The 115,343-nt window shown below is 37.5% G+C and carries 81 protein-coding genes and 1 riboswitch (2 of these 82 only partly in view); of the genes, 36 read left to right on the forward strand and 45 right to left on the reverse strand.

Annotated elements, in window-relative coordinates; all coding sequences use genetic code 11:
* From murC to leuO, 14 genes are all read right to left on the reverse strand, one after another.
* On the reverse strand, window positions 1–723 hold the beginning of the coding sequence (murC, locus tag F1325_RS13695) for a UDP-N-acetylmuramate--L-alanine ligase (RefSeq protein ID WP_160230585.1). Its footprint begins 741 nt before the window's first position; 723 of the gene's 1,464 nt are visible here — the first part of the coding sequence; the start codon lies at window positions 721–723; its stop codon lies off the left edge, out of view.
* 41 nt (window positions 724–764) lie between these two features.
* Entirely contained in the window at window positions 765–1,847 is a 1,083-nt protein-coding gene (murG, locus tag F1325_RS13700) for an undecaprenyldiphospho-muramoylpentapeptide beta-N-acetylglucosaminyltransferase (RefSeq protein ID WP_109371140.1), read from the reverse strand.
* Complete coding sequence (gene ftsW, locus F1325_RS13705) at window positions 1,844–3,022, reverse strand: cell division protein FtsW (protein ID WP_406588766.1); 1,179 nt, start codon at window positions 3,020–3,022, stop codon at window positions 1,844–1,846. Before ftsW ends, murG begins: the two co-directional genes overlap by 4 nt.
* 14 nt (window positions 3,023–3,036) lie before the next feature.
* Window positions 3,037–4,347 (reverse strand): UDP-N-acetylmuramoyl-L-alanine--D-glutamate ligase, encoded by a 1,311-nt coding sequence (gene murD / locus F1325_RS13710; protein WP_160230587.1) that lies wholly within the window; start codon window positions 4,345–4,347, stop codon window positions 3,037–3,039.
* A 1-nt stretch (window position 4,348) separates the two neighbouring features.
* A complete protein-coding gene (gene mraY / locus F1325_RS13715) occupies window positions 4,349–5,431 on the reverse strand; it encodes a phospho-N-acetylmuramoyl-pentapeptide-transferase (protein ID WP_023581493.1) in 1,083 nt (360 codons plus the stop codon).
* A complete protein-coding gene (murF, locus tag F1325_RS13720; RefSeq protein WP_160230588.1) occupies window positions 5,425–6,807 on the reverse strand; it encodes a UDP-N-acetylmuramoyl-tripeptide--D-alanyl-D-alanine ligase in 1,383 nt (460 codons plus the stop codon). Before murF ends, mraY begins: the two co-directional genes overlap by 7 nt.
* On the reverse strand, window positions 6,804–8,291 hold the full coding sequence (murE, locus tag F1325_RS13725; RefSeq protein ID WP_109371148.1) for a UDP-N-acetylmuramoyl-L-alanyl-D-glutamate--2,6-diaminopimelate ligase: 1,488 nt from the start codon (window positions 8,289–8,291) through the stop codon (window positions 6,804–6,806). The genes murF and murE overlap by 4 nt, the downstream gene beginning before the upstream one ends.
* Window positions 8,278–10,074 carry a peptidoglycan glycosyltransferase FtsI gene (ftsI, locus tag F1325_RS13730; protein ID WP_109371150.1) on the reverse strand — a complete coding sequence of 599 codons (1,797 nt, stop codon included), beginning with the start codon at window positions 10,072–10,074 and terminating at the stop codon, window positions 8,278–8,280. The genes murE and ftsI overlap by 14 nt, the downstream gene beginning before the upstream one ends.
* An 11-nt stretch (window positions 10,075–10,085) precedes the next feature.
* Window positions 10,086–10,403 (reverse strand): cell division protein FtsL, encoded by a 318-nt coding sequence (ftsL, locus tag F1325_RS13735; RefSeq protein WP_109371152.1) that lies wholly within the window; start codon window positions 10,401–10,403, stop codon window positions 10,086–10,088.
* The gene (rsmH, locus tag F1325_RS13740; RefSeq protein WP_109371154.1) at window positions 10,404–11,351 is read right to left on the reverse strand and encodes a 16S rRNA (cytosine(1402)-N(4))-methyltransferase RsmH; all 948 of its coding nucleotides are present in this window, start codon (window positions 11,349–11,351) and stop codon (window positions 10,404–10,406) included.
* Between the two features lie 3 nt (window positions 11,352–11,354).
* Entirely contained in the window at window positions 11,355–11,813 is a 459-nt protein-coding gene (gene mraZ, locus F1325_RS13745) for a division/cell wall cluster transcriptional repressor MraZ (protein WP_075670769.1), read from the reverse strand.
* Between the two features lie 684 nt (window positions 11,814–12,497).
* Window positions 12,498–13,505, reverse strand: coding sequence for a catabolite repressor/activator (gene cra, locus F1325_RS13750; protein ID WP_109371156.1), 1,008 nt, complete (start codon window positions 13,503–13,505; stop codon window positions 12,498–12,500).
* A 223-nt stretch (window positions 13,506–13,728) separates the two neighbouring features.
* A complete protein-coding gene (locus tag F1325_RS13755; protein ID WP_109371158.1) occupies window positions 13,729–15,534 on the reverse strand; it encodes an AMP-dependent synthetase/ligase in 1,806 nt (601 codons plus the stop codon).
* Between the two features lie 519 nt (window positions 15,535–16,053).
* Window positions 16,054–16,998, reverse strand: coding sequence for a transcriptional regulator LeuO (gene leuO, locus F1325_RS13760; protein ID WP_109371160.1), 945 nt, complete (start codon window positions 16,996–16,998; stop codon window positions 16,054–16,056).
* Between the two features lie 869 nt (window positions 16,999–17,867).
* Here leuO and leuA point away from each other — a divergent pair.
* From leuA to mutH, 6 genes are all read left to right on the forward strand, one after another.
* Entirely contained in the window at window positions 17,868–19,427 is a 1,560-nt protein-coding gene (gene leuA, locus F1325_RS13765) for a 2-isopropylmalate synthase (protein WP_109371162.1), read from the forward strand.
* A 2-nt stretch (window positions 19,428–19,429) separates the two neighbouring features.
* Complete coding sequence (gene leuB / locus F1325_RS13770; RefSeq protein ID WP_109371164.1) at window positions 19,430–20,521, forward strand: 3-isopropylmalate dehydrogenase; 1,092 nt, start codon at window positions 19,430–19,432, stop codon at window positions 20,519–20,521.
* Window position 20,522: 1 nt separating this feature from the next.
* Complete coding sequence (leuC, locus tag F1325_RS13775; protein WP_109371166.1) at window positions 20,523–21,932, forward strand: 3-isopropylmalate dehydratase large subunit; 1,410 nt, start codon at window positions 20,523–20,525, stop codon at window positions 21,930–21,932.
* 8 nt (window positions 21,933–21,940) lie between these two features.
* The gene (leuD, locus tag F1325_RS13780; RefSeq protein ID WP_109371168.1) at window positions 21,941–22,546 is read left to right on the forward strand and encodes a 3-isopropylmalate dehydratase small subunit; all 606 of its coding nucleotides are present in this window, start codon (window positions 21,941–21,943) and stop codon (window positions 22,544–22,546) included.
* Window positions 22,547–22,813: 267 nt separating this feature from the next.
* Window positions 22,814–24,493: an HTH-type transcriptional regulator SgrR gene (gene sgrR / locus F1325_RS13785; RefSeq protein WP_109371170.1), complete on the forward strand. Its 1,680-nt coding sequence runs from the start codon at window positions 22,814–22,816 to the stop codon at window positions 24,491–24,493.
* 623 nt (window positions 24,494–25,116) lie between these two features.
* Entirely contained in the window at window positions 25,117–25,794 is a 678-nt protein-coding gene (gene mutH, locus F1325_RS13790) for a DNA mismatch repair endonuclease MutH (RefSeq protein ID WP_109371172.1), read from the forward strand.
* A 94-nt stretch (window positions 25,795–25,888) separates the two neighbouring features.
* Here mutH and F1325_RS13795 read toward each other — a convergent pair whose 3' ends face one another.
* The 3 genes from F1325_RS13795 to speA form a co-directional block, all read right to left on the reverse strand.
* Window positions 25,889–32,989, reverse strand: coding sequence for an anthrax toxin-like adenylyl cyclase domain-containing protein (locus F1325_RS13795; protein WP_160230589.1), 7,101 nt, complete (start codon window positions 32,987–32,989; stop codon window positions 25,889–25,891).
* Between the two features lie 266 nt (window positions 32,990–33,255).
* On the reverse strand, window positions 33,256–34,176 hold the full coding sequence (gene speB, locus F1325_RS13800; protein ID WP_006533786.1) for an agmatinase: 921 nt from the start codon (window positions 34,174–34,176) through the stop codon (window positions 33,256–33,258).
* Window positions 34,177–34,278: 102 nt separating this feature from the next.
* Complete coding sequence (speA, locus tag F1325_RS13805) at window positions 34,279–36,186, reverse strand: biosynthetic arginine decarboxylase (RefSeq protein WP_109371176.1); 1,908 nt, start codon at window positions 36,184–36,186, stop codon at window positions 34,279–34,281.
* 689 nt (window positions 36,187–36,875) lie between these two features.
* On the opposite strand from speA, the gene metK reads away from it, so the two are divergent.
* The gene (gene metK / locus F1325_RS13810; protein ID WP_100159133.1) at window positions 36,876–38,030 is read left to right on the forward strand and encodes a methionine adenosyltransferase; all 1,155 of its coding nucleotides are present in this window, start codon (window positions 36,876–36,878) and stop codon (window positions 38,028–38,030) included.
* A 185-nt stretch (window positions 38,031–38,215) separates the two neighbouring features.
* Here the strand turns inward: metK and bcsG are convergent, their stop codons facing one another.
* Complete coding sequence (bcsG, locus tag F1325_RS13815) at window positions 38,216–39,961, reverse strand: cellulose biosynthesis protein BcsG (RefSeq protein ID WP_109371178.1); 1,746 nt, start codon at window positions 39,959–39,961, stop codon at window positions 38,216–38,218.
* Between the two features lie 850 nt (window positions 39,962–40,811).
* Between bcsG and bcsR the strand changes: the two genes are divergently transcribed.
* The 5 genes from bcsR to bcsC are packed head-to-tail and all read left to right on the forward strand — an operon-like array spanning window position 40,812 to window position 50,036.
* The gene (gene bcsR / locus F1325_RS13820) at window positions 40,812–41,003 is read left to right on the forward strand and encodes a cellulose biosynthesis protein BcsR (protein ID WP_109371180.1); all 192 of its coding nucleotides are present in this window, start codon (window positions 40,812–40,814) and stop codon (window positions 41,001–41,003) included.
* 8 nt (window positions 41,004–41,011) lie between these two features.
* Window positions 41,012–41,749 carry a cellulose synthase operon protein YhjQ/BcsQ gene (locus F1325_RS13825; RefSeq protein ID WP_109371182.1) on the forward strand — a complete coding sequence of 246 codons (738 nt, stop codon included), beginning with the start codon at window positions 41,012–41,014 and terminating at the stop codon, window positions 41,747–41,749.
* Window positions 41,749–44,334 carry a UDP-forming cellulose synthase catalytic subunit gene (gene bcsA, locus F1325_RS13830; protein ID WP_160230590.1) on the forward strand — a complete coding sequence of 862 codons (2,586 nt, stop codon included), beginning with the start codon at window positions 41,749–41,751 and terminating at the stop codon, window positions 44,332–44,334. Before F1325_RS13825 ends, bcsA begins: the two co-directional genes overlap by 1 nt.
* Before the next feature lie 59 nt (window positions 44,335–44,393).
* Window positions 44,394–46,715 (forward strand): cellulose biosynthesis cyclic di-GMP-binding regulatory protein BcsB, encoded by a 2,322-nt coding sequence (gene bcsB, locus F1325_RS13835; protein WP_160230591.1) that lies wholly within the window; start codon window positions 44,394–44,396, stop codon window positions 46,713–46,715.
* A 3-nt stretch (window positions 46,716–46,718) separates the two neighbouring features.
* On the forward strand, window positions 46,719–50,036 hold the full coding sequence (gene bcsC, locus F1325_RS13840) for a cellulose synthase complex outer membrane protein BcsC (protein ID WP_160230592.1): 3,318 nt from the start codon (window positions 46,719–46,721) through the stop codon (window positions 50,034–50,036).
* An 82-nt stretch (window positions 50,037–50,118) separates the two neighbouring features.
* On the opposite strand, the gene F1325_RS13845 is transcribed toward bcsC, so the two are convergent.
* The 3 genes from F1325_RS13845 to F1325_RS13855 are packed head-to-tail and all read right to left on the reverse strand — an operon-like array spanning window position 50,119 to window position 51,298.
* Window positions 50,119–50,532 carry a DUF6691 family protein gene (locus F1325_RS13845; protein WP_160230593.1) on the reverse strand — a complete coding sequence of 138 codons (414 nt, stop codon included), beginning with the start codon at window positions 50,530–50,532 and terminating at the stop codon, window positions 50,119–50,121.
* 4 nt (window positions 50,533–50,536) lie between these two features.
* On the reverse strand, window positions 50,537–50,971 hold the full coding sequence (locus tag F1325_RS13850; protein WP_109371192.1) for a YeeE/YedE family protein: 435 nt from the start codon (window positions 50,969–50,971) through the stop codon (window positions 50,537–50,539).
* Between the two features lie 3 nt (window positions 50,972–50,974).
* Complete coding sequence (locus F1325_RS13855; RefSeq protein ID WP_036912417.1) at window positions 50,975–51,298, reverse strand: ArsR/SmtB family transcription factor; 324 nt, start codon at window positions 51,296–51,298, stop codon at window positions 50,975–50,977.
* A gap of 105 nt (window positions 51,299–51,403) precedes the next feature.
* Between F1325_RS13855 and F1325_RS13860 the strand changes: the two genes are divergently transcribed.
* Window positions 51,404–51,913 carry a SprT family zinc-dependent metalloprotease gene (locus tag F1325_RS13860; RefSeq protein ID WP_023581469.1) on the forward strand — a complete coding sequence of 170 codons (510 nt, stop codon included), beginning with the start codon at window positions 51,404–51,406 and terminating at the stop codon, window positions 51,911–51,913.
* Between the two features lie 76 nt (window positions 51,914–51,989).
* On the opposite strand, the gene mgtE is transcribed toward F1325_RS13860, so the two are convergent.
* The 4 genes from mgtE to hcp form a co-directional block, all read right to left on the reverse strand.
* Window positions 51,990–53,063, reverse strand: a complete 1,074-nt coding sequence (mgtE, locus tag F1325_RS13865) for a magnesium transporter (RefSeq protein ID WP_100159143.1) — start codon at window positions 53,061–53,063, stop codon at window positions 51,990–51,992.
* Between the two features lie 75 nt (window positions 53,064–53,138).
* Window positions 53,139–53,310: riboswitch (M-box (ykoK) riboswitch) on the reverse strand.
* 214 nt (window positions 53,311–53,524) lie between these two features.
* Window positions 53,525–53,860 (reverse strand): DUF6694 family lipoprotein, encoded by a 336-nt coding sequence (locus F1325_RS13870; protein WP_109371194.1) that lies wholly within the window; start codon window positions 53,858–53,860, stop codon window positions 53,525–53,527.
* Window positions 53,861–54,130: 270 nt separating this feature from the next.
* Window positions 54,131–55,135, reverse strand: coding sequence for an NADH oxidoreductase (gene hcr, locus F1325_RS13875; protein WP_160230594.1), 1,005 nt, complete (start codon window positions 55,133–55,135; stop codon window positions 54,131–54,133).
* A gap of 58 nt (window positions 55,136–55,193) precedes the next feature.
* On the reverse strand, window positions 55,194–56,846 hold the full coding sequence (hcp, locus tag F1325_RS13880; RefSeq protein ID WP_160230595.1) for a hydroxylamine reductase: 1,653 nt from the start codon (window positions 56,844–56,846) through the stop codon (window positions 55,194–55,196).
* A gap of 491 nt (window positions 56,847–57,337) precedes the next feature.
* Here hcp and F1325_RS13885 point away from each other — a divergent pair, with 491 nt between their 5' ends.
* Window positions 57,338–58,819, forward strand: coding sequence for an aldehyde dehydrogenase family protein (locus F1325_RS13885; RefSeq protein ID WP_109371200.1), 1,482 nt, complete (start codon window positions 57,338–57,340; stop codon window positions 58,817–58,819).
* 187 nt (window positions 58,820–59,006) lie between these two features.
* Here the strand turns inward: F1325_RS13885 and F1325_RS13890 are convergent, their stop codons facing one another.
* The gene (locus F1325_RS13890; RefSeq protein ID WP_099074772.1) at window positions 59,007–60,407 is read right to left on the reverse strand and encodes an alanine/glycine:cation symporter family protein; all 1,401 of its coding nucleotides are present in this window, start codon (window positions 60,405–60,407) and stop codon (window positions 59,007–59,009) included.
* A gap of 195 nt (window positions 60,408–60,602) precedes the next feature.
* Here F1325_RS13890 and clcA point away from each other — a divergent pair, with 195 nt between their 5' ends.
* On the forward strand, window positions 60,603–62,024 hold the full coding sequence (clcA, locus tag F1325_RS13895; RefSeq protein WP_109371202.1) for a H(+)/Cl(-) exchange transporter ClcA: 1,422 nt from the start codon (window positions 60,603–60,605) through the stop codon (window positions 62,022–62,024).
* 99 nt (window positions 62,025–62,123) lie between these two features.
* Here clcA and tehB read toward each other — a convergent pair whose 3' ends face one another.
* From tehB to F1325_RS13920, 5 genes are all read right to left on the reverse strand, one after another.
* Window positions 62,124–62,978, reverse strand: coding sequence for an SAM-dependent methyltransferase TehB (gene tehB, locus F1325_RS13900; protein ID WP_160230596.1), 855 nt, complete (start codon window positions 62,976–62,978; stop codon window positions 62,124–62,126).
* A gap of 78 nt (window positions 62,979–63,056) precedes the next feature.
* Window positions 63,057–64,175: an NAD-binding protein gene (locus F1325_RS13905; RefSeq protein WP_244313525.1), complete on the reverse strand. Its 1,119-nt coding sequence runs from the start codon at window positions 64,173–64,175 to the stop codon at window positions 63,057–63,059.
* Window positions 64,176–64,251: 76 nt separating this feature from the next.
* Window positions 64,252–65,337 (reverse strand): linear amide C-N hydrolase, encoded by a 1,086-nt coding sequence (locus tag F1325_RS13910; RefSeq protein ID WP_160230597.1) that lies wholly within the window; start codon window positions 65,335–65,337, stop codon window positions 64,252–64,254.
* A 248-nt stretch (window positions 65,338–65,585) separates the two neighbouring features.
* A complete protein-coding gene (locus F1325_RS13915; RefSeq protein ID WP_109371210.1) occupies window positions 65,586–66,164 on the reverse strand; it encodes a YceI family protein in 579 nt (192 codons plus the stop codon).
* A 33-nt stretch (window positions 66,165–66,197) separates the two neighbouring features.
* The gene (locus tag F1325_RS13920) at window positions 66,198–66,752 is read right to left on the reverse strand and encodes a cytochrome b (protein WP_099074766.1); all 555 of its coding nucleotides are present in this window, start codon (window positions 66,750–66,752) and stop codon (window positions 66,198–66,200) included.
* 1,017 nt (window positions 66,753–67,769) lie between these two features.
* Between F1325_RS13920 and F1325_RS13925 the strand changes: the two genes are divergently transcribed.
* From F1325_RS13925 to F1325_RS13960, 8 genes are all read left to right on the forward strand, one after another.
* Entirely contained in the window at window positions 67,770–68,597 is an 828-nt protein-coding gene (locus F1325_RS13925; RefSeq protein ID WP_069367652.1) for a MurR/RpiR family transcriptional regulator, read from the forward strand.
* 226 nt (window positions 68,598–68,823) lie between these two features.
* Window positions 68,824–69,573, forward strand: a complete 750-nt coding sequence (locus F1325_RS13930; RefSeq protein ID WP_109371214.1) for a YadA-like family protein — start codon at window positions 68,824–68,826, stop codon at window positions 69,571–69,573.
* A 225-nt stretch (window positions 69,574–69,798) separates the two neighbouring features.
* Window positions 69,799–70,290 (forward strand): N-acetyltransferase, encoded by a 492-nt coding sequence (locus F1325_RS13935; protein ID WP_160230598.1) that lies wholly within the window; start codon window positions 69,799–69,801, stop codon window positions 70,288–70,290.
* A gap of 326 nt (window positions 70,291–70,616) precedes the next feature.
* Entirely contained in the window at window positions 70,617–72,176 is a 1,560-nt protein-coding gene (locus tag F1325_RS13940) for a sulfatase-like hydrolase/transferase (RefSeq protein WP_109371218.1), read from the forward strand.
* Window positions 72,177–72,322: 146 nt separating this feature from the next.
* Window positions 72,323–73,207 (forward strand): OmpG porin family protein, encoded by an 885-nt coding sequence (locus F1325_RS13945; protein WP_109371220.1) that lies wholly within the window; start codon window positions 72,323–72,325, stop codon window positions 73,205–73,207.
* Between the two features lie 36 nt (window positions 73,208–73,243).
* Complete coding sequence (locus F1325_RS13950; RefSeq protein WP_109371222.1) at window positions 73,244–75,409, forward strand: autotransporter outer membrane beta-barrel domain-containing protein; 2,166 nt, start codon at window positions 73,244–73,246, stop codon at window positions 75,407–75,409.
* Between the two features lie 11 nt (window positions 75,410–75,420).
* Window positions 75,421–78,486 carry a chondroitinase family polysaccharide lyase gene (locus F1325_RS13955; protein WP_160230599.1) on the forward strand — a complete coding sequence of 1,022 codons (3,066 nt, stop codon included), beginning with the start codon at window positions 75,421–75,423 and terminating at the stop codon, window positions 78,484–78,486.
* A 56-nt stretch (window positions 78,487–78,542) separates the two neighbouring features.
* A complete protein-coding gene (locus F1325_RS13960; protein ID WP_160230600.1) occupies window positions 78,543–81,584 on the forward strand; it encodes a chondroitinase family polysaccharide lyase in 3,042 nt (1,013 codons plus the stop codon).
* Between the two features lie 1,208 nt (window positions 81,585–82,792).
* Here F1325_RS13960 and F1325_RS13965 read toward each other — a convergent pair.
* From F1325_RS13965 to agaR, 11 genes are all read right to left on the reverse strand, one after another.
* A complete protein-coding gene (locus F1325_RS13965) occupies window positions 82,793–83,854 on the reverse strand; it encodes a glycoside hydrolase family 88/105 protein (RefSeq protein ID WP_109371230.1) in 1,062 nt (353 codons plus the stop codon).
* A 17-nt stretch (window positions 83,855–83,871) separates the two neighbouring features.
* Complete coding sequence (kduD, locus tag F1325_RS13970; protein WP_109371232.1) at window positions 83,872–84,627, reverse strand: 2-dehydro-3-deoxy-D-gluconate 5-dehydrogenase KduD; 756 nt, start codon at window positions 84,625–84,627, stop codon at window positions 83,872–83,874.
* A 78-nt stretch (window positions 84,628–84,705) separates the two neighbouring features.
* On the reverse strand, window positions 84,706–85,536 hold the full coding sequence (gene kduI, locus F1325_RS13975) for a 5-dehydro-4-deoxy-D-glucuronate isomerase (RefSeq protein WP_109371234.1): 831 nt from the start codon (window positions 85,534–85,536) through the stop codon (window positions 84,706–84,708).
* 43 nt (window positions 85,537–85,579) lie between these two features.
* Window positions 85,580–86,749 (reverse strand): N-acetylglucosamine-6-phosphate deacetylase, encoded by a 1,170-nt coding sequence (gene nagA / locus F1325_RS13980; protein ID WP_109371236.1) that lies wholly within the window; start codon window positions 86,747–86,749, stop codon window positions 85,580–85,582.
* Complete coding sequence (gene agaF, locus F1325_RS13985) at window positions 86,746–87,180, reverse strand: PTS galactosamine/N-acetylgalactosamine transporter subunit IIA (protein ID WP_109371238.1); 435 nt, start codon at window positions 87,178–87,180, stop codon at window positions 86,746–86,748. The genes nagA and agaF overlap by 4 nt, the downstream gene beginning before the upstream one ends.
* A 99-nt stretch (window positions 87,181–87,279) precedes the next feature.
* Entirely contained in the window at window positions 87,280–88,170 is an 891-nt protein-coding gene (locus tag F1325_RS13990; protein ID WP_109371240.1) for a PTS system mannose/fructose/sorbose family transporter subunit IID, read from the reverse strand.
* Window positions 88,160–88,927, reverse strand: a complete 768-nt coding sequence (agaW, locus tag F1325_RS13995; RefSeq protein ID WP_099074752.1) for a PTS N-acetylgalactosamine transporter subunit IIC — start codon at window positions 88,925–88,927, stop codon at window positions 88,160–88,162. Before agaW ends, F1325_RS13990 begins: the two co-directional genes overlap by 11 nt.
* A gap of 47 nt (window positions 88,928–88,974) precedes the next feature.
* Complete coding sequence (agaV, locus tag F1325_RS14000; protein ID WP_109371242.1) at window positions 88,975–89,469, reverse strand: PTS N-acetylgalactosamine transporter subunit IIB; 495 nt, start codon at window positions 89,467–89,469, stop codon at window positions 88,975–88,977.
* A 24-nt stretch (window positions 89,470–89,493) separates the two neighbouring features.
* Complete coding sequence (locus tag F1325_RS14005; protein WP_160230601.1) at window positions 89,494–90,684, reverse strand: SIS domain-containing protein; 1,191 nt, start codon at window positions 90,682–90,684, stop codon at window positions 89,494–89,496.
* Window positions 90,685–90,696: 12 nt separating this feature from the next.
* The gene (gene kbaZ, locus F1325_RS14010; protein WP_109371246.1) at window positions 90,697–91,977 is read right to left on the reverse strand and encodes a tagatose-bisphosphate aldolase subunit KbaZ; all 1,281 of its coding nucleotides are present in this window, start codon (window positions 91,975–91,977) and stop codon (window positions 90,697–90,699) included.
* A 53-nt stretch (window positions 91,978–92,030) separates the two neighbouring features.
* Complete coding sequence (gene agaR / locus F1325_RS14015; protein WP_075673686.1) at window positions 92,031–92,810, reverse strand: transcriptional repressor AgaR; 780 nt, start codon at window positions 92,808–92,810, stop codon at window positions 92,031–92,033.
* Window positions 92,811–93,345: 535 nt separating this feature from the next.
* Here agaR and F1325_RS14020 point away from each other — a divergent pair.
* The 7 genes from F1325_RS14020 (at window position 93,346) to F1325_RS14050 (ending at window position 100,909) form a co-directional block, all read left to right on the forward strand.
* On the forward strand, window positions 93,346–94,581 hold the full coding sequence (locus F1325_RS14020; RefSeq protein ID WP_160230602.1) for an anaerobic sulfatase maturase: 1,236 nt from the start codon (window positions 93,346–93,348) through the stop codon (window positions 94,579–94,581).
* A 40-nt stretch (window positions 94,582–94,621) separates the two neighbouring features.
* Complete coding sequence (locus F1325_RS14025; protein WP_160230603.1) at window positions 94,622–96,232, forward strand: sulfatase family protein; 1,611 nt, start codon at window positions 94,622–94,624, stop codon at window positions 96,230–96,232.
* 55 nt (window positions 96,233–96,287) lie between these two features.
* A complete protein-coding gene (locus F1325_RS14030; RefSeq protein ID WP_109371252.1) occupies window positions 96,288–97,763 on the forward strand; it encodes a DUF2264 domain-containing protein in 1,476 nt (491 codons plus the stop codon).
* A 114-nt stretch (window positions 97,764–97,877) separates the two neighbouring features.
* Window positions 97,878–98,732, forward strand: a complete 855-nt coding sequence (locus F1325_RS14035) for a tagatose bisphosphate family class II aldolase (protein WP_109371254.1) — start codon at window positions 97,878–97,880, stop codon at window positions 98,730–98,732.
* Complete coding sequence (locus tag F1325_RS14040; RefSeq protein ID WP_109371256.1) at window positions 98,729–99,700, forward strand: sugar kinase; 972 nt, start codon at window positions 98,729–98,731, stop codon at window positions 99,698–99,700. The genes F1325_RS14035 and F1325_RS14040 overlap by 4 nt, the downstream gene beginning before the upstream one ends.
* Window positions 99,681–100,322 carry a bifunctional 4-hydroxy-2-oxoglutarate aldolase/2-dehydro-3-deoxy-phosphogluconate aldolase gene (locus F1325_RS14045; RefSeq protein WP_160230604.1) on the forward strand — a complete coding sequence of 214 codons (642 nt, stop codon included), beginning with the start codon at window positions 99,681–99,683 and terminating at the stop codon, window positions 100,320–100,322. Before F1325_RS14040 ends, F1325_RS14045 begins: the two co-directional genes overlap by 20 nt.
* 5 nt (window positions 100,323–100,327) lie before the next feature.
* The gene (locus F1325_RS14050; RefSeq protein WP_109371260.1) at window positions 100,328–100,909 is read left to right on the forward strand and encodes a DJ-1/PfpI family protein; all 582 of its coding nucleotides are present in this window, start codon (window positions 100,328–100,330) and stop codon (window positions 100,907–100,909) included.
* An 85-nt stretch (window positions 100,910–100,994) separates the two neighbouring features.
* On the opposite strand, the gene F1325_RS14055 is transcribed toward F1325_RS14050, so the two are convergent.
* On the reverse strand, window positions 100,995–102,701 hold the full coding sequence (locus F1325_RS14055) for a phospholipase (RefSeq protein WP_109371262.1): 1,707 nt from the start codon (window positions 102,699–102,701) through the stop codon (window positions 100,995–100,997).
* A gap of 454 nt (window positions 102,702–103,155) precedes the next feature.
* Between F1325_RS14055 and F1325_RS14060 the strand changes: the two genes are divergently transcribed.
* Both F1325_RS14060 and F1325_RS14065 read left to right on the forward strand, forming a co-directional pair.
* A complete protein-coding gene (locus F1325_RS14060; RefSeq protein WP_109371264.1) occupies window positions 103,156–103,788 on the forward strand; it encodes a LexA family protein in 633 nt (210 codons plus the stop codon).
* A gap of 633 nt (window positions 103,789–104,421) precedes the next feature.
* The gene (locus F1325_RS14065; protein ID WP_196564396.1) at window positions 104,422–105,159 is read left to right on the forward strand and encodes an ankyrin repeat domain-containing protein; all 738 of its coding nucleotides are present in this window, start codon (window positions 104,422–104,424) and stop codon (window positions 105,157–105,159) included.
* 147 nt (window positions 105,160–105,306) lie between these two features.
* Here F1325_RS14065 and F1325_RS14070 read toward each other — a convergent pair whose 3' ends face one another.
* Entirely contained in the window at window positions 105,307–105,600 is a 294-nt protein-coding gene (locus F1325_RS14070) for a helix-turn-helix domain-containing protein (RefSeq protein ID WP_109371266.1), read from the reverse strand.
* 588 nt (window positions 105,601–106,188) lie between these two features.
* Window positions 106,189–107,604, reverse strand: coding sequence for an NAD(P)/FAD-dependent oxidoreductase (locus tag F1325_RS14075; RefSeq protein WP_100160198.1), 1,416 nt, complete (start codon window positions 107,602–107,604; stop codon window positions 106,189–106,191).
* Between the two features lie 976 nt (window positions 107,605–108,580).
* Here F1325_RS14075 and F1325_RS14080 point away from each other — a divergent pair.
* The 4 genes from F1325_RS14080 to F1325_RS14095 all read left to right on the forward strand — a co-directional run.
* A complete protein-coding gene (locus F1325_RS14080; RefSeq protein ID WP_036939804.1) occupies window positions 108,581–109,099 on the forward strand; it encodes an Hcp family type VI secretion system effector in 519 nt (172 codons plus the stop codon).
* Between the two features lie 102 nt (window positions 109,100–109,201).
* On the forward strand, window positions 109,202–111,322 hold the full coding sequence (locus F1325_RS14085) for a type VI secretion system Vgr family protein (protein WP_160230884.1): 2,121 nt from the start codon (window positions 109,202–109,204) through the stop codon (window positions 111,320–111,322).
* 9 nt (window positions 111,323–111,331) lie between these two features.
* Window positions 111,332–112,336, forward strand: a complete 1,005-nt coding sequence (locus tag F1325_RS14090; RefSeq protein WP_109371272.1) for a DUF2169 family type VI secretion system accessory protein — start codon at window positions 111,332–111,334, stop codon at window positions 112,334–112,336.
* A 14-nt stretch (window positions 112,337–112,350) separates the two neighbouring features.
* Window positions 112,351–115,343: the 5' portion of a DUF6531 domain-containing protein gene (locus F1325_RS14095; protein ID WP_160230605.1), read on the forward strand. The gene runs 1,543 nt beyond the window's last position; only the first 2,993 of its 4,536 coding nucleotides appear in the window; the start codon lies at window positions 112,351–112,353; the stop codon falls past the right edge of the window.

The following is a 115,343-nucleotide window of genomic DNA, read 5'->3' on the forward strand; positions in this document are numbered from 1 at the left end:
AGGAATAATAGAACGAATGACATCGTCATCCAGACACATCACTGCACGACCATAGAATGGTAAATTGTGCAAAAAGGTAATAAACGTCTCTTTTAGATTGTCAAAATTACCGTGATATGTGTCCATATGGTCTGCTTCGATATTCGTAACGACAGCAACCATGGGTTGTAAATGTAAAAACGATGCATCACTTTCATCAGCTTCAGCAATTAAATAACGACTGCAACCTAAGCGAGCATGAGTGCCAGCCGATTTAACAAGCCCACCATTAACAAAAGTAGGATCTAAACCCGCTTGCGCATAAATATTTGAAATCATCGCTGTTGTTGTCGTTTTGCCATGTGTTCCGGCAATCGCAACACCATGACGATAACGCATCAATTCAGCCAGCATTTCAGCACGACGAATAACAGGGATACGCGCTTCTCTTGCTGCAATAATCTCAGGATTTTCAGCACTGATTGCTGTCGAAACCACAACAACACTTGCGCCACGAATATTTTCAGGGCGATGATTAAAATAGACTGTCGCGCCTAAGGCAACGAGCTGTTGTGTGACTACGTTTGGTGCTAAATCAGAACCGCTGATTTCATAACCTTCGTTAGCCAACACTTCGGCAATCCCCCCCATACCAGCACCACCGATGCCAATAAAGTGAATATGCCTAACTTTTCTCATTTCAGGCACAAATGATCTTAATTTTGCCAGTTGTTGTGTATTCACTATTTACTTCTTCGCTCTACGTTAATGGTTACAAGTTACGTTTATTTTTTTGCCACTTCGATTATCACATTCGCTACGCGCTCTGTGGCATCCGTAATCGCAACACTTTTTGCTTTCTCTGCCATTGCTAACAAGGTTTCTCTATCCCAATTTTTCAGGGTTTGTGCAATGACTTCTGGTGTTAAATCGTTTTGCTCAATAATACGCGCTGCACCCGCTTTTTCTAACGGCAGTGCATTCCAATATTGCTGTCTATCTTTGTGCTGGAAAGGAACAAAAATAGCGGGTAATCCCGCTGCGGCAATTTCGCTGACCGTTAATGCACCTGAACGACACACAACAACATCAGCCCATAGGTAAGCTTGCGCTATATCATCAATAAATTCAGTAACTTTATATTCAGATTTAACTGAATTTTTTGCTAATTCGTTCTGATAGCGTGTTTTTGTATCACTTTCGCCACCTTTTCCTGCTTGATGCCAGATTGTAACATGTTCACCTAGTAAACCTGCAACTACGGGTAAGGTGTGATTTAAAATTCTAGCACCTTGACTACCACCAATGATCAGTACACGAATAGGCCCTGTTCTCTCTTTTAATCGTACTGAAGGCGCTTCAAGTGCCAATACATCTTCACGAACAGGATTTCCAACAACTGGTGCTTTAGGAAAGGCCCCCGGAAAAGCCTGTAATACACGTTTCGCAATTTTCGATAACCAGCGATTGGTTAATCCAGCGATACCATTTTGCTCATGCAAAATAACGGGGATCCCGCACATCCAAGCGGCAACACCACCAGGGCCTGAAACGTAACCACCCATACCAAGTACAGCATCTGGCTGATAGCGCTTCATAATGGCGCGAGCTTGGAAAATCGCTTTAATAATACGAATAGGTGCTGCGATTAATGCTTTAATACCTTTTCCACGTAAACCTGAGATACGAATAAATTCAATTTCGATACCGTGCTTAGGGACTAAATCGGCTTCCATTCTATCTGCCGTTCCTAACCATCGGATTTCCCAACCTTGAGATTGTAGATAATGAGCAACAGCTAATCCTGGGAATACATGTCCCCCAGTACCACCAGCCATAACCATTAAACGGCGTCTACGCTCGCTCATTTCGGGCTCCTTACAAACGCCTGAGCTTGTGCTAGACGTGTTTCATAATCAATTCGTAATAACATCACGATGGCAGTTGACATAATAATCAAACTCGAACCACCGTAACTAATAAGAGGAAGGGTTAATCCCTTTGTTGGCAACATGCCTGCTGCAGCGCCTACATTCACCAATGACTGGAATGTAAACCAAATCCCGATAGAGCAAGCTAAAAAGCCTGAAAAACGTTGTTCGAGGATCAGCGCACGTCGTCCAATTTGCATCGCGCGAAAAGCGATGAAGAATACCATTAAAAGCACCAAAACCACACCGATATAACCAAGTTCTTCAGCCAAAATGGAGAAAATAAAGTCGGTATGTGCCTCTGGCAAATATTCTAGTTTTTGTACTGAGTTTCCTAAACCTTGTCCAAGCAAATCACCACGACCAAATGCCATTAGAGATTGTGTAAGCTGATAGCCACTTCCAAATGGATCTTCCCAAGGTTCTAAGAAAGAAGTGATACGTCGAACACGGTAAGGTTCAACAATAATCAACATAACAACAGCGGCAATTCCTGAACCGATAATGGCTAAGAACTGCCAAATTTTAGCACCTGCTAAAAATAACAGTGCTAATGTTGTTACGAATAAAACCACAACGGTTCCTAAGTCTGGTTGTAATAACAATAAAACAGCCAGTACTAACATCACGCCCATCGGCTTACAGAAACCCCAAAAGTTATTTCGCACTTCTTCAACTTTTCGGACTAAATAGCTCGATAAATAACAAAACAGCGCAAGTTTTGATAATTCAGCAGGCTGGAAATTTAATGGTCCCACCGCAATCCAGCGTGAAGCACCATTAACGGAACTCCCTACCACCAATACCACTAATAAAAGTAATATCGAACCAAACAGCATTAAGCTGCTATAACGTTGCCAAATTGCCATTGGAACGCGCATGGTGACTAACGCAATACAAAATGCGACAACAATATAGATGCCATCACGTTTAGCAAATAAGAAAGGATCTTCTGCAAGACGTTGACCAACAGGCATTGAAGCTGATGTCACCATAACAAAGCCGACAACCGCTAATCCGAAAGTAAACCAGAGCAAAGTGCGATCATACGGCACAAATGCCGTATTCTCAGTTTGATAACTGCCCACTAGCCACTGTTTTAATTTTCGCATTGCGAATACGCTCATCAGCCAAGCTCCCTTGCTAAACGTGCAAATTCATCACCACGCTGCTCAAAACATTTAAACTGATCTAAGCTTGCACATGCAGGAGAGAGCAACACCATATCCCCTGATTTTACAGAAGGAGCTAAGGCTCGCATGGCTTCTTCCATTGTCACTGTTAATAAAGAGACATCTGGTCTTAGATTTGCCAATGCGTGTCCATCTTGCCCAAAACAGTACAGACGAATATTGTCTCCACTGATATAAGGCAATAAAGAAGTGAAGTCAGCAGATTTCCCATCACCACCTAATAAAAGGTGTAGTGTGCCCTCAACTTCAAGTCCTCGTAATGCCGCTTCAGTGCTTCCCACATTGGTGGCTTTCGAGTCATTTATCCAACGTACATTTTGATGTAAATAAACTAATTGAAAACGGTGAGCAAGACCGTGATACGTTTTCAGTACCTCGGTTGCAGCTTTACGAGAAATACCCACAGCATCAGCAAGTGCTAATGCTGCTAATGCATTGGTATAGTTATGCTGCCCTGAAAGGTACATTTCAGCCGTTGAAAGGACTTTTTCACCCTTCACTTTTAAAATGCGATTTGTGTTATCAAGCTGATAATCACCTTGTCCAACACCAAAACTAACACAACGATTATCTTTACCCGCTAAAGGTAGCGTTAATGCATCATCTTCGTTATAAACGCAGGTTTTAGCATTATCGTAAATACGCAGTTTTGCTTCACGATATTGTTCTAATCCTAACGGATAGCGATTCATATGATCTTCGCTAATATTTAATACCGTTGCAGCAGCGGCTTGTAAGCTATGAGTCGTTTCTAGTTGAAAACTCGATAGCTCTAATACATATAAATCATAAGGCTCGGTTAATAAGGTCAGTGCTGGAACACCAATATTGCCACCGACTCCAACACGAATACCATCTGCGCTTGCCATTTCACCCACAAGCGTTGTCACGGTACTTTTACCGTTAGAGCCCGTAATCGCTACAATAGGCGCTTTGGCTTCACGGCAAAATAGTTCAATATCACCAACAATTTCAACACCATGATTTGCGGCTTCAACAAGCTCTGGTGTCGAAAGTGCAATACCCGGACTTGAGATAATTAAATCAGCATCGTTAAGCCATGCTTGATGAAAACTACCTGTATGATATTCAACGTCAACAGGAAGCTTATCTAAGCCTCCTGGTTTTTGGCGTGTATCAATAACCTTAGGTGTAACACCTTGGCGGATAAAAAAGTCAACGCAAGAAAGGCCTGTTATCCCAAGCCCAACAACAACCACTTTTTTTCCCTGATAATTTGCCATCTTAACGCACCTTTAATGTCGCCAGACCAATAAGCACTAACATCAGTGAGATGATCCAGAAACGGACAATAACACGAGGTTCAGGCCAGCCTTTTAATTCATAATGGTGATGAATTGGAGCCATACGGAAAATACGTTGACCACGCAACTTAAATGAACCGACTTGTAAAATAACGGAGAGTGTTTCAACAACAAACACCCCCCCCATAATCACTAATAAAAACTCTTGGCGTAATAACACTGCGATAGTCCCTAATGCGCCACCTAATGCAAGCGAACCAACATCGCCCATAAAGACCTGTGCTGGGTAAGTGTTAAACCAAAGAAAACCTAAACCAGCGCCGACTATCGCGGTACAGACAATCACCAATTCGCCCGCATGCATTAAGTAAGGAATTTTCAAATAACTGGCGAAATTAACGTTACCTGTTGCCCATGCAACTAATGCAAAACCCGCAGCAACAAATACCGTTGGCATAATGGCTAAACCATCTAAACCATCCGTTAAATTCACTGCGTTACTCGTACCCACAATCACAAAGTAAGCCAGTAAAATGTAGAGCATACCTAATTGAGGCATAACATCTTTAAAGAATGGAACGACTAGCTGTGTTGCTGGCGTATCTTTACCAATTGCGTACATACTAAATGCCACAACAAGTGCGAGTACGGACTGCCAGAAATATTTCCAGCGAGCAATTAAGCCTTTTGTGTCTTTACGAACTACTTTGCGATAATCATCAACAAAACCAATCACGCCGTAACCAATTAAAACCAGTAATACACACCAAACATAGGGGTTATCTAATCTTGCCCATAGTAGTGTGGAGATGGAGATAGAGAACAGGATCATAATCCCGCCCATTGTTGGCGTACCGCGTTTGCTAAAGTGAGACTCAGGGCCTTCGCTACGAACCACTTGCCCGATTTGCATTTTTTGTAACCATGCAATCAGATGAGGTCCCATCCACAACGCAATAATTAATGCCGTCAATAAGCCAACAATCGCCCTGAATGTCAGATAAGAAAACACATTAAAAAATGTATGGTATTTAACCAAATATTCGGCTAGCCAAACTAACATTCAAAGCACTCCTTTAATGCGTTCACGATATCTTCCATCGCGGAGCTTCGTGAACCTTTTACTAAAACTGAAACAACATCATGCTGCTGTAATAATGGAATTAATTGAGCAAGTAAGTCGGCTTTAAATGCAAAATGCTGACCACCTTGATTTTCATCACTAATAAAATGGCTGTGGTGTCCAACAGTAAAGACACTATCAATACCGGCATTGTGAGCAAAACGCCCCACATCACGGTGACATTTTTCTGAATCTTTACCTAATTCAGCCATATCACCTGCAACAAAAATCTTATATCCCGGTAATTGAGATAAAACCTGTAAGCCTGCGATCATCGAACCATCGTTAGCATTGTAAGTGTCATCTAACACCATTTTTCCTGCTGTTAATTCAACAGGATACAATCTTCCCGGTACGGCTTTTAATGTCGATAAACCAAGACGAACATCTTCAAGCGTTGCCCCAGCAGATAGCGCAAGAGCACTTGCCGCTAAAGCATTCGCAATATTATGGCGACCCGGTAATGGAAGAGTGACGTCAACACAACCTTCGGGGGTATGTAACGTGAAGTTGGTTGTGAATTGCTTAACCGTGATATCTGATGGATAAAAATCGGCTTTACCTTGTGCTGATAAAGAGAATGACCATTGCGTTTGGCGCGCATTCAAATGGTGTTTCCACAAAGGTAAGTCATTACTATCCAGATTAATAATGGCTGTACCTTGCTCTTTTAAGTGGGTAAAGATTTCACCTTTTGCTTGTGCAATCCCTTCCAGTGATCCAAATCCCTCAATATGTGCAGAAAAGAGATTATTTACCAATGCACTATCTGGTTTTACCATATTTACGGTATACGCGATTTCACCGATATGGTTTGCGCCTAACTCAATAACAGCAAAACGGTGTTCTGACGTTAAACGAAAAAGCGTTAAAGGTACGCCAATATCGTTATTTAAATTGCCATGGGTATATAAGGTTTCGCCACAGTGACGCAAAATAGAAGCGGTCATCTCTTTAACGGAGGTTTTTCCAGAAGAGCCTGTCAACGCAACAATCTTGGCGTGGCTTAGCGAACGAATATGTGCTGCAATTTCGCCCATTGCTAGATGGGTATCTTTCACAATGATTTGCGGGCAATCAACATCAATCTCACGATTAACTAACACCGCAACAGCGCCCTTTTCTTTTACATCAGCAATAAAATCATGAGCATCAAAACGCTCACCCGCTAATGCAATAAACAGGCAATCTTCATCAATTTTACGACTATCTGTTGAAATCGATTTGATGATAAGTTGGTCCGCTTGGCTTTGAGCGATATGGCTCAATGTGCCTTTGCTAATTTGTTCAATATTTCCTAAAGACAGAGGGATCATGCTATCACCCCCAACAACCGAGCAACGGTTAATCTGTCTGAATAATCAAGACGGCGCGAGCCAACTAATTGATAATCTTCATGCCCTTTACCTGCGACTAAAATCATATCCTTTGCATCGGCTTGCATGATCACGTTAGTGACTGCTTCAGCTCGACCTTCAATGGCAATAGCACGACCGGGATCCATTAAACCAGAAAGAATATCTTGGATGATAGCGTGTGGCTCTTCGCTACGAGGGTTGTCATCGGTGATAACAACTTTATCAGCCAGCTCTTCTGCGACTGCTCCCATTAGTGGGCGCTTACCTTTGTCTCTATCTCCGCCACAACCAAATACACACCATAGTTTACCTGTGCAGTGTAAACGAGCAGCTTGAAGTGCTTTCTCTAAAGCATCTGGAGTATGAGCATAATCGACAATAACCGTAGGGCGATTATCCGCACTAAATACTTCCATGCGGCCACAAACAGGTGTGAGTGAAGATGACGCTTTAATAACCGCATCTAATGGATATTCAAGTGCTAATAATGTCGCTAAAGCGCATAAAAGATTACTAACATTAAATGCCCCCATTAATGGGCTTTCAATTTCACCATCACCCCAGCTAGAACTAAAGTGAATGGTTGCACCCGCATCATGATAATTAATCTGGGTTGTTTTAACAAAACGGCCTTGCCAATTTTGTGGCAATTTATTTTCCATTGTCACGGCAACAGCGTCAGGTAAACGAGATAACCATTTTTGACCAACGGCATCATCCGCATTGATGATTTTTTCACCACTGCAATGAGTGGAAAACAGTAACCATTTTGCTTCTTCGTAGTTAGCCATATCACCATGGTAATCAAGATGATCACGACTTAAATTCGTAAATACACTCGCCACAAAAGGCAATGCACTCACACGACCTTGAACTAAACCATGAGAAGAAACTTCCATAGCGGTCAATGTCGCGCCTTGATTTAATAATTGCTGTAACTCTAATTGAATATCAACCGCAGATCCTGTGGTGTTCATCGCAGGAACAACATGACCTAAAAGTCCGTTACCTACTGTTCCCATCACAGCACTTGTTTCACCTAAACCTTGTGCCCACTGTGCTAACAATTGTGTTGTTGTCGTTTTTCCATTAGTCCCAGTAACACCAATCAGTTTGAGTTTTTCCGCAGGTTGATGATAAAAATGTCCCGCTAACTTTGACAATTCCGCATTAAGATTATCAATGTAAATAACTGGAATACCGTGACTTTCACGGATTTCACCATGCGTTGCAACATCTTGTGCTTCCGCTAATACCGCCGAAACACCTTGAGCAATTGCTTGAGGAATATAGCGTCTACCATCAGTTTCATGACCTTTGATGGCGATAAAAAGATCACCGCTCGCCGCTTTTCGGCTATCGAGTGTCATGTCTTTGAGCATCAATGACGGTGCTTGTATCCCGAGTGCCCCTAATAGGTCACTTAAGTTAGGATCGGCCACTTGTATCCTCTTCTTTTTTAATCACAAATTCATTTTTATCGTCTGGCGTCAATGCGTCAGGTTCTACGTTCATTGTGCGTAAAACCGCGCCCATGATCGCGCCAAACACCGGTGCAGAAACTGCCCCACCATAGTACTTCCCTGCTTTGGGTTCATTGATTACAACAACCAATGCAAAACGAGGGCGACTTGCTGGAGCAACACCCGCCGCATAAGAGATATATTGATTGATATATTTTCCGTCTGGCCCTACTTTCTTCGCTGTCCCTGTTTTAATCGCAACACGATAACCTTTAATTGCAGCACTCACACCGCCACCACCGGGCAATGCAACGCTTTCCATCATATGAACGACGGTTCTCATCACAGGCTCGGGGAATACGCGAGTTCCCGGTACTGGAGGGTCAACTTTTGTAATAGAAAGAGGACGGTAAATACCAAAACTACCAATCGTTGCGTAGACACGCGCTAACTGTAACGGCGTTACCATTAGCCCATATCCGAAAGAGAAGGTGGCCCTTTCAAGATCGGACCACCGTTGTTTTTTTATTGGAAATATGCCACTACTTTCGCCAACTAGCCCCAAGTTAGTTGGCTTCCCGAATCCAAATCGTGAATAAACATCCACAAGTTCAGATGCAGGCATCGCTAACGCCAGTCTTGAAACACCAACGTTACTCGATTTCTGTAATATTCCTGTTATCGAAAGCTCATGATATAACGCCACATCTTTTATCTGATGCCCGCTAATACGATAAGGAACGGTATTAATAACACTATTTTCTTTAATAATATGATTGTGGAGCGCACTCATCACAACCATCGGTTTTACGGTAGAACCTGGTTCAAAAATATCGGTGATAGCACGATTACGCATCGCATCTTTAGGCGTTCCCGTTAAATTATTTGGGTTGTACGATGGGCTGTTAGCCATCGCCAGCACTTCACCGGTATTTACATCAACTAAAACAGCGGTTCCTGACTCTGCTTTATTCTTAATAACCGCATTGGTTAATTCGCGATAAACCACAGATTGCAGACGTTCATCGATACTTAACATCAGGTTATGAGCAGCTTGGCTGTCTGTTTGAGCGATATTCTCGATAACACGGTTAAAACCATCTTTACGAACAACACGCTCACCAGGAGCACCTGTCAGCCACTGGTTAAAGCTTTTTTCAACACCTTCAATACCATCACCATCAATATTTGTTACACCGATGATGTGAGCAGTTACTTCGCCTGATGGATAATAGCGTTTTGATTCTTGGCGCATATTAATCCCAGTGATTTTTAGTTTACTAATATAATCACTAATTTCAGGGTTCACTTGGCGAGCCAAATAGATAAAACGAGCGGAAGGCGTTGCGACAATTTTTTGCTCGATGTGATTCACTGGCATTTTCAGTGCATCAGCAAGTGCTAACCAACGAGAATCCGTCATATCGGGATTAGCATCTAATACAACTTTAGGATCTGCCCAAATGGCAAAAACAGGCACACTAACGGCAAGAGGCCTACCCATTCTATCGCTGATCATGCCTCTTGCTGTCGGTACTTTTTGTACACGTAGAGAACGCATATCCCCTTCACGAATAAGGGGATCGGGGTTAATAATCTGTAAATAGGCAACACGGATTAATAGCGCGGCTAAAGCGATACCAATACCACCGCAAAGCAACGCAAAACGCCAACTCACAAATCCTGTTTTTTCTTCAGGCTTGCGTAGTTTGGCATTTGACTTTGTCTTTGCTTTCGCTTTTGCCGAACGTGAAAATTTCATACTTGCCTTAATTATTTAGTAACCACAATGTTCTCTTTTGTTGGGTCAACATGGATCATTCCCAAACTATCACTTGAAAAACGCTCTACTCGGCTATGGTCAGCCAGTGCGTTTTCTTCAAGAATGAGATTGCGCCATTCGATCTCCAATACGTTTTTCTCCAGCACTAAACGCTCTTTCTCTGCTGTTAATAAACGTGTCTTATGTGCGGTTGTCACGACATACACCGCAGAAATAATCACAGCAATCAGTAAACATACAGGTAATTTGCCATGACGCAGTAAATCCTGCCCTATAACTCTCGGTAATGAGTGTCGTTCAGTAGACATTTATTCCTCAATACGTTGTGCTACACGCAATACAGAGCTTCGTGCCCGTGGATTTTCTTCAACTTCTACGCCTGTCGGTTTCATCTTGTGAATACTCGATAAGCGAGCACTTCCTAACTCTTTTATTTGCGCTTCTGTTAGAGGAATACCCGCAGGGACAACTGGCCCTTTACTTTCATCTCGAATAAAACGCTTCACCAATCGGTCTTCTAATGAATGGAAACTAATGACCGACAAACGTCCTTCTGGTGCTAAAACAGAAACAGCACCTTTTAATGCTTTTTCAATTTCATCTAATTCGCTGTTGATATAGATACGAATTGCCTGAAAGCTACGTGTTGCTGGGTGCTTATGTCGTTCTTTTACTGGGCTTGCGTCGCTAATTAAATCAGCCAATTGTTTGGTTCGAGTCAAAGGCTCTTCTGTTTTGTTACGTGCAACAATGGCGCGAGCAATACGCTTAGCAAATCGTTCTTCACCAAAAGTTTTCAATACCCATGTGATGTCTTCTTCTGCTGCTGTCATCAGCCATTGTGCGGCTGATTGCCCTGATGTTGGGTCCATACGCATATCAAGAGGTCCATCACGCATAAAAGAAAAACCACGTTCTGGATCATCAAGTTGAGGTGAAGAAACACCTAAATCCAGTAATACACCATCAATTTTCCCTGCTAAACCTAACTCAGTGACATACTGCTCAATATTTGAAAACGGTCCATGAACAATAGAAAAACGAGCATCATCAATTTCATTAGCAACAGCAATCGCTTGTGGATCTCTGTCTATCGCAATCAAGCGACCTTGTTCGCCCAATTGCGATAAAATTAGACGAGAGTGCCCTCCGCGACCAAATGTTCCGTCGATATAGATACCTGAAGATTTAATATTCAGGCCATTCACTGCTTCATCCAGTAATACACTGGTATGACTAAAATTATTCGTTGTCATTATTTAAAGTGATAAATCCAATAGTCGTGTCGATAACGGTTCCTGTGAGGTTTGCTCGGCTACAATGTCTTTTTCGATCTGTTTGTACCAGACCTGTTCATCCCACAATTCAAATTTATTGAATTGACCGACTAACATGACCTCTTTTGTTAGCCCCGCATGCTGTCTTAGCGTGCTAGCTAACAAAAGACGTCCTGCGCTATCCATTTGGCATTCGCTGGCGTGACCTAATAACAAACGTTGAACTCGACGTTCCGCAGGATTCATAGAGGACAAAGCTGCTAATTTTAACTCAATCTTTTCCCATTCTGGAAGGGTATAAAGCAATAAACATGGCTGATTGAGATCAATGGTACAAACCATTTGACCTTCAGAAATCTCACTCAGCGTTGTTCGATAACGGGAAGGAACTGTTATTCGCCCTTTGCTGTCAAGATTAACGAGTGTTGCTCCACGAAACATCCTCATTACCCCCAGCTTTGTAATTTACACCACATTATCCCACAAATCCCCACAAATAGAGTTTACGGATGGTATGAAAACGTTGTCAAGCCAGATATAGGAAGCTTTATTTATATTTACAGTAATTTGGTAGATACTCTGGAATGTTTAAATTATCGACAAAAAGAAAAAAGGAAATATTAACACTATGATTAATAGAGGTTATTTTTCAAATTCTATTTTTAATCACGAAAAGTAATTATTTATAGCGATTACAAGGAAGAAAACCAGATAAAGAAATCATAATAAGTAAATCATGATTTTTATTATAAAAAACTAATTTATTGCAGTTCATTTACCTTTAGCCAACATAATAATTTGAGGTTGCTTTTATATAAACAAAAACATCAAGACGAAAAAAAACAATTCAATATCATGAAGATAGTTATTTCTTTTTTTCTTAAGTTTCCCAAAATAAAATTAATTACACATTAAATTTAAGCAATATCACTTATGGGTATGTCAAAATTCAATCGACTAACTTAGTAAAATGAGAGAAATAGTAAAAAAACTCTTAAGATTAATCTCAAATTTAATATTCTCTAAGCAATTCGACATTCTTAAATCAAATAAAACATCCCCGTTTTAATTTAATAAAACAGGGATGAGTATAAATGCAGATAATTACCAACAGAGCGACATCAATTAACGCGCACGTCCCAAACTGCCTCGACGACATAAATCACGACGAATACGTGTAATTCCTGCTTGCGGTTTTTGTTCTTCTTCAAGACTCGCAAGAACAAGTTCTAACACACGTTCTGCAATATCACGATGTCGTTGAGCGACAGATAAAACAGGACATTCAAGGAAATCCAATAACTCATGATCACCAAAAGTCGCAATAACCAATTGTGTTGGTAAACGACCACTGCGTTGTAATGTCACATCCATAACCCCTTGTAATAAAGCGAAAGAGGTAGTGAATAACGCATCAGGCATTGGATTGTTATTTAACCATTCAGAAAAAGCAGCCGCAGCAGCTTCTCGTTCATAGCTATTTGCATATAGGTAGGTGATTTCTCTAGGATCATCTTTCCATACATTACGGAAACCTTGTTCACGTAAAAAACTCACAGAGAGTTCAGGAAGTGCGCCTAAATAGAGTACAGATTGCGAAGGGAATGCTTTTAATTCTGTTGCCAGCATTTTGGCGTCTTCTAAGTCATCGCCAACAACACTGATAAAATGTTCACTTTCTAATGCTCGGTCTAACGCAATAATCGGTAATGAGCGATTTGCCCAACGCTGATAGAAAGGATGCTCTGGCGGCAATGCTGTTGAAACAATAATGGCATCAACTTGACGTTGCAGTAAGTGCTCAACACAACGAATTTCGTTGTCTGGTTGGTCTTCTGAACAGGCAATCAGTAATTGATAACCGCGTTGACGCGCTTGTCGTTCAAGGTAATTTGCGATCCTGGTATAACTGGTATTTTCCAAATCAGGAATAACCAAACCAATAGAACGCGTACGACCAGCACGTAATCCCGCGGCAACAGCGTTCGGGTGGTAATTATGCTCTCTGACCACCGCCATCACTTTTTCAACAGTCTTGTCACTTACACGGTACTGTTTCGCTTTACCATTAATGACATAACTTGCTGTTGTTCGTGAAACACCAGCCAAGCGGGCGATTTCATCCAGTTTCACATTAGCCTCTTTTAATTATTAAATGTGTTATTTATTACATATTGCTATGAATTTCAGTCATCATGCTGATCTGAGTTTGTATTTTAACACAATTTACTGATAAAACCGTATGCGTCAACGTTTCCGTTTATGTCTTTTATCAATTATTTCAATCATCGTTATCTATCAATAAGTAATTTCAAAAGAAAAAAGCACCATTTAGGTGCTTTTTCATCAATAAAAATTAATCTTGATACATTAATTCGATTTCATTTCGATAGCGTTCAAAAATAATTTTACGGCGAAGTTTCAATGTCGGTGTCAATTCGCCCGATTCCATAGAAAAGCCATCAGCAAGAAGAGTAAAGCGCTTAACTTGATGAAAACTTGCAAAGTTTTTTTGCATTTCACGTAAACGTTCATCAAATAGCTCTTTAATTTTAGTATGGCGTAATAATTCCATACGATCTTGATATTTTAGATTTAATGCACGCGCATGTTCTTCTAATGCATCAAAGCAAGGTACGATAAGTGCAGAAACAAATTTACGTGTATCTGCGATCACCGCAATGTGCTCAATAAAGCGATCTTGCCCTAATGTTCCTTCGATCATTTGTGGTGCAATGTATTTACCATTTGACGTTTTCATTAAATCTTTTAAACGTTCAGTGATAAATAACATGCCATCACTATCAAGTGCACCTGCATCACCAGTACGTAACCATCCATCATCTGTAAAGGCATCCGCCGTATCTTCAGGCTTATTGAAATACCCTTTCATGACAATGCTACCACGTACTTGGATTTCGTTTTCTGCGCCAATACGCACTTCGACGCCCGGCAATGGGGTGCCAATAGAACCTAATTTATATTTGTTCTCTTCCCAGCATGAAACTGTGGCGCAGGTTTCTGTCATACCATAGCCATATTTAATATTGATACCCGTAGCCAAGAAGAAGCGGATCACAGCATCATCTAAACGCGCTCCTGCCGCGGGTAAAAAGCGAACTCGCCCACCTAAAATTTGGCGCACTGGATTTAACACTTTTTTATCTGCAAAACGATAGCATAAGCGGGAAATAAAGCCCTGTTGACGTTGATTTAGTTGTGCTTCACGCTGTTTTTCACCCTGCTTTATCGCCCATTTAAAAATAAATTGACGAAACACTGAAGCTTGAGACACTTTATCTTGAATAGCGCTATACACTTTCTCATAAAAGCGAGGAACGGCGCACATCACGGTAGGTTTAACCGCACTCATGGCCTCTCTGACAGCATGAGTGTCAGTCAAATACACGTTAACCGCACCTGTATGCATCACATAGAAGCTCCATGCGCGTTCAAAAACGTGAGAAAGAGGTAAAAAACAGAGAGAAACATCTTTATCAGATAACGAGAGACGCTCATCATGTAGATAAAGTTGTGATGCTAGACTTGTATAGTCGAGCATAACGCCTTTAGGTTCACCTGTGGTTCCTGATGTATAAATCAGAGTAAACAGATCATCTAAATTGCATTCATTAATACGCTGTTTTAACACGTCATCATGCTGAAATGTTGACTGGTTAATTAAATTTTCCAGATAGCATGAAGGTATATTTTCGTTTAACACAACATCAGAGTTAAACACAATAACATGTTCAAGTTGAGGACATAACGCTAATAATTCAGAAACAATATCGTATTGCTTTTGGTCGCCAACAAAAAGAATGCGAATATTCGCATCATTTAAAATGTAAGCGGCTTGTTCAACACTACTTGTTGCATAAAGAGGAACAGTTACTGCACGTAGCTGCAAAGAAGCAATATCAGCTAAAGACCAATCAATGGTATTTTGAGAAAAGATCCCAATATTTTCTTGAATATCCACACCCATTTCTAACAATGCATTTGAGAGCGCACGTGTTTTCTTTTCAACCAACTCCCAAGACATTTCGATATTGCGCTTAGCATCCCACTGACGATAAGCAATTTTATTCCCGCTGTGCAAAAATTGCATCTGCAATCTTCTAATTATATGATAATCATGAAGATTATTATTAGTTATCATAATTTTCCTGCTATTTATGGAAAAGCGACCGTGTTATGAAACCGAAATGGAGAAAATGTCTCCCTTACAATTTCAGCTTACACATGTTCGCTGACTCGAATAAAAGTCTAAGTGATCCACCAAAATAAAGGAATTCAATTTTACATAAATTTGTAAAATTGTGAGTTATGAAAAGTTTTGTCAAAAAAAGCTATCTCATCACCATGAGAAAACTAAATATGATGATCTTATTTTTTATGAAAAGCTGAAAAGAAAAGCTGATAAATAACAATAGGTAATTGTTATAACTTAATCAATGACAATATAGAGAGGAGAATATTAGTGAAAAAAAATAGGTTTAACACAGTATAATACGAATAAGAGTCATTATTACAAAGAAAGGGCAAAAATAGTGACAGCAATCCAATTTAGTTTACCTAACTGCATAAACGCCATTTTGGTCATTAGCCGAATAGCTAACGTTATCTGCCACTATTTCTGCATAATTAGTAAAAAATACTAATTATGAGCAAAAACACTCTATTTTTGACAAACTTCACTTAATAAATTTTTCATCCATAAGTGGCCTTTATCACGCGCTGTTGACTCATGCCAAATCAAGTAACAAGGACGCTCTGTTTTTTCCCAAGGTAACGACACAGCTTTAATATCTAATTGCTCAGAATAACTTTCAACTAACCATCTTGGTGCAATAGCGACTAAATAAGTTCTAGATACAATATTTAATACACTATTTAAATCGGTTCCTTGATAAGTGATTAAATCTTCCAAATGAGTATCTTTATAATAAGGCGCACTAAATGAACCAATATCATCTAAAGAAACAATGGAATGTTGCTCATTTAATAACATCTCTTGGGTCACACTCTCTTTAATACGAGGATGTTTATTAGAAACGACTAAAACAACTTCGTCATTAAATAGTGGTTGTGAATGAAATTCAGTTTTTTCAAATTCCTTATAGCTAATAAAGAACTCAACTTCTTGATATTTTAATTGGTGTTCTATATTGCTATTTAAATAAGACTTAATATTAACGTTAATATTAGGTGTTTCATTTTTAATTTGTTCAACTATTTTGGGTGCTAGTTTTATATCTAGAGGACTACAAATAGATAAATTAAATATACGCTCACTTTGTTCTGGTTCAAATCCTGCTCCAGGAAGCTCGTTATGAACCAATTGTAAGGCTTGTCTTACTGGGCCAAAAAGTTGTTTAGCTCTTAATGTAGGTTGAATACCGCGTCCATAGCGAACAAATAATTCGTCATTAAACATAACTTTAAGGCGAGATACAGCATTACTCACTGCGGGTTGTGACATGCCCAGTACTTGTGCAGCACGGGTAACATTTTGCATTTGCATAACAGCATCAAATACCGTTAATAAATTAAGATCAACATTACGTAAATGCATATCTGCTGATTCTCTGCTGGTAACTGTTGCTGATGTGTAATCCGTCATTTCTTACTCCACTATGTTATCATAATAGTCAAATAAATATTATTAACAAATATATTATTAATAATAAATAAGCTTTAACTATTACTTAAACTATTTATTAAAATTTATTATTCATCATCCATGCATATAACTAAACATATAATTTTCATATCAATAAAAAAACATATTTCATATAAGAAATTAATTTTGAAATTAAAATTACATGTATAGAAAATGATTATATAAATATATATTACAACCTGTTTTACCTTCTGCCTTGCAAATAATAAAACAAAGTATGATAAAAATCATAATAAAATAATGTACTTTCATTCCTAAAATAGGTATCCGACATCTATTATCTTTTATAATACAATGATTTTTATTCTTACATTCAAAACGTTGCTCACATTTGTCAATTATTCCTCCCCTAACACCCTCTTTTTTCCCTACCCACTGGCTGATTAAAAAAAAAGCAAACAATTGTTTAATTTTTCATTTCACTCTTTTTCAAACAACGTATGGAACATTAACCCAATCAATGAATGCTTGATAGTTATAATCATTAGTAAAAATTTAGATATTAGCCAGAATCACTATAAAAAATTTATAAATAATACTGACAAATGAATTAATAAATTCCAACACTTGACATCTTTATTGGTATTAGGTATCAATAAATACAGATTATTGAGAACTTATCTAAGGATGTTTCATGTCAAACGCAATTTTACTATCAAGCCTACTACTACTCGCAACTTTTATGCGCGGTCGGCTTATGGGTAAAAAGTGAAACACACCAGCCCTTAGAGAGAAAACCCGCGCTAGTCGCGGGTTTTTTTATACCTGGGAGAGCGCAAACAGCAAATAAAAAGAGAAAGGAACAGATTATGAGCCATGACGTGATTATTTTTGATACCACATTGAGAGATGGTGAACAAGCATTGCAGGCGAGCTTAAGCGTAAAAGAGAAGTTACAAATTGCTTACGCTTTAGAGCGTTTAGGTGTGGATATCATTGAAGCGGGCTTTCCTGTTTCTTCTCCCGGTGATTTTGAATCCGTACAAACCATTGCACGCGAAATCAAAAATAGCCGTATTTGTGCATTAGCACGCTGCGTTGATAACGATATTGATGTTGCAGCGGAGTCTTTAAAAGTCGCAGAAGCTTTTCGTATCCACGTGTTCTTAGCAACCTCGGCATTGCATGCTGAACATAAATTGAAGAAATCATTCGAAGATATTATTGAAATGGGTGTGAACTCAATAAAACGTGCTCGTCGCTATACCGATGATGTGGAATTTTCTTGCGAAGATGCGGGACGTACTCATATCGATAATTTATGTCGAATTGTTGAAAGCGCAATTAATGCTGGTGCAACCACCATTAATATTCCAGACACCGTGGGCTATACAACGCCTTATCAGTTTGGTGGCATTATCACCAACTTGTTTGAGCGTGTTCCCAATATTGATAAAGCTATTATTTCTGTTCACTGTCATGACGATTTGGGCATGGCGGTCGCTAACTCAATTACCGCAGTACAAGCGGGTGCAAGACAAGTCGAAGGGACAATTAATGGCTTAGGCGAACGTGCAGGTAACTGTGCATTAGAAGAAGTCATTATGGCGATAAAAGTCCGTGAGCAAATGATGAATGTTCAGACACGGATTAATCACAAAGAAATTTATCGCACCAGCCAATTAGTCAGCCAATTATGTAATACGCCAATTCATGCTAATAAATCTGTTGTTGGCTCCAATGCATTCGCGCATTCATCGGGTATTCACCAAGATGGCGTTTTGAAGAACCGCGAAACCTACGAAATCATGACTCCAGAATCAATCGGATTAAAAGAAGTGCAGCTGAATTTAACTTCTCGCTCAGGTCGTGCGGCAGTTAAACATCGTATGGAAGAGATGGGTTATCGTGAAACAGATTATAACTTGGATACTTTATATTCTGCCTTCTTACGTTTGGCTGATAAAAAAGGCCAAGTCTTTGATTACGATTTGGAAGCTTTAGCATTTATGGGACAACAGCAACAAGAGCCTGATGAGTTTGTAATGAATTATTTTAATACTCAATCTGGTTCATCAACCGTTGCTACCGCGAGTGTCAGCATTACTCATGGTGATAAAGAAATTACTGAAGCAGCAACGGGTAATGGTCCCGTCGATGCGGTTTATCAAGCCATCTCTCGCGCAACAGGTTATCCGTTGAAATTAGTCACTTACCAATTAACAGCTAAAGGTGAAGGCAGAGACGCCTTAGGGCAAGTTGATATCGTCGTTGAATATCAAGGACGTAAATTTCATGGAATGGGTTTAGAAACTGACATCGTAGGTTCATCAGCAAATGCCATGATCCACGTTATTAATAGCATTTGGCGCTCAGAGCAAGTCGAAATAGAAAAACGCAAACAACACACAACACAAGAAGCGGTTTAATTATGTCAAAAAATTATCATATTGCAGTATTACCCGGAGATGGTATTGGCCCTGAAGTCATGGCTCAAGCACAAAAAGTGATGAAGGCTGTTAGTGAGCGCTTCTCACTCAATATCACAACAAAAGAATACGATATCGGTGGCATTGCCATTGATAATCATGGTACTCCGTTACCCGCAGATACTTTAGCAGGTTGTGAACAAGCTGATGCGATTTTATTTGGTTCAGTTGGTGGTCCTAAATGGGAACATTTACCCGCAAATGAACAGCCAGAACGTGGTGCTTTATTACCATTACGTAAACATTTTAAATTGTTCTGCAATTTACGCCCAGCTCGCTTATATGAAGGTTTAGAAGCCTACTGCCCATTACGAGCCGATATTGCACAACGTGGTTTTGATATTTTATGTGTACGTGAATTAACAGGCGGTATCTATTTCGGTCAACCTAAAGGTCGTGAAGGTGAAGGTGCACAAGAGCGTGCTTTTGATACTGAAATTTATCATCGTTATGAAATTGAACGTATTGCACGCTTTGCGTTTGAATCAGCACGTAAACGCCGTCATAAAGTAACCTCAATTGATAAAGCTAACGTATTACAAAGCTCTATTTTATGGCGTGAAGTGGTAACAGGGATCGCAAAAGAATACCCAGATGTTGAAATTCAGCATATGTATATCGATAACGCAACAATGCAGTTAATTAAAGATCCTTCTCAATTTGATGTATTGCTGTGCTCCAATATTTTTGGCGATATTTTATCTGATGAATGCGCAATGATCACTGGCTCTATGGGAATGTTGCCATCTGCCAGTGTTAACGAAGAACGCTTTGGCTTATATGAGCCCGCTGGAGGTTCAGCTCCTGATATAGCAGGTAAAAACATTGCTAACCCTATTGCACAAATTCTGTCTGCCGCACTGTTATTACGTTATAGCTTTAATGAAGATAATGCAGCTCAAGCCATTGAAGATGCTATCACACAAGTATTAGCAAAAGGCTATCGCACCGCAGATTTAGCGGGTGATGGTAACGCAATCACAACCGCCGAAATGGGTGATCGTATCGCTCAATATATTCGTGAAGGGGCATAACATGGGTAAAACATTATATCAAAAAATTTATGATGCACATGTTGTCAGAGAAGTGAGTGATGAAACACCCATTCTGTATATCGACCGACATTTAGTGCATGAAGTGACATCGCCTCAAGCCTTTGATGGATTAAGGACAAAAGGTCGCCCTGTTCGTCAACCGAATAAAACCTTTGCAACGATGGATCACAACGTATCAACACAAACTAAAGATATTAATGCTTGTGGTGATATGGCAAGAATTCAAATGCAAGAGTTGATGAAAAACTGCCAAGAATTTGGTGTCACGTTGTATGACTTAAATCATCCTTATCAAGGAATTGTTCACGTAATGGGACCAGAACAAGGCATAACCTTACCGGGAATGACTATTGTTTGCGGTGATTCACATACAGCAACTCATGGCGCTTTTGGTTCATTAGCTTTTGGGATTGGTACTTCAGAAGTTGAACATGTTTTAGCAACTCAGACCTTAAAACAGTCTCGTGCTAAAACATTAAAAATCGAAGTTCAGGGTAAAACAGCCATTGGGATCACGGCAAAAGATATCGTATTAGCCATTATCGGCAAATTAGGCAGTGCGGGGGGTACAGGCTATATCGTTGAATTTGCAGGTGAAGCCATTGAAGCATTAAGCATGGAAGGTCGAATGACCTTATGTAACATGGCAATTGAGATGGGAGCTAAAGCAGGCTTAGTCGCACCTGATGACACCACTTTTGACTACTTAAAAGGGCGTCAATTTGCGCCTAAAGATCAGTCATGGGATGAAGCCGTCACTTATTGGAGAACCTTAAAATCTGATGATGATGCAATCTTTGATGCCACAGTGACTATCAATGCTGCCGATATCGCGCCACAAGTCACATGGGGCACCAACCCTGGCCAAGTCATTGCGATTGACCAAATTGTTCCATTATTAAACAGTTTTAACGATCCTGTTGAACGTGCATCTGCTGAAAAAGCCTTGGCTTATATGGGATTAAGTGAAGGCGTTAACTTAACAGATGTCGCTATCGACAAAGTCTTTATTGGCTCTTGTACAAATTCTCGTATTGAAGATTTACGTGCTGCCGCTGAAATAGCCAAAGGTCATAAAGTCGCCTCTCATGTTCAAGCGATTGTTGTTCCGGGTTCAGGGCCTGTTAAAACTCAAGCGGAAGCGGAAGGCTTAGATAAAATCTTTATTGAAGCAGGCTTTGAATGGCGCTTACCGGGTTGTTCAATGTGTTTGGCCATGAATAACGACCGATTAAATCCAGGCGAACGCTGTGCATCTACCAGCAACCGTAACTTTGAAGGCCGCCAAGGTCGTGGAGGTCGAACACACTTAGTTAGTCCTGCAATGGCGGCGGCGGCAGCTATTAATGGTCATTTTGCAGATATTCGTACATTTGCAGTGGCATCTTAAAGGAGAACATAATGAATAAATTTACTCAACACACGGGTATTGCGGTTCCTTTAGATGCAGCAAATGTGGATACCGACGCCATTATTCCTAAGCAATTTTTGCAGAAAGTGACGCGCACTGGTTTTGGTAAACACCTGTTTCATGATTGGCGTTTTTTGGATGACGAAGGCACTCAGCCTGATCCTACATTTATTTTAAATCAGCCAATTTACCAAGGCGCTTCTATTTTATTAGCACGAGAAAACTTTGGTTGTGGATCATCTCGTGAACACGCACCTTGGGCATTAACTGATTATGGTTTTCACGCCGTTATCGCCCCCAGCTTTGCTGATATTTTTTACGGAAATTCATTTAATAATCAATTATTACCCATCAAATTAAGTGACGATGAAATCTCACAATTATTTGATTGGGTAAAACAACATGCTGGTACACCAATTACCGTAGATTTAGTGGCACAAGAGGTTAGAGCGGGTGAATTACATTTCTCTTTTGAAATCGACTCATTTCGCCGTCACTGCATGATTGAAGGATTAGACAGCATTGGATTAACGCTGCAACACCAAGATGATATTAGTGCTTACGAGGCAAAACAACCCACCTTTATGCGCTAACTACAGCAATTTTTTCACCTTCTTCTACTTTCTGTGATGTTTACTTTGTCATTCTTGCCGTAAATTCATTTACGGCTTTTTTTTGCTCAAATAAAAAAGCCAGTGATCCGTATCACTGGCCGGTAATCACCGAATGCTCAAATGGGGGAGTCTGTCAGTATTCGTAATTTGTGATAACTAACATGAGAGCTAACTTTAAACACAGGCATTATCGGTCTAATATAAGGAAATTAAAATTGATCACTTTATCAATGGATTTCCTCTTTTATGACTTCACCCCGCTTAGAGTTACAATTTATTCGCTTATGGCAAGCCTTTCAGGGAAAAGCAACCGAAACAACGTTACAAGAATTAGCACAAACCCTGCATTGCACACGTCGTCATGTCCGCTCTTTATTAAATAAAATGCAAGAAATAGGTTGGATAAATTGGCAAGCAGAAGTCGGTCGAGGTAAAAAATCCACGCTTATTTTTCATTCTAACGCACTTGAGATCCAACAAAATCGCGCCGAAAGACTGATAGAAGATAATGATATTGAAAAGCTTGTAGCACTAATGGGTGATAAAGATTCTGTACGCCAAATGGTGCTCTCACAAATTGAAAAAAGCTTTCATCCCGGTCAACAATTACTACGTATTATTTACTACCGTCCCTTTAAAAATTTATTACCAGGAACACCATTAAGGCGCTCTGAATTACATTTAATGAGCCAAATATTCAATTCGTTGGTGCATCTAAAAGAGGAAAATGGGGAAGTAGAAGCGGAATTAGCTCATCATTGGCAAATGCTCACAGAGCAACATTGGCGATTTTATTTACGTCCCTCTATCTATTTTCATCATGGTCGAGAGCTTACACTTGAAGATATCAGCACTTCTTTAATGAGAATGAAACACTGCAATCCTCTTTATGCCCATATAGAACAAATTTCCTCGCCTCAACCTTATGTGCTCGACATTTACTTAAGCGAAGCCGATAAGCAATTTGCAACGTTATTAGGGAGTCCACAAGCTGTTATTTTGCCGCAAGAATGGGCATCACTTCCCTCTTTTGCACAACACCCTATTGGCACAGGCGCTTATCAAGTTATCGCTAATGATAAACATAAGCTGCAAATCAAGGCCTTTAATCGCTATTTTGGCTTGCGGGCATTATTAGATGAAATTGATATTTGGGTAGTTCCCGAACTGAATAACAAGATGGTTTGTTCAACTATTCATTTAACAGACGATGATACCAATAAAGATTCATTAGAAAGTCGTAAAGAGGAAGGGTGTTATTTTCTTCTCTATGATAGTCGCTCAAAACAGTGCCAACAGACTGAAATAAGGGAATGGTTAAGCAGTGTATTAACCCCTGTTAATATGCTCACTCATTGTGATCCTTTCTATCAACGTCATTGGTCTCCCGCTTATGGCTTATTACTTCATTGGCATCACAGTAAATTAATACGCCAACATCCTAAACCAGCTTCATTAACAAAACTCACTGTCACGCTTTATAAAGAGCATCATGAATACAGCACTATTGCAGACTTAATAGAAAGTATTTTATCTCAGTATGATATTGAATTAACCATTCAAGTACTTGATTATGAACAATGGTATTACGGTGAAGCTAATAGTGATATTTGGTTAGCGACAGTGAATTTTTATAAGCCTTTAGAGTTCTCAATTTTTGCTGCACTTTATGAATTACCCCTCTTTCACCAATGTTTGGGAGCATCGTTCTCACAAGAGCTTACATTATGGCATCAAAAATCTTTGCCACTTGAAGAGTGGTGTCGCCAGCTAACACAAGATATTTGGCTTTACCCTCTATTTCACCATTTATTAGAACTACAAGGGCAGAGAACCATACGAGGTGTCAAAATGAATACTTTTGGCTGGTTTGATTTTAAATCAGCGTGGTTTACACCTGATATTGATACACCAAGATTAAAATAGGTTATCGTCTCTTTTCAGCATACGGATTAGCCATTATTTGCGTTAATTCACAGAAACCTTGAAAGTTATAAACACTCACATAAATGCTTAGGGGATTTATTCACTTTTTCTGTGGATATCTATGTGAAAAAGAGTGAGATAATCAGGGTATAGTTTTTATATTGTTAGAAAGGCTGTTGATATAAATTTTAAAATATCACTTATAATTCAAATTAGTAGCTAGATTTCAATGCCTATTTCAGCGATTGGATAAAACAATTAAAATACCCTCCCGCTCAAATCGCACAAAAAATAGCCACAGGGTGTTTTATCCACAGGTTATGCCGATTAGTTAGGCAAAATAGGATAATTTTGGCAAATATCTGCAAAAGTCAAGGCTGTAAATCAGAACAGTGATCTCACTTTCTGTGAGTTATCCCATAAAGCTGTGGATAACCTAGTGTAAAAGCCTGTTTATGATTTCAGGATAACCGTGCACAACTTAGAATTATAAATTTCAATTGGCGAGTTAACTCAAAAAAATGATGATATATCATGCTATTATGATTTAAATGAAATAAAGCTAAATACGTTATCAATAACCTGTTTTTTCTGTCTATTATTTATACAAGAAGATAATAACTATGTTTACGCCACCAGTAGCGCCCGAAAATGAGCAAGTTTTATTCGAACGAGCAAAAGCGCTTGCAGGTTATACTTTTGGTGAACTTGCCGCTTTTGCACAACTTCCAATCCCAATTGATCTTAAAAGAGATAAAGGCTGGGTAGGTATGTTGTTGGAATATTATTTAGGTGCAAGTGCAGGTAGCAAACCGGAGCAAGACTTCAGTGAGTTGGGCATTGAACTCAAAACAATTCCAATTGATAGATTAGGTATGCCTTTGGAAACAACTTTTGTCTGTGTCGCAGCATTAACCGGAAACAGCGGTATTACTTGGGAAAATAGCCATGTAAAACGTAAACTCTCAAAAGTATTATGGGTGCCTGTTGAAGGAGAAAGGGAAATACCATTAGCACAACGTCGCGTCGCTTCTCCATTACTTTGGAGCCCTAATAGGACGGAAGAAGAATTATTACGTCATGATTGGGAAGAGCTAATGGATATGATTGTGTTGGGTAAAGTAGAAAGCATTACCGCACGCCACGGGCAAGTCTTACAAATCCGCCCGAAAGCAGCTAACAGCAAGGCATTAACCGAAGCTATTGGTGAAAATGGACAACGTATTATGACATTACCCAGAGGTTTTTATTTAAAAAAGAATTTTACCGCGCCACTGCTTGCTCGTTATTTTCAGCTTTAACGTTATCGTATTTAAGCTATTTGTTATCGGTAAAACAGCCTCAAATTTAATTGGGGCTGTTTTTTTAAGTGATAGGATCTCAATAATTAAAAAATCACAACTGCTTTTCCACTAATGCCAAAGGTGACCATGTCGATAACGACATAGTTTCGTGATTGTTCACAACAGTAAATTGTTGCTGATTGAATGTTACCATATCTTGGATAATATTTGCTAACCCTTGTAATGATAGCACTGAGGATGTTTCAGTCATCGAAATAACTGGTTTCTGTTCTTTTTCATTCACCTCATTTACTGCCATTTTTACAATTAACGTAAATTGCTTATCTTGAGTTTGATACTGTGTATTATTACCCACTTGAGATGAAATCAATGTTTCATTTTCCGCCAATCCAGTCACTAAAATATGGCTGTTTTTTCCTTCATCATAAATAGTCACATGACTTTGCCGTTTTTGCACCACATATACATTGCTACCTTCACCGCCACTCAGATAATCATGACCAAATTGAGAAATTAACAGATCGTTGCCTTCACCTCCGCTCAAGCGATCATTACCTTCCCCAGCAATTAAAATATGATGCCCTTTATTAACAAGAATATTATCATCACCTTTCCCACCATCAATAACTGAACTCATATTATTATGATTAACAACAATATCATTCCCATCATTCAGCTCAAGAATAGGCAATAAATCAATGAGTTCTTTTGGTTTGTCTGCAAGTGTTGCTGACAATCGAGTTGAATAAGGCATTACCGAATTAACACCATAGGCAGATAATGCTGCTTTATTTAAACTAAGTGATTCAGGGATCACCAATACATCATCACTTTTGCTTATATTTAAATTCAAATTAACAACAGGCATAAGCAAATTTGAATGACTATCTTTAGTTGGTAATGTAAAAACAACATTATCTTTATCTATTAATCGAATAGTCGCGTTGGTATCAACAATTTTATTTAATAGATTTGTTTCGAAACATAGCGTTAAATAATCATCAGGAAGATAACGATGAGATAAAAGACCATCTTTAAAGGTTAAATCAAAACCACTTATATCGGTTAAAAAGAAATAGCTTACATCATTATCAGTTAATTTATCAATATGATCAGATAGTGAGATATTCACCCTTTCATTGTTATTTTTTGTTAAAAACGTTTTTATTTGATAAGTATCATTTCCCTGACTTAATTTAATGTATGAGTCAGCCTCAATACCGACATAATGATTATTTTGGTTATTGCCGTGAATACCAAATCGTAAATTTGTTCCAGATGAAAAACCACTGTATTCAAATTCTGGCAATAATTTTATATTTCGACTCTGACTTTTAAAAGCAGTCACAACTAAATTATCATACTCATTAATATAAAAATCTTTAATTGCTAATTTTGATTCATTATATTTCTCTAAATAACTAAATTTGTATAAAATTTTATCTTTAGTATTTTCATCCAAAGTGAGTGTGAAACCATCTTGAGTTATTAATGTATAACGATGTGAATGCGTATTATTTACTGAATCATCATAAACATTTTTCAATGTCACAGAATGATAAATATATTTTCCCTCATGATTTTCATTATTAATTTTAAAATCAAAAATAATATCTTTTTTATTACGTTTTATTGATGTTATTTCATCAAAACAATAATTAAACCTTACAACACTAGTTCCTAACTTATTAGTTTCATTAATAATAGTTTCAAATAATTTATTATAACTCTGTTCTAAAGAAGATCGTAAAATAACATAGCTATCATTGCCCTCACCGCCTTCAGCATAACCTTCATTTAATACAAGTGTATCATTTCCCCCTTTACCATATAAATGATCAACACTACCAGCACCATTTAAATAATTAGCCTCTTCATTACCCAAAATATAATCATCACCCATTTCACTGCCAATTACATTTTCAATACTGTCTAAATAAGCAATAACTTGCTGATCTTGTAACTCAATATTTGGCATTGTATCAATAAGTTTTTTCGAATAAAAACGCCCTTCATTTTGATAAAGATAAAGTTTTGAATGAAAACTTTGGCTATTCGTTTTATCTTCTGAATTTTGAAATTTAACGTAATTATGTTGTAAATCGACTTTATAACCCGTGTATTTGCCCTTAGTTTTTATCAGACGAAGTGTGTCATTTCCTTCTCGACCATAAAAACGGCTCGCATAATAAGGTGACTCTGATGTAAATACATTAAATACATCATCTTTTGAACCGCCACTTAATCGCTTAGTGCCATTATAAATATCGAATGTATTTTGAGTTATTGAGGGCGCTGCAATAATATCATTACCATTATGTGTGTTAAAATAAAGAACTGTATTCTCATGCCAATCCGAAGTATAGTATTTTTCAATATTATTAGCTCTTATTAATCCATTCTCTAATTTACTTTCTCCTAATTTATTAATCACATACTCTTTAGTTGTTTTACTATTCTTAAAAAAATCCTCATCCACTATCTCGCCAAAAATAACGCTCTCGTCGTCAGAAGCAATTTTTATTGTATACCGATTTAGCTCATTAACATAAAAATCCATATCAAAAATAAGCTTTTCATCTGTGGCAATCGCTTCTTTAGGTAAATAATATTTATACGCTGTTTTTTTGGCACTCAGATAAGGAGTAAGAGCTGAAATCTCTTCAGCTTCTTTTTGGCTCATATTTTGTAATATTCGCTGGGAAATAAAATCTTTTAAAGGCATTAAAATAGAATCGGCTGTTTCTTCTATTAATGTAGGAATAACTTTATAATAATAATATTCTTGATAAATCTGTTTTTCATTTGTATAAAAATAACTACTATCTGGACTTTGTTTTTTTATTTCTTCAAGATGAGTTAGCGCCTTTTTATCAATCATCTCTTCAAGTTGATTTTCGGTGTCTAAATATATTATCTCATTTTTCTTATCTGGAGTAATATCCCCCATAAGAAAGGCATAAAAACCATTATTTAATTCCTCCATAGGCGTAAAATTGGTTTGTTTTTTTGCCTCTTCAATTAATCTTACGGCACTATAAATTGAAGTTGCTAATGCAATCAAAGCACCAGCAGCAATACCGACAGGTCCTGCAATTGCTGAACCTGCAAGTATAGCTATAGAAATTCCTACAGTAACAAGCCCTGAAACAATAGCGAATGAACCATCAACGATATAATCAATTTTTCGCTTTTCATCAGTTTCACCAGAAATTCGGCTGAAATTATCATAAGCATGATAAATATCAAATCCAACTGAAAGAATATTAAGCGCAATCCCTACTCGCGTACTTATCTTGCTCGCATATTCCAAAGGATTGTGTCGATATCGCAATAATCCTTTTGCTATTGCAATTTCAATAATTTCAGAAACCCCATTAAATGTCATTTCAGACCACATTAATGACAAGTTAGTGATGATTTCTTTTCGTTGTTGTAAAGATAGATTGGGATTATTGAGTTGTTCGGCTAAAGAAAACGTATTATTAACAGACTGCCACATAGAATAACTAATATTAGCATAACCTACCTTACTCAATATTTTCATATGCCTAGGTATTTTTAATGAAGGTTTTCTAATGCTATCCCAATAATGTTCATCAAATGCGCGTTTTTCTAATTCTAAAATTTTAACCAATCGCTCATAGCTTACAAGGTAATCAATACGCTCAGCATCAATTGAAATTAACTTTTTTATATTTTCTTCTTTATTATTTAATAAACTTTTAATAATAGAAATAGCTTGTTTATCATCATCAGTTCCTGAAGCACTTAAGAAATAATCATTTATCTTATCCGCATCGAATGTAAGATTTGAATAATCATGATTTTTTTCAAAAATATCACTATGCTCTATTTTTTTATTATTAATTTTCGCACCTAAACTGATAAGTAGTCTTTTATCCACTTCAATGTTATGGATTTTTATTTTATCCTCTACAATTTCACTATTATTAAGCCCTAAGCTTAATTCAAATAAATTATCAGTTGATTTATTCTCATGTGATCTTTTTTGACTTAATGTTCGTACTTCGTTTATACCAACTGATGATAAAATATCTTTATTACTATTTAATGAGATTAAATAATCAACATCATTAATAGCAATATTATACTCTTTTTCATTTAAAGCTATTTTCAATAAATCAACCGTCAATTTATTTTTATTAGGTTCATTAAAATAATGAGAGAGTAATTCAATTGATGCGTCACTTAAATAATCAACCGATTTCGGTACATCATAAATATTATTTATTAATAATTTAATTCTATTTATATTATCAGTTATAGTATCGTTTAAATAGTTAACATTATAGCTATTTTTCCACGTTTCTAAGGTTATATTTTCATTCACATATTGATTAAACGCCTTACTTATTAATGGATCATAAACAGCAAGATATAATTTATTCGATAATAAGGTGCTATTATCACTAGAGAAAACCTTTGAAATTTCTTTAAAATATTTATGTATTGCATATTCAACTGAAATTTTTCCTTCGATAATTTTATCTACTACATTTTTAATAGTCGCTGATCCTAGTGATTCACCACGCCAAGATCCAAAAATATTATTCAGCTGAGAAGAATTTATCTTTCTTTCCGTTTTTTCGTTAAATGTCGTTCTATACTTATCAATACCAATGCCTTTTAATTCTCCATCATATAAATCAAAAACAGGTTCTTGATGATTTATTTCATTAGCAATTTCTAACACAACATAATTTTTATTATTGATAATTTTATTTTTTATTACACGAAAGTGTGTTCCCGGTGCAATAATTGCTCTTTCTGAACTTCCTGAATGAAGACTTGTTAATGGTTTCGCACTGTGTTTTCCAATAATAGAAATATATACATTATCAGACGATGATTTCTTTACTTTTTCAATATTACTAAAGCCATGAAAAATACCATCAAAAGCGAGTAAATTTCCTTTTTCATAATTATTGCTTAAAATATCATTGTTTTTAACAGTAAATGATTTGTATATTGGTGTATCAATATCAGAATATTTAGATAATAAAGAAAAGAAACTAATTAAATTAGTTTCATTCGTTCTATTCAAAAAAAGTCCTTCTGTCTTAATCAATGATTCAAGTAATTTATAACCTATTTTTTTAAACCATTTTATATCGCTTACTTTTGAATAAAATTCAATTTTATCTTTTGTAGATAAAAGATGATTTTTATTATCCATCTTATTTAAAAGATCATTTTTATGATTATATTCTGATGATAATAAAGTTATTTCATTCTTAGCATTATTATTAAGTTCTATTTCAGGTGAATGTTTATTATTTTTAACATAAGAACCTTCCTTAAATTTATTAAGTGAGATTTCATATTCTAACGTATATTTATCTTTTTTATCTATGCTTAACTTTCGCCCTATTTCTTTTTTTGTATCAATAAATGTGGCAGAGATCTTTCGTTGGCTTGTAAAATAATTATTATTGACTCCATCGTTCCATTTTTCATTTAAAGGCGCAATATAACCTAGATCAATCATAGATTGTTGAAATTTTGAAAATTCATCTGGTGATTGTAATACAACGGTACCATTATTATTAATATAAAAAAAATCATGTAATGTTTGATTTTTTGAATTAAGCGGTTTATCAAATAGTGATTTAGGAACAAAAAAAGTGGCAGGAAAATTATCATGAATTACCGCAAAGGGATTAGCATCATCGGCACCATGATGGACTATTTCCATCCCTATTGATCTCCCTAATGCTACGTTTAATTCATTTTTTAGTTCTTTTATTTGCTGACTAATAAACCCTAATTGATGTCCTTCATTTTTTTCATATAATAATTGATCATTGTATAGTATTTTTTGCTTATCAGTGAGTTCAGCGTAATTCACACTTTGTTTCCATTCCTCCCAAGATACAGGCATATTAACGCGTGTATTTGTTCCTAAATGACTATAAGGATAAATCACCGTAAATAGATCATAATCTGCAATCATCGGTTTATTTGATATAGGATCAGCGATCACCAATACAGGCTCTGCTCCAAATCGATTATAGTGTTGAACTAAATAATACTGTTTTCCTTCTATTATTTGTGGTTCTAAAAAAAACTCATGTGTTTTATTATTGTGTATGACTTCAAAATTTAAAGGTGAATTTTTATCATAAAGATAATTGATCACTTTACTTTCTATCAATTCATTCACTCTTTCGTCTGAAATATAAAGCTCACTCACTGATGCAACGCCCGCATTTATTGCATCTGCTACTGCTTTATTGTATTTCAATAGATCTTTTTGCGCCGATCCTTTAGCCAGTGATTGATCGACAGGAATAAAACCAGCCATAGGCCCCCAATCAGAACTTTTCGCCTTGATAGCTAAGCTCTTACTACTATATTCTCCCGATGAAATTAATGAAGTCGAATTAGTATCGATAGGTCTTACACCAATAATAAGCCCTTTTTCTTCTGATATTTGAGAAAATATCGCTTGATCTTTAATTGGCATGCCTATTTTTACTTCGTTTAGCTCCTTTTTTCTATGATTATTAGAACTCAATGAATTTAATATTTTATTATTTTCTTTTTTATTTAATTCTGAAAAGCTATTATATTCTTCTCTATTCGTGAAGCTAATTTTTTTTACTTTTTTATTTTTATTTAATAATTCATTATAGATGAGATTATTGTTATAGTCCTCGTCAGGATTTTCATAAGAGAAATAAATATTTGTATTTATTTCTAAATCTGATGGAAAAATAAATTCATTTTTAGGAAGATAACTACTTAATATAATGCCTTTTATTTCATTATTCTTGGCAATATTATTTTTATATAATAAAAGCGCATTTTCTCTTTGATCGTTATTTCCATGAATGAAAATATTTTGAGGTAATTGCCCTCTATGCTGTAACCAAAGATGTTCTAATAAATCAGAACCTGCATTTTTATTTTTTGATACATCAACAATAAATAAATCATATCCAGCCGCATGATATTCATCTACATATCTAAGATAGTTCTTTTCTATTTCATCCTTTTCACTCAGAAGAATAACAACATTTTCGTTAGTGTTCTTTCTTTTATCATTTAATGAATAATATGCATTTATCTTATCATTGTTTACTTTTTTTAAGAAATCTTTCTCTATTTTTATGAGTGTAAAGCAATATGATTCGTCATTATTTATTAATAATTTATTTTCTTCCATTTTATATTTTCCATTTAAATAATTTATTTAACTGAAAAATAATTGCATTATTCCACTAATATAAATATAAAAAATAACACACATTAAAGTAAGATGCGTAATTATAATAAAACGAATCAAGTTAACTATTTTATTAAAAAAATAGCTTCATAATATGAAGCTACTTTTTATTTAGTTGAATTTAAATTATTTTTTAATATTAGTGAGATAACGTTCTCGCATAAAAGCGTCTTCGTACCTCTCTAATTTATTAGCATCAAGCAAAGTTACTTTTTAGCTGCCTGCAAATAAAGCATATCAAGTGCAATTGTTGCCCCAGCAAGCGCTGTAATATCAGATTGATCGTAAGCTGGAGAAACTTCAACTAAATCCATACCAACAATATTTAGCGGTTGTAATGCACGTAAGATCTTCAGTGCTTTATCTGTTGTTAATCCACCAACAACGGGTGTTCCTGTTCCTGGTGCAAACGCAGGATCAAGGCAATCAATATCAAAAGTCAGGTAAACAGGTAAGTCGCCAACAATACCTTTGATCTGATCAACAAGATCAGTCACACCACGATCGTTAACTTGCGCTGCATCCAATACAGTGAAACCATTATCACTGTCATGATCAGTACGAATACCAATTTGAACAGAGTGGTTAGGATCGATTAATCCTTCATTTGGTGCATGGAAGAACATTGTACCGTGGTCAAATTTACTGCCATTACCATAAGTATCGGTATGCGCATCAAAATGAACTAATGCCATTTTACCAAAGTGTTTTGCATGGGCGCGTAATAAAGGTAATGTGACAAAATGGTCACCACCAAACGTTAAACATTTTTTACCTGCCGCTAATAACTTCTCTGTATGAGCTTGTAATTTATCGCTCATATCTTGTGCATCACCGAAGTTAAAAACTAAGTCACCACAGTCGACAACGTTTAAACGTTCACGCATATCGAAATCCCACGGCCAGCGGTTACCTTCCCACGCTAAATTCGTTGAAATTTGACGAATAGCACCCGGTCCGTGACGAGTGCCTGCGCGACCTGATGTTGCCATATCAAAAGGCACACCCGTAATAACCCAATCTGCATCACTGCTGTAAGGCTGAAAATTCAGTGGAAAACGTAAAAAACCAAATGCATTAGAGATCAATGAATTATCAGTCTCATTACCTAACGTACTATTTTTCATGCTATTACCTCTGTTACTTATTTAAAATAAGCAACATACAATCAATATGATAGATAAAGAGTGATGTTTAATAACATCACTCTTGCATTGGAAAGTGAAGAATTACTCTTCTTCTTCCAGATACGTATAACCGTATAAACCACTTTCAAATTCAGTCAGGAATTGCTCTTGTAAGGCTTCATCTAACTGTGCATTTTTTACTTGAGTACGGAAACGATCTAACAGCACGGTAGGATTTAACTTAACGTACTGGAGCATATCGGCAACCGTATCACCCTCTTCACTTTGCACGTAAGTCAGATTACCTTTCTCATCAAGGTAAACGTCAACAGCCGCCGTATCACCAAATAAGTTATGCATATTGCCTAAAATTTCCTGATAAGCCCCTACCATAAAGAAACCGATCATGGGTGGATATTCTGGATCATAAGCGGGCATTGGCATTGTTGTTTCAACACCATCACCATCAACATAATGGTCAATAATACCATCTGAGTCACAAGTAATATCAAGTAACACTGCGCGACGATCAAGAGGTTTATCTAGCCCTTCAATAGGTAATACAGGGAATAACTGGTCGATACCCCATGCATCAGGTAAAGATTGGAACAATGAAAAGTTAACATAGAACTTATCTGACATACGTTCTTGTAACTCATCAATAATAGGACGATGAGCACGATTACTTGGATCTAAATCATACTGAATACGACGACAAATATTCAAATACAGCTCTTCTGCCCATGCACGCTCTGTCAGGCTTAACATGCCGTGAACATATTGAGTATGCACATCGTGTAAGTCTAATTGGCTATCGTGTAACCATTCACGTAATGAACGGCTATGCCCCTTAGTTTGCATCTCTTCCCATGTTTCCCAAAGACTTGCAATTGGTCTTGCAGCATCATCTTCAGGTGGTGTAATTGCCGTAAATTCATTACGCTCAACGCCAATCACATTAGAAATTAATACGGTATGGTGTGCCGTTAATGCACGACCTGATTCAGTAATAACGGTTGGATGCGGTAAATCATTTTCATCACATGCGTCACCAATCGCCCAAATAACGTTATTCGCGTATTCATTAAGGCCATAGTTAACAGAGCAATCAGATTGTGAACGTGTACCTTCATAGTCCACACCTAAACCACCACCCACATCGAAATACTGAATATTTACGCCCAATTTGTGCAGTTCAACATAGAAGCGTGCAGATTCACGAACACCCGTTGCGATATCACGGATATTCGCCATTTGTGATCCCAAATGGAAATGCAGTAATTGCAGGCTATCTAAGCGGTCAGCTTGGCGTAACATATCAATTAATTGCAGAACTTGTGTCGCAGCTAAACCAAATTTTGATTTTTCACCACCACTTGCCTGCCATTTGCCTGATCCTTGAGAAGCAAGACGAGCGCGAACGCCTAAACGTGGAATAACTTCTAAACGTTCAGCTTCTTCAAGAACCATTTTAATCTCAGACATTTTCTCAATGACTAAGAAAACTTTATGCCCAAGTTTTTCACCTGTGAGTGCTAAGCGAATATACTCACGGTCTTTATAACCATTACAAACAATCACAGAGCTTGTCATATTGGCATGAGCAAGTACTGCCATTAATTCCGCTTTAGAGCCAGCCTCTAAACCTAAAGGCTCTCCTGCATTCACTAATGACTCAATCACACGACGTTGTTGGTTAACTTTAATTGGATAAACTAAAAAATAGTCACCTTTATAACCATAGGATTCACGCGCGCGATGAAACGCGGCATTAATCGAACGTAAACGATGTTGTAATATTTGTGGAAAGCAAAAAAGTGCAGGTAAACGCAGGTTCGGTTGCTCTTCTTGAACTCGTTTAACCAATTCGGTTAAATCAAAATTAGCATCAGGAACATCAGGATTAGGGCAAACGCTAATATTTCCTCGATTATTCGCTAAATAGTAACCGCCCCCCCAATATGCAATGTTATAGGTCTGCTGCATCTTACGAGCGATGTTATCATTCATGACATTCTCCTTAGGGAGTATGAGTTTATACCTTGCCTGTCACCATAGTAGTCAATTATCTGACAAAAATCTGAAACGACTGATAAATAACAGTTGGAAGTAATGGCTCACTATATATTTTTATATGATTATCCAGCTATACGCAGGACATAATAGTAGAAAGTTCTTGAGTTAACCTATAACGAGTTAACACAATTACCTATTGGCAAGTAACAGACAACTTCGCTCTAAAGAGAAAGAGCTCAAAGAGGAAATTACTCTAGATATACTACGTGTATAGTATTGGTGAGTACTGTTTTGGTTTTTGAAAAGACTAACCTGTAGACAATGGAACATTACCCATTCACTCCACACATGGCTTAAACCCGTAAGCCATTTCCCTAACAGAGAAACAGGATCAGAAATCCTGCGGTTTACACTGTGTTCAGATTTCACAGTAATCGCGAGTTTATACCTTTAGTTAGTTAAAAATGCAAAGCAAAAAGTACAAAAAACTTTTTTTTCTCTACTCCCTATTTTCTCAACACAAAAATAGCGGGCAACAAAAAATAAGATTAACTGTTTGATTCTGCTTTATCCCTATATTTGATTAAAAAAAGCTGGAATTAAAGAGAGAAGAGTCATAAAATGGACGTCTAGATGTTAAAACATCCATCCTTAAACCGTTTGTATTAAGGTAACGAGATATAATGACTACACACCTTTTTACTTCTGAATCAGTCTCAGAAGGTCATCCAGATAAAATCGCGGATCAAATTTCTGATGCCGTTCTGGATGCAATTTTAGAACAAGATCCAAAAGCACGCGTTGCCTGCGAAACTTACGTTAAGACAGGCATGGTTATGGTAGGCGGAGAAATTACCACCAAAGCTTGGGTCGATATCGAAGAAATTACACGTAACACTGTTCGTGAAATCGGCTACACCAGTTCCGACATGGGCTTTGATGCTAATTCCTGCGCAGTTATCAGTGCGATTGGTAAACAATCTCCTGATATCAACCAAGGTGTTGACCGTGCAAATCCATTAGAACAAGGCGCTGGCGACCAAGGTTTAATGTTTGGTTATGCAACCAACGAAACTGATGTATTAATGCCTGCTCCAATTACTTATGCTCATCGCTTAGTTCAACGCCAAGCACAAGTCCGTAAAAGTGGTACTTTATCTTGGTTACGCCCTGATGCAAAAAGCCAAATTACCTTCCAATATGACAACAATAAAGTTGTTGGTATTGATGCTGTTGTATTATCAACTCAGCATTCTGAAGATATTTCACAAAAAGATCTGCATGAAGCCGTGATGGAAGAGATCATTAAACCTGTTCTGCCAGCAGAATGGTTAAATGAGCAAACTAAATATTTCATCAACCCAACAGGTCGTTTTGTTATCGGTGGACCAATGGGTGACTGTGGTTTAACCGGTCGTAAAATCATTGTTGATACTTACGGCGGTATGGCTCGTCACGGCGGTGGCGCTTTCTCTGGTAAAGATCCATCGAAAGTAGACCGTTCAGCAGCTTATGCTGCACGTTACGTTGCTAAAAATATCGTGGCAGCAGGTTTAGCAGATCGTTGTGAAATCCAAGTTTCTTACGCAATCGGTGTGGCAGAGCCAACATCAATTATGGTAGAAACATTTGGTACTGAAAAAGTCCCAACAGCACAACTGATTCTGTTAGTGCGTGAATTCTTTGACTTACGTCCTTACGGATTAATTCAAATGTTAGATTTACTGCACCCAATCTACCAAAAAACGGCTGCTTACGGTCACTTTGGTCGTCCTGAATTCCCTTGGGAAGCAACAGATAAAGCTGAAATCTTACGTGAAGCGGCAGGCTTAAAATAAGTCTCTTGCCAATAACATCATGTTATTGATTTTAATAAGACCACATCTTTATAGATGTGGTTTTTTTATGGCCTCTATTTATAAAACCCATAAAAAAACCCCGCAATCATACGGGGATCTCAATAAGAGAAAACGAGAACATAGATTTATGATGAAACGCTTTTTTTATAAAAAGCGATAAAAAGTTAGTTAGGATAATTAATCCACTCTCCTCCATTTAACTTGATATAAGACTGCCCTTGATAATCAACCACAACCGTAGCTTGATTTTCCGCAACATTGGCAGTTTGAGGAAGTTCACTGGCCAATGCATCCCAATCAATAGCAGATTGGTTAAAGACATCCCCATTCACATTACGAGAAATAAACTCAGAAATAGCTAAATAGCTGCTTGGTTCATCAACAATCACAGGAGGGTTAAATGATGCTTGCTCTTTTATTCCAGTGAAACGAATACCAACAGGTACGGTAGTAATACTTTGGCTTGGAATATCTCTTAACCCTGACATTTGCGTCTTATCACCTTGTAAAGCCGCACCATGCTCAGGCACAATCACCACCATCACTTTTCTTCCTTTTTTATCTAGTTCATCCATAAAGCTATCTAAATTATCAAGTAATGTGGAGGCACGCTTGCCATAATCAGCAGCGCTATTTTCTCCTACATAACGGTTACCATCATGTAGTGATACCAAGTTCACAAAGGTCACAGTGCGGTCTTCGTTAGACTGTTCACGCGCTTTCAACCAACGTTGTAATGTTTCCTTATCGTTGTAAATTTTGGTGCCATCAAATGCGGTAATTTGATGAGAAAGATTCTCTTGATCTTGTAAGGCGATATTAAGATTGCCGAGTTGCTGAACTTCTTTGAGGTAATTACCAAACTTCCCGTTGTGGTCAAGTACCAATTTCTTGGCAAATCCTAACGATGATAAATTATCCATCAGCGAGCATTGCGTATCTGCGGGATCGTATAAATCAGAATGGTGAGTCTGACCACAACTCGCGCGTAATAATCTTAATGATGCAGGACCACTATAAGAAGATACGCTGTTAAAGTGGCTAAATAACACATTAAAGTTACCCCAAATTGGGTGTTCTTGTAGCCCAACAGCCGCCGCATCAGCGGTAGAAAGTGAACAAATATTAATAATCAAAATATCAAAAGGTTGGGCATTGGCTGCTAACTGCGCAGGAAATGGTGTCGTACGTTTTTTCTCGTAACCATAAAATTGTGTGAGCCAATCATCCAATACCTTATTATTAACCTTCTGTTTTTGTGGTGGATAAACAGTATTAATTGATGCAGTTTCTACCTCTTTAGTCGGTACAACTTCAGGGAGGACTTGAGGTTCGACTGATGCGGGTAACACCTCAGGCACTTTGGCAACGACAGTGTTTTTTTCTGTATTAATGTTACTTTCTTGCGTAAAAGTATTCGCTGAAACAGAAGGCACCATACCTTGAGAAATATGAGTAAACCCACCAATATTTAGCCACAATACACCTGCAATAATAAAAACAGATACCCTTACCCACTGTTCAATAAAAAGGTAACCGACTAACAAAACAAAAGCGACACCTATCATTTTGATATTGATAAAGTTAACAGTTAACTCAACAAGGTAATCAAAGGAAAACTGTTTAAGTTGTCCACCTTGGGCAAGTACCGTTGAAAAGCTGGGTAACCAAGTATCATGGTAAAATAGAATTATCCCTATTGGGATAGCGACCCAATTGCGCATTTTATGCCAAATATTTTTTGGTAATGGGAACAATAAAAAGGCAAGAAAAAGTAAATTGCTAAAAGCATCAAAATTTAAATAACCATACCAAAGCAAAACAAACTTTAGTAAAAAATAGAAATTCCATGCTCCCAACCCATGCCAGTAATTTAAAAAATTGAACTGGGTTGTATTAGATTTTTTCATTTTAATTTCCTACTCTTTAGTATAAATAAATCCAATTCGACAGTTATATGATTAGTCACATCTGTCTTTTTATTACTTCTGATATTTAATTAACTACTAAATAAACATATAAGAGAATATTTATTTAAAACCAAGTAAAAACCCTTAAATAAAAAATAAAAAAAAGAATCTCGCCAGAAAATACTGGCCTCTTATATAAAAGAAAAATTAATGCTAGAAAACTTATTTAAGATGATTTTTAAAATAAAACACTCAGCGTTCTATTTATATAATAGCGCCTATTTTTAAAAATGATGCTTTATTTACATTAAATAATGAAACACAGAGTTATCTTATTTTTATATTTCGAAACAAAAACAAAACAAAGTACACATCAATAACACTGAATAACAATTAATAAACATTTTTATCAATAAGCAAACAAGAACCTCAATATAAAAACACAACCAATCAATAAAAGACTATAATATAATGATTTTTCTATGAAAAATGATACTGATCAAGATACAATAATGATCATAAAATTTAAATAATTTAATATATTGTTATAAACAGCTAATCTACATTTCTTTTTTTTTGCTTACTTTGTAGCTAAGTCCTTTCCGTTATTATTTAACAAATAAATTTTAAAAATATAAATATAAAAAAGAAAATCAACAGCCATCTTTTATAGAAATAAGATAATAAATATCTATTTTATGTGTTTTTACGTAATTGAAATAATGTATTTTAAAGCCTATTCTAAAACAAGAACCTTAGTTAAATAAAACAAATCATTAATCAGATACTATTTTATCAAGATTTTAATTTTGATATAAATTTATTATTATTTTATTCAGAGGTTATTAAAATGAAAAATGAAAATTTTATTAACTCAAATATGAAAATAGAAAAAAATAATCTAAATAAGGACATTGATAAACTAAAAAAATTATTTTCATTAAATAACTATCACTATCAGGATATTAATAAAGAAGAAGGAAATAATATGCTTATTTATCGCTGGCCATTACTTAATGCATTTCATTACATGACTAAATGAGGCTAACTATGCCACTTATTGTATTAAAAGGACTCCGAGGTGGAGTGGGTACAACATCCACGGCAATTGCACTTGCTCGGCAATTTAATCAACAAAATAAAGAAGTGCTGATTATTGATAATTGCACAGAAAATATTTTGTCTTTCTATTTTCCAGCACAGCAAAAAAATACCACATTAAGTCAGGCATTATTAGCAGAAACGCCAATAGAGGAGAGTATTTTTTACTATCGACCACACTACCAAGTGTTACCTTTTGGTTTGGTTAATATGAAGGATAACTTGCTCTTACAATTGTCATTCTCAGCAAAACAACATCTTACCCATTTTTTAACGACATTTATTCAGCTACACCCTGACGCCATTATTTTAATGGATTTACAGCATACGCAAGACACCCTTTTCGCATCTTGGATAGAAAAAGCGGATATTTTTTTTACCGTATCAATGGCAGAAAGCAACTGTCATATTCGCCTTAACCAGCACACATTTACCGAAAATGAATATGTATTAATTAACCAATTTCGTGCCACCAGCCAAATTCACCAAGATTTTTATCAATTTTGGCAAACGACACCATTTCCATTATGCCCTGTTGTTCTTCATCGAGATGAAGCCTCACTAGAGGCCTGTGCCTCACGTTTACCTTTATATGATTACCGAGCTAATTGCATGTTAGTAGAAGAAATATCGCAACTTGCTCAATGGTGTTTTTCGTTATTTAAGAGGAAAGAAGGACAGTCATAATGCCATCATCTTACGATGCTACGAATAAAATCGAAAAGAATGTGACACAACATATTCTTATTCGTTACTACAAGTTTTATCGCCATAACGGTGCATCTCGTAGCGCAGCTATTGTTAGCGAGCTATTTATGGGCATTATGTGGTTTTTTTTACGGATGGAATCCCCTTTTTGGCGGAAAATTGCCAGAAAACAACGAGAGCTATATCCTCATATTGATCCCCGTTGCCCTAAAATTTTTGATCCCTTGCGCTATTTGTTACAAAGCATTTGGCTAGCTTGCCATTATGTAGGGCAATTACTGATTAAAAAGCCCACACAATTTATTTTCTATATTAGAAAAACATACAAAAAACTCTTTGTTCATGTCTCTCCTATCGCGATTGAAATCATTGAACATAAGGAAAAAACCACGCCTTTTTGGCAATATGCTCTCTATTCCATTATCGCTATTTTTGCCATTTTCTTTATTTTACTCAGTATCACTCAACCGTTTGATCTTACATTTCAGTTCGTTTTTGTGATTGTTCTTTGGCTAGTTGCCTTAGCTATCCGCGATATTCCTGGGCGTTTTTCTTCAATCGCAATGGTTATGTTGGCACTAACAATTGCATGTCGATACATATGGTGGCGTTATCATTCAACCCTTTATTGGATTGATAATTTCAGCCTATTTTGTGGCTTACTGCTTTTACTGGCTGAAACTTACGCATGGTGTGTGCTATTCCTTAGTTTTATGCAATGTATTTGGCCACTGCATCGAAAACCTGTTTCTATGCCTGAAGACATTACACAATGGCAAAGCGTTGATATTTTCATTCCTACCTATAACGAAGATCTGCAAGTTGTTAAACCCACAATCTATGCCAGCTTAAATTTAGATTGGCCTAAAGATAAGCTCACTATTTATCTGCTTGATGATGGCTCCCGCCCTGAATTTAAAGCATTTGCTCAAGAAGTTGGTATTCGTTATATCGCACGAGAAAAACATGATTTTGCTAAGGCAGGTAATATCAATCATGCTTTAACTCTCGCGTCTGGTGAATTTGTCGCCATCTTTGACTGCGACCATATTCCAACACGTTCATTTCTACAATTTACAATGGGATGGTTTTTAAAAGATGAAAAAATGGCTTTGGTACAAACACCTCACCATTTTTTTTCCCCAGATCCTTTTGAACGTAATTTAGGTAACTTTCGTGAAACACCCAATGAAGGCACACTCTTTTATGGGTTAGTTCAAGATGGTAATGACACTTGGAATGCAGCGTTTTTCTGTGGCTCGTGCGCAATTTTACGTCGTACTGCATTGGATGAGATTGGTGGCATTGCCGTTGAAACTGTTACAGAAGATGCGCATACCTCATTACGCTTACACCGTCATGGCTGGAGATCTGCTTATATTCGCATTCCACAAGCCGCTGGTTTAGCGACAGAATCATTATCCGCACATATAGGTCAACGTATTCGGTGGGCAAGAGGAATGGTGCAAATATTCCGTCTTGATAATCCCTTGTTTGGTAAAGGACTAAGCGTGCCGCAACGTCTTTGTTACTTAAATGCCATGTTGCACTTTTTTTCTGGCATTCCACGGATGATTTTCTTACTCGCACCACTAACGTTTCTTATTTTCCATGCCTATATCATTTATGCACCTGCGATTGCGATCGCTCTCTATGTTGTGCCGTATTTGATCCACATTTCACTCGCCAGTGCAAAGTTACAAGGCGCTTATCGCCACTCATTTTGGGGTGAGGTTTATGAAACGATTTTAGCGTGGTACACCACTCGTCCAGTGTTAAGTACCCTTATCTCTCCTCATAAAGGAACTTTCAACGTAACTGGTAAAGGTGGCGTGATGGAAGAAGGCTTTGTCGATTGGCGAATTAACCGCCCTTACTTACTCTTTCTCAACTTGAACTTGCTAGGTATTTTGTTTGCTTTTTGGCGCATAGCAACGGGCGATCCCGATGAAGCATGGGCTGTTGCCATGTGTTTATTATGGGTTTGTTATAACCTTATCTTACTCGGTGTTGCAATTGCAGTTTCTGTCGAAACAAAGCAACAGCGCCATTTTCCTCGTGTTCGCGTTAAAGTTCCTGCCATGTTGCTGTTAGATAATGGCTCTCTCTACCGATGTTATCTCTATGATTTCTCTGATAATAGCTGTGCAATTTTATTGCCTGACAATGTCAAACTTTCACTATCTCCAAATGAAAGCATCACACTATTACTCAGTCAAAATCAGCGTGAACATGCCTTTAAAGCCAATATTTCACGTATTGATGGGCAAATTATTGGATTACAACTCCTTGAAATGACAACGCAAAAAGCTATCGAGTTTACTGCTTGTACTTTTGAGCGAGCCGATACTTGGGCAGATTGGCAAAATGAACTTCCAACCGACAGACCTTTAAGCAGTCTCAAGAATATTATTTTTATCAGTATGCAAGGTTATAACACCTTGTTAAAACGTGCTCCTTACTTTATTTACGCTACTTTCCGCTTACTCGGTCTCTTTTTGCTGTGGCTTTCATCGTTACTCCCTCAACGCGTTAATGTTTCACAAATATTTCATCAGTCTTGAAGGAAAAACTCAGTTTTCTGGGAATTTATTAATAAACAATAAGATCATGGGTAACAATAATGAAAAAACGTTTTCTCATATTTGCCTTATTTATGCTCACTTCTTCAGTTCATGGAGATGAAACGCAAGAAACGCAAACCACTATTTCAGCGCCACCCGTTACAATAACTGAAGCGGCTCCTGAAGTTATTTCTCAAGCAGAGCCTAGAAATACACAATTGCCTTCTACAGATATCACGCCTTCTGCTCGCCAGAAGATATTAAAATTTGCAGAGACAGCACCTAGTTATGGCGCGCTCCATTTGACTGGTGTTAGCCCTGATGGCTATTTAGAATTTGGTGTCCGTAGTGATGAATATGTTTCCAAAGCCACTCTTGATTTAGAATTTACACCGTCTCCGTCACTACTTCCTGTGGAATCTCATCTTAATGTCTATTTAAATGATGAATTGATGGGAGTTATTACCTTAAAACCAGAAGATTTGGGTAAGAAAAACCAAATTACGATACCTATTGATCCTTTATTTATTCAAGATTTTAACCATATAAAACTCTCTTTTATTGGCCATTATCGTGAAATTTGTGAAAACCAAGCAAATACAACACTTTGGCTTGATGTAAGTAAAAGCAGTCAACTCAATCTGACCTTTCAATCACTCCGTTTAGGTAATGAGTTAGCGCACTTCCCTGAACCATTTTTTGATAGCCGTGATTTTGGAGAATTAACACTGCCAATGGTTTTCAGCCAGTCACCTAATTTAGCTCAACAAAAAGCGGCAGCGATCCTCTCTTCTTGGTTTGGTACTCAAGTTGATTGGCGTAAGCAAAATTATCCTGTTTATTATGATGCTTTGCCAAATCAACACAGCATTGTTTTTGCAACCAATAAACAAAAACCCGCCTTTTTAAAACAGCATCCCGATGTGAAAGAACCAACCATCGAAATGCTGACGCATCCAACCAATCCTTATATTAAGTTACTTCTTATTATGGGACGTGATGATAACGATTTGATCACTGCCGTAAACGGAATAGCCCGTGGACAAGTTATCTTCAGAGGGAATATCGTCACAATTAATGAAGTAGAAAAATTGATCCCGCGTGAACCTTATGATGCGCCAAAATGGGTACAGTTAAATAAACCTATCTACTTTAATACGCTACAAGACTATGAAGGCCAGTTGCAATCTCGCGGATTAAAACCGAATCCTATTACATTGAATATGACGTTACCACCTGATCTATTTATGTTTAATAATACGGGATTACAAATGCAATTGCGTTATCGCTATACCGCTCCTGCATTTCAAGATGACTCTCGTATGTCTATCTCAGTAAACGACCATTTCATTAAAGCTTATCCTCTTGAGAAAGATAAAAAAGATAATCTTGTCATCGCTTATTTACCGCTTATTCAAGGCTGGATTGAGCATAAGAATTTATTGAATATGCCCGCCGTAAAACTGGGTGAACGTAACCAAATTACATTTGCCTTTGATTACACCAATCCTATTCCTGGGGGCTCAGTAGATCAATGTATTACTTATCAACCTGTACCAAATGCTGTCGCTATTGATGATTTATCTAGCTTTAATTTTACAGGTGATTATCGACACTATATTGCACTGCCTGACTTACGGGTTTACAGCCATGCAGGCTTCCCATTTAGCCGTTATGCGGATCTGTCAGAAACCTTGGTTTTTGTTAATCAGCAACCGTCTCCAACACAATTATCTACCCTATTAATTTCAATGGGGAATATTGGTGCTCAAACAGGTTATCCTGCATTAAATGTTTCATTAACTGGTTCATTGGATGAAGTGCAAAAAAGAGATGCTGATCTACTACTTATCGGAACCATTCCACCTGCATTAAATAATGATAAACAGATGAACGTACTGATTGATAAAGCACGTAGTGAAATCACTCTGCCTTCTCGTGAAATCAGTATCTTTAGCCACACAAGTTATCAACCAACTGATAAACGTCCTGATAGTCGGATCTCTCTGACCTCAAAAGGATCGATGGGGGCAATTATTGGTTTCCAATCTCCATTCTTTTCACAGCGTAGCGTTGTCGCATTATTAGCCGATAGTACGCAAGGTTACAAACTGTTAAATGAGGCGATCAGTGATAGTGGTAAGCGTGATGCTATGCATGGTTCAGTAGTATTGGTCAGAGAGTCTGGCGTAAATAGCTTGCGTGTGGGAGATACTTATTTCGTCGGTTATTTACCTTGGTGGGAAGAAGTTTGGTATGTATTTGCTTCTCACCCTATATGGCTTGGTTTAGCGGCAATTGTCGGCATTATTCTTGTCTCTCTTCTTATTTGGCGAGCAATGAAAATAAGAAGCCAACGTCGTTTAGCGACTAAGGACTAAGCTATGTGGCAATTTGGTCACACACATCGCCACTCTGTTATTGCTCTCTTTTTGCTGACAGGCTTTTTGCCTGTCACGCAAGCCAGTGAAGAGGCAACAGAAGCCTTTTTACAAGAGCAAGTGAGATTAGGTACATCCACAGGAAATGAAGTTTTAGTGGCTCAATCGCTATATCGTTTAGCGTTAATTAAACCCAATGACCCTAATATCTTGTTAATGCAAATTCAGTTTGCTGTAAAACAGAAGGACAATGCAAAAGCACAACAGCTATTTACCCAATTAGGTACTCAATTTCCACAGTCAGAGCAATATCAGCGTGCAATAAAAACCTTATCACTGACAACGGATGTTAATAGGCAAAAATTACAGCGAGCCCAGCTTTACCGTACAGCTGGCCGCTATGATGATGCGTTAAATTTATACGATGAAATTTACCGAGGAATGCCTCCAGATGAGACTTTATCACTCGAGTATATTCAAGTACTTATGCAATCGTCTCGCGATGATAAAATAGAACGACTCAATCATATTTATCGTCAGTATCCGCAAAATACGAAAATAGCGAGCCTCTACCAGCAACAGCAACAACACGCCATAGAGTCAGTAAAAAGCCCAGTTTCAACAATAAAACCGCAAATAGATGTTACCTCATTACCTATTGCAACCTTAAAACAAAAAGCACGACAACAACCTGATAATGCTGATGTTGTTGGTGCTTTAGGTGTCCGTTATTCTCGTGCTAATCAACGCAGTGCGGCTATTTTTTATCTTTCCCAAGCGCTGAAATTAGCGCCCAACCATGATAATAGTGGTCAATGGCGATCTATGTTGCAGGCTAACCAATATTGGCATCTGCTTTCAAAAGGCGATGACACACTCTTAAAACAAGATTATGAATTAGCAGAACGCTATTTTAATCAGCTTAATAAATTAAGCCCTTATGAAATTGAGCCTTATCTTGGTTTAGGTGATATTGCTGTTGCACAACGGCAATGGGATCTTGCTGAAAATCATTATTTACAGGCATTAAAATATCAACCCAATCACCCTGCAACGCTACATCGTTTAGCAAAGCTTTATCGCCAACAATCTCATGAAAAAGCGCAACAATTTATTGCAGGCTTAACACCTAGACAATATAAAAATTTAGCAGAAGATTATGGCTATATTATTTCCGGTATAAGGCAAGATTTAGCGGCTGATGATGAACATAAAGAGCAATACCTCAGTGCGATTGAAAAACGTAAGGCAATAGCTAAAGATTATCCTAATGATGTTTGGAATATTTATCGTCTTGCTGATGATTTATTAATCATCCAACAAGGCTATGTAGCTGAAGAGTATTTCAATCAACTTAATCGTCGTCTCCCTAATGCCCCATCTCGCCTTTATGCTTATGCTTTATATCTCAATAAAACAGGACGAGAAACTCAAGCACTTGATACGCTAAAAACGATCCCCTTATCTCAACGCAGTGAAAGCATGAAAGCGTTAGATAGTCGATTACGTTTTGGTGAAATAGTGACGCATGCAGAGTCTCTACGAGCGAAAGGACAAGAACAACAAGCTATTGATTATCTTTTTGCTCATATTCCACCAGAGCAAAAAATTCAGACTTATTTGTTATTAGCGAACTGGGCTCAAGAACGAAATAACCTCGATCAGGCCTTAAGTTATTACCATACTGCACTGAATTTAGAACCCAATAATGAAACTGCATTATTAGGTGCGACGGATATCGCCTTAGAACAAGGGAAAAAGATGCAGGCAAAATACTACCTTGCCAAAATAGAAACGCTTTCTCCCAACCAGTTTAATAGCAACTCGATTAAGCGCGTCGCCAATGCAGAAAAAGAGGTTGGTAATACAGAGAAAGCACAACACTATTTTGCTTATTTGGCACAACAAATTGAAACAGAGCCAGACAGTGCTGATCCTTTAGTATTACGTGATATTGCTCGTTTTCAGCGCGATGAGCAACATAGTCAGCAAGCTCACTATTATTATCAACAAGCGATGATCAAGGACGGAATAACAGATAAGTTACCAAAAGATAATATTGAATACACCACATTAATGCGTAATGACGAAAAAGATAATTGGCTATCTCGCAGTTTACGCGCTGATGCTGACGCGCTTTATCGCCAACAAGAGTGGCGATTTACGCTTGAGCATGATTATTGGGGCTCTAGTGGTAGCGAAGGTTATTCAAAACTACGCGCCCACACCACAATGTTACAACTTGATCACCCTGTTTATGATGGGCGTTTTTTCTGGCGTGCAGACTTAGTTAATCTTAATAGTGGCAAACTGGGTACATCACCTTATGATTCGAAATTTGGGACTTGTTACCGCACGGGGTGTTTCCCCCTAGAGCAAAAATCTTTTGGTGTTAGCCCTGCAATTGGCTGGGAAAATGGTCAATGGCAATGGGATCTTGGTACTACACCGTTAGGTTTTGAAGTGACTGATTGGGTCGGTAAAATCGCCTATAATCATGATCTTTTTAATGTGGGCTGGACACTTGATATTCACCGTCGCCCTGTTAATAGTTCTATGCTTGCTTTTGGTGGTCAACGAGATATTTGGACTAACCAAACATGGGGCGGTGTAAGAAGAAGCGGTATTCGTTTAAGCGCAAGCTATGACTTAGGCGGAAAAGAGGGTTATTGGGGTGAGGTTTCTGTCGATAAACTCACGGGTAAAAATGTTGAAGATAATAGCAGTGTCCGAGGAATGGGAGGCTACTATTATAAACTTATCAATGAGAACAACCGCCGCGTTTCTGTTGGGTTAAGTACTATGCTTTGGCATTATGATAAAGACTTAAGCGGGTACACTTTAGGTCAAGGTGGTTATTATAGCCCTCAAAAATATATCTCTTTAGGGCTACCGATTAATTATCGTGAACGTACTGAAAATTGGTCTTGGGAATTATCAGGCTCTCTTTCTTGGTCTTACTCCCAAACAGATGACAGAAAGCGTTATCCTTTACAAAATCTCGTTTCTCTCGATAAATTTAATCGCTATATGAATGAACTTAGCCCCGAAGATCGAGAAGAAGTAATGAGACTTTATTATCAAGAGCGTGATGCGGTTGATGAAGGAGACTCCAGTAATGGTTTTGGCTATACCGCAAGAGCATTAGTTGAACATCGTATTACACCCCATTGGTTTATTGGTGCGGCTATCGATATTCAACAAGCAAAAAACTATACCCCAAGCCATGCATTAATGTACTTGCGTTATTCATTTAATGGTTGGAACGGTGATTTAGATTTACCACCAAACCCTCTTATTCCTTATGCAGATTTTAAATAACGTTCAATGCATTAAAAACACAAACGGGAAGCACTGGCTTCCCGTTTAACGTTTTCGCTAAAATGTAGAGCATAATTTGCCATTATTGCGCTTTACGAAAAAGCCCTACAAATAACCAACCGACAATCATGGCAAGGACAAATAAAATACCTTGATAAAACCCTGCACCGACTAATACCAAACCCGGGCCTGGGCAAATTCCCGCTAATCCCCAACCAAGACCAAATAACGCACTGCCTAACCCTAAGGGTTTATCAATCACTTTATTGGTCGGGATATTTAAAGGGCATGCTAATACACTTTGTTGTCTACGGCGTGTTAATTGGTAACCTATCACACTGACAACCAGCCCTGCTCCCATGATTATCAATAAAGAAGGGTCCCAATTTCCGGTGATATCCAGAAAAGCTAGAATTTTTTGCGGATTGCTCATTCCACCAACAATCAATCCTGCACTGAATAGAAGACCACAAAGAAAAGCAACAAACTTAGTCATTTTCTTAGCCTCCTATCACATGGCGCTGAATATAAACGGTAATAAATGCCGTTGCCATAAATACCAACACAGCAACAATAGAACGACGCGATAATCGTGCTAATCCGCAAATACCATGACCACTTGTGCAACCACTGCCTAAACGTGTGCCTGCTCCCACCAGCACTCCGGCAATAATTAACATCCAAGGTGATGTTTCAATCACTGGCGATAAGGGTTTATCAAAAAAATAAAACAGTGTAGGTGCGATTAGCATGCCAAGTAAAAATGCCCAACGCCAACCATTTCCCTGCTGTTTTGTTGATAAAACGCCCCCCAAAATACCGCTTATTCCTGCAATACGACCATTAAATAACAATAAAATGGCGGCCGCAGCGCCTATCATAAGCCCACCAATTGCCGCACTTAAAGGCGTAAAGTGAACCCAATCTATATTCATAAATTAACCTGCTATAGGGCAATAAAGCTGATAAAGCGTATTGAGTAGTACGAGAACTTTTTCATCAGCAATAGAATAAAAGATACGTTTTCCATCACGACGAGTATTCACTAACCCTTCATTGCGCAAAACGGTTAGCTGCTGAGAAAGTGTCGGTTGACGGATACCTAAACTCTCTTCTAATTCACTCACACTTTTTTCGCCCTGACTTAGCTGACACAATAATAAGAGGCGATCGCCATTTCCTAGCGTCTTAAGCATGCTAGACGCTTCATTAGCCGCCAATTTCATTGCATCTAATAAATCAGGTTGAACTCGTTGTGTCATGGTAAACTCCATAATCAATATACTTTTTAATAATATGTTAATTTATATATTGTGCAAGTTTTCTTTTTATTGCGTGTTTGTATAAGCCGCTATATGCTCTGTAACATGAAAACGGTAAGAGTCCCCATCGCCTTAGTGCAAAGCGTTATGCGAACACTGCGTGAAAAATTGCAGCAGGCTAATCTTTATCTTAATACAAATTACCCAGAACCTACTCTACATTATAATCAGAGAGGAACTATTGCAGGCAGTGCCTATTATGCAAATTGGGAAATTCGTATTAATCCTACATTATTGATTGAAAATAAACAGAATTTTATTGAAGAAGTTATTCCTCATGAATTAGCGCATTTATTAGTTAATCGCCATTTTGGTCGTGTAGCACCTCATGGGAAAGAGTGGAAATGGATGATGGAAACAGTATTACAAGTTTCAGCTAAACGAACCCATCATTTTGATGTCAGCGCAGTTAAAGCTAAAACCTTTCCTTATGCTTGCCATTGTGAAGAAAAACATCAGCTTACCATTCGCCGCCATAACAAAGTATTACGCGGAGAGACACAATACCGTTGCCGCCATTGTCAGGCTATTTTGCAATTTATTAAGCATGAATAAATGCAGACAAAAATAAAGCCGATGTGTTGATTAATTCACATCGGCTTTATCTTGAGAATGAATATATGGGATTGTCTTAAGCAAACTCGCTCATCACATGAGATGCGATTTCAAAGTAAATAATAAGACCTGTACCATCAATTAACGTCGCAATAAATGGTGCTGAAACAACCGCAGGATCAATACCTAAACGCTTTAATACCATTGGAATAACAGATGAAACAATCGCACTCCAAACCGTGATTGAAATAAGCGTTAAGCCAACCACAATCATCACTTCCATACCCACACCTAAGAACCAAGCACGCACAAAACCAGCAATACCCATAGTCAGTGCAACCATTATCGATGTGGTTATTTCTTTTCTTAATACAGACCAAACATTACGTAAGCTCACTTCTCCTAATGCCATAGCACGTACTAATGTTGAGGTGATCTGTGTACCACTATTTCCGCCAGTACCAATCAGCAATGGAATAAAGAATGCTAATGAAATTGCGGCTTCTAGTCTGTCTTCAAAAGCATGTAATACTGTGCTGGTATACGCTTCTGCCACAAACAGCATCAACAACCACACAACACGTTTACGCCATAATGTTACTGGACTGGTTTCTAAATAAGGCTGCTCTAAAGGTGAAGTTGCACCCTGCATTTGTGCATCAAGTGTATTTTCATCTTCAATTAATTCAGCAATATCTTGAGGACGTAAAACACCGACCAATTTTCCAAAATGCATCACTGGTACACTGTCTAAACCGCTATGGCTAATCAGTTGATACACATCATGTCGATTCTGTTCTGGTGAGACAGAGAAAAAGGTTTGACGCATCACATCAGACACAAACAGATCATTAGCCGCTGTTAATAATGATTTAACGGGCAAAATCCCATTTAGATAATTATCTTTATCCACCACATATAAATAGGTTGGAATTAATTCATCTTTTAAATCATTAACCAATTGAGCTTTCACATTTTCAACAGAATCAGCGACAGAAACCGCAATATAAGACTGGCTCATATAAGCACTAACGGTTGCATCATCTTTTAAACGATTGTATTGGTCTTGAGTTGAGTTATTTTGTGGTGTGTTTAAGGATGCATCGGCAACTAATACAGCATCCATTTTATTTTGAGTATTGAATTTCATTTTGTGGTTCCCTATTACTGTTTGTGTTTAGCAAATCAGTTCTCCATAGGGGCGAAACCAGAAGCGAGAATGCAAAAGCTATCTACACGTCTCGGTTTTAGCACTATACAACGTATCCAATGAATACTGGAAGTTACATGGGGATATACCTTCGGTCGATATATCCTGTCCTAATCTTGGGCGTCTCTCGACGTCGTCAGATCAGTAACCTGTGTTTGTATAGGAGCCTCGCCTAACGAGATACTGCACTTTTCTTGCGAATGCGGCGCGCATTATAACCACTCACAATATAATGAAAAGCACGATAACGATTTTGTTTAAGTTCTATTGAAAAATAGCCTCAAATATTCATCATACAATTAAAAATTGTAATTACATTCGAAACTAATATATAAAAAGAAATGAAGTTTTCCTACGAAAGCTAAAATCGTATAGTAAAAGATAATCTGTTTATTAATTGATTATTTGAATGCTAATTTTTGTACTCTTATTTCTTCTGCTTGCAAAAATATATCTTTTACCGTTTTACCATCTAATGATTGGCACATTTTACGCGTGATAATATCCGCATTTTTATTACGACCTGCGATAACTAAATCATTAAAATTAATATCATTAAGGATCGCTAATTCTATTGCTTCATCAAAACGTGATTGTTCATCAAGGGGAAGTGAGTTGCGCATTTCAACAATTGAGATACGTAGCGACTCTACATTAGAGCCATCAAGGGTTTGTTGAGGTTTTTCACAGCCAGATAACATGACACTAAATAAACAAATAACTAACAATTTTTTCATATATCCCCCCTTACCCAGTCAATAGTTTAAATAATAACAGAATGTTTATAAGGAAACTCCCCACTAACTAAAATATATTTTTAGTTAATCATCATTTCCAATATTTTTATTATTCTGAATAAATAAAAACCTTCTTTAATTTAAAATAAAGGGAAGCATTTTCCAGATTATTCAGTTTTTTAATGGGAAGAATAGACATAAAAAACCCTGTTAATAAATTAACAGGGTAAAAAAACAGGAAAATAGAAGGAAATACTTAATAAAAAGAGGTTAAGCGAGCTCAACATCTCCTTTTAAACGACAGCTACATGCTAAGACATAACCTTGAGCTATCTCTTCAGCCGTTAATGTACTGGTACTACTGACATCATAATCACCACTCACAATACGAGTTTTACAACTACCACAAACCCCTGCTCGACAAGCCGCAAAGACAGGAACTTTATTTTCTTCCATAGCTGATAATAAAGTCATGCCAACAGGAACTTTAATTTGTGATAATGGATGACGAATAGTCATGGTTAATTGTTCGTTATCATCAACACAAACAGGCTCATCACCAAAACGTTCCATAAAGATATTCTCAGCAGGTACACCAAGATTTCTTGCAAAACGTCCTGTGTCTTCCATATAACTATTTGGGCCACAGCACATGACTGTACGACTCGCAATATCAGGCACTAATGCAGCTAATTTTTCTTGAGAAATACGGCCACTAAATAATCCTTTATTATCAGGTAATTTAGGCATCATGATAAAATTAAGATTGTATGGATATGCATTTGCTAATTCGATCCACTCTTTCTCAAAAATAAACTGGCTTTGCTCACGAATATTAAAAATAACCGTGATGTCTGCTTTAGGTTGATTATTTAACAACCAACGTGTCATTGACATAACAGGTGTCACTCCACAACCTGCTGCCAACATTAAATAGCGCGCACCTTCTTTACCAGCACAAGTAAATTCACCCTGAGCATCAGATAACCAAAGATAATCACCTGGTTTTACTTGTGATGTTAACCAACCTGAACCCACACCATTTTCTAAACGGCGAACGGTTAAAGTGATAAATGGACTTAATCCCGGAGAAGATGAAATGGTATAAGCACGCAGTATTTCATCACTATTATTGATACTCACCAGTGCAAACTGACCTGGTTTATAAGAATAAATGTCATGATTAATTAAATTCAGCGTCCACACTTCAGGTGTTTCCTGATTAATAGAGTGAACTTGCATACGATTAGGACAAAGAGAAGTAGGCATCGTCATGGATATTGATCCTTCACCGAAGCCCGTAGGCTTCGGTAATGATAATGAATTTAAAACATTAAGCAGAAAGAATATCTTTAAGATCTTGTTCTGGTGTAGTAATAGAGCGCATACCAAATTTCTCATTTAGTACCGCCAGCAGATTGTCAGTTAAGAACGCTGGTGCTGTTGGACCGGTATAAATGTTTTTCACGCCTAATGAAAGCAGTGTCAATAAGATAACAATCGCTTTTTGCTCGAACCAAGAGAGAATTAAAGACAGTGGTAAGTCATTCACACCACAACCTAATTTTTCAGCAAGGTTAACGGCTAGCATAATCGCTGAGTAAGCATCGTTACACTGACCCACATCAAGTAAGCGTGGTAAGCCTTCTAAAGTACCGAAATCTAGTTTATTGAAACGGTATTTACCACACGCCAAAGTCATAATTAAACAGTCTTGTGGAATTTCTCTTGCAAGATCGGTGTAGTAGCTACGTTCACCACGGCTACCATCACACCCCCCCACTAAGAAAACATGACGTAATTTTTTCTGTGAAACTAAATCAATCACAGTATCAGCGGCATTTAATAGTGTTTCACGACCGAAACCAACTGTAATTAAATGCTCAATTTCATTGTATGGGAAACCTTCTAATGATTGTGCTTGTTCAATCATTTCAGAGAAGTCATCACCAGTAATATGTTTTACACCCGGCCAGCCTACAATACTGCGAGTCCAAATACGGTCACCGTAATTACCAACATTAGGATCGATAATACAGTTTGAAGTCATTAATACAGGACCTGGGAATTTTGCAAACTCAATTTGCTGATTCTGCCAACCACTTCCGTAGTTACCCACTAAGTGTTTATATTTTTTAAGTTCTGGATAACCATGAGCAGGTAACATTTCACCATGAGTATAAATGTTAATCCCTTTACCTTCAGTTTGCTCAAGTAGCATTTGCAAATCTTTCAGATCATGACCTGAAATTAAAATCGCTTTACCTGCAACAGGGCGCACGTTAACAGTAACTGGTGTAGGGTTACCGTAAGCTTGAGTTTCGCCTTTATCAAGAATAGCCATAATGCGGAAGTTCATTTGACCAATGCCCATCGCATTTTCTAACAACTCATTCATATCAGCAGGATCAGTACCTAACCACGCCATATAACGGTGATATTCTGCATAAATTTCATTGTCATACTGACCTAAAACATGCGCATGCTCCATATAAGCCGCAGCTCCTTTTAAGCCATACAGGCACAGCATACGTAACCCATGAAGATCATCACCGATTTGCGCTTTATCTGCATTTAAAGCAAAAAGCTGAGCTTGTTTTTGTAAACTGTCTAAATCGTTACCCGCTAATTGGATTTCAGCTCTTGGATTAGTGACTTGAATTGCTGCATTTTTCGCTAAAGTACGAGATTTCAAACTTTCACGGAAATAGATAGCTTCTTTCGCATAACCAACAATGCGATCAGAATCAAAGTTGACGTTAGTTAACGTAGAGAAAAAAGCACGAGGAGCAAAGCTATCTACATCATGATCAATAATACCAACGCCACGCGCTGCTAAAGCCCACGCTGAAAGCCCTTCTAATACCGCAACGAGTAAATCTTGAAGATCAGAAGTTTCTGCTGTTTTACCACACATACCTTGCGCATAGGCACAACCATTACCTACAGGCGTTTTCATTGTTTGTTCACATTGCACACAATACATATCGTATTCCTTCTAATAAAAGATAACGCTTTATTTTTATAAGTTGCATTTAAGATGCAACATAAGAATACGCCATTTTTATAAGAGCGAAAGTGCAATATTGAACAATTTAAATGTTGTTTGATCTAACGCAATTTCTAGCAAACCTTTTAATATTCCTTTTTTTATCCTTTGATTTGGCTTAAGCCAAAAATCTTTTTTTTAAAAAAAGATTAATTACATGACACCGTAAGCATGTAAATGAGAAGGATTATTTAAGAATTATTGATGGTTGTTTTTTGTTTAATCATATAAAGACTGAGAGGTGAAACGATTAAGTTCATCCATTTTTTGTTAACTCAGTAATATTCATTACTATTTTTTATAGTTAATATCACCTATTGCATCAATAGCTAATCAAATTATTTCAATTGATATATGTTATTAGCACGAGTATTACGAAATGAAACTACACATTTGAAAGATACTCACCCCTACATTGGAGATTAAAAATGATTAATTTAAATAATGTTCCATCAGAATTTCGCCCTCTAGAAAGCTACAAAATGTTAATTGGAGGAGAATGGGTATCTAGCACATCGCAAAAAACAACCAAAACCTATAGCCCTGCTACTGGTGAATTATTAAGTGAATACCAATCTGGTAGTGCTGAAGATGTTGAACGCGCAGTGAGCGCTGCACGTAACGCATTCAAAACATGGAGCAAAACGTCACCTGCAGAGCGTCAAGCCCTCTTATTAAAAATCGCAGATCGTTTAGAGCAAGAGCAAGAACGCTTTGCTTGGATTGAATCGCTTGATAACGGTAAGCCACTCAATGAGTCGAAAAACATAGATTTACCTGCCTCTATTGACCATTTTCGATATTTTGCAGGCGTGATACGCTCTCATACCGATGAAAGTGCCGTCCTAGACGAAAATACCATTAGCCTTGTTATTCGCGAACCTATTGGTGTTGTGGGCCAAATTATTCCATGGAACTTCCCATTATTAATGGCAGCATGGAAATTGGCACCAGCGATTGCGGCAGGTGATACCGTGGTTATTAATCCAGCAACACTGACTTCCCTTTCATTATTAGAGCTAGGTCGTATTTTAAATGAAATATTACCAGCTGGTGTGATCAATATTGTCACAGGGCGCGGATCTGTTGTAGGCCAAGCTATTTTAGAACACGAAGATATTGATAAACTTGCGTTTACAGGTTCTACCAATGTGGGTTATACCGTAGCAGAAGCCGCAGCGAAAAAAATGGTTCCAGCAACATTGGAATTAGGCGGTAAATCAGCCAATATCGTGTTCCCTGATGCAAACATGAAAAAAGCGGTCAAATATTCAGCATTAGCAATTTTGATGAACCAAGGACAAGCTTGTGAATCAGGTTCACGTTTGTTCTTACATAAAGATATTCATGATGAATTTTTGAAAGCATTAAAAACTGAATTTGAGAGTATTCGTGTCGGTGACCCACTTGATCCGAATACGCAAATGGGTACACAAGTTAGCCAAGATCAAATGGATACTATCTTAGGCTATGTTGAACTCGCTAAAAAAGAAGGTGCGACAGTATTAACAGGCGGTGAACGTATCACCGGTGAAGGTTATGATGATGGTTTCTTTGTTCGCCCTACTATCATTATCAATGCCACAAACCAAATGCGTGTTGCTCGTGAAGAAATTTTTGGACCTGTATTATGTGTTATCCCATTTGATAATGAAGATGAAGTTATCGACATGGCAAACGACTCTGAATATGGGCTAGGTGGTGGTGTTTGGACTCAAGATATTAACCGTGCCTTACGTGTTGCAAAAGCAGTAAGAACTGGTCGTATGTGGGTTAACACTTATCACGAACTCCCAGCTCACGCACCATTTGGGGGTTACAAGAAATCAGGTTTAGGACGTGAAACACATAAAATGATGTTAGATGCTTATAGCCAAGTGAAAAATATCTTCATCAGTATGAAAGAATAAGATTTTCTCTCTTTTCTAAATTCTTATAAATATAATATCTATACTCATCTCTTCGCCTTCTCCCCAGAAGGCTTTTTATTATCTATAATTTCTCACACCTCAAGTTATTACCATAAAAAAACCGCATCCTTATCACTATAAAGTATGCGGTTTTATGTTGTGTTGTTAGCCAATAAGTAAGAACGAGTTACTCTGCTTCGGCTTCTTTTTTGCTCACTGAATGAGTTTCTTTATCTAATTCAATATTATCAGCGTTAACATCTTTTATATGATCTCTTGTTAAGCGATAAACAACAGGGCTTAATAACGCTAATGCGATTAAGTTAGGGATCGCCATCATTGCATTGAGTGTATCGGCTAATAACCACACAAATTCTAATGATTGTGTTGCCCCAACTGGTAACGCAATCAGCCAAGCAATACGAAATGGCATAATAGCTTTAGGTCCAAACAGGTATTGCACACATTTTTCACCGTAAAAACTCCAGCCTAAAATCGTGGTAAATGCAAAAATAGCTAATGCAATTGCCACAATATAGTTACCACCCGGAATAGCGATAGAGAATGATGCGGCGGTTAATGTTGCACCACTTTGCCCTGTTAACCATTGTCCTGTGATAACAATAGTTAATCCTGTAACAGAGCAGACAATGATGGTATCAATAAAAGTTCCCAGCATCGCAATCAAACCTTGGCGAACAGGATTTTGTGTTTTTGCCGTTGCATGGGCAATAGGTGCACTACCCAATCCCGCTTCATTTGAAAAAACACCACGCGCAACACCAAAACGGATCGCCGCCCAAACAGCTGCACCTGCAAAACCACCTTGAGCAGCAACTGGTGTAAATGCAGATTTAACAATAAGGATAATAGCATCTGGGATCGCAGTCACATTCAGTGCTAAAACAACAATACCTGCACCAAAATAGCCAACGGTCATAATAGGAACTAATTTACCGGCAACATCAGCAATACGCTTAATGCCTCCAATAAGTACAGCACCGACTAAAACAACGAGCACAATAGCGGTGATTGTCGTCGAAATGCCAAAATTACTTTCCAGTACATCAGCCACAGAGTTTGCTTGTACCGTATTACCAATACCAAAACCTGCAAAACTCCCAAAGACAGCAAAAACAGTACCTAGCCAAACCCAATTTTTACCTAAGCCATTTTTGATGTAATACATTGGCCCACCGACATAGTTTCCATATTTATCAACTTCACGGAAACGTACAGCAAGCACGGCTTCTGAATATTTGGTTGCCATTCCCACTAATGCAGTCATCCACATCCAGAACAATGCACCGGGACCACCTAAGACAACAGCCGTTGCAACACCAGCAATATTACCCGTTCCAATGGTGGCGGATAGTGCGGTCATCAACGCATTAAATGGTGATATCTGACCTTCGCCTCTTTTATCATTTTTTTCAAATAACAGCTTAAATCCTGTACCTAATTTCCTAATAGGTAAAAAGCCAAGTCGAAACTGCATAAAAAGTCCGATACCGAGAATACCGACAAGCATCGGAACTCCCCATACCACGCCATTTATAGCGCTTAATATATTAGTGATAAAATCCATAAATTACCCTTTTTCGTCCAAATGTTATCTAAATATGTATTTTTTGTTATCAATTACACTAAAGATGAAAAAGCGAAAATATGCTAGAAAAAAAAACGACTAATTTTAAAATTGACTGAGTTATGTGAGAAATATCACTTCATTATTAAATTACGCTATCATTAGGTTCATCGTTACAATACTTCAGTCAAAGTTATGCATAATCATAAATCAGCACAAAATACCCAAAATGAACGTCGTTTTAATCTGTTCAGAAAAGCGCAAGAAACCAATCTTGCACCACTAAAAATCCTACTACTATCCGCTGTGGTTGGCTCACTAGCTGGATTAGTGGGTGTTTTATTTGAAAAAAGTGTTAGTTGGGTGATTCATTTTCGACAAGAAGAACTGATTAAAACCTTTACTAATCCTTATATTCTGGCAATAAGTACTTTGCTTTTTTCCTCTATTTTAGCAATGCTGGGATATTATTTAGTCAAGAAGTTTTCACCCGAATCGGGTGGCTCTGGAATACCTGAAATTGAAGGTGCGATGATAGATATTCGCCCTGTTCGTTGGTGGCGAGTATTACCTGTAAAATTTATTGCCAGTATTGGAACTTTAGGCTCTGGTATGGTGTTAGGACGAGAAGGTCCAACGGTTCAATTAGGTGCCAATATCGGCCAGCTCGTAAATGATATTTCTCGAGTAAAAGATAAAGAGTCACGCCACACGTTATTAGCAACTGGTGCAGCCGCAGGATTAACCGCTGCTTTTAATGCACCTCTAGCGGGTATTTTATTTATTATTGAGGAGATGCGACCTCAATTTAAATACAGTCTTATTTCAATTAAAGCAGTCTTTATTGGCGTTATTATGTCTTGCATTGTTTTTCGCCTATTTAATGGTGAAGGCGGTGTTATTCATATCGGTAAATTTTCATCCGCACCACTCAACACACTCTGGCTGTATTTAGTTTTGGGTATGTTATTTGGCATTATTGGCGTTATATTCAGTAAGCTACTTTTTTATGTTCAAACCCAATTTCAGCGTTTCTATCAAGATAAAACATCACGCTTTGTTTTAACTGGTGGCATCATCGGTGGGCTTTGTGGCTTATTAGCATTAATTATTCCTGAAATAACTGGCGGTGGATTTAGTATTATTCCTGCGCTGAGTACAGGACAATATTCCCTGATTGCGCTATTACTTTTCTTTGTTTTACGAACGATCACATCTATTGTCAGTTTTGCCTCTGGTGCTCCTGGCGGTATATTTGCACCCACTCTGGCACTAGGTACTCTATTTGGCAGTGCATTCGGATTAACTGCAACCTTACTTTTCCCCGATTATCAAATTCAAATCGGTACATTTGCTATTGCAGGAATGGGCGCATTATTTGCGGCAACGGTAAGAGCACCACTAACAGGGATCGTCCTCGTATTAGAAATGACCGATAATTATCAACTTATTCTGCCTATGATCATTACCTGCTTAGGTGCAACGATGTTGGCGCAACTATTAGGTGGTCGCCCTATTTATACGGTTTTATTAGAACGCATATTACAAAAGTCTGAAGAAAAAGAACAAACAGACCAATCCCTCGACATTAAAAGCGATAAATCACCACAACAATAAAATTCGCTTAAACAAATAAAAAATACCCCAAAGTTGGTGTCCAACTTTTGGGGTGCAGTTCATTATTTGGGGTATTTAAAAAGAGATGATAGTTCTTAACTATTTTTTGCGTGCGATTAAAGTAGCAAAATTTAAGGCGATACGATTGCCATTTGCATCTGTTTTATGTAAATGTCCTGGATCCTCATTATATTTAATAATTTCCCAGTCTTTATAATAATCAGCTAACTCGTTTGGACGTAAAAAGGTTTTAAATGGAATTTCAGCTGGATCACTATTTGGCGTTTCAACAGGGCAAACAATCACATTAATACCGTTAGAGTTGGTACATTCCTGCATATTTTTAATAATACTTTCAATACGTTCCCGTTGGCAGAACATCAATACAACGGTTGAAAGAATAATATCGTATTTCTCAGTAAGTGAAGCTTTATTAATATCATATAAGCCACTTTTTACAGCCAATCCTGTTTTAGTTTTAACTGTTTCAATAGCATCAATATGTGAAGCATTAATATCTAACGCCGTCACATCATAACCTTGAGACGCTAAATAGAAGCTGTTTCGACCACGACCAGCACCTAAATCTAACACCTTGCAAGGCTGAGTAAACGTTGCCATATAGCGTACTTCAGAATGCGGTAATGATAAGTCGTTTTCTTTAAATAGCTTATCTTCTGGGGCACATAAAAAAGAGAGCTGGCAACGTACATCATCACTGGCTTTATCTATTTTATGCCACTGTTGAGGTTGAATTAAAGGTGGCTGATCCTCAGTATTACACTCAACTGAAATTTGTGAACCATCATCATTAAAAACAACAAATGTCATGTTGCCTTGCAGTACTCGCATTTGGGCATAAGTGCCTTCCTTTGTATTGTGACGTTCTAATAACGCTAAAGGAATGGATGTACGAGTCCACTCTGGCATTGTTTTATAACTTACAAGTTCCATAATTCAACCTCAATTAAGATGCATTTTAAATACATCTTATGGCAATCATTATCATTCGTAAAGAAGGTTTTATCAAAACTATGATTTTAAATATTTGTTTAAAAGCAAATCAGTCACATCTGAGGAGGAAATAGATTCACCACATAAAACTTTCATCATAATTTCTTTGCCTAATGATGCTAAAGAAAACAGCATATCAGGACGTAATCGGCTGATCTTATCCCTATTTTCATCTTGATTAATAATGGTGATCAATTTGGCATCAACATTAGAACATTCTTGGATAGTCAGCAAAATAAAGGTATTTTCTGCATCACTTTCAGATAAAGTAACAACCCAACTCGCTTTCGCAATATTGGCAGATAGCAATGTTTTAAGATTAGTTGGATCACCTTCAATAATATTGGCTTGCGCGTCATAAGAGGCTTTACTTTTATCGGTACAAATCGCAATAACAGGTTTCCCTTGTTCTCTTAACCCTTTTTCTAATTGAGAAGCTAATGCCGATGAACCAATAATAATAAAATGATTATGCATTTTAGCGATCCTTTTCTTAACAATATCGCGAGTACCGCGCGCAAGAAATCCCATGACATACACAATGGAAGTAGTAAAAACTGTTATTCCCAAGATAACAACAGTGAGAGTAAAAATACGTGCATTCGTGCTAATTGGCACAATATCGCCAAACCCTAGTGTCGTCATGCAGACAATAGAAAAATAGAACGCATCCATCAACGTTGTAATATGTGGCTTAAATTCATCACCAATATAAAGACTTCCCAACATTGAGAATAACAGCAAAGAAAAAATACAGATAAAAGCCACAAAACCAGCACTGGTTAAACTATGGTGCGGAAATGCGCGCCAACTGATTAATAACCCAATCGCTAAAATAAAAGAAAAATAAGCCTGAATGCCAATTTGCTGATAAACCGCAACATCAAGAAAAACAATGGTAACTAATAAAATCAGGGAAACACACCACGCGATCCTCGCCCCTAGATACATAAATATTGAGAGCAAGATTAACGCACAAGCCAACATCACCTTTGGTATATCGAGAAGTTTTAATAGCCCTAATGATTTAAGCCATGCAGAAAACCCGTGTATTTCCCAATCCAGATAAATACCACGAGACAGCAAAATGGAGTGAATGATAAAAATACCATTCAAGATAAGTAATAAAGACATCATTTTTCTCGTCACTTTAGATGTCTCTATTACATGTAGTATTACAGATAGTTTCATATTAGGTATTGTGAATATTCCACTAGTTATTTAAAGGGATATTATCTAATCCTTGAAATTTAAAAGGCTCTGCGGGTTTGAAATGACGGGTTGCATTAGCAGAATAGATGATTGATTGCTCCTCACCTAATGGTAATGTCATCACTTTCCCACTCTCTTTTGAAAAATCGATTTCCTTTAAATTAACCCAAAAGGTATTCGGTGATAATGCTGATTCGAAAAAATATAATTGGTTTTTATGATCAGCCACGGTTCTCCAGCGTGTGGATGAAATTTCTGGTGATTCAGCTGTACTTAATCCATAAGGTACAGATACATTTCTAATCACACCAAATACGCTAGCGAGAGATTTTTTACTCGATTGAGCTTTAGGAATGGCATTCACATAAAAAGAAGCTCGAGCAAAACGATCTGAAGCACGATTCGTCCCTGGTAACATCACGGTTCCACCGATTTGTTGCCAATAACTATTCAACGCTAATTGTTCTGAAAAAATAGGAGAATTCGTCATCACTTGATACTCTTTACTGTGATGAATCACTTGTTTACCATTTATATATTCAATAATGGCGCTATCTCCCGTTGCATCTGAAAGCGAAAGATGCAGTGTTGCCATTCTATCTTGTCCAGGAACTTTATCCGTCAATACAATAAAAGGCTCACTCTCTAATGCATTCACGGCTTCTTCAACTGAAGCAAAATTATCTAACACATACTGCGCCCAAGCTGAAATTGACAATGCGGGTTTATCTTTGGAATATGTTGGATAATCAGATTCCGCCAACCACAATAAATTAGCCACCAAGCCTTTTTCATTCATCCCATCTGTGGTTGAGATATCGTAACCTGATGCGATAACGCTACCATATTTAGATACCCACTTAATCGAATTATCGCCTGCCTCTCCTGAGCGCTGCATACCTTGCGGAAATATCCATAAATTAGTTCCTATATCATATTTCCAATCCATTGAGCGAGCCGTAATAATTTGGTTATTATCGCCTAAGTAAACAACTCGAGTGCAGGCATCCACCTCTGTAATACCCGCCATTAAAAATCCAGATACAAGTAGAGTACCTAAAAAAGTACGACATAATTTTCTCATCATTGGCTCTTTTCCTGTGAAATAAATGATTAGGTTAGGAGAATATTTTCTTCGTATTTCTCTTTTTGCTCTTCCTTAAAATAGATAAAATCGCTAATTAATTTTGATTAATTAAGTACAAAACAAGAACAATTTCCTAAGTATAAGACAATTAATCTTATTCACGCATAAAAAAACCGATGCCTTAATGCATCGGTTTATAAATCATCTAGATTGTTTTGAGTACAATAACTCAATGAAAAAGCCAGTAATTACGCTTTTTTCACACCTTCAACAGAGATAATTAATTCTGCTTCTTGTGCTTTTGGTCCTAAATCTGATTTAAAATTAAACTCTTTCAGATTAACTTTACCTGTTGCTTCAAAACCAGCACGGTAACCTTTCCAAGGATCAGTACCTTCGCCAATTAATTTTGCATTTAATGAAACAGGTTTAGTCACACCATTTAATGTTAAATTACCTGTTACTACATAGTTTTCGCCATCACGAGTAACTTGGGTTGAGACGAATCGAGCTTCAGGATATTTGCTTGCATTAAAAAAATCAGCGCTACGTAAGTGCTTATCACGTTCTGCGTGATTAGTATCTAAGCTTCCTGTTTTAATCACAACATCAACTTTGTCTTTTGATGGATCTTCTTTATCGTAACTAAATGTACCATCGAAATCTTTAAAAGTGCCGTATAACCAGCTATAGCCTAAATGTTGGATACGGAACTGTACAAATGCGTGTTGGCCTTGTTTATCAATAGCATAATCTGCTGCTAAAGCAGTACTTGCATTTAATAACAACGCACCTGCTGTTAAACCTAATAAAGCTTTCTTAAACATTGTTATCTCCATAATTTCATTTTATAAGTTTAATTATTTAGTCCGCATTCCTAGCATGCGTTTTAACGTGACATCTTTATCAATAAAGTGATGTTTTAAAGCACCAGCAGCATGTAATAGCGATAACAAAACCACTGCCCAGGCTAAATAAAGATGAATATCGCCCGCTAAATCCGCTTGTTCGGCTTCTCCTGTAAAAATGGCAGGCACAGAAAACCAATCAAATACAGATATAGCTTGTCCATCAGCGGTCGAAATTAAATAACCACTAATCAGAATAGAAAATAAGATTAAATATAAAAGCATATGTGCAATATGAGCACTAATGCGTGTCAATTTACTGTAACTTGATAAAGCTTTAGGAGGCGGAGAGATCCAACGCCATATCACACGCACGATCAAAATAATAAATAAAAGAATACCAATGCTCTTATGTATTTCAGGTGCAGAATGATACCAGCTATCATAATACCCTAGCGTCACCATCCACAGCCCTAAAGCAAACATACCATAGACAGTAAGCGCCGACCCCCAGTGTAAAAGGAGTGACAAGTGCCCATAGCGAGACGCATTATTTCGCCATTGCATAATAAAAATCCAATAGTTTCTAATTCATTAAAATAATGTTATCTAGTTTAGTGTATTGAGGATAAATTGTTAGTCCATAATTCAACAAATAATTTGCTTATCATTATCAATAATAATCAATAAGTAATAAGCTCTTATTAGTCACTCTGTTGATTATCTAATCAATGACATTGTTGGATCAGTTTTTTTCAAAATAAGATAGGTATATTGGCAGGTGTTTATATACATAACAAAAAACATAAAAATAGGAATAAAAAATAATAATCAAAAATAATATCAATACAACAATTGTCTAACTATAAAAACAATTGTATCTTTCACTTATCCTAAATTAGAACTTATTAAGCAAAATACAATAATAATTAGAGGAACCGTAAAAAAAACGGATAACCAGCGCATTTCGCGTACAACACCAAAAATAATACCAACAATACAAATAAAAAATATAACCGGCATCATTTCTGAGTAATGATCATGACAATAGTGCATTAATAAATTAATCCACGAGTGATCGTTTTGCATATAAAAATTTCAACCAATGAAAATAAATTTTAATTAAGATAGTGATAAATTACTATCATTAACAAATAAAACAAGCGTCGTATTATAAATATCAATCATCGCGCACAAAGATATTAAAACACTTAACATTTCAAATAGAGATAACATTGATAATAAAAAATAATAATCTAAGCCAAATTTTCAACAAAATAAAACAAATAATGTCAAATAAAATAAAATCTTTCTAATGAAGTCAATATCATTATTAATATCACATTAGTTAATTTGAAATAATAATTTCATTTAAACTCAAATAAAGAAAATTAATTTCGCAAGGTTATAATAAAATTAATAAAGAATAAATAAAATAGAGTTTTAAACATCGAATAATTACCTTTAGGTCATTAATTTACTTGAAATTAACTCTATATTTCATTTTAATTACTATTAGCTAAAAACATTCAAATGCCACGCAAAAAACACTACAATTACAATAGTATTTTTATTGAGGGTACTATGTCTACTGCAACAAATCTGAATGAACTACAGGAACAAGTTCGCTCCCGCTATAATGGATTAAGTAAAAGGCTACAGCAGGTTGCACATTATCTACTTGATAATAAAAACAGTGTGGCATTTGATACAATTGCGATCCTTGCAGATAAAGCAAATGTTCCTCCATCAACATTAATTCGTTTTGCCAACGCATTTCATTTCAATGGCTTCAATGAAATGAAACAATTATTTCAAAATCACTTGATGAATGAAATGGTAAATGAAAATGAAAATTTAACTTATAAACAAAAATATAAAGAGGAGCCTCCTAATCTGAATGAGCCAGCCTATATTTTGCAAGAATTTGCACAAGCAAATAGCCATTCATTGCAACAATTGGCAAATCAGACTCACAGAGAAATGTTAAATAAAACATTACAGTTACTCGAACACGCTGACACAATTTATATTTGTGGCTTTCATCACTCATTCAGTGCTGCAAGTTATTTTTTTCATGCTCTCTCGCATATCCCTTGTGAGACTGTTTTTGTCAACAGTCTAGGCGGGATGTACAAAGAGCAATTAAGAAATATTACACATCGTGATGTGCTCTTTGGTATTCATTTCCATCCGTATTCAGATGAAATGCAAAAAATGTGTGAAATGGCAACTTACAAAGAAGCAAAACAGATTATTGTTACTGATAGTCCAATTAGCCCATTAGCGAGTTTAAGCGATGTTTGTTTAACTGTTAAAGAAGCTCAAATAAAAACCTTTCGTTCTCAAACTTCAACAATGTGTCTGCTACAAGCAATCTCTGTCGCTTTTGCTTTTAGAAAAAAACATTAATAACTTTTTTATCCTAAACTGCATCTTAAGTAAGATGCAGTTTTTTATAAAATAATTTTTTTAAATATTATTTAATGAACTATAACTATTGATCAAATATTAAATAGCTTAGTATTTTATTTAAAACTATTTTTAAGAGTAAATACAGAATGTTTTATTTGTGATGAGAAAAGTAATCATTTAGCATTAATTCATACCACTAAAGATCATTAAAGGATTAAATTAAATGTTATTTAAAAAATTATTTTTAATTGTTTTCTTATTTCCAAATTTCTCCTATTCAAACACAAACTTAATCAAAGAAAATAAAGAAGATCCAATAATCATTAATATCCCTAGTATTTCATTAGGCGATAAAAGTAATGCATCAGGTAACGGTTCAATTGCAATAGGAACAAATAGCCAAGCTAAAAATACACATTCAGTTGCTATTGGCGCTAATTCATTAGCAACGGAAGAAAATACAGTATCATTTGGTAATATTGAAAATAAACACACTTCTAGATTAGTTAATGTTAGTGAGGGAAAAAATAATACTGATGCCGTTAACTTTGCTCAAGCTAAAAAGCTGGTTGATAAAAGTAAAATAGTAACAAATAATACCATCAATCAGCTAAAGAGAAGCCTTAGTACAGATATCAATAATCTAAAAACCAATATGAATGATTTTGATAATTATTATAAAAAAAGACAGTCCGAAATCACAGACTCAATTGCAAATTTAGACAAAGAAATTATCGCGTTAGAAAAAAAAGTATTTGCTGGCATAGCTTCATCAGTTGCAATGACAAGCATTCCTTACCTTTCTCATCACACTTTAAGTGGCGGAATTGGCATCAGTAATTATCGAACAGGCACAGCATTTGCTGGAGGTGTGCAATATAAACCAAATAACGATATTGCATTTCGATTAAACTCATCCATTAATAGTGAAAAAGAAATTATTATTGGCGGTGGATTAGCTTATGGTTGGTAAACAATTTTCTCTTCTATAATCAGATTATTAAAAAATAACTTTATAATTAAAGCAGTAATAATTTAAGTAATATTACTGCTTCTTTATAAAAAAGAATTTCAATTGGCAATAAATCATCTAAAGAAAAATTGATAAGTTTAACTTTAGTATTTCTAACATATTTTTTGTAATATACATTATTTTTTATATACTAGGATTATAAGCCAGAGCAAAAAGGAATAAAAAATGAATTATATATTTCAAAAAATGACTGCTAAAGATATAAGTGCAGTAGCACTATTATTACAGGCAAATTCTGAATCTCAACAAGGTGGATTATATGGTGAATATCCTCTAAATAAAGTTGAGGCGATGTATCAAAATAGCACTAACGCCATTGTTGCACTTTACCAGGAAAATATTATTGCTGTTGTTTTTAGCTTTCCTATTACCTCTTTTTCGATCCCTCCAATTGCTCAAGCTATTAACCAACACTTTCCAGAAATAACACAAAACAATTGGTTTTACGGCCCCGTTTGTATTGATAAATCGCACCGAGGAAAGTCACTATTAAAAAAGCTCTACCAACAGATCTGTTCTTTACATGGCGGGCACCCTATCGCATTTGTTAATAGCGAAAATATTCGGTCACTAAAAGCACATCAAAAATTGGGCATGGAGGTCGTTAAAAACTTTGAGTTTAAAGGCACATCTTGGTGGATCATTAAAGGACAATGAAAACAAACGAAAGAAAAAGACTTACACTTTCTGTTATCCTATTTTCCAGCTAAAAAGGGAGGCTTTTAGATATTTTTGCTACCGTCATCACAAAACAAATAATATCTATATAAATCAATATAATAAATAAAACAATAAAAAATTAATCTATTCTTAACAATATTCCAACTCCTATTTTAGCTGTCAAATTGCTTACAATTTGACATCATTCTGTGATCTCCCTTTCAATTCTTGATCTTTCGTTAACTTACTTTTTGATCTTATACAAAAGTATAAATAAGATAAAAGACACCAATTCGAAAGTAAACGTAAAATAGGAGGAAGCAATGACTGTTTCCCGCAGAACTTTTATCAAAGGACTCGCAGCCAGCGGTGCGGCAATGTCTGTTTCTACCCCTGTTCTTGCTAATTCAGGGAGCTCTACGCCTAACAAACCAACGCGCCCAGAAAACGCGCCTAATTTATTAATTGTTTTTCCTGATGAAATGCGTGCTCACGCTCTGCAGTTTATGGGGGAAGATCCTTCAATTACACCTAATCTTAATAAATTTGCGAAGCAAGCCAAAGTAATGACACAAATGGCATCAAACTATCCTTTGTGTTCTCCTTTTCGGGGCATGTTTATGACAGGACAATATCCTGTACGCAATGGCATTACAGGTAATGCTCATGATTACGGTGGAAAAGTGGGTATTGATTTATCGCCTTATGCAAAATGTTGGTCGGATGTTTTAAAATCTCTCGATTACAGCACAGGCTATATTGGTAAATGGCACCTTGACGCACCTTACGAACCGTTTATTAAAAGTTACAACAATCCAATGGAAGGTCGTTATTGGAATGAATGGGCAGCACCAGATAGACGTCATGGTTTTGATTTTTGGTATTCTTATGGCACTTATGATTTACATTTAAAACCAATGTATTGGGCAAACGATACCCCTCGTGATAAGCCAATTTACATTGATCAATGGGGACCTGAACATGAAGCTGATATGGCAATCAAGTTCCTCAAAAATGAAAACAATCAATTTAGAGATAATTCAAAACCATTTGCATTAGTGGTTTCAATGAACCCTCCTCATTCACCTTATGATCAAGTACCGAAAAAGTACCTCGATGCTTATCAAGGTAAAACGTCAAAAGAGCTAAATACACGCCCAAATGTACAATGGGATACTGAATATCAAGAAGGTTATGGTCCTCAATATTTCAAAGAATATATGGCAATGGTCAACGGTGTTGATGAGCAATTTGGTCGCATCGTAGATGAATTAGAAAAACAAGGTCTTGCAGATAATACTCTCGTTGTTTTCTTCTCTGATCATGGCAGTTGCTTAGGGGCAAATGGACAAGCAACAAAAAATAATCCTTATGAAGAATCTATGCGTGTTCCTATGATGTTTCGTTTACCGGGTAAAATTAAACCAGGCACTGACGATGCATTAATGTCAGCACCTGATATTTACCCAACTATCTTAGGACTACTTGGTTTATCGGAATGGATCCCTGATTCCGTAGAAGGTACTAATCTTGCAGATAGGGTAGTCACAGGCAAAGGCGACACAGCAAATTCTCAGCTTTATCTCTTTATTCCTTATGGTGAACCTTCATTCGGTAAACGAGGTGTCAGAACCAAAACTCATACTTTGGTTATAGATAGACAAGATGGACAGCCATTAAAATATACTTTATATGACAATGTGAACGATCCATATCAAATGAAAAATATTGCCAAAGATAATATGCCTTTAATTGAGAAGTTAATTAAAGAAGAATTAACCCCTTGGTTGGAAAAAACAGGAGATTCTTGGCGCGCCACTGAATTTATTACGGCTACAACCAATAAATTAAATAAAACAATATCAACATGTAAAGAAAAATAATAAAAATATCTGCGCCATAATATTATGGCGCTATATATAAACCCAATTCGCTGATATAAAAAATCCTTTTAATAAAACAAAGGGAAAGATGTCCTACACCTAAAAATTGACACAAATAAAAGCGAATAAAGAATTGGATATATACCATGAACAAACTTCGTATTGCTCTTTTTTTACCTCTTCTTGGCTTAGGTTTAACTTCTTTTCATTCTCAAGCAGCTAATGTCAATGCCATGTTTTCGTGGGAAACAGCAGATTACGATACACCAAATAACTATGCTGGTTATCGTGTAGATTTTAATATTAATCCTGATAAGTCTAACTGGTATTTCGATGTTGGTTTTCGTCAACGTGAGCATGACAATAAAAACCGTTATCAGCGTTATGATTTACAGGGTAGCTATCGTTTTAAATTAAATAATGGTTGGATCCAACCTGGTTTAAAAGTACGTCAAGATCTCACTAACTATGATAATGGAAGTAGATTAACTATTGATTTCTATGAATCAAAAACCAATTACCAATTTCCAATCAATAAAAATTGGGCTTTAACGGGTAGCGTTTTATTTGGCTTACAAAAGAAAGAAGATAAACGTAGTAATGGTGTCACAAACACGGATTACTTAGGCTGGGAAATTGAACCTGGTCTACGCTATTTTGTCACTCCTAATATTAATACAACCGTTGCTTATTTTGATGGTGGTAAGCAAGCTATTCGACACGAAGAATACGACACAAAAGAAACAAACCACAATCAGCAATTACGTATGTATGTTAACTGGACAACACCGATAGGATTAATTGTTTCTCCATCAATGCGTAAATCTATTTTTGGAAAAATAGAAGATAGAACAAATAAAGGTGTTTATGTCGAAAAAGATATGACCCGTTATACCCTACAAATGGCTTATCAAATATCACCTCAATGGCGAGTCATGACGGAATATTATAATGAACGAGTTGAAAATAAAAATGATGGTAGTAAATCAACTCAGGATTATTTCAAAGTTTCATTCCGAGCAACATTCTAATAATTAAAATCATATAATTGTTCATGGAGTTATATTGTGAAAAATAAAAAATTGTTATTTTTGAGCGCTGCTATTTTATCAGCTATTTATGGTTCTGCGTGGGCTGCTGATTGTGATCCTAATTTAAATATCTGTGAAACCGTTAATGTTAATAATGGCAATAATGCTCAAATAGATAAAGATGTCACAGTTTCACAAGGTGATGGCGTTGTATTTAATGGTTCATCAACAGAATATAAAGCTCAAGCAATCACAAAAAATATTACCGTAACGGGTGATGGTGCCAGTGCAATCAAAATAAATCAGGGTGCCTCTTTTAGCAGTAATATTAATTTAAATGGTGCTAACGTCACCAGTGAAAATGGTACAGCAATACTTGTTGAAGGCGATTTTCCAAAACGAGGTACTGGTGTTTATATTAGAGACGGCGCCATTATTCGAGGAAAAACAGCGGCTATTGACTTTAGAACACTGAATACAGGTTTTAGAAGTGATGTAAATGGTGAGATCCACGGTGATATTCTAGGAAATGGTCACGTTGACACTAAAATAAACTTTGCTTATCAAGGTGGTGCTCAAAACGCTTTATTTGATGGATACAAAATCACAGGTGTTCCATTAGTTGAAAATCATGGCAATTTAACTATCCAAGGAAAAGATAGAACAATTCATTGGGAAGGTAATTTCATGAATAAGGAAAATAGTCAGCTTATTTTCCGCCTTGATGATAATACCAATACTGATGACGCTATTCTCCATGTTGATGGTGATGTCACCTTTAAAAGAGGTAGCCAAGCAAAATTAGATTTTAAAGGAACCAGTGTCGATAATATCATTAACAAAGATATCGTATTAATTTCTTCGAATTCCGCCATTAAAGACGAAGCTGGTATCACCGTTACTGATGCTAATGCCATTGCACCAGATGTTTCTCCTTTATTAGAAAAAACAGATTCATGGTTAGAAACCACACCGCCGAATATTAGTGGTGGCGTTAGTGGCAATCAGTTAGTTGCACGTTATGGTATTAGTTATGAAGGCGGCAATAATTTTATTAGTGCAGCGGAACGTGGCAATGTAAGTGAAAATGGATTAGCAGCAGCAAACTTTGTTATTCCAACCGTATTAAATGAATTTAATAATACGCGTAGCCAAGTTTCAGATGAAGCACTGAGTTTATTAGTCGCCGCAGGAAATGACGATAATAATATTGCCGCATTATCGAATGATTTAGCCCCTATCGCTGATGGTAGTGATATTCAAGCGGGATTAATCATGGTTGAAGATATGCGCAATAATATTGCTCATCGCTATTTACGCTATGATAACCAATTACCTATTGAAGAAAGAGAAGCTGGCTGGAATAGCTGGGTTAATATGCTGTACGGTTACGGTACACAAAGTAATCAAGGTGGCATTAACGGTTACAACACTTACCGCACAGGTATTCAAATCGGTACTGATTACGAAATTAATCAAGATGCTCTTATCGGCGTTTCTTTTGCTTATAACTACGCCAAAGCTGACGCGAAACAACGTAACGCAAGTAAAGAAATTAACCATTTTGAATTTATGCCTTACACCGGTTGGTATAGTGACACATTATTCCTAAACGGTAATTTAAATATTGGTTATTACACTGTCGATAGCGAGCGAGATATCGGCGGCAATACCGGATGGCAAGGAAATACCAAAGCAAAAGGTGATTATTCTGGTGTGCAATTAGGTTATCAGATTAATGCAGGAACCTATTTTGATTTTGATTTCATCCATATTAAACCAATGCTGACTTACCAATATCAATGGCTAAATATTGATTCGTGGGAAGAAACAGGTTCGGCATTATCAATGCGTACTTATGGTCAACGCTACGCAGTTAATCAATTAGGAGGATCTGTTGCTTTATGGAATAGCTATCAAACCTCTTATGGCAAATTAACACCATCACTTAATCTCCGTTATTTCAAAGATATTGCGGGGGAAAATAATATTAATCAACGCCACAGCCTCACTTATTTTAATACTGGAGGAAGCACTTTTGATATTAAAGGAAATGCCGTTGGCGGTGACATTATTAGTGCAGAATTAGGTGCCAATCTCGATATTACCAACACGCTAAATTTAGGCACAACGATGGGATATCAGCGTTATGACAAATTCAATGAAGGGCGCATTGGTTTTACTGTTAGCCAGCGTTTCTAAGGAGAATAAATATGCCGATATTTCGCTTTACTGCACTTACCATGACATTGGGGCTATTATCAGCCCCTTATAATGCAATGGCAGCAACAAACAATCCTGCATTTGATCCTAATAATCTGATGCAGTCTGAAATATATCATTTTGCCCAAAATAATCCGTTAGCTGATTTCACAACAGATAAAAACTCAACACTAACGTTATCTGATAAGCGCAGCATTATGGGAAGCCAATCCCTTTTGTGGAAATGGAAAGGTGGCAGTAGTTTTACTTTGCATAAAAAGCTGATTGTACCAACAGACAAAGAAGCCTCTAAAGCATGGGGACGTGCATCTACACCCGTTTTATCATTTTGGCTTTATAACGAAAAACCGATTAATGGCTATCTCACTGTTGATTTTGGTGAAAAACTTAACGCCAACAGCGAAGCGCAAGCGGGCTTTAAAGTAAAACTGAATTTTACGGGTTGGCGCGCAGTGGGTATTTCACTAAATAACGACCTTGAAAACCGTGAAATGACATTAAATCCCATGAATACCTCGTCAGATGGCTCTCAAGATAGCGTCGGTCGTGCTTTGGGTGCAAATGTTGACAGTATACGATTTAAATCCCCGTCTAATGTGGGGCAAGGCGAAATATATATCGATCGTATTATGTTTTCTATCGATGATGCTCGCTATCAATGGTCTGATTATCAAATAAAAACACGCTTATCAGAGCCAGAAATTCAATTTCACACTGTACAGCCTCAATTACCTGTAACACCTGAAAATTTAGCGGCAATTGACCTTATTCGCCAACGTCTTATTAATGAATTTGTGGGTGGCGAAAAAGAAACAAATCTCGCGTTAGAAGAAAATATCAGCAAGTTAAAAAGTGATTTTGATGCACTTAACATTCACACTTTAGCGGATGGTGGAATACAAGGGCGACATCTGATCACGGATAAACAAACCATTATTTATCAACCAGAAAACCTTAATTCTCAAGATAAGTCGCTTTTTGATAATTACGTTATTTTAGGTAATTACACGACATTAATGTTTAATATCAGTCGTGCTTATGTTCTTGAAAAAGATCCGTCACAAAAAGCCCAGTTAAAACAGATGTACTTATTAATGACAAAGCATTTATTAGATCAAGGCTTTGTTAAAGGGAGTGCATTAGTCACAACTCATCACTGGGGATACAGTTCTCGTTGGTGGTATATATCTACATTATTAATGTCTGATGCCCTAAAAGAAGCCAATCTACAAACTCAAGTTTATGACTCATTACTGTGGTATTCACGAGAGTTTAAAAGTAGTTTTGATATGAAGGTAGGAGCAGACAGTTCAGATTTAGACTATTTCAACACCTTATCTCGTCAGCACTTGGCTTTATTATTGCTAGAGCCTGATGATCAAAAGCGCATCAACTTAGTTAATACTTTCAGTCATTACATTACTGGTGCATTAACTCAAGTACCGCCAGGCGGTAAAGATGGTTTACGTCCTGATGGTACAGCATGGCGACATGAAGGTAACTATCCGGGTTACTCTTTTCCTGCTTTTAAAAATGCCTCTCAGCTTATTTATTTACTGCGTGGTACACCTTTTGCTGTTGGTGAAAGTGGTTGGAATAACCTGAAAAAAGCCATGGTTTCGGCATGGATCTACAGTAATCCTGAAGTAGGATTACCTTTAGCTGGGCGGCACCCGTTTAATTCACCGTCATTAAAATCGGTTGCTCAAGGCTATTACTGGCTTGCAATGTCTGCAAAACCATCACCTGATAAAACGCTCGCTTCTATTTATCTTGCCATTAGTGATAAAACGCAAAGTGAATCGAGCGCTATTTTTGGTGAAAAGATTGCACCAGCAGCACTTCCTCAAGGATTCTATGCCTTTAATGGTGGTGCCTTTGGTATTCATCGTTGGCAAGATAAAATGGTGACACTAAAAGCGTATAACACCAATGTTTGGTCATCTGAAATTTATAACAAAGATAACCGCTATGGTCGTTATCAAAGCCATGGTGTAGCCCAGATAGTCAGTAATGGCTCACAGCTTTCACAAGGCTATCAACAAGAAGGTTGGGATTGGAATAGAATGCCAGGAGCAACCACTATTCATCTTCCTCTTAAAGAGTTAGATAGCCCTAAACCTCATACGTTAATGCAACGTGGAGAGCGTGGATTTAGTGGAACATCTGCCCTTGATGGTAAATATGGCATGATGGCATTTGATCTTATTTATCCTGCTAATCTTGAGCGTTTTGATCCTAACTTTACGGCTAAAAAAACTGTATTAGCGGCGGATAACCATTTAATTTTTGTCGGTAGCAATATTAATAGCAGCGATAAAAATAAAAATGTTGAAACAACGTTATTCCAACATGCCATTACACCAACATTAAATACCATCTGGATTAATGGGCAAAAAGTTGACAGTTTCCCTTATCAAACCACGCTAAAACAAGGTGATTGGATCATCGATAGCAACGGTAATGGCTATTTAATTACCCAAGCAGAAAAAGTGAATGTCAGTCGCCAACACCAGACCTCGGCTGAAAATAAAAATCGCCAACCAACGGAAGGGAACTTCAGTTCAGCGTGGATTGATCACAGCGTTCAACCTAAAGATTCCAGTTATGAGTATATGGTCTTTTTAGATGCGACTCCTGAAAAAATGAGAGAAATGGCAGAGAAGTTCCATGAAAATAATGGGTTATATCAGGTTCTTCGTAAAGATAAAGATGTTCATATTATTTACGATAAACTCAGCAATGTGACGGGATATGTCTTTTATCAATCTGCATCAATTGAAGATAAATGGATCAAAAAGGTTGATAAACCCGCGATTGTAATGACTCATCATCAAGGAAATACACTTACTGTCAGTGCCGTTACACCAGATTTAAATATGACACGGCAGAAAGCCGCAACACCTGTCACAATTAATGTCACCGTTAATGGAAAATGGCAGTCTGTGGATAAAGATGGTGAGGTAAAACATCGCGTTTCTGGTGAGAATACCGAACTCACTTTCACCAGTTATTTTGGTATTCCACAAGAAATTAAACTCTCACCTCTCCCTTGATTTAACCTTTAAAGGAACGCATTCGCGTTCCTTTTTTATTTGCAGGAAATCTGATTATGCTAATAAAACATCCTTTAGCCCATGCTATTACACTAAGTTTCTGCTTATCCTTACCCGCACAAGCATTACCTTCTCTTTCTCATGAACCTTTTGGTGATCTTTACCTCTTTGAAGGTGAAATGCCAAATACATTAGTCACTTCAAATAGCAATCAATTATCGTTAAGTAAAGAACATGCCAAAGATGGCGTTCAATCACTCAAGTGGCAATATCAACCACAAGCAACATTAACACTTAATAATCAAGTAAATTATCAGGATGATAAAGATACCGCGACACCACTCACGTTTATGATGTGGATTTACAATGAAAAACCACAATCATCGCCCCTCACATTACAATTCAAACAAAATGATCAAGTGGCATTAAGTTTTGATGCTCAACTTAATTTCACAGGATGGCGAGGTATTGCAGTTCCCTTTCGTGATATGAAAGGCACTGCAACAGGGAAATTAGATCAATTAGTCATTACGGCACCAAATCAAGCTGGAACTCTCTTTTTCGACCAAATTATTATGAGTGTACCGTTAGACAATCGCTGGGCAGTTCCTGATGATAATGTGCCTTATGTTAATAATGCAGTAAATACCATGGTCAGTAAAAACTGGAGTGCTTTACTGATGTACGATCAGATGTTTAAAGTGCATTATCCAACTCTAAATTTCGATACTGAGTTTCATGATGATCAAGCTGAAATGGCATCAATTTATCAGCGTTTTGAGTATTATCAGGGAATTAACAGCGATAAAAAAATTACCTCAGATATGCTAGATAAAAATTTAGCACTCTGGGAAAAATTAGAATTAACACAACACGCTGATGGATCAATAACAGGAAAAGCACTAGATCACCCCAACCGGCAAAACTTTATGAAAGCTGAAGGCGTATTTAGTGAAGAGACGAAAAAAGCATTACTTGATACTAATATGCTAAGAGATGTAGGTAAAACTCTTCTGCAAACTGCTATTTACTTGCGTAGTAATTCCTTATCAGTAGCCGATAGAAAAAAATTAGAAGATCTTTATTTATTAGGAACTCGTTACGTTCTTGAGCAAGGTTTTACACGAGGTAGTGGTTATCAAATTATTACTCATGTTGGATATCAAACCAGAGAGCTTTTTGATGCATGGTTTATTGGTCGTCATATTCTGGCAAAAAATCATCTTTTAGCACCAACACAACAGGCAATGATGTGGTACAACGCCACAGGCCGAATTTTTGAAAAAGACGATGAGATCGTTGATGCAAACGTTGATATTCTCAACACACAATTACAGTGGATGATAAAAAGCTTACTGATGTTGCCAGATTATCAACAACGCCAACAAGCCTTAGCGCAACTGCAAAACTGGCTAAATAAAACCATACTAAGTTCAAAAGGTGTTGCAGGTGGTTTCAAGCCTGATGGTTCTATTTTTCACCACTCGCAGCACTATCCAGCGTATGCGAAAGATGCTTTTGGTGGTTTAGCTCCTAGTGTTTATGCGCTAAGTGATTCCCCTTTCCGTCTTTCATCTTCAGCCCATGAACGTTTAAAAGATGTGTTATTAAAAATGCGCATCTACACTAAAGAGACACAAATTCCCGTGGTATTAAGTGGCCGCCATCCTACTGGATTACATAAAATAGGGATCGCACCATTTAAATGGATGGCATTAGCCGGTACACCTGATGGCAAACAAAAATTAGATACCACATTGGCTGCGGCCTATGCAAAATTAGATAACAAAGACAGTTTTGAAGGTATTAAAGCTGAAAATGAACCCACTGGCGCATGGGCAATGAACTATGCTTCGATGGCGATACAGCGTAGAGCCTCTATTCAAGCACCACAACAAAGCTGGCTTGCTATCGCTCGCGGATTTAGTCGTTATCTTGTTGGTAATGAAAGTTATGAAAATAACAATCGTTATGGACGCTACTTACAGTATGGTCAATTGGAAATCATACCCGCAAACTTAGCACAATCAGGGTTTAGCCATGCAGGATGGGATTGGAATCGATATCCAGGTACCACGACAATTCATCTTCCTTATGATGAACTTGAAGCAAAATTAAACCAATTACCGAGTGCAGGTATTGAAGAAATGTTGCTTTCAACAGAAAGCTATTCTGGTGCAAATACATTAAATAATAACGGTATGTTTGCCATGAAATTACATGGTCACAGCAAATATCAACAACAAAGCTTAAGAGCTAATAAATCCTATTTCTTATTTGATAATAGGGTTATTGCATTAGGATCGGGCATTGAAAATACGGACAAACAGCATACAACAGAAACCACACTGTTCCAATTTGCTGTTCCTAAATTACAATCTGTGATAATTAATGGCAAAGAGGTTAATCAATTAGGTACTCAATTAACTTTAAATAATGCAGATACTTTAATTGATCCTGCTGGTAATTTATATAAGCTCACTAAAGGACAAACCGTAGAATTTAGTTATCAAAAACAGCATTCTCTTGATGATAGAAATTCAAAACCAACAGAACAACTATTTGCAACAGCCGTGATCTCTCATGGTAACGCACCTAGTGATGCGACTTATGAGTATGCGATAGCGATTGAGTCACAAGATAATAAAGCACCTGAATACACTGTATTGCAACATAATAATCAATTGCATGCGGTAAAAGATAAAATCACCCAAGAAGAAGGGTATGCTTTTTTTGAAGCGACACAATTAAAATCACCTCAAGCAATATTATTATCGAGTGATGCACCTACTATGGTGATGGCTAAAGCACAAAACCAACAGTTAACATTGAGTATTGTTAATCCTGATTTAAATTTATATCAAGGCATTGAAGCTGACCAAATTGATAATAATAGAAATCAAGTCGAAGTCAGTGTTTATTCTCGTCAATGGTTAACGGCCGACTCTAAACCAATAAGTAGCACAATTACCGTAAAAGGAGTGTGGAAATTAGCAACATCTCAATCAGGTGTTATTATTAAACATCAGAATGATAATACGCTTATTACTACTACGACAATACAAGCAACACCTATTGTAATTAGTTTAGTTAAGTAAATAGTTTAATATTTCAATTAAAACCCTTCGATATAAAAATACCGAGGGGTTTATTATATTAGCGAATCAGTTATTTATTTAAAATAACAAAAACAAATCGAATGATTTATTATTGATAATAAATGTGTTGTCTCAAATAAATATTTTGCTATTCTCTGCGCGGGTGCTTGGATCAATCTGGTTCAAGCATTTTGCAAGCACCAGAAAGAGAAAAGCCCCGGAAAATATATTGTATATTAACCGAGGCCGTCTCCAGTGTGATAACTTGATTCTGCCTCCTTATAGAGGAGCTGTCAAGAAGATGAACAAATATTCTCTGATTAGTGTGATTGTTATTAGTGTAAATATCACCGTATTACTGATAACTTTATTCTATAATAATCCAATAGAGAATTTCACGATTAATAGTGAATATATAAATGTTCAGGTTAAGTTTATCAATAATAAACACTAACCTTGTGGGGGAGAAATCCCCCGCAGTTTTCTAATTAAGTGATTACGGTTTAATCTAAGCACCCTAATTTATAATAAGAGGTAACAAATTACTGTTACCTCTTATTTTATTAGTTACACCCATTAGCGAATCAATTATTTATTTAAAATAACGAAAACAAATCGAATAATTTATTATTGATAATAAATGTGTTGTCTCAAATAAATATTTTGCTATTCTCTGCGCGGGTGCTTGGATCAATCTGGTTCAAGCATTTTGTAAAGGCCAGAAAGAGAAAAGCCCCGATTACGTTATTTAAACATTAACCGAGGCCGACTCAAACCCGAGAACTTGATTCTGCCTCCTTATAAAGGAGCTGTCAAGAAAATGAACAAATATTCTCTTATTAGTATGATTATTATTAGTGTAAATATCACCGTATTATTGATAACCTTATTCTATAATAATCCAATTGAGAATTTCACGATTAATAGTGAATATATAAATGTTCAGGTTAAGTTTATTAATAATAAACACTAACCTTGTGGGGGAGAAATCCCCCGCAGTTTTCGAATTAAGTTATTACGGTTTAATCTAAGTACCCTAATTTATAGTAAGAGGTAACAAATTACTGTTACCTCTTATTTTATTAATTTAAATATAAAAAAAAGCCGACCCCTATTTTTGGTCGGCATCCTAATAAGGAAAATATTACACGGAAGGCATAATAGAGCGTGTAAGAAAACGAAGCGTCAATATCAAGGGTCTAGCTATTTCACGAAAGTTTTAACACTTCACTCCCTGCTAATAAATAAGCACCAGCACCATAATCCATATTATGTTCAAACTTCACTTCACGAGGGTTAAATGCCGGAAGTTGAACCCAGCCTATCATGCCATTGTCATGAATACAGGTTTGTAATGCCGCCCATGCTCTGTTTAATGCAGGGAAATAGACTTCTTTCTCTAATACTCCCTGATTAATTCCCCATGCTAGCCCATAACAAAATAGCGCTGTTGCTGAACTTTCAGGCGCAGGGAAATTATCAGGATCTAATAAACTGGTTCGCCAAAAACCATCTTCATGTTGATAACCTAGAATGGATGTCGCTAATTCTTTAAACAATACAATATAGCGTTCACGACCATGATAATCATCGGGCATATATTGAAGAATACGAGGAACTGAAGCTAAAACCCAGCCAATACCACGGCTCCAAAATACTTTTTCACCGTTAGCTTCACGCATTTCATTTCCGTGACCATCAGGAATATAACGATGATCACGGAAAATAAGTCCTGTTTCAGGATCACGTAAATGCTCAATCGCATCCCAATAAGCTGTGTGCATATAATCTAAATAACGTCGCTCACCCGTTATTTCTGATAATGCAGCAAACCCTGGAGGGGCCATAAAGAGCGCATCGCACCACCACCAATCTTCACGACCCGGCTTAGGATCATTAAGCATAATGTCGAATGCTTTAATGGTTGGCTCAATCACTTCAAGTTGCTCAAACAGCGGACTTATGGCGAGATAAGCTTGAGCACAGACATGATCATCCGCAAAACGTGCATTTGGTCCTGTTCGAAATCCTGTATGCAACGTGTAATTTAACACACCATTAAGGTACTCTTCGTCTTGCGTTGCCTGCCATGCAGCACTTACGCAACTCCATAAAACACCGCGTTCCCAATCCGTATCCTTTATAAAACGGGTTTTACCACTACGGCGGCGAACACTGCGAACTTGATTAGCCGATTGGTAACGATACACTCGCTTCATATTTTGCAATACGATACCTTTTTGCAAAGCCTCTGTATTAGCGTGTTCCATCCTATTTCTCCATGAATTTAACGAGCTAACCAACCACCATCAACCGCAATTGTGTATCCATTAACATAATCACTGGCTTTAGAAGCTAAGAAAATCGCAGGGCCTGCAACGTCTTCAGGGGTTCCCCAGCGTCCTGCAGGAATACGTTCTAAAATAGCTGCATTACGTGCATCATCAGCACGTAAAGCAGCCGTGTTATCTGTTGCCATATAGCCCGGAGCAATCGCATTAACGTTGATGTTGTATTGAGATAACTCGGTCGCTAATGCACGAGTTAATCCCATCACCGCAGATTTACTTGCTGTGTAAGAAGGTACACGAATACCACCTTGATAAGAGAGCATAGAGGCAATGTTAATTATCTTGCCACCCTCTCCTTGTTTTACAAATTGGCGGGCAACTTTTTGTGATAAGAAAAACAGTGTTTTCTGATTAATATCAATAACATCATCCCAATCTTTTTCACTAAACTCCAAAAGATCTTCTCGACGAATAATGCCTGCATTATTGACCAGAATATCAAGACGGCCCATAACTGAAACCGCTTCATCTACCACAGCTTGTAATCCATCTTGTTTCATTAAATTTTGTGTAATGTAATGAAAACGACGACCCAATGCTTCGACTTGCTGACGCGTTTCGGGTGCATCTTGAATACCGACACCCACAATATCAGCCCCAGCTTGCGCTAAACCAACGGCCATACCTTGCCCTAGCCCTGTATTACAACCTGTGACAATGGCAACCTTGCCACTTAAATCAAATAAATTCATATCAGTAACCTCTCAGATGTGGCCTTATAGCCACACCTTTTTTATCTGTAGGGTAAGAAAAAATGTGACTATTCGTGGTTATTTCAGATCTTTCATTGCAACGTGATCCATATCGTGGAATACCTGATTTTCACCGACCATTCCCCAAATAAAGGTATAGGATGCAGACCCAACACCTGAATGGATTGACCAACTAGGGCTTATCACCGCTTGTTCATTGCGGACCACTAAATGACGGGTTTCGGTTGGCTCTCCCATATAATGGAAAACGACATTGTCATCTTTCATATCGAAATAGAGATACACTTCCATACGGCGTTCGTGGGTATGACATGGCATGGTGTTCCATAAACTACCTGGCTCAAGAACGGTCATGCCCATTGATAATTGACATGTTGGTAACACTGAAGGGTGTAAGAATTTATAGATAGTACGAACGTTGCAGTTTTCTACATTACCAATTTTTTCTGGCGAAGCTTGTTGTTGCGTAATTTTACGCGTTGGATAAGTATGATGAGCAGGTGCGCAGTTCATATAAAAACGCGCTGGCGTTTCTACAGAATCACTAGTGAATTCAACAGATTTTGCGCCCATTCCGATATAAATGGCTTCACGAGGGCCAATCTCAAACACTTCTCCATCAACAATCACTTTACCTGCACCACCAATATTAATGGCACCTAATTCACGTCTTTCCAAAAAGAAATCAACGCCTAATGCTTTACCTGCCATTAATGCTAAAGGTTGTGTTGTAGGAACAATACCGCCAACAATAATGCGATCTATATGGCTATAAGTGAGATTCATTTCCCCTTCACAGAATAGGTTCTCAATCAGGAACTCCTTACGAAGCCCTTCTGTATCAAGCCTTTTAGCGTGTTCACTATGAATTGGCTGACGAATTTCCATTATAAATACCTCATTTTTACTGATGGGAGCATAAGCCAAAAGGCTATGCATTTTCCCCGGATACAGAGTAAATATGATTTCCTCTGATGAATGTATCGGTGAGATGAAAACACTCATCCACCACAGCAAAGCTGGCTTGTCGACCCGCTTTGATATAACCCAATTGATCGCTGATACCGAGATATTCGGCAGGAATTGCACTCGCCATTTGTACCGCTTCCCATTCGGGTACATGTGCTAGTTGCACCATATTTCGCAATGCACTATCTAGGCTACAAGTGCTTCCCGCCAAAGAGCCATCTGCGGTTTTTGCCTGACCTTGAGTCACACTGACTATTTGTGCACCCAGTGTGTAATCACCATCAGGTAAACCACCCGCACGCATACAATCAGTAATTAAGGCAAGCTGCTGATATCCTTTCATGCGATACGCCAATTGCATCATGACAGGATGAACATGAATACCATCAGCAATAAGTTCAGCTAAAACATTGTGATACAACACTGCACCACAACATCCAGGCTCACGATGGTGAAGCCCCGTCATACCGTTATATAAATGCACACCACAATCAGCACCATGCAAAAATGCATCTGAAGTTTGCTCATAAGTTGCCGCGGTATGCGCTACACTTGGCTTAATACCTCGCTTGACCAACCAATCAATCGCCTCCATAGAGCCTTGTGCTTCAGGTGCAACAGCGACACGCAATAGCGTATCTCCCGCACTTTCGAGTAATGTTTCTAGCTCTGAAATTGTCGGTGCTTTGAGATATTTAACAGGGTGAGAGCCTCGATGACGCTCTGTAAAATAAGGCCCCTCTAAAAAACTGCCTAGTAACAATGCACCCGAAGTTTGTGGCGTTGATAAGAACTCACGCACTTGTGATAACGCGTCACGAATATCCTCCATAGGCGCGGTAACGGTTGTACCCACCCATGCAACGACACCCGTTTTCACAAGCGCATCCGCAATGGTTTGTAACCCTTGTTGAGTGGCATCCATTACATCCGCCCCTTCACGGCCATGAATATGAATATCCACAAAACCCGGTAATAATGATTTACCTTTTAGGCGAATAATAGGGCAATCTGTCGGCGCCTCTGTGGTGATTGATTCAATATTTTCACCCTTAACACGGACATAACAGAGATAGCGAATACCTTCTGGCGTAAAGGTTCTATCGGCTAAAATGGCATATTGCTGACTCATAAGCCGTCTTCTTCATCAGCATCATTACTGTCTATTTGAGCCAATTGCTCACGAATATCTTGAATACTGTCTTGACCAATTTCCCGTAGCGTTTGCACGAGTTCTGAGGTTGAACATCCTTCTCGTTCAAAAGCTGCATTCACAATCATGGGTAAATTAACCCCAGCTAACACTTCAACGGCGGGATTTTGCATCATAATTGCCATGGCACGATTACAAGGGGTTCCACCGGGTAAATCGGTTAAAAAGAGATATTGCTGGCATGACATTGAGTCGATCGCTTCACGCATTTTTTCTTCAAGCTCATCAGGAGAGATTGACTCAACAAAATCGATAAACGCGATATCTTCTTGTTCGCCTGCAATAGCCTTTACAGCAGAAGCCATGCCTGAGGCAAAATTAAGATGTCCTGAAACAATAAGACCTATCATGAGTGACTCCTTGCGGGCAGCAGAAGGCTCTCCTGCCCGTTTATAGCAAGTTAATAATGTATTTCGACTGACAATAACGGCGGTGAAAAAGGCTCTCTGTTATAAGAATCCTAATACGTGACCGATAACGCCAAAGGCTAAAGTTGAGAAAATCAATACCGGAGGTTTTCCCCAAAAACCGGTGCTTTTAACCATTTTGTACATCAGGAAAACTAAGCACAGAGGCAGTAAATTCGGCATAATTTTGTCAAAGAGCGCGGTTTGCAATTCAACCACCTTCCCTCCCAGCTCTAGCGAGGCGGTGGTTTGCACCTTGATAAAGGTCGCGGAGAGCGCACCAATGACAAAGATCCCCATAATATTGGCGGCTTTAGCCAGTTTTTCAGTGGCATCACTCATATTGACCATCGCCGCCGTACCTGCGCGATAGCCCATGAACATCAGCCCGAAATACACTAAAAAGTGCACAATTTGGTATAAAAAGAAGAAAACAAAAGGCCCTGCAATTGATCCTTCCATTGCAATGGAAGCACCTAATGCTAATGTCAGTGGCATTAAGGTCATATGGTCAATAGCGTCACCAATACCCCCAGTTGGCCCCATGCCTGCAACTTTCATCACGTTAACAGTAGAAGGTTTCTCTTTGTTTTCTTCCATTGCAACGGCTGTTCCTAATAGGAAGGTAAACAGCTTTGGACTTGCATTAAAAAACTGTAGATGGTTTTTTAATGATGTTGCATAGTCACGTTTGTTATTTCCGTGAATTTTTTTCAATGCTGGAATAATTGAGAACGCAAACCCACCACCTTGCATACGTTCAAAGTTGAAGTTACCTTCCATAAACAAGCCACGGAACGCACACTTCCAGAGATCGCCCTTAGTGATAACTTTTCTGACAGTGGTATCTTGGTATTCATCAATGCCATCAATCAAAGAACCCGTTTCTGGTTTATCCTGCGTTTTCAATGCGGTGCTGTTATCAGATACCATCTTCGAAATCCTCATTCTGCTGACTTGAATTTTTGTTATTACCACTAAAGAAGAAGTAAAGTGCTGCGGCTGACGCGCCTAAAATAGCGACCGCCATAATTGGAAGTTTCAGATAAGTCGTCATCACGAAGCCAATAAAGAACACACCTGCCACTTCTTTTGACCACATGATTTTTAGCAACATGGCGAAACCAATTGCAGGAACCATTTTCGCGCCAATACCTAAGCCTTCTAGCAAGACTTTTGGTGTATTTTCATCAATCCATTGAGCAGCATGTTCACCGAAATAAACCGTAACAAAAGCAACCAAAGCATAGAGTAATGAACGCACCGTAATCGTGATGATCAGTAGCCGTGAAATACCTGCTGCATCGGCTCTTTCTGCGTATCTATCTGCTTTTCCCATGGTGAAAGCGGTCACAGCAAAGAAACCAATCACGAGCATTTGCATTAACACAGCAATAGGCATCCCAATTCCCATTGCAACTTCTGGTGATTGTTTTGTCATTACCGCAAAAGCAACCGCAGCGATTGTCCCTAATGTCACATCAGGTGGCTGAGCACCCGCATTGGGAACTAGTCCTAACCATGCGAGCTCTAACGTTGCACCCGCAATCAATCCAACCTGCATATCACCCATAATCAGCCCCACAACAGGCCCTGTGATTAATGGTCTGTGAATATTTAATGCAACGTCATACTTATCTATACCGCAAAAGAAGGCCCATAAAGCCACTAAAGAAGCTTCAAAAATCATAAATAATCCTCAAACCTGCTAATGCAGGTTTTTTGCTCAGGAAATTATCAGGCTGATGCGAGTGCTAACACATCAACAGGTGTCTGATCGGGAGTGTTTTGAATTGTGCAAGTTACACCATTTGCAACGAGCCTTTTAAACGCATCAATGTCTGTTTCATTGACTGACACGGTTTTCGCAATTTGGCGTTTCCCTTCATGAAAATGCATATTGCCAACATTACAATGAGTAATAGGCACGCCCCCTTCCACTAAACGGGCAACATCTGTTGGGTTATTACACAAAACAAAAATTTTCTGACGAGGTGATGCTTTACTAATAACATCAATGGTTTTTTGAATAGAGAAGAAGCGAACAGCATATTCACCACCAGCTGATGCTTTCATTCCAGCTTGCATAAATGCGGCATTGGGGCCTTCTGCTGCGTCATCATTAGCCACTAAAATCAGGTTTGCTTCCGTATGTTTACCCCATGTAATGCGGATTTGACCATGGAGTAAACGTTCATCAATGCGGGTCCAGACAATATTCGGTGTGTTCATGATTAGCTCTCTTATTATATTTTATTAATTTAAAGCAGACTGTGTGTCTTCTGTTTTAAGTGAGAACGGATAAATTGTGACGCCTTGTACAACACGGTTGATTTCTCCTGTCGGAGACGGGTTATCAGGCGTATTCCCTAGTGCAATGGAACTGTGAAATGCGAATGATTGCGCCAACATCAAGTAAGGGAACAATAGCGCCACATCTGAACAGTTCTCTAGCGCAGGAATATAAACAAAACTCTCTTTTGAGAAAGTATTATCATTTCGTGCGGTGATCGCGATCACCTTACCTGATGCATTATCGTGAATAACCTCTCGTAATAAGTCAGTCTCATATTGACGAGTGTAAGGATCATTAGAGAAAAACATCACCACTAAAGTTTCTTTATTTACGATAGACTTAGGGCCATGTCGGAAGCCTAATGGAGTATCAAAACTAGCAACCACTTTACCCGCAGTTAGCTCTAACATTTTTAAAGCTGCTTCTTGCGCTAATCCTTGTAATCCGCCACTTCCTAAGTAAATAACCCGTTTAAATTTACCGGCGTATTTTTCGCGGATAATTTGATTCGCTTTATCAAACTGCGCTTTATAATCACTAAAAAATGGCGCGATTGAGTCACTAAAAACGTTATCACCTAAAAAGATGGTTACAGCCGCCATCATCATGGATGAAAAGCTAGAGGTCATCGCTAAAGAGCGGTCGTTTGATTCTTCTGGCATCAATAATGCCAATGCACTGCGGTTGTTTTGGCAATACTCATAAAGTTTGCCATTTGGATTACACGTCAGTACTAAGTGATAACATTGTGATAGGCATTCAGTCGCAACATCTAACGCAGCCACACTTTCAGGGCTATTACCTGAACGTGCAAAAGAGATTAGTAATGTTGGAATGTCTTCCGCTAAATATTCTTGTGGATCAGCCACTAAATCAGTGGTTGCAATCGCATCTACTCGACGTTTTGTATGACCACTTAAAATGGGTGCTAACGCTTTTCCAGCAAAAGCAGACGTACCCGCACCGGTTAAGATAATTCGCGCATAAGGCAGTGAGAGCGCTTTATCTAAAAAGGCTTGGATCTCAGTACGATTTTCTTTCACTGATAGCCATGTTTTTTTCCAACATTCTGGTTGTTGCTCAATTTCTTTCGCAGTCCAAAATGCATTCAGTTGCTCTAATTGAGCGGTCTGATAACTTAAATATTCCATGGTTTCCCTCAATTAATGGACATAGCACGCATCGGCATAAACCGATAACACATCACGTATTTTCGCAATAACAAAAGATTCAGGTGATCCGTCAATCATGCCTTCTCTAAATTGGGTAAATTGATAAGGCAGATATTGGCTCAATAAAGGCAATGGAATAGGTTTAACGGATAAGTTATCCATTAGTGTGTCGATGGCGGCATTAATTTCAGCATCAGGCCAGTAATAACGAATGCGATCACTAAAACTATAGACTCGAGCAAAGGCTTGTTGACGTTCATCTCCGTGATAGTATTTTTGCCAAAATCCTGGCTCACGGCACATCAGTTGTTCCATTTTTTCACGCAATTTAGAGCACTGATCTTGAGGGAATAATGTTTCTTCAATCGAGCAGAGTGCGTATAAACCTTCACGCATAGCAAAGGTTAAGGCAGGCCCAACTTTTAAAATGGCAAAATGGTCATGAACTAATTGTTTATAAGCCTCTTTGGTTTGGTAGTCCGTAGAGTGTGCTTCAAAAACAATGTGAGAATAATCGTTCACCACTTGGCTTAATGCCTGTGCTTTTTCAGGTTGGTAATCAATGATACCAGTGTGATCAAACTCAACACCGGGTTGAACCACTAAACCAATCACGCGCTCCCAACAGTCAGAAACTCCCGCCTTTTGAAAAGCTTGGCGGTGGCACTCTAATGTTTTACGCGCTGCGTCTGGTGAAGTCACTTCAACGGTATCAAGTTCTTCGGCAGCACCGCCCGGAACGGGCACTTCTGTACCAACAACATAAACAATGTCACTAGAACCAAATGTTTCTTTTGCGGTATTTTCTGCAATCACCGCAAGACGTGCTGCGCGAGAGGCCACAATTTCGTCTGTTAACGGGATAGGATCATCAGCACAAGACATACTGCAATCAAGATGGATTTTTTTGAAACCTGCGGCAACATAATGTGCAATCAACACGTCTGCATTTGCCATCGCTTCTTTGGCATTAAGATGTTGCCAACGATTAGGCCCTAAATGATCACCACCAAGAATAAGTTTCTCGATAGGAAAACCTACTTTTTCAGCCTGTTCAATGACGTATTGGTAAAAATCAGCGGGGGTCATTCCCGTATAACCACCAAACTGATCAACCTGATTAGAGGTGGCTTCAATTAGCAGAAAGGAATCATTATCCAGCGCTTGTAATAGAGCTGCTTCTATTACTAAAGGATGGGCAGAACAAACAGAATAAATACCATTCTGTTTGCCTGATTTATGTTGCTGAACAATCTTTTCTAAAGGATGCATTAAATACTAACTCCATAATCAACACCGGCGGTGTTGCTAATGGAGTTAGCAAATTACGATGCCTTATCGTCGACGATAATCACTTCGATTTTGTGCTCTTTCAGTTCCTGAATATACTCTTCAGGGATACCTGAGTCGGTCACTAATATATCAATATCACCAAACTCTCTGATCATATGACAGCTGCGTTTACTGAATTTCGTAGAATCTGCAACCGCAATAATCGTTTCTGAGATATCACACATTAAACGGTTAAGACTGGCTTCCTGTTCATTGTGTGTGGTGATACCAACACGTAAATCGAATCCGTCAACACCTAGAAATACCTTATCAAATCGATAATTTCTAAGGCTATTTTCAGCTTGTGAGCCTGAAAAAGACAACGCACTTTTTCGCAATACACCACCGGTCATTAATACTTCCACACCTGAGGTATTTGCTAACTCCATTGCGACATCCAGACCGTTAGTCATGACCACTACATTTTCGCGCGACTTTAAATGTGTCGCGATTTCGCGAGTAGTTGTCCCCGAGTCAAGAATGACGGTGTCTCCATCCTTTATCAGCGTTGCGGCAGCTTTCCCGATTAATGTTTTAATGCCCGCGTTTTGCCCACGTTTTTCGTGGATACTCAATTCGGCAATAAATCCCGTATTAGGAATTGCTGCACCATGAGAGCGAACGATATAACCATTTTTCTCAAGAAAACTTAGATCGCTGCGGATAGTGACACTTGAGACTTTAAATAATTCAGCGAGATCTTCGACTCTGGCTTTACCTTGTTGGTTTACCATATCGAGGATTTCCATACGCCTCTCAACTGCCGCTTTCACTTTCGTCTCCTTACGAAACCAAAAGACTTTCTTTCGATTGGTTTCGAATGTAGTTTACTACGCCAATTTTTACCGACAATGCAAAAAAACAAAACTTTTGATCTCTTTCACAAAGTTTCGAATCATCATCGATTACTTACGATTATTTTCGTGTAGCTTCAATAATAGCCTTGAGGCCGCCAGTTTCCAATAAATAAAATGATATAACGCAACGCTATACTTATGATCACACCATATATAGCTAGATAAAACACAATAATATAGATTTAATATCACACAAACACACAATAAACAGCTTTAAACTCCATATCATGCATTCATTTTCGAAAAACAAATCAAAATAAATAGCTCAAATAGTCAATAAAACATGAAATAGTATCGAATCGAAAGTATTTTAATCGAAAATTTAGGTTCTCATCTTTCGAAATTAACTTTCATTTACTTTCGATATTTCGTATTTGTGATTTTAATCTCTTTTGTTTTGATAAATTTTACGTAATGTAACAGGATAAAAAAGAAACTCAGGAAATGACGAATGGCATTAAATCAACCTGCTTATTTTCATATGATGGCAAAACCCACAAGCTACCACTGTAATATTAAGTGTGAATACTGCTTTTATCTGGAAAAAGAAAATATTTTTCAAGATGAAGAAAAAGAGACAGGCCATACCGTCATGCCTGATGGTGTCCTTCGTCGTTATATTAAAGACTATATACAGTCACACAGTGGCGACCAGGTTGATTTTTCTTGGCAAGGAGGAGAACCAACACTTGCTGGATTAGCCTTCTTTGAGCAAGTCGTTAAATACCAAAAGCAATTTGCTAACGGCAAGACAATTACAAATAGCGTACAAACCAATGCAATCGCCATTAATCGCCAATGGGCACAATTTTTTGCGGATAACCACTTTCTATTAGGTGTTTCCATCGATGGTATTGAAGCGGTTCACGATAAATATCGTATTTCAGTCAATGGTAGCCCTACTTTTGAACGAGTAAAGCGTGCAATTAAGCTACTAAACGAATATGGCGTCGAATTTAATACACTCACGGTAGTTAACGACCAAAATTGGAATAAAGGAAAAGAAACCTACCAAGCCTTAAAAGAATTAGGTTCAACATTCTTTCAATTTATTCCCATTGTCGAAGTCGATAGACGCTTTCCTCATACTCATGGCGGACATTATGCCCCTGGCCCCAATGCACAACTGGCTCCATTTTCTGTTCCAGCCGAAGGCTACGGACAATTTATGACAGAAGTGTTTAATGAATGGATACGCCAAGGCGATATTGGAAAAATATATATTCGTTTATTTGATAGCTTATTAGGCACATGGATGGGATATCCTGCATCAACATGTATTCAATCGAAAACCTGTGGTCAGGCGTTAATCATTGAGGCAAATGGTGATATTTATTCTTGTGATCACTATGTTTATCCCGCCAATAATTTAGGCAATATCCATCAAAATAGCCTTGCTCGCTTAGTAACATCAAAACAGCAACAGCGCTTTGGTCAAAATAAATACGATAAACAAACCAGCCTTTGTAAACAGTGTGAAGTGCAAAGCTTATGTTATGGCGGTTGCCCTAAACATCGCATTATTGCTATTGAAGGTGAAAAACATCGTCATAACTACCTATGTCGTTCTTATAAACAAATATTTCATCATACAGCGATAGGTATGCAGTTAATGCAGCAATCTATTTCACGAGGAGGTCTCGCCAGCGATGCACTTCCCGCAATGAAAAAAAACTACATAAAGTAGCCCTATTTTTATTTTATCTTGTTTATTCTGGAGACAATTCGTGACCTTACCTTCTGTTAGAAAAAGCTTACTCGCTGGGCTCATTGCTACATCGTGTTTAAGTGCCCCAATATCTGCCAATGCAGGTGGAACACCTGAAAAACCGAATGTGCTGTTGATCGTGATGGATGATTTAGGCACCGGACAGCTTGACTTTGTGTTAGATACCTTAGATGTGGATGCGTTAGCACAAAGACCGACACCTCCTCGTTATGAAGGAGATATCAACAAAATGGTAGAAGCTGCACGCATTGCCATGCCTAATGTCAGCGATATGGCGGCAAATGGTGCAAAAATGACTAATGCATTTGTTGCACACCCTGTTTGTGGCCCTTCTCGAGCAGGTATCTTTACTGGGCGCTCTCCTGCAAGCTTTGGTACTTACAGTAATGACGATGCTATTTTAGGTATTCCAAAAGATATCAAACTATTGCCTTCACTTTTCCAAGAAAATGGCTATGCCACCGCCAGTATTGGTAAATGGCATAACGCAAAAGTTATTCGCAAACCGAAAATTAATGAAAGTAAGCAAACTCGTGATTATCACGACAATATGATCTCAACGCCAGAAGCGGGTTATGCCCCTCATGAACGAGGTTTCGATTATGACTTTAGCTATTACGCATCAGGAGTAGCTTTATGGAATTCACCTGCATTTTGGCGTAATGGTGTCAATATTCCTGCTCCGGATTACACCACTCATCTTTTAACGGATGAAACCCTAAAATTTATTGATGAACATAAAGATAAACCTTTCTTTATCAATCTTTCATATAGCGTTCCCCATATTCCATTAGAACAAGCTTCTCCTGCTAAATATATGGAGAAATTTGATACAGGAAATGTTGAGGCAGATAAATACTTTGCTGCATTAAATGCAGCCGATGAAGGTATTGGTCAAATTATTGCGAAATTAAAAGAAAATGGTGAGTTAGAAAATACACTGATCTTTTTCTTATCGGATAATGGTGCTGTTAATGAGTCACCAATGCCAATGAATGCGATGGATAGAGGCTTTAAAGGGCAAATGTTTAATGGTGGCGTTAGAGTACCTTTTATTGCTTATCAACCTGGCACTATTCCAGCTGGAACAAAAAGTGATGAGATGATCTCCGCACTTGATATTTTACCGACTGCACTACAAACAGCAGGTATTGCGATCCCTGACAATCTAAACGTTGAAGGGAAAAATATCATGCCTTTACTTAAAGGTGAAACAACAAAGTCCCCTCATAACTATCTTTATTGGGCCGGCCCTGGTACTAAACATTACAGTGAAGAAAACCAAGAGTTTTGGCACGGATATCACCAATGGATAACCTATCAACGTAAAACACCGCCTACAAATCCTAATTTAGAAAAACTCTCTAAAGGTGCTTGGGCTGTACGTGATGGTGAATGGGCGCTCTATTTTTATGATGATGGAAAAAATCAGCCTCAACTTTTTAACGATAAAAAAGATCCTGCTGAATCAATCGATCTTGCTAAACAAAATCCACAAAAAGTGGCAGAACTAAAAAATGCGTATTACCAGTGGATCAAAGATAAGCCAAAGCCCGTTCTTTGGGGACAAGATCACTATCAAATACTAGTGGATTCTGCAAAACCTTAATATTCAACTTCCGTTCTGTTTCGCAAGGATGCGTCTTTTTTTCTGAGATACGAAAATGGCTATTGAAATTGCATCTTCAGCACGACCCAAACTCCCTTATGAGCACCCAAACGTAGAAATCTACCAACGCTTATTTAAGGAAAATATCATTCGACGATTAGTCAGAAAATCAGCTTATCGTCGCTATGATAAAACGATCACTGACTTTTTTAATGATGAAAGTCAGTCACTTTTCTCTTTATGTGAAATGCTGACACAGTATGTCACACAGGCTTTTCATCATTACCAAGTCTGGGGTTACTCTCATGCTTATTATCCCGGAAGCCCAGGACAACAAACGGCAAGAACGGATGCTCTTGAAGGTGTTAGCAGGGTACTTCCTCTACTTGCAACATGGATAGTTAGCAGCAAGAAAAGTACATTGATGGGATTAAATCATCAAGCTTTCAACTTACCTTTAATGATCAAACAAAGCTTTATTCATGGCACTGATCCACTTCATAAAGGATATTGGGGGAAACTTGAAGATTACGATCAACGAATTTGTGAAGCATCTGATTTAGCGCTCACTCTTTGGATAAGCCGTGAATGGGTGTGGGATACATTAACCCCCACAACACAACAACAAATTATTACTTGGTTTGAGCAAGTTAATCACTGTGAAATTGTTGATAATAACTGGCATTTCTTCCCTCTTACCGTCCAATTTGTCATTAAAGCACTCACAGGGAAAGACACGATTGCCCATTGGCGATATGAACGATTAAAAGAGTTTTATGTTGGTGACGGATGGTTTCGTGATGGAGCAAAAGGTAATTATGATTACTACAATGCGTGGGGCTTTTACTATTCATTATATTGGTTAACGCAAATTGATCCTCAATTTGATACGACATTTATTACTCAATCACTTAATACCTTTAATCAGCATTACCTTTATTTTATGACTCCCAAAGGTATTCCTTTCTTTGGTCGAAGTGCCTGCTATCGCCTTGCGGTTTCTGCTCCATTATTAGCGGGTGTCGATTTACATTGTCCTTCAGTAAAAGTAGGCGAGGCAAAACGCGCCTTTGAAAGCAGTTTACGTTATTTTATTTCTCAAGGGGCATTAAAAAATGGCGCCCCGACTCAAGGCTTATTTACTCACGATCCTCGTTTAGTTGATAACTACAGTGGACCTGCCAGTAGTTTTTGGTCATTGCGTGCCGTGATTATTGCGCTTTATTGTGCTGATCGTATCAATTTATGGCAAACACCTTCACTTCCATTACCTATCGAAAAAGATAACTTTCGTTTCGAAATTCCTGCTATTCAAGCTTTAGTGACTGGAGTGAAAGCAACACAAGAGGTAAACGTCATTTTTTGCGAAGATTATACAACTCAGCAAACACCATTAACCCGCCGTTTAGAAAAACAAACCTTAGCACAAAAAGTCGCTGAAACCGTGATAGGACAGTCAAGACGACCGAAAAATAATTTATTACGCAAAGGGATCACCAGTTATAGCTCTAAAATGGCACATTTTTTCTAATCACCTTTCATTTGCTTTCAGTGCGAAGGCAATAAAAATGTGATTTAGATCTTTTACCTTTCTATTTCTTTCGTTTATTATAATTCGTAATTAAACGAAAGATGAGAGGCAAACATGTATCTGGTTTCTACTCGTAATATGCTCAATAAAGCACAGCGTGAAAATTATGCTGTGCCTGCTTTTAATATTCATAACTTGGAAACCATTCAAGTTGTGATGGAAACAGCCGCTGAGATGGCATCACCTGTTATCTTAGCGGGTACACCAAGCACGTTTGCTTATGCAGGTAGTGATTATTTGATCTCTATTTGCCAGCAGGCCGCAGAACAATATCGTATCCCTGTTGCCCTACATTTAGATCACCATGAAGATATTCCTGATATTTGTCATAAAGTCATTTCTGGTGTGCGATCTGCCATGATTGATGCCTCTCATTTTCATTTTGAAGAAAACATTCGTATCGTTAAAGAAGTGGTTAATTTCTGCCATCATTGGGATTGTACCGTTGAAGCTGAATTAGGTCGTTTAGGTGGGCAAGAAGACGACTTAGTCGTTGATGCTAAAGATGCGCTTTTCACCGATCCTGATTCAGCTGTACAATTTATCAAAGCAACGGGTATTGATTCATTAGCGGTTGCAATTGGTACCGCGCATGGCATGTACAAACATGAACCTCATCTCGATTTTGATCGTTTAGCCATTATTCGCCAAAAGACTGACATTCCTTTAGTTCTTCATGGTGCATCGGGTATTCCTGATGCCGATGTACGCCGTTGTATTGATTTAGGTATTTGCAAAGTTAACGTTGCAACCGAACTGAAAATTGCTTTCTCTAACGCTATCAAGCAATACTTTTTAGATAACCCTGATGCAAGTGATCCTCGTCATTACCTTGTACCAGGCAAAGCCGCAATGAAAGCTGTGGTTGCAGATAAAATTCGTGTCTGTAAAAGTGATGGAAAACTGTGAAAACCAATAAAACTGTCGCCATTATTGGCGAATGTATGATAGAGCTGAGTGGTCAACCGTTCTTACCACAACAACAACGTTTTGGTGGCGATACACTGAATACCGCACTCTATTTATCGCGACTATCGCCTTCATTACATCCGCTTTATATGACAGGACTAGGCACTGATACTTACAGTGCCTTAATGCAGAAAGCATGGGAAAACGAGGGGATCGATTGCCAATCTGTTATTACTATTCCCGAAAAACTTCCTGGTCTATATGCTATTGAAATTGATGCTCATGGTGAGCGCAGTTTCCACTATTGGCGAAATGATGCTGCCGCACGTTATATTGCGACCGATAAGCGTTTTTTAGACAGTTTCGATGCACTTCCTGATGATAGCGTCATTTATCTTAGCGGTATTTCTCTTGCTATTTTAACGCATGAAGGAAAAATCGCTTTACTCACCTTATTAGCACAACTTAAACAGCGTGGAATGACGCTCATTGTCGATTCTAATTATCGACCACGTTTATGGGATTCAATACCTCATGCACAAGAGTGGTTTGAAAAGCTGTATCGCATTAGTGATATTGCTTTAGTCACTGGTGATGATGAGCAAATACTTTGGCAAAAACCAGCGCTGACAGAACAAGACATTACACAACGCCTTCATCAATGGGGTAATCAGAACGTCATTGTCAAATTGGGTGCTAATGGCGCTTACTGGTCTGATGGCAAAAGTACGGGCTATGTTTCTCCCAAACCCATTGATTCCGTTATTGATACCACCGCCGCAGGTGACTCTTTTAATGCTGCTTTTATTGCTGCTTGGCTACAAAATCAAAACCTATCGACCTGCTGTTTATGGGGAAATACCTTAGCTGGACTCGTCATTCAACACCATGGCGCCATCATTCCTCATGAAATTACTGATTCATTCTACACACTAATCAAGGATAACCATGACACAGTCAATTGTTGATACTCTTTCATCACTGAAAGTGATCCCCGTGATCCAAATTAATCGCGCTGAAGATGCAATCTGGCTGGGTGAAATTCTAACCCAAAATCAACTACCTGTTGCTGAAATTACCTTTCGTACACCGGCAGCAGCCAAAGCTATAAAGCTAATGCATGAGCACTTTCCTGAGCTTATTTTATGTGCAGGAACAGTATTAACTGCACAACAAGCTGATATAGCAAAAGAAGCTGGAGCAAGCTTTGTTATTTCTCCGGGTTATAACCCAAGTACCGTTGATTACTGCCTTAATAACGGCATTGATATTGTGCCAGGCATTAATAATCCAAGCCAAGTCGAAGTTGCTCTTGAAAAAGGCTTAACCTTACTTAAATTCTTCCCTGCAGAAGCCTCTGGCGGTGTAAAAATGCTAAAAGCATTAGCGTCACCTTACACCCAAGCCCAATTTATGCCTACAGGCGGCATTAGTTTAAATAACGTGAGTGATTATCTTGCTATTCCACAAGTTGTTGCTTGTGGAGGAAGCTGGATTGCCACAGCAGATACCATTGATAAACAAGATAAAGAAACTATTGTTAATCATATTCAAAATATCCACTCATTACTAAAAACACATAAGGGATAAATAAAATGAAACAGGTTGCCGTTTTATTAGCTGATGGATTTGAAGAAGGTGAAGCTGTTGTTTTTATTGATATCATGCGCCGTCTTGATATTCATGTTGATGTACTTTCTTGCATGGATAGCTTGGTATTAAATACTTATTTTGAAACTAAAATCAGCGCTGATTTTCTATTAGCAAATAAATTTACACATAGCTATGACGCAATAATGATGCCGGGTGGCCCTAAAGGCACAGATCGTTTATGCGCTAACAAGCAAGTTATTCAATTTATTAAGCGCCATATTGCTGAAGATAAATATATTTGTGCACTGTGCTCTTCTGGTGCCAAAGTATTAGCGGCACATCATCTTCTTGAAGGTCGTAATTACAGTACTGGCGATAAATTAGCAGATAAATACGATGATGGTCATTATCTTGATCAAGATGTTGTGGTTGATGGAAAGTTTATCAGTGCAAAAGGATTAGGTGTAAGTTTTGAATTTGCCTTTACGGTGGCTAAGCATTTATTAAGCGACAATACAGAAAAAGTAGACTGGCAAGCCAATCATATTTATTTCAAACACTGGCCATTAGATTATCTTAAATAAATACGTTATTTTATATTTAAATAAAAAGGGGATTAACTCCCCTTTTATATTTAATCACTTTTATGACTAAATGAGTTTATTAAACTTATTTCTGTTTAAAAGCGTGAGGTTCAGAATAACGCCATAATTTATCCCAATACTCTTCAATAAATGTACTTACGGCTTCTTCGCCTTCAACAAGATAGTTAAATTCTGACAAATACCCTGGGTACATATTATCGGAACCAACAATATACAATTCATCATCAATAATAGTCACTTTTGCGTGGTTTCCCGGTGCAGGAGCGACTTTAGGGTAAATACCACTCGCATTAACCAATGACCAGAATGGATGACCAATATCCCCTTGTTTCGGTGGATCTTCGCTTAGTGGCGCTTCTTTTAGTGTAGCGGTATAAGATGATTCATCTGCACCAGGCCATTTATAGGTTTTACCTTCCGTTTGTAGTGCTTTTGGTACTTTATCGGTAAAGAAGAATGGCGCTATTTTAATACGACGTAATGCTGATTCACGAATTTTATCAGGATCAGGAATAACGGCATCTGTATCAACATCATGAGTCAGATAATATTTAAATAATTCAAAGGTTCTTTGTGCTCCAGAGCCAAATGAATATTGGTCGCCATTAGCACCGGCGGCGGCATCTAATGGTGAAACAACAATTTCAACTTCTAACTCTGGATTTTTTAATAACGCTTCAATTATCCAATGGCAGACAGGGTGATCTTTCCATTTTTTCTTCCATGCACTCACTACATCTTGTTGAGACATACGAATTTTTTTCTTAGCATTTTTTATAAGGTATTCCTTCATTTTCTCGGAACCTTTCTTATAATCAACTCGCATATCAGGCCCTACCCAATATTTTCCTACAGAGAAAATACGGTCAGTTTTGAAAAAGCCTTCATCTGGCGATTGAGCTAAGTTTTGTTCATTTTTCTTTTTAATTTCTCTTAATACACTGCTCTTTGTTAATGGATCGATAATCTTATAGCTTGCTTTTTTAGCGACCCATTCATTTTTTTTACTATCAAAATATTCTTTTGTAATTAAATCTTTACCTACATCCCACATTTTATTTAAGAATAATTGGGAATGAAGTGCTGATTCGCCAATAACCTTAACGGAAACATCATGAACTGGTGGATAACTTTTAAAAAGATCCATATTTAAATTATGACCACCAACGAAAGCTTCACAACCATCAACAGCAATAATTTTTGTATGGTTCCATGTCATTCGAGTATCTAATTCAGAAATAAAATCTTCAGGTAATACTTTTTTTTCTAACGAGACTTTTAGACCATCAATAATACGATAAAAGCGACCAATCCAAATATCTGGAATACATTCCCAATATTTTCCGCGTTCTTTGATTAATTCAATAAGATCTTTTTTTAATGCCAGATATTCAGGCGTTCCACTAAAATAGTATTTAACACCATTTAATAAAACTGTTGGTGTCTGTGCAAATAAAAATCGAATTTGCGTGCGATCTTTACGTCCTTTCTTTTCAGAAAAAGATTTATCAATTGCAGCAAGAATAATTTTACGCCACTCTTCATCAGGGGCATTAAGTGATGAAATATCACAGCGATACAGCATTTTATCTAAGATAGATGTAATGGCTTGTTCAAATTCAGCCTCACGCTCTATCGCTTTTGGCATAATTTCTTTACCAAATGGCATTCCCCATACATGGGGCGTATCAAAAATCTTCACATAGTTATTTTCAGATGTTTCATTGAAAAAACCTTTTAATTCTTTTTTTAATCCATCAATAAGTTTCATAATATTCCTTTATTTTAAAAATAGGGCGTCCATATTATTTAAATAAACATTTAAATAATTAGCGCTTCAATTAATATAGATAGAATGTTTTCATTCCTAAAAAAGCATCACTTATCATAGACATGATGATTTAATATAAACTCAATTATTTTTTATAACGACCACCGCCTCCTTCCGCTTAAAAAGACCAAACCAGAAATTTATATTTTAGGCATCATTAATAATAAAACCATTCTTATTTAGAATAGCAATCTAACAATAAATAATTGTTATTATTAAACTACAAAACTAGTTATATCGATATTTATTAGCCTATAAATGACTCCTTATAAATTATCATTTTTTGATTTACTCTTTTTTAGATAAATTATTTAACAGGTATAACTGTATTAAATAACAGGTTTATCTGTTTGTCAAATACAGTTTTATCTGTATTATTTTAATAGGAGGAAACATGAGTCTTGCAAATAGAGTTAAATCCAGAAGAGATGCCTTGGGGCTTACTCAGACTGAAGCAGCTGAAAAAGCTGGCATCAGACAACAATCATGGGCTTCAATAGAAGATGGTTCAACAAAAAAACCTCGCAATATTATTAGCATTGCAAGAGCTTTAGAGTGTGATGCCGGTTGGTTAATGATGGGTGATAATATTCAACCTGTTCATGATATCAATACGAAAAAATTACCACTAATAAGCTACGTTCAAGCGGGAAACTTAGTACATAGCGTTCCTATTACAGATTGTGATGGTGAATTTGAGTATATTCTGACAGATCAAGAACTCTCACAAAGTGCTTTTGCATTAAAGATAGAAGGAGACTCAATGGAACCTGATTTTAAATCAGGAGATGTAATCATTGTCGATCCTGAGATAAAACCACATCCGGGAGAATTTATTGTTGCTGCTAATAATGAAAGAGAAGCAACATTTAAGAAATATAGACCAACTCGTATTGATGCTAATGGCAATGAACATTTTGAACTTGTGCCATTAAATAGTGATTATCCAACACTTAGCAGTGAAAACACGCCATTAATGATCATTGGTACGATGATTGAGCATCGTATTTATCGCCGTAAACGATAACGATTATTCCCCAAAATAACTCCAATAATAACTAGCTCAATTATTGGAGTTTATCTCAAAAAAAACAGTTTTATCTGTTTCCCTTCTGATTTAATCAAAAAAAGAATGAAAGAAAGTTAAATAGCTCTTATCTCAATTAATAATTAATGCTTAGAAATACAGATATTAAAGTCTAAAATTTAAATATTAAAAATAATGAATATAATGATAGCAACATTATCTATCATTTATATAGATTATTAAGTTAATTTTCTTATTAATGACAATTAAACTGCATTAGTAGCCATTTTAAAAGTAACTAATTATTGCAATAAGAGAACAAGATAAAAATAAAAGATTAATTAAATATAGATTTTTCACTTTTCAATATTTTATCTTTACGTAAAAAAATACTCATATAAAGAGATAAAAATGCGTATTTTCCATTCTGTTTTAATAAAAACAAGTAAAGATACTTATTTATTTCATCAAGTAGGAAAAATAGATTACTAAGATTTATCTTTATTAAAAATACGTATTAATAAGACACATCTTACTTACATTCTTTTTCAATTATCAACACTAATAAATATTAATTTTTAATAAACTAATTGTAATAAGTTTTGTTAATTATTTCGATTTTAAGGTATTTAAATGAATATAAAAATGTTTGTTATTTCATTGGCATTAGTTTCTTTTGGCGCACAAGCATTGATTATTAATGAAAATAATCCATTCGAATATCAATCTTTTAAATCAAATTATTCTGATATGATTGAGTTGGCTAATAAATCACGTTTACCACATCGGATATTCTATACCTCTCCAAGTACAGGTAAAAATGCACTATGGTTTGATGCTGTTAAACATGGTGATTTAAATGAAGTCAAAAAGATGCTTGCCAATGGTCAAAATATTGAAGCGAAAGATACTGGAAGTTTAGAGCAAACAGCTCTGGGATGGGCTGCGTTTATTGGTGATGAAGAGATGGTGGATTATCTCATCTCTCAAGGCGCGAGCCTTTGGGCCACGGATAAAGATGATGTTTATAATGTTTTTAAATCAGCCGTATTAGGAAATAATGTCAATGTGGTAAAAAAAATTCACGACCTAATGAGAAGCGATATTGAACTCAATAACCAAAGAGTAGAGAGCGATGGTGAAACATTTATTATGATTGCAGCCAATAATAATCGTCTTGATACCGTAGAATACCTTATTTCTGAAGGTGCTGATGTTAATCTTGTTACAACAACACAAGATAATTCATTATTTTCTTATAACCACAGCGCATTAAGTTATGCTTGCCAAAATAATCTTAAAGATATGCAGAAACTATTGATTAGAAACGGTGCTATAAATCATATAACAGGTACAACACTCTGCCATTAAATACACAAAAGCCATCCTATAATAAGATGGCTTTTGTGCTATTAGTTATTGAGTTTTGAGAAATAGAATTTTAATTAAAACAACTAAAAAATAACTCAATATATTTATCAGAACTCAATATCAACAAGCAATATACCAATGTGATTTTTAAACTACTTTCTTTTTTCTAAATATAACTATTTCACTTGGTTGAGTTATCGACTGCTTATCCTCGAAAACCATAAAGTCTGTTTTCTTAGCCTCTAAGATAAGACTTTGAGGTGTAACACCAAGTATATAAGAAATAGCAATCAATTGATCTACTGTTATTTTTAAATGTCCATTTTCTAATTGAGAATAATGTAGCATACTTATTCCCAACCTTTCAGACATCTCATTTTCTGTTATTTTCAATTGTCTTCTTATCATTTTTATTCTATTCCCAACTTTGGTGTTAATCATCCCTTTACTCTCCTTCTTTCATTAGATGATTACATCGATAAAACACCGAATTATAGTTTGTAAACTATCAATCTATAAACTGAAAATACTTAACTATTAGTTATTAAATAATCGTAATATTACTTATTCTCACGAATTCTGTTAATAAGGTTATTCCGATATTTCAAATTTAAAATAATTTACATTTCTATATGTTATTTTAATAAACATCAGATTTAGGGTAACATTACAGTATTAAAAATTAAATATGTAATCAATAAATATCAATAAGTTAACTATTTTTTAGTTATAGTTTTATAGAAGAAAATAAAATTATTTAAAATAAAAAATTCATTAAAATAACATTAAAAACATATTTATTAATAATTCTTACATTAGAGAAAAAATAACAGTTTATTTTATTTTTATTAACTTACGTCTTATTTAGAATAAAGTGATAATTATTTATTTAAAAATTCCACTTATAAAAAACCAATCTTAACTTATAAATTAAATATTATTTTAAATTAGTCAAAAGCAATAATTTAGTAATAATAAAAAACATATAAAAAAACCCTCTATTAAGAGGGTTTTTACATTTTAGTCTAATTAGAATCTGTAAAGACTAAATGGTTTTGGATCTAAAACTGGTTTTTTGCCCAGTAATAAATCAGCGGTTAATTCTGCTGATACAGGGCTCTCTGTCATACCCCAGCCAGTTGCAGTATTAATGACTAAACCTGGATACTCTTTAACTTCTGAGATAATTGGGTTTTCATCTGGTGCGATAGCCATTGCACCACTCCATTGATCAATTAATTTCGATTCTTTAAAGGCAGGGAATTCTGCTTTTAATTTTTCTAATGAAGCATTTAACTCAGGTAAATCTGGTAATGCAGTCATATTTCTGAATTGCTCAAACGGAGAAACTTCATCTAAGTTCCAATGCGTTGATTGCATAAATGAATTGATTAATTGTTCATTTAAAGAAATATGCACAGGGAAATCAGGTAATGCTAATAATGGCAGATATTTATAGCCATAAGTGAAGGATTCTTTCACTACTGGCGCCACAATAACACGAGGAGAAGTTGCATAAGTACCATCAGCTTGTTCACGGAAGAAAATACCACCCGGTAAAGCGACGTTGCCACCCGGTGCCGTTGGTGAACCACTGATTAGCTGTTGAGACTGATAGGCAGGCAGTGTTGGAACATCAACATTAAGATTTTGCATAAATAGGCGTGACCAAACACCACCAGCAACAACAACTTGAGAAGTTTTGATTGCACCTTTCTCTGTTACAACGTCAGAAATTACACCAGCTTGTGTTTCTAAGCCACGAGCCGCGCATTGAGTGTAAATTCTAACACCCATTTTTTTAGCGTATTCAGCCATAACGAAGGTTGCAACTTCTGGATCGAAGCTACCAGAATCTTCTTCAAAGCCAGCAATTTTCCAATCTGTTGTCGCGCCACGAAGACGTTGATTTAATTCAGCACCTTCAATAATTCTGGTTTTAAATGGAATATCTGAGCCAACATTTTTACTTCTTTCATCAATCCATTTTCTTACGTTAACTAAATCTTCTTCATCAAGAGGAACTTCAACGCGGCCTTGTGTACGATAAGTAGTATCAATACCTACTTTCGCATTCATTTCACGCCAGCGATGTTTGCCCAAATGGTGTAATAAGAACGTTTCATCTGGCATTTTATAGCTAATTGCCTGACCATAGAATCTCGAAGATTGCTCACCCGCGATATTACCTTTCTCAACAATTACAACAGATAAACCACGTTCTACAAGGTTAATTGCTGTCATAATACCAAGGATACCAGCACCAATAACAACAACATCAGCTTGTTTTGGTAAAGCACCTTCAGTACCTTCAACAAAGCCATGTCTTGGCGTACCCGGAACAAAGCGTCCTTCGCGAGTTAACATTGGTGTCAAAATACCCGCACCAGCAGCGACAGCCACCACTGTTCCACCAATGATAAATTTTCTTCTAGATATCGCCATTTTACACGTTCCTTTTACTCAATGAATTATTAGCATTAAAACAATCACGCTATCTTATTTCATTTGTAAAGTATTAGTAAAGTATTTGTAAATCTTTTCGTCTGTTTTTTTCTTAAAAATCCGTACTATTTAATTTACTTATACAAAGAATGGGATTAATCATCATTTTGTTTTTTATCGATTATTTAAGTACGTCAAGTAAAATGAGAGCATATTCAGCTAGTTATTTTTTTGGTTTCTTTGTCAAAATATAAAATTTTTCACTATTAAAGATCTACTGCCTATTTGTTAAATATGGGTTTATGACACATTCAAATTTCAAATAAAATAAGTTGGATAAAATGATTTGATTAACAAATAATCCACAAGATCACTAATATTACTAAGTTAATAAATTGAGCACATAAAAAGGAGGTAGTGATAAGAAATATAACAATGGATTGGTTATTTGATGTTGATTCAGAGGAAAATAAGGTAGTAGTTAAAATGGTTACACTTAAGATTATATTTATCTCTATATATAACCAAATTTTAAGTGTTCATTTTTACACCAATATCAAAATAAATCTTTTTTTGATTGTTTTTATAAAAATAGTATTATTTTTTCCTTATAAATCAACACCGTTACAATTTGAAACAAAATACACATTTTGTTACATATTAAAAATCTATGTACATTAGAACGGACTGGCTTTAGCGAGATTTCGGACATTTACGAAAGAGAATTATGCACGTAAATACACTTATTCTAGGAAACGAAAGCAGTAAATAACGCGTGAACAATTATTTTACGCTAAGTCACTTATCCTACGAGGATACAACGCCCTTTCTCCCCGCCCCTTCCTTTACTTCCTTTCAAAATTACTTAAGCTACTCTTATCAAATCGCAGTGCGCACTGGCTGATTTTTATCGAAAGGACTTCAACAAAATGATTTTGTTGAAAAACGATTATTCAATGTAAATTAAGGACTTGCCATGCCAACTCCATGCTATATCTCTATCGAAGGGAAAACTCAAGGTAACATCACTGCGGGTGCATTTACCGCGGAATCCGTCGGTAATATTTATGTTCAAGGCCACGAAGATGAAATGCTGGTACAAGCATTTTCTCACGTAGTAACAGTACCGACTGATCCACAATCTGGTCAGCCTTCTGGTCAACGTGCCCATAAACCATTCCGTTTTACCGTGGCGTTAAACAAAGCCGTTCCTCTGCTGTATAACGCATTAGCCTCTGGTGAAATGCTGCCGAAAACCACTTTAAAATGGTATCGCACTTCAGTTGAAGGGAAACAAGAGCATTTCTTCACCACCACATTAACCGATGCGACTATCGTCAACATCGATTGCCAAATGCCTCACTGTCAAGATCCAGCAAAATCAGACTTCACACAGTTAATCGAAGTCTCCCTTTCTTATCGCAAAATTGATTGGGAACACACGGTTGCAGGTACTTCAGGCTCTGACGACTGGCGTGCGCCTCTCGAAGGTTAATCCTTCCTTTCACCTACACGCCTTGGTGTGTAGGTGTTTCTTTGCGTTTTCTTAATGGATAAAAACAAGCGGTAGCTTGCTCAGTGGATATTGGAGCGAATGATGTTTGCGAAAGATAAAAAAAATAATTCGACCTCTCAACTTGGTGGATTAAAGAAGAAAGCGCTCGACAAAGCGCAAGCGTTAGCGATTTCTAAAGCAACCTCCGCCCTTTCAGCCTCTACTCAGCAAGCCCTCGCCACAGCTCAGATCGCACAACAAGGGCTTTCGCAAGCCTCATCCATGACCTCTCAAACCTCAGCACTTATTTCTGGCAGTGGTTTTGCGGGAGGAATAAAAAACGACGATATGCCTGGCCTCACATTCTCTGAAGGATTGGCTAAAAATAAAGCCTATGCACAACTGTTAGATTCGCTATTAGGTGCCGTTTCACCTTCGGGTTTAGTTTTTACCTGCCAAATTGCCGGCTTACCCGAAAGTACTTTTCAAGTGACTGAATTTAATTTAAATGAAGGGTTATCACGTTTATTTTCGCTATCCATTAGCGCGGTTACCACATTGCCTTTTATCGATTTTCAATCGCTGTTAGGTGTGGCGTCCTCGTTAACGGTTAAACGTAACGGTAAAGAAGTCCGCACCGTGCGCGGAATATTAGCTGGCGCCGTACAAGGCAATACTGACGGTGTAAAAACGTGGTATCACTTTGACATCCGTCCTGAAATGTGGGTAATGACGCTAAATCAAGACAGCCGTATTTTTCAGCATAAAAAAGTGCCTGAGATTTTAAAAACGCTGTTGGAAGAAGCGCATATCAAAGCAGACAGCAAATTTTACCGTGATGATTTACACCAAACGCGCCCTTATACCACGCAAAAACGAGAATCTGCTTATGCGTTTTGGTGTCGTTTAGCCTTTGAAGAAGGCATTAACTTTTGGTTTGAAGAGAACCAACTGTTTTATAGCGATGAGCATATGGGGATGACAGCGGGTATTCACTTAACCTATAACCCGCAGGCTGAAAGCGATATTACCGACAGCACGGCAACCACATGGCAATACGGCGAATATCTCTGTGTCGATGAAACCATTCAAAAAGACAATAACTTTATCCGTCCTTCTTACCCGTTAGCGCATCAAGCCAAATTAGAGAAAGGTGGTCAGCATAGTGTGTTTGAAAGTTATGGACGCTTTCAAGAAGATGCTCAAGCCGCACCACTCACTGCTATTCGTTTTGAACAACTGCGCAACGGCAGTCGTGTGGGGCGCTCCAGCACCAACTGTTTTGCCTTAATGCCGGGCAAGATTTTCTCGTTAAGCAACCACCCTAGTTTAATGATGAATGATAATTGGCAAGTCATTCAAGTTTCGCATCATGGCGTACAGCCGTTAGCAGATAACGGCGGTGGTGAAGGTACTCAACTGTCTAATAGCGTCGAATTTATTCCCGGTACACAAGAGTGGCGCCCACCGCATCATTACAAACCCACTGCCGATGGCGATGAAGTTGCCACTGTGGTTGGCCCTCCCGGTGAAGAAATTTACGTCAACGAAGTGGGTGCAGTAAAAGTCTATTTTCATTGGGATCGCTATGGCAAACCCGATCACAGTGCCTCATGTTGGGTACGCGTAGCAATGGGTTGGAATGGTAATGGCTATGGTTTTTCTGCCGTACCGCGTATCGGGCAAGAGGTGATTGTCTCTTATTTAAATGGCGATATTGATAGACCGATTATCACCGGTTGCACCTATAACGGGCGTAACGCGCCACCGTTGAAATTCCCTGAAAATATGACTCGCACCACAATCAAAACCAAAACCCATAAGGGTGACGGCTTTAATGAACTGCGTTTTGAAGATGCGGGCGGTAAGCAGGAGATTTTTATTCATGCGCAAAAGGATATGAATACCGTGGTGCTTAACAATCGCACGACGCATGTCTTTAATAGCCACGCTGAAATTATCGATAAAAATCAAGAGATGGTGGTGAAAGGTAATCGTACTGAAACTATTAATGAAAATAACACTGAATCGGTTGGTCAACATAAAAAAATCAGTGTGGGTAATACGTTAGCCATCGATGCAGGGGATGCCCTTGAACTGCGTTGCGGTGCCAGTGTGTTAAGAATGGATAGCGCTGGCCATATCACAATAAATGGTACGGAATTTAGCTTTGAAGCCTCAGGTCCGGTGCAAATCTCGGGCAAAGATGTCGATATCAATTAGGGGCTTCGGATGCTAGCACACGTTATTAACCAGACTCCATTTCCTCATTTTTCCTTTGAAAAACTGGGATATAAAGATGAACATTGGCAAACTCTTGCGGTAAAAGTCACTTGTGATTTTGATCCTCTCACGGGTATATGTGACATTGCTGATGAGCAAAAACCGCTCATTATGGCGGATGTTTACCGAACAACGCCCGAAAATAGCAGTTTATTGCACGAAACAGATCTTGTGTCTTATAAACCCAATGCTGAAATTTATCTCGTGGGTACCGCCCGAACATTAGATGAAATGCCTTTAACTCTGTGGGAAACTGAGCTCTCAATAGGGCAAATCAACAAAAAATTGACCCTCAGTGGGCCTCGTTATTGGGAACATCACCATGATTGGCAATTAAGCTCTCCACAACCTATTTCTGCCTTACCGCTTATTTATGAGAATGCTTATGGTGGCAAGAATAGCCTTCAAGAAGCTTATGAAAAAAATCCAATTGGTTTAGGTTGGTACGAGAGTCGCTATCTTGATAAAGCGCTTCAATATCCTGCCCCTCAAATTCACTATCCTTCTGTGGAACATGCATTTCACCTTAATAAACCGTGGGAAGTTGCAGGCTATGGACAATATAGTCGTTGGTGGCAACAACGTTCACAATTTGCAGGCACCTACAACGACGAATGGCTCAATCAAATAAAGCCTTATTATCCTGATGATTTTAAGTCTGATTTCTTTATGAGTACGCCAGCAGATCAGCATCAACAAGGCTTTTTTGTGGGTAATGAAACCCTTTCATTAAGTGGTTTTTTTACACAAACACCTCGTGTAGACCTTGTTTTACCTAATATTGGTTTTGTCGCCATTCCTCATTTTTCTCATTCAGAAACACCCTATGAGTTATTAAAGCTAGACACAGTATGTGTATCACTTGATGAAAAAAAGCTATACCTCACATGGCGTTATCGCCAATTGATCTCGACGATGGAAAGCACGCTGCAACTTCAGGCTTATAAGTTGTAATAAGGATATTAATCATGACAAAAAAAATCGTCGGGAATAAAAATGCCGATTACTGCGTTATTGCCACAGGCCCTGATGTTTGCCAAGTGGGCAATGCTGTTGTTCCCTTTGATAGTTTTCAGCAACTCAGTGCAGAAGAAACCTATGTTTCCACGGTACGTGTGAATGGTGTACCGACATTAACAGTGGGAAGTGTGATTAAAGGAACACAGGGAAATACAGGGTCTGGCATTATTTCGGGCACCAGTTTAGGACGTGGGAACTGCATTATTACTAGTGGCTCGCCAACCGTGCGCTTTTGTGGTCAATCAGCCGCTTTTCATGGCTCTGATGTCATGATGAACAACAATAATGTACCGGGTCGCCTCTATTCTGAAGAAAAAACCCTACAAAAAGCCAATGAAGCCACGGAAATTTCCACTGAAGTATCACCAGAAAAAAAACGTCCAGAGCAGATGTCCTATCAAGAGCTGAAACGCTTGATGGATGACTCTTATCATGAAGCAGAATTAATCGGTGGAAAAAACTTACCAGATACCACCATAGGCGCAGGAAAAGGCTTTTTAAATGGTTTAATTGGTTTGGTTGAAACCATAGCCAAAGCCAATGCCGTCAGTGCGTCCTATCAAATGGAATCGCAAGCCTATGGTCCAGCAACGTGGTTTATGTCAGAGAAAGGAAAACAGCAATACACTGAAACAATGACGTCACTTGCCCATGAAATGCGCAAAGAAGAAAACTTACCCCAATTTGAACGGCTAAAGTACGACAACCAAGCACAAGAATCAGGCGCCTTAATAGAAGAAGTCGGTGAATATGTTTTTCTCACCAAAGCGGCAGCTAGTTTATTGCAAAATGGTATTAAAGCATTACCTCGACTCATTAGAAAAGATCCACCTCCACCAAAAGAAGCCACTTTATTAACCAAACCACAAGGTGAAAATAGCGCCAATATAAAGCCCAATAAATCCTGCAACAGTAAAGCGGTCTGTGAATCCGATCCTGTTAACGTTGCCACAGGCGATTTTATTCAAGTTTGGGAAGTGTTCTCCCTTTCAGGGCTTTTACCCCTTTCATTACGACGAACCTATCGCTCAACAGGTACCGCATCCGGCTTATTTGGTCCAAAATGGACAGATAACTGGTCGATATTCTTAGAAATTCAATCGGATAATATCATTTATCACAATGAAGAAGGGGCACAAATCACCTATCCTTATACAGATACTCATCTCAATATCCGTAATACTTATTATCCTCATGTTCTGCTCTCTGGTGATACAAAAGCTAATATAGGTTTATTCGACAATCGCACCCAATTGACGCATCATTTCAACCATATAGATGGATCTTATCGACGCCTATCTGCCATTACAGACAATAATCATCAACGTATTGATTTTATTTACAACGAACAACATCAATTAATCTCTGTGTCGCGTAATGGTATTACAGCGCTTTACTTGGATTACCATTCTCATCAATTAAGTCATATTACCTTAGCCAATAAGATTATCTCTCAACCATTAGTTACTTGTCAGTATGATAAACAAGGTTATTTGAGTGAATGTAATGCTTATCAGCAGAATCACTTATGGCATGAATATACTGCCGAAGGTTTTATGTCTCGTTGGCATGATACAGACCAAACGGATTATTACCTTGAATATGACAAATATGGCAGAGCGATAAAAAATAGCTCACCATCTGGTTATTGGTGTGGTGGTTTTATTTATGATGATGTTCATAAGATGACCACCTATTTCAACAATGAAGGTGAGCAATCTTACTATTATTATAATGATGCAGGTCTCGTTACACATGCAATTGATGCATTAGGGCGTGAAACCAAAACACAGTGGCATAATAATCAAAAAATAAGTGAAACCAATGCACTAGGACAAACGACTTCTTATCTCTACCACTATGATGGCAATATTGCGCAAATTACCTTTCCTGATGAACGATCCATTGAGTATCAATATAATACTCAAGGTCAGTTGACAGAATATGTCTCCCCCTTTGGCGATAAATGGCAACTGATCTACGACGACAAAGGCAATTTAACCACAGTTACCGATCCGCAAGGTCGCCAACAAGCCTATGAATACAGCCAACATGGCGAACTGCTTAAAGCTATTCAGCCGAATGGTGCACAGTGGCAGTATGAATATAACCACGCAAATCAATTAATAAAAAGCACCAACCCTTATCAACACAGTACCGAATACCAAAGCGATGAGCTAGGTCGATTACTGCAAGTCACCAATGCGCTAAACCACACCACTCGCTATCAATACAGCAAAGAGCATGATGGTGTTAACGGCAGTCTCAGCGATATTTTACTGCCTGATGATATTCATCAACATATTGAATATGACAGCGAACGCCGTGTTGTCGCCGTCACCGATGGCGAAGGCAAAACTACGCGCTATCGTTACGGTGCATTTGATTTATTACTCGCCACAATACGCCCTGATGGCACGGAAATTCGCTTTGAATATGACTCACTAACGCGACTCAAAAAAGTCATCAACGCCACAGGGGATGTCTATTCTTATGAGCGTGATAAAGCGGGTCAAATTATTCGTGAAGTGGATTTTACAGGACGTGAAATTCAATATCGCTACGACCGCTTAGGGCGACGTATTGCAACTCGTTACCCTGATAATCATGAACTCCGTTATCATTATGATGAGACAGGGTTAGTTACCGAACAAAGCATTTGGCTAGCTGACGGCATCGAGCATAAGTGCCTTTCTACTACCACGTATCAATACAATGAACGTTTGCAACTTATTCGATCCACCAATCCTGATTCGGTGGTGGAATTTGAGTATAACGACCAAGGGCATTTGTGTTGTGAGCGCATTAATGGGCAAGAAATCAAGCATCAATGGGATGAAGAGCACGATATCCTCACCCAAACCCACTTTGGTGAGCGTGAACTTAACTATGCTTTTGGTCAACTTCATGAACTGACCTCATTGCAAGTCAATCAACATGC

This window comes from Proteus columbae (assembly GCF_009914335.1).
Taxonomy (GTDB): Bacteria; Pseudomonadota; Gammaproteobacteria; order Enterobacterales; family Enterobacteriaceae; genus Proteus.

Bases quoted from the DNA above. Each gene is read 5' to 3' on its own strand.
- murG (WP_109371140.1), bottom strand. From the start codon at position 1,847: ATGAGCGAGCGTAGACGCCGTTTAATGGTTATGGCTGGTGGTACTGGG.
- ftsW (WP_406588766.1), bottom strand. From the start codon at position 3,022: ATGCGAAAATTAAAACAGTGGCTAGTGGGCAGTTATCAAACTGAGAAT.
- murD (WP_160230587.1), bottom strand. From the start codon at position 4,347: ATGGCAAATTATCAGGGAAAAAAAGTGGTTGTTGTTGGGCTTGGGATA.
- mraY (WP_023581493.1), bottom strand. From the start codon at position 5,431: ATGTTAGTTTGGCTAGCCGAATATTTGGTTAAATACCATACATTTTTT.
- murF (WP_160230588.1), bottom strand. From the start codon at position 6,807: ATGATCCCTCTGTCTTTAGGAAATATTGAACAAATTAGCAAAGGCACA.
- ftsI (WP_109371150.1), bottom strand. From the start codon at position 10,074: ATGAAATTTTCACGTTCGGCAAAAGCGAAAGCAAAGACAAAGTCAAAT.
- ftsL (WP_109371152.1), bottom strand. From the start codon at position 10,403: ATGTCTACTGAACGACACTCATTACCGAGAGTTATAGGGCAGGATTTA.
- rsmH (WP_109371154.1), bottom strand. From the start codon at position 11,351: ATGACAACGAATAATTTTAGTCATACCAGTGTATTACTGGATGAAGCA.
- mraZ (WP_075670769.1), bottom strand. From the start codon at position 11,813: ATGTTTCGTGGAGCAACACTCGTTAATCTTGACAGCAAAGGGCGAATA.
- F1325_RS13755 (WP_109371158.1), bottom strand. From the start codon at position 15,534: ATGATAACTAATAATAATCTTCATGATTATCATATAATTAGAAGATTG.
- leuO (WP_109371160.1), bottom strand. From the start codon at position 16,998: ATGACGGATTACACATCAGCAACAGTTACCAGCAGAGAATCAGCAGAT.
- leuA (WP_109371162.1), top strand. From the start codon at position 17,868: ATGAGCCATGACGTGATTATTTTTGATACCACATTGAGAGATGGTGAA.
- leuB (WP_109371164.1), top strand. From the start codon at position 19,430: ATGTCAAAAAATTATCATATTGCAGTATTACCCGGAGATGGTATTGGC.
- leuC (WP_109371166.1), top strand. From the start codon at position 20,523: ATGGGTAAAACATTATATCAAAAAATTTATGATGCACATGTTGTCAGA.
- sgrR (WP_109371170.1), top strand. From the start codon at position 22,814: ATGACTTCACCCCGCTTAGAGTTACAATTTATTCGCTTATGGCAAGCC.
- mutH (WP_109371172.1), top strand. From the start codon at position 25,117: ATGTTTACGCCACCAGTAGCGCCCGAAAATGAGCAAGTTTTATTCGAA.
- F1325_RS13795 (WP_160230589.1), bottom strand. From the start codon at position 32,989: ATGGAAGAAAATAAATTATTAATAAATAATGACGAATCATATTGCTTT.
- speB (WP_006533786.1), bottom strand. From the start codon at position 34,176: ATGAAAAATAGTACGTTAGGTAATGAGACTGATAATTCATTGATCTCT.
- speA (WP_109371176.1), bottom strand. From the start codon at position 36,186: ATGAATGATAACATCGCTCGTAAGATGCAGCAGACCTATAACATTGCA.
- metK (WP_100159133.1), top strand. From the start codon at position 36,876: ATGACTACACACCTTTTTACTTCTGAATCAGTCTCAGAAGGTCATCCA.
- bcsG (WP_109371178.1), bottom strand. From the start codon at position 39,961: ATGAAAAAATCTAATACAACCCAGTTCAATTTTTTAAATTACTGGCAT.
- bcsR (WP_109371180.1), top strand. From the start codon at position 40,812: ATGAAAAATGAAAATTTTATTAACTCAAATATGAAAATAGAAAAAAAT.
- F1325_RS13825 (WP_109371182.1), top strand. From the start codon at position 41,012: ATGCCACTTATTGTATTAAAAGGACTCCGAGGTGGAGTGGGTACAACA.
- bcsA (WP_160230590.1), top strand. From the start codon at position 41,749: ATGCCATCATCTTACGATGCTACGAATAAAATCGAAAAGAATGTGACA.
- bcsB (WP_160230591.1), top strand. From the start codon at position 44,394: ATGAAAAAACGTTTTCTCATATTTGCCTTATTTATGCTCACTTCTTCA.
- bcsC (WP_160230592.1), top strand. From the start codon at position 46,719: ATGTGGCAATTTGGTCACACACATCGCCACTCTGTTATTGCTCTCTTT.
- F1325_RS13845 (WP_160230593.1), bottom strand. From the start codon at position 50,532: ATGACTAAGTTTGTTGCTTTTCTTTGTGGTCTTCTATTCAGTGCAGGA.
- F1325_RS13850 (WP_109371192.1), bottom strand. From the start codon at position 50,971: ATGAATATAGATTGGGTTCACTTTACGCCTTTAAGTGCGGCAATTGGT.
- F1325_RS13855 (WP_036912417.1), bottom strand. From the start codon at position 51,298: ATGACACAACGAGTTCAACCTGATTTATTAGATGCAATGAAATTGGCG.
- F1325_RS13860 (WP_023581469.1), top strand. From the start codon at position 51,404: ATGAAAACGGTAAGAGTCCCCATCGCCTTAGTGCAAAGCGTTATGCGA.
- mgtE (WP_100159143.1), bottom strand. From the start codon at position 53,063: ATGAAATTCAATACTCAAAATAAAATGGATGCTGTATTAGTTGCCGAT.
- F1325_RS13870 (WP_109371194.1), bottom strand. From the start codon at position 53,860: ATGAAAAAATTGTTAGTTATTTGTTTATTTAGTGTCATGTTATCTGGC.
- hcr (WP_160230594.1), bottom strand. From the start codon at position 55,135: ATGACGATGCCTACTTCTCTTTGTCCTAATCGTATGCAAGTTCACTCT.
- hcp (WP_160230595.1), bottom strand. From the start codon at position 56,846: ATGTATTGTGTGCAATGTGAACAAACAATGAAAACGCCTGTAGGTAAT.
- F1325_RS13885 (WP_109371200.1), top strand. From the start codon at position 57,338: ATGATTAATTTAAATAATGTTCCATCAGAATTTCGCCCTCTAGAAAGC.
- F1325_RS13890 (WP_099074772.1), bottom strand. From the start codon at position 60,407: ATGGATTTTATCACTAATATATTAAGCGCTATAAATGGCGTGGTATGG.
- clcA (WP_109371202.1), top strand. From the start codon at position 60,603: ATGCATAATCATAAATCAGCACAAAATACCCAAAATGAACGTCGTTTT.
- tehB (WP_160230596.1), bottom strand. From the start codon at position 62,978: ATGGAACTTGTAAGTTATAAAACAATGCCAGAGTGGACTCGTACATCC.
- F1325_RS13905 (WP_244313525.1), bottom strand. From the start codon at position 64,175: ATGATGTCTTTATTACTTATCTTGAATGGTATTTTTATCATTCACTCC.
- F1325_RS13910 (WP_160230597.1), bottom strand. From the start codon at position 65,337: ATGATGAGAAAATTATGTCGTACTTTTTTAGGTACTCTACTTGTATCT.
- F1325_RS13915 (WP_109371210.1), bottom strand. From the start codon at position 66,164: ATGTTTAAGAAAGCTTTATTAGGTTTAACAGCAGGTGCGTTGTTATTA.
- F1325_RS13920 (WP_099074766.1), bottom strand. From the start codon at position 66,752: ATGCAATGGCGAAATAATGCGTCTCGCTATGGGCACTTGTCACTCCTT.
- F1325_RS13925 (WP_069367652.1), top strand. From the start codon at position 67,770: ATGTCTACTGCAACAAATCTGAATGAACTACAGGAACAAGTTCGCTCC.
- F1325_RS13930 (WP_109371214.1), top strand. From the start codon at position 68,824: ATGTTATTTAAAAAATTATTTTTAATTGTTTTCTTATTTCCAAATTTC.
- F1325_RS13935 (WP_160230598.1), top strand. From the start codon at position 69,799: ATGAATTATATATTTCAAAAAATGACTGCTAAAGATATAAGTGCAGTA.
- F1325_RS13940 (WP_109371218.1), top strand. From the start codon at position 70,617: ATGACTGTTTCCCGCAGAACTTTTATCAAAGGACTCGCAGCCAGCGGT.
- F1325_RS13945 (WP_109371220.1), top strand. From the start codon at position 72,323: ATGAACAAACTTCGTATTGCTCTTTTTTTACCTCTTCTTGGCTTAGGT.
- F1325_RS13955 (WP_160230599.1), top strand. From the start codon at position 75,421: ATGCCGATATTTCGCTTTACTGCACTTACCATGACATTGGGGCTATTA.
- F1325_RS13960 (WP_160230600.1), top strand. From the start codon at position 78,543: ATGCTAATAAAACATCCTTTAGCCCATGCTATTACACTAAGTTTCTGC.
- F1325_RS13965 (WP_109371230.1), bottom strand. From the start codon at position 83,854: ATGGAACACGCTAATACAGAGGCTTTGCAAAAAGGTATCGTATTGCAA.
- kduD (WP_109371232.1), bottom strand. From the start codon at position 84,627: ATGAATTTATTTGATTTAAGTGGCAAGGTTGCCATTGTCACAGGTTGT.
- kduI (WP_109371234.1), bottom strand. From the start codon at position 85,536: ATGGAAATTCGTCAGCCAATTCATAGTGAACACGCTAAAAGGCTTGAT.
- nagA (WP_109371236.1), bottom strand. From the start codon at position 86,749: ATGAGTCAGCAATATGCCATTTTAGCCGATAGAACCTTTACGCCAGAA.
- agaF (WP_109371238.1), bottom strand. From the start codon at position 87,180: ATGATAGGTCTTATTGTTTCAGGACATCTTAATTTTGCCTCAGGCATG.
- F1325_RS13990 (WP_109371240.1), bottom strand. From the start codon at position 88,170: ATGGTATCTGATAACAGCACCGCATTGAAAACGCAGGATAAACCAGAA.
- agaW (WP_099074752.1), bottom strand. From the start codon at position 88,927: ATGATTTTTGAAGCTTCTTTAGTGGCTTTATGGGCCTTCTTTTGCGGT.
- agaV (WP_109371242.1), bottom strand. From the start codon at position 89,469: ATGAACACACCGAATATTGTCTGGACCCGCATTGATGAACGTTTACTC.
- F1325_RS14005 (WP_160230601.1), bottom strand. From the start codon at position 90,684: ATGGAATATTTAAGTTATCAGACCGCTCAATTAGAGCAACTGAATGCA.
- kbaZ (WP_109371246.1), bottom strand. From the start codon at position 91,977: ATGCATCCTTTAGAAAAGATTGTTCAGCAACATAAATCAGGCAAACAG.
- F1325_RS14020 (WP_160230602.1), top strand. From the start codon at position 93,346: ATGGCATTAAATCAACCTGCTTATTTTCATATGATGGCAAAACCCACA.
- F1325_RS14030 (WP_109371252.1), top strand. From the start codon at position 96,288: ATGGCTATTGAAATTGCATCTTCAGCACGACCCAAACTCCCTTATGAG.
- F1325_RS14035 (WP_109371254.1), top strand. From the start codon at position 97,878: ATGTATCTGGTTTCTACTCGTAATATGCTCAATAAAGCACAGCGTGAA.
- F1325_RS14045 (WP_160230604.1), top strand. From the start codon at position 99,681: ATGACACAGTCAATTGTTGATACTCTTTCATCACTGAAAGTGATCCCC.
- F1325_RS14050 (WP_109371260.1), top strand. From the start codon at position 100,328: ATGAAACAGGTTGCCGTTTTATTAGCTGATGGATTTGAAGAAGGTGAA.
- F1325_RS14055 (WP_109371262.1), bottom strand. From the start codon at position 102,701: ATGAAACTTATTGATGGATTAAAAAAAGAATTAAAAGGTTTTTTCAAT.
- F1325_RS14060 (WP_109371264.1), top strand. From the start codon at position 103,156: ATGAGTCTTGCAAATAGAGTTAAATCCAGAAGAGATGCCTTGGGGCTT.
- F1325_RS14065 (WP_196564396.1), top strand. From the start codon at position 104,422: ATGAATATAAAAATGTTTGTTATTTCATTGGCATTAGTTTCTTTTGGC.
- F1325_RS14070 (WP_109371266.1), bottom strand. From the start codon at position 105,600: ATGATTAACACCAAAGTTGGGAATAGAATAAAAATGATAAGAAGACAA.
- F1325_RS14075 (WP_100160198.1), bottom strand. From the start codon at position 107,604: ATGGCGATATCTAGAAGAAAATTTATCATTGGTGGAACAGTGGTGGCT.
- F1325_RS14080 (WP_036939804.1), top strand. From the start codon at position 108,581: ATGCCAACTCCATGCTATATCTCTATCGAAGGGAAAACTCAAGGTAAC.
- F1325_RS14085 (WP_160230884.1), top strand. From the start codon at position 109,202: ATGTTTGCGAAAGATAAAAAAAATAATTCGACCTCTCAACTTGGTGGA.
- F1325_RS14090 (WP_109371272.1), top strand. From the start codon at position 111,332: ATGCTAGCACACGTTATTAACCAGACTCCATTTCCTCATTTTTCCTTT.